A 111,331-nucleotide genomic window follows, 5' to 3' on the forward strand; every position below is an offset into this window, starting at 1 on the left:
CCCTCGAACGCCTTGAGCGTCGTATAACTGCGGCGCCCGTCCTTGAAGGTCAGCTCGACCGGCTTGCCGCCCCTGCCATAGAGGATCACCAGCTGCACCTCGCCGGGCAGATCCTGCCACGGGGTGGTCAGGTCGAAACCATAGGCTTTGCCCAGGCTTTCCAGCACCTGCATATAATAAGGCGAGGGCGGGTTCGATTTCGCCCAAGGCACGATCGCGCCCTTTTTCAGGGATAGCGCATGGTTGGGAACGACGAGGTCGGGGTCGAATTCCTGCCGCTCCCCCAGGCCGTCGCATGCGGGGCAGGCGCCCTGCGGGGCGTTGAAGCTGAACAATCGCGGTTCGATCTCGGCGATCGTGAAGCCGCTGACCGGGCAAGAGAATTTCTCGCTGAAGATCAGGCGATTGGCCGGGATGCCTGCGCCCTTCATCGCACCGCCGCTGTCCTCGCCTTCGCGCCCCGGCACCGGCCCATCGGCTAGATCCACATAGGCGAGACCATCGGCGAGTTTCAGCGCGGTCTCGAAACTGTCGGCGAGCCGTGTGCCGAGCCCCTCACGCACCGCGATGCGATCGACGACGACTTCGATGTCATGCTTGTACTTCTTGTCGAGTGCAGGCGCCTCGCCAATCTCGTAAAATTCGCCGTCGATGCGGACGCGCGTGAAGCCGTCCTTCTGCCATTGCGCCAGTTCCTTTTTATATTCGCCCTTGCGCCCGCGCACGACGGGGGCGAGCAGATAGGCGCGGGTGCCTTCGGGCAGTTCCATCACCCGGTCGACCATCTGACTGACCGTCTGTGCAGCGATCGGTTCGCCGGTGGTCGGCGAATAAGGCACCCCGACGCGCGCCCATAGCAGACGCATATAGTCATAGATTTCGGTGACGGTTGCGACGGTCGAGCGCGGGTTGCGCGATGTCGTCTTCTGTTCGATGCTGATCGCGGGGGACAGGCCGTCGATATGTTCGACATCGGGTTTCTGCATCATCTCGAGGAACTGGCGGGCATAGGCCGACAGACTCTCGACATATCGCCGCTGCCCCTCGGCATAGATGGTATCAAATGCCAGCGACGATTTCCCGCTGCCCGACAGGCCGGTAATGACGACCAGCGCGTCGCGCGGCAGATCGACATTGACGCCCTTAAGATTGTGCTCGCGCGCGCCGCGCACGGAAATGTGGGTAAGACTCATGGGAGAAGTATGTTCCAGATTTGTTCTTGTGACGCAAGGTGGCGTTTCGGCCCGGCATTGCCTGCTAGATAGGACGCGCAGGCGTCGCTCGCAATGCGGCGGCGTCCCACCATGGTTCACAAGGCTTCGCCGCCTTCACATGGTGCTCGAAAGATCGGTAAGTCCTGAGGCCCCTTTCTCAGGACCGGGCGGGGGCGGCGTCGTGCCGTCCCCGTACTGCCATGGCGGTCAGCGATAGCGCCGCGCCGATGATCACGAACAGCGCGGGAAAGCCGCCCAGCACCGACATCATCCGGATGCCGTCGATGCCGCCGCTCGCGACCAGCACCAGCGCGACCAGCCCAACGGTGATGCCCCAAACCGCTTGCACCCCAAGCCGAGCTTCGGGAGCGTCGGGGGTAATGCCGCGCGTCGATAGCGCGCTCATCGCCGAGACATTGGCATCTGCGCCCGCCACGTAAGAGAGAAAGATCGCAAACAAAACGATCGCGGCAACCCCGGAGCCGCCGCCCAGCGCGCTGAATAGCCGGAACAGCACCGGATCCGGTCCTTGCGCCGTCAGGATCGCGTAAAGGCTCGCGCCGCTCTGCTGGTCGAGCGCGATGGTGGCCCCCGCGATCGCGGTCATCCACACCGCGCCGAACAACGATGGCAGGATCAGGTTGTAGAGGATGAAGGCGCGCACGCTGTAGCCGACGGCGAGACGCCCAAGGAACAGCGCAGTCACCGGCGCCCAGGCGAACCAGTTGGCCCAGTTGAAGATCGTCCACTGCCGGTGCCAGGCGGTATCGACGTCGAGGCCGAGGTTGCGGGGGATGAAGGTCTGGAAATAGGCGGCACCGCCGCGCAGCGACAGGCCGAACATCTGCGCCGTCGGCCCCGCGAGCAGTACGAAGGCGATGATTGCGAAGAACAGCCAGGTGTTGAGCACCGACAGACCGGCAATGCCCTTTTGCAGGCCCGTCGCCGCGGAGATCAGGAAGCTGCCGACGATCGCCGCGGCGATGGCCCAGCGCAGCGGGGTGCCGCCGACGAAGCCGCCGATCCCCTCGATCCCGCCCGCCAGTGCGAGGATGCCCGCGCCCATCGACGCGGCCATGCCGGCGACGAGCGCGTAGAGGCAGATGATGTCGACGCCGGTGCCGACCGGGCCGTGCGCGCGCTCGCCCAGCAGGGGAACGAACAGCGACGACAGGCTGAACGGCTCGCGGAGGTTGTAATAGACGAGCGCGAAGGCGAGTCCGGCGACGGTGTAGATGGCGTAGGGCGTCAGCGTCCAGTGCAGGAACATCGTTGACATCGCAAAGGTTGCCGCGGCGTCGCTGCCGGGCTGTAGTCCAAGCATCGCGGGCGGAGCGTTGAGGTGGAACAAAGGTTCGGCGGCGCCCCAGAACAGGATACCGGTGGCGATGGTCGTGCAAAGGGTGACGGCAAACCAGCGCCAGCGGGACAGAACAGGCTTTGCGTTGGCCCCTCCGATGATCCTGGCGCCGAACGGAGTGAGCGCAATGACGACGAGCAATGCCAGAAAGGCCATTCCCGCCCATGCGAACAGCGGAGAGAAATAGCGCAGGATCCAGTCGTTGATGGCGGTTTCGGCGGCCAGCACGGCGGCGCCCTGCCATAGGCTGAGCACGACAGCGGCGAGCAGAACCGCGAGCGGCAAAAAGAACACCGGGCGATTGAGCGAAAGTTTCGGCGATGCTGGCAATTTACGGGCCGATCGAACATGGTACGGCTAACCAGCATGAAGCCTGCCCGTGCCCGGGTCAATCTGGGCCGGGAACGCCCGTTCGGACCAGGCGTTGGACCCGCGGACAATTTGATTGCAGGAGCGACTTTTATGACCAGGATGATTTTGACGACGGCAAGCGCGTTGGCGCTGATCAGTTCGGGGAGCGCTTTGGCGCTGCAAACAGCCCCCGCGGCACCGGTGGACGCGCCTGCGAAAAAGCTGCCCGACGGCACCACGCCGGAAGAACGGTCCAACACCGCGCGTCTGAACGCGGAACAGGCGTCGCGCGCGAAGGCGGAGACAACCACCTATCAGCAGGAAGTCTCGGCGGTGGCGCAGCAGGTCGCGCACGACCAAGCTGAGTTTGCCGAGGAAACCGCAGCCTATGAAGCAGAGAAAGCGCGGGTCGCTGCAATGTCGGCCGAGGAGCGGATGAAGTGGGAGGCCGACGCCGCTGCGTGTAAGGCGGGCGATACAACCCGATGTGCCGCGCCTGCGCCCAAGCCGCGCTAAACGATCAATAATCGGTCGGTAGCGCCGACGGTTCCACAGCGAATGGCGCATCGTCATCCGCGCTGGCGGAGGCGAGCTGCGCGTCCGGAATTTGGCCGCTTGCCTCGCTTGGGGGCGGGTCGGGGAAGCGCCCGCCATAGCGATAGCCGTCATTGTCGGGTTCGCTGAGCGGTCGCAGATCAAGATCGACCGCGCCGAGATCGCGAAATTCGTTGCTCATCCGGCTTTCGCGCTCGGCGCGCAAGCGTGCGGCGACGCCGTAGCTGTCCGGGCAGGCGAGGCACGGTGTCGCGCCGCCCATGACGGGCGCGCTGGCGTCGGGATTGGCACTGAGGTGTGAATAGGGTGTTCCTTCGGCTGCGCCGCTACCCAGTCGCTTTCCCGCCGCCATCTCGCCCAGCAGCATGCCCCCGACAACGCCTGCGAATGCCAAGGCGGACCAGCGGAACAGTCGTGCGCCGCTATGCCGACTCGGCGCGAAAGATAATTTCTTTGGCATGGCACGATTTGGCCATGTGTGGGGGTCGGATGCAAGCTCGACGTCATGAAATTACCTGCCAGTCGCCCGTTCGTCGATGGATGAACGGCTTTCGTCCGATAATCGAGCCGCGGTCTGCGCCGATCGATCCAAACGCGATTCTGATGACGTCTAGGGGGTATCACCAGCTTGCGGGATGCGGAGGTTTTGGTCTCCCCGGTCCAAAGCCTTCGTGTCCCGCATCATCCCCAGAAGAGGACTCCCCCATGGCGAAATTATCCCTGATCCTGCTGAGCGCGCCAATCGCGTGTATCGGCCTGAGCATCCCGGCCGCGGCCGAAGACGATATTGACCGGCGCACGGTCGTTGTGCGCTACAACGATCTCAACCTCGCTAGCGTCGAGGGACGCGAACGACTCAATTTCCGCGTGAAGGACGCGGTGCGCACCGTATGTAACAGCCGCCCCCATCACCGCGTGTCGCTGAACGAGCGTGCCAAGTCGGACCATTGCGAAAAGGTGACGATGGCCGACGCCGACCTCAAACTGGCAAGCCTCCTCAATGGTGACCGTACACGTCTGGCGGATCGCAACCCGACGATCCGGGTTTCGGCGCCCTGACCGCGCTCCCACCGAAAAAAAGGCGGTCATGCCCGGGCATGGCCGCCTTTTTCGATTCAAGCGTTCATGATCGCCTTGACGTCGTGAAGATAGGTGCGGCCGATACGATGGACCCCGCCGTCACCCAGGTCGACGCTCCACGCGCCGTCGCCGTGATGCTTCAGCCCGACGATGCCGTCGCGGCGCACCATTTTCGAGCGGTGAATGCGCAGGAACTGGTCAGGGTTCATTCGCGCTTCCAGTGACTTGATCGTCTGGTGAATCAGCCAGCTGCGCGCGCCGACGTGGAGCCGCATATAGTCTCGCTCGGCCTCGATCAGATCGACCTGAGCTGCATCGACGCGTAGCATCTCGCCGCGGTTCTGGACCCAGAATTCGTTGATCCATTTGCTTTTCTGGCTCGGCGCCCGTTCGGTGGCGCGCCACTCGCGCACCCGGGTCAGCGCGCGGGCAAGGCGGTCGGGCGAAACCGGTTTGAGCAGGTAATCGACCGCCGCAACATCGAACGCGGCGACCGCATATTGGTCGAACGCGGTGACAAAGATCACCGCGGGCGGGTTGTCGAGCCGATCGATTGCGGCGGCGACTTCGAGCCCGTTCAGGTCGGGCATGGCGATGTCGCAGAGCACAAGATCGGGCGCGAGTGCGTCGACCATACGGAGCGCCGAGGCACCGTCGCTGGCGGTGCCGACCAGCGACACGCCGTCCTGCTGCCCGGTCAATATCTGCAACCTTTCGATCGCCAGCGGTTCGTCATCGACAATCAGGGTGCGCAGCGTCTGGATCATGGCTTAGCGAGCCTCCCGGGACAGCGGCAACCACAGCGACACGACAAAGCCGCCATCGTCCGATGGTCCCCATTCGCACCCGGCGGTGGGGCCGTAGCGCGTGAGCAGTCGTTCGCGGACATTCCCGAGTCCTAAGCCCGTACCCGAAGGCGGCGCGGGCGCCTTGGCATCGATGTCGTTATCGATTCGTAACACCAGCAGCCCATATTCGGCGCTGGCGTGCAGGCGGATCGCGATTTTGCCCTTGGTCGGCGCAACGCCATATTTGATCGCATTTTCGATAATCGGTTGCAGGATCAGCACCGGGACGCACGCATTTTTCAGCTCGTCGGGCATCGTTACCTCGACCTGCAAGCGGTCGGGGAAGCGCGTCTGTTCGATGTCGAGATACAGGCGTTGCAGCGCGATCTCTTCCTCAAGGCTGACGAGCTGCTCGGGATCGATCGCCAGGCTGGAGCGGAGGAAGGACGACAGATTCATGATCATCGTCTCGGCTTCGCTTTTTGACCCGCGCATGACCAGCGCTGACAGCGAATTGAGCGTGTTGAACAGGAAGTGCGGATTGACCTGATAATGCAGCGCGCGCAGCTGCGCGTTTTTGGCTTCGAGCCGGAAATGATTGGCGCGCCGTTCGACCGCCTGCATCTCGCTGGCATAACCAAAGGCGACGTACAGCGCCGCCCACACGGCGAAGAAAAAATACCAGCGGATCGAACTGTCGAGGATCAGCACGGTTTCCCATGCGCCAGGGAATTTTGCCTGCATTTCTTCGATGATCTTTGCCGCTTCCGACACAGGAAACCAGTAATAGAAGACGAGCAGATTGACCGATGCATAGACGATGACCAGTGGCACCGCGGCGCCCAAGGCCGCGGCAAGACGCGCGCCAAAGCTTTGCGGCTGGGCGCGCTGGAGCAGTTGATAGAGGACGAAGGTGCACAATATGCCGGCGACGACGACGAGGCCGCGGCGCGCTGCCGACGGCCATTGGTCGGGTACGCCGGTGAGCAGGCCGAGCCCCGTGGTGATCAGAAAATAGAGCAGCCACATCGCGATGATCGATCCGATCGCGACGCGCGGATTGACGCGCGCGTCCGATGCGCGCCAGTCGGGCGCCGCCGCCAACATCTTTGCACGCTGGTCGCGCAGCGCGTCTTTGCGAAGGGTCATGTTCATTGCGCCTGCTTTAGCGTCAAAACCGGCGTCGAGGATAGCAGACAGCGGGCCGCCAGTCGAAGGCCGGTGCGCATTGGTCGAAAGCCGCGCGTCTATCGCGCGCCCGGTTGCGGCAGCGCGCGGCGCCAGCCGCCGCGCTGATAGACCGCCCAAGCCATCGCGAGCGAGGCGAGCGACGAGAGCGGGAAGCTCCACCAGATCGCGTCGGCGCCGAGGATTTGATAGGCGAAATAATAGATGCCGAAGCGGATCGGGAACATCGACAGCGCCAGGATGATCAGCGGCGGCACGACAGAGCCATTGGCGCGCAGGGTGCCGATGATGACGATGGTGGTGCCAAACGGCAAGAAGGTCCAGGTCGCGATATATTGAATGTGGCGCGACACCTCGATCGCCTCGCTGCCGCTGCCGAGGAACAGCGCAAGTGCGGCGCGATCGAACAGCAGGAGCAGCGCGATCAGCACCCCGGTCATTGCCAGATTGATGGCAATGCCACTGTTGGTGATCGTTGAGACGCGATCCCAGCGCTTGGCGCCGATATTCTGCGCCGCCATCGCGCTGACTGCGGCGCCGACCGCGAGCGCGGGCATCTGGATGTAATTCCACAGCTGGAGCGTGGCGCCATAAGCGGCGGCGGTGACGAGCCCCTCGCGGTTGACCAGCCCGACCATGACGAGGCCCGCACCCGAAATCACCAGCATCTGCGCCCCCATTGGCAGTCCGCGCGCGATGATGAAGCGCAGTTCGCGCCAGCTGGGCGCCAGATAGGCGAGTTCGCGGCCACGCAGGCGGAGCGGGTGGTCCTTGGCATAGAACCAAAGGATCATCCCGATCAGGCTGATCGTCCCGGCGATCGCGGTCGCGAGCGCACTGCCCGCGATCCCGAGGCGCGGAACAGGGCCGAGCCCGAGGATCAACACCGGGTTCAGGACGATGTCGATGACGACCATCAGCACCATGAAGCGCAGCGGCGTCACCGCGTCACCGGCGCCGCGCGATGCCATCATCAGCGTCACCGAAAGCATGCTGGCGGGGATCGCGACAAAGGTGACACGGAGATAATCATGCGCCAGCGCAAAGGCTTCGGGCGGGGTTTCGAGCAGGCGCAGGATCGCGTCGGAGGTAAACCAGCCGACGAGCGCGATGACCAGCGAGAAGAGCGCCGCAAGGCCGACCGCACCCCCCGCCGCGCGCCGCGCCGCATCGATGTCGTCGCGCCCGATCGCTTGCCCGATCAGCACCGTTGCCGCCATGCCGAACCCGAAAAAGGTCGCGAACATCAGGAACATGATGATGTTGGCATTGGCGGTTGCGGCGAGCGCGCTGTTGCCCAGAAACTGCCCGACCCAGATCGAATTGACCGAGCCGGAGAGCGTTTGGAGGACGTTCGAGGCGAGCGTCGGGAGGGCGAAGATGATCAGCGTCTTGGCGATCGGCCCGCTGGTCAGGTCCATCCCGCCGCGTGCGGTCTGGCGCGGGGGGAGCGGCGCCGATGCGGGGTCGCTGGCGACCGCGACGGGGGTAGGGGTGACAGGTTCGCCGGTCACTTCTTCATTCCTCCGCGGAACGGGGAGGTGCTCCGGAGGGGCGGAGGGGCAGCAAGGTTTCGGTCTTAAATAGCGGCATACTGGCGAGAGGCTGCGACCCCTCCGTCACGCCTTCGGCGCGCCACCCCCCCGTTCCGGGGAGGACCGAAGGGGTCAGCCGTTCGGGCTGCCGCCTCCCCGCAAGGGGGGAGGAATGGGCGTTATCGCTCACCCCAGCCTTGCCAAAGCGGCGGTCAGGCGGTCGGCCTCGGCCTCTTTCGCAGCATGATCGGCGCGCGCCTTGTCGACCGCCTCGGGCTTGGCGCGCTCGACGAACGACGGGTTGTTCAGGCGGCCCGCCAGGCCGTCGCGTTCCTTTGCTGCGGCGGCGAGCGCCTTTGTGAGGCGGTCGCGTTCGGCGGCAATGTCGATGACGCCTTCGAGGGGGACGGTGATCGTTTCGCCCTCGACCACAAGCTGCGCCGAAGCGCCCGCGGGTGCGCGGTCGAAACTGACGGTTTCAAGGCGAGCGAGGCGGTCCAGCTGCGCCGCAAGCTTGTCGGTGCGGCCCTTGAGCGATGCGGGGAAATGCGCGGTGAGGCGGGCGCCGGGAGGCAGGCCGAGTTCGGCCTTGGCACCGCGCAATTCGCTGACCAGCTTGATCAGCCAGTCGATGTCGGCACTTGCCTCAGCGTCGCGCGTCGCGTTTGGCTCCGGCCATTTGGCGGTGATCAGCGGGTAGTCCGCACGGTCTCCAAGCCCCGTCCACAACTCTTCGGTGATGAAGGGCATGAACGGGTGGAGCATGACGAGGATCTGGTCGAGCACCCAGCCTGCGACCGCCTTCGTTTCGTCGTCGATCGCACCTTTGATCAGCTCCAGATACCAGTCGCAGAAGCGATCCCAGGCAAAGCTGTAGATCGCGTTCGCGGCCTCGTCGAAGCGATAGGCGGCGAAGGCGGTTTCCATCGCGGTGACGGTCGCGGCGACTTCGCCGATGATCCAGCGGTTGACGGGCAGGGTAGCCGCAGGGGCTTCAAGGGTGGTCGAGGCGGAAATGCCATTGGCTTCGCAGAAGCGCGCGGCGTTCCACAGCTTGGTCGCGAAGTTGCGGTATCCGGCGAGGCGCGCGTCATCCATCTTGATGTCGCGGCCCTGGCTTTCCATCGCCGCCATGAAGAAGCGCAGCGCGTCGGCGCCATATTGGTCGATCAGCCCGAGCGGGTCGACGACATTGCCCTTCGACTTCGACATCTTCGCGCCGTCGGGCGCGCGGACGAGGCCGTGGAGGTAGAGCGTCTTCCACGGCACATCGCCCATGAACTCCATCCCCTGCATCGCCATGCGCGCATCCCAGAAGAAAAGGATGTCGAAGCCGGAGATGAGAACGTCATTGGGGTAGTGGCGTTTGACGAGATCAGTGTTCTCGGGCCAGCCGAGGGTGGCGAACGGCCAGAGGGCGGACGAAAACCAGGTGTCGAGGACGTCGGGGTCGCGATGGAGAACGACAACTTCTAGATCGTCTCCGGTAGTTTTCGAACGGAAACCAACATCCCCAGCGGAAGTAGGAAGTTGGTAGGGCGGATCGTCGCTGGTGAGTACATTGAACCCCTCACCATAATAATTTCGAGCTTCCGCTAGCGCCTCGATTTCGCTTTCGGCGACGAAAACTTTGCGCCCTTCGACGAGCGCTGGGTGTTCCTCAGTTTCACGGTCACCCATTTTGATAGGTCCATACCAAGCCGGAATCCGGTGACCCCACCACAGCTGGCGCGACACGCACCAGGGCTGGATATTTTCCATCCAGTTGAAGAAGGTCTTTTCCCAAGTCTTGGGGACGATGTTGATGCGCCCGTCGCGCACCGCCGCCATCGGCGGCTGCGCCAGCGTTTCGGCGTCGACATACCATTGGTCGGTCAGCCAGGGTTCGATCACCACGCCGCCGCGGTCGCCGAACGGGGTCTGGATCGTGCGCGGTTCGGCGTCGTGCGCGTTGCCGTCCTTGTCGGTGTGGGGGATCAGGAAGCCCGCTTCCTTCATCCGCTGCACGACCAGCTCGCGCGCGCCGTCGATGCCGTCGCGCTTGAAACGGTGCAGGCCGAGAAATTCGTCCGGAATCAGCCCGTCGCTGGTCTGGATGACGTTCGCGTCGCCGTCGAGCATGTTGAGCATCTCGCCGGGCTTGAAGCCTGCACGCTTGCCGACGTCGAAGTCGTTGAAATCATGCCCCGGGGTGATCTTCACCGCACCCGATCCGAGTTCGGGGTCGGCATGTTCGTCGGCAACGATCTTGAAGCGGCGGCCGGTGAGCGGCTGGAGAATATCCTTGCCAATCACGCTATTGTAGCGGGCATCGTCGGGATGCACCGCGACCGCCATGTCGGCGAGCATCGTTTCGGGGCGCGTCGTCGCGACTTCGATATAGTCGCGGCCGTCATCGAGCGTCACGCCGTCGGCGAGCGGATATTTGAAGTGCCAGAAGCCGCCTTGGATCTCGTGCGTCTCGACCTCGAGGTCCGAGATCGCTGTCTTGAGCTTGGGATCCCAGTTCACGAGCCGCTTGTCGCGGTAGATCAGTCCCTTTTTGTGGAGGTCGACGAACACCTTGACCACCGCGCGGGTGAAATGCGGGTCCATTGTGAACTGTTCGCGTGACCAGTCCATCGAGCAGCCGAGGCGGCGGAGCTGGCCGGTGATCTGGCCGCCGCTTTCCGCCTTCCACTGCCAAACCTTGTCGATGAAATCTTCGCGGCTGTAGTTGGTGCGCTTGTCCTGCTGCGCCTCCAACTGGCGCTCGACAACCATCTGCGTCGCAATGCCGGCATGATCCATGCCGACGACCCACAAGGCATCCTTGCCGCGCAGCCGTTCGTAGCGGACGAGGACGTCCTGCAATGTGTTGTCGAGCGCATGGCCGATGTGCAGCGCGCCGGTGACGTTCGGCGGCGGGTTGACGATCGTAAAGGGGGTGGCGTCGGGGCGATGCGGGCGAAACAGCCCGCGGCTTTCCCACTCAGTGGCCCATTTCGCCTCAATCGCGGCGGGATCGAATGTTTTTTCCATCGGCATAATGCGCCGCGCTTTGCCAGCCATGGTGCGGCGCGGCAAGGGGGAACCCACGCGCAATCAAACACACCCGTGTCCCCGCGAAGGCGGGGACCCATCTCCTGTGGGTCAAATTCGAACCGACCGGCGATGGGCTCCCGCCTTCGCGGGAGCACACGCCATTACTTCTTCAAATACCTGCCCATCCACCCGAACACCGTCTGATACCATTGCACGCTGTTCTGGCCTTTCAGGATCCAGTGGTTTTCATCGGGAAACACCAGCAATTCGCCCTCGACGCCCTGCCGCTGTAACGCATGGAATGCCGCAAGGCTCTGGCTGTAGGGGATGCGGAAGTCCTTTTCGCCGTGGATCACCAGCATTGGAGTCTTCCACTTGGTGACATGGTTCACCGGGTTCCATTTCTCGCCCTCGGCGCGCTGCCACCAGGGGCCGCCATGGTCAAACTCGTCGAACCATGTTTCCTCGGTCTCGAACGCCATCGCGCGCAGGTCGAATACGCCGGCATGGTTGACCAGGCATTTGAAGCCGTCAGGCCAATTGCCCGCGATCCAGTTCATCATGTAACCGCCATAGGAACCGCCGAGCGCGCAGGCGTTGGCGGTATCGACATTGGCGTCCTGCGCCCCCGCCGCGGCGAGGCCGAGCTTGAGATCTTCGAGCGGCTTGCCGCCCCAATCCTGATTGATGCTGTCGGTGAAAGCCTGTCCGTAACCGGTCGAGCCATGGAAATCGACGCTGACCGCGGCGTAGCCCGGCGCCGAGAACAGGCGGGGGTTCCAGCGCGTCGACCAGCTGTTGCCAAAGCTGCCCTGCGGCCCGCCATGGACGAGGAAGGCGACCGGGATTTTGCCTTTCGTATCGGCGGGCTTGACGATCTGGCCCCACACGGTGTCGCCGTTGGCGCCCTTGAAACTGAACCTTTTGGCGTCAACGGGATCGATCTCGGCCAGCTGGGCACGGTTGACGTCGGTCAGGCGGGTGACCTTGCCCTTCGCATCGCGCGTCCAGAGGTCGGTCGGCACCGCGATGCTGTTGCGCGAATAGAGCAGGGCGCCACCGGGCAGCGGGGTGACGTCGCCGATATTGCCCTCATAGGCTTCGGTGGTGGCCTTGAGCTTGGCGACCTTGCCCGTCTTCACATCGACCCGGAATACGGGATGGTCGAGCACGTCCTGCGCGGTGACATAGAGCGATTTGCCGTCGGCGGCCCAAGCGATCGAGCCGACCGAACGATCCCATGCGTCGGTCAGCTTGCGCGTTTCACCGGTCGAAAGGTCGCGCAGCATCAGCACCTGCCGGTCGGCCTCATAGCCCGGGCGCGCCATGGCGGCATAGGCCAGCCATTGGCCGTCGGGCGAGGGGGTGGGCAGGGTGTCGGTGGCCTTGTTGTCCGCGGTCAGGTTCTGCGGCATCATGCGGCTGTCGACCAGCCAGCTGTAGATATCGAGGTTGGTCGAGGTCGGCTCGTCCTTGTCGGCTTTGCGCAGCGTGAAAAAGACGGTGCGGCTGTCGGCGCCCCATGCGAGTTCTTCGCCACCGCCAAAGGGTTTCGAGGGGCTGTCGCCGATCAGCCCGCCGTCAACGGCGCGCGCGACGCTGGCCTTGCCGCCGTCGAGGTTGAAGACGAACGGGCGGCTATAGGTGCCGGGCGTTTCCCAGCTGTCCCAATGGCGCACGAATCCCGCGCCATCCTTGTACAGGCGGCCGGTGCCGGGGCCGGGCAGCGCACCCTTATCCTTCGCATCGCAGCCGAAGTCGGTGCATTCGCGCGGGATGTCGCCCCACGCGAGGAGGCGCTTGCCGTCGGGCGAAATCTTGAAACCCGAGACATCGGCCGCAGTGTCGGTGACCTGCGCCGCGGCGCCGCCGACCTTTGGATCGACCCTCCACACCTGGCTTTTACCCGAGGCGTTAGAGAGGAAATAGAGGCTGCCGTCGGGGTGAAACGCGGGAGCGCTCTCATTCTTCTCGGCAGTATCGGCAACGCGCACCGGCGCAGCGTCCTTCGCATTTCGGTCGACCAGCCACAGGCCCGTGGAGCGCTTGTAGTTCTCGGGCGCGGTCTCGGTCATCTGGAACACCACCCAGCGGCCGTCGGGCGACGCGGTCGGCGCGGCGACGCGTTTCAGCGTTGCCAGATCGACCTCGGTCATCGGCCGGGCAAATGCGGGAGTGGACAGGGCGGCGGCGAGCGCGATTGCGCTGGTCAGGATATGTTTTCGCATGAAAGCGGTGTAGCGGCGTAGCGAAGGCGTTCAAGCATGTTCGTCATTTGCCGTCGCAGCGCGCTGCCGTCCGGGGGCCGTCGGTGAGGGATCGAGGCCGGGGTCAGGAAATTCGCGCCGGACGCCGTCTTTTCCTGGTCCCGCTAACCTTCTTTTAACCAGCCAACTCCACCAATGGCCCATGGCCATTTTCGGACAATTTCTTCCCGCGGCGTCCGGCGACGACCAGCGTCAGGACGTGCGCCGAAAACTCAGTCTGCTCGCTCGCGGGGTAAAACCCGACGGTACCGGCGTCGAGGTGCAGATCCACAATATCTCTGGCACCGGGCTGCTGTTTGAAAGCGATATCAAGCTGGCGGCCTGCGACCGGATCGAGATCGAATTGCCGCACGCCGGCGACATCACCGCGGTGGTCATCTGGGCCAGCGGGCGGCTGTTCGGGTGCCAGTTCGAAGGGCCGGTGTCGCCCGCGACACTGAGCGCAGTGGAACTGAAAAGCGCGATTGCACCGGCATCTGACCTGTTGGACGAAGCGCCGCCGGAGGACATTCAGGAACTCATCAGGCGCAGTCGCGAACAGATCGCACGCGCCGCGGGCCTAAGCGTCGACAGAATCCGGATCATCGTCGAGTATTAGGGTGGCTAGCGGACGATCGTGCCGCCCTTCATGACATGATCGATCTTCTCGAGCGCGGCAATGTCGGCGAGCGGGTCGGCCTTGACCGCGATCATATCGGCATAGCGGCCCGGCACGATGGCACCGACATCTTCGCGGCCCATCTCGACTGCGGCGCGGCCCGTGGCGGACTGGATCGCCTGCATCGGGGTCATCCCATATTTGACCATATAGCGGAATTGCCGCGCGTTGAGTCCATGCGGATAGACCCCGGCGTCGGTCGCAAAGCCGATATTGACCCCCAGTGCGACGGCGCGGCGGAAGGCGGCGCGCTGCGCGTCGGTGGTTTCACGGTTCTTGCGCAGATATTCGGCAGGCCAACCCTCCTTGGTGCCGACATTCTCGATATAATCGCCGTTGTAGATGTCCATCGCGAGCCAGGTGCCGTGCTTCTTGGCCAGTTGCAGCGTCGCCTCGTCGGCCAGGCTGGCATGTTCGATGCTGTCGACCCCGGCGTTGATCGCGTTCTGAATGCCCTCGGCACCATGGGCATGGGCGGTGACTTTTTTGCCGCGGGCGTGCGCGACCCGGACGATCGCGCGCAGCTGTTCGACGGTCAGTTCGGGGGCGCCCGGCTCGGTGCCCATCGCGAGCACTGCGCCAGTGGCAATGGTCTTGATGAAATCGGCGCCATGGTCGAGCAAATATGTCGTCTTCGCCGCAGCTTCTTCGGGCGTCGCGGCGACACCGAGGCGCAGGTCGGGAGGTAGTTCCTCGTTGGGCACCACACCGTTCAATTCGCCACCGCCCTTGGGAATGGTGAGGTAGGCGCCTGCGACCCACATCCGTGGTCCCGGCACGTCGCCGTGCTCGATCGCCTTACGGAGGGTGACGTCGGTGAGGCCGCGATAGGTGCCGACGTCGCGCACGCTGGTGAAACCCGCGTCCAGTGTGACGCGGGCGTTGCGCGCGCCGACGAGGACGGTTTCGGCGGGCGACGCCTTGATCGGTGCTGCAAGATCGGCGCTCTGGCCCAGATCGGCGAGGTGGGTGTGCAGGTCGATCAGACCGGGCAGGATGGTGAAAGCCGACCAGTCGAGCCGCGTGGCGCCAGCGGGGGTCGCGCCGCATGGCCCGACCGCCTTGATCCGCTCGGACTCGATCGTGATGCACTGGCCGGTGCGAACGTCGGCGGTGACGCCGTCGATCAACCGTCCGGCCTCGACATACAGCGTCTGCGCCGCGACGGGCGTCGCGGTGACCGCAGCCGCAAGCGCCGCGATCAGATGGCGGTGTCGAAAGCGTTGCACTGGCGCGGGTCCCCCGATTGCAGGCCGCGGCGCAGCCATGTCATGCGCTGCTCGCTGGTCCCGTGGGTAAAGCTTTCCGGCACCGGGCGTTGGCCCGCCGACCGCATCAGCGTGTCGTCGCCGATCGCATTGGCGGCGCGCATTGCTTCTTCCATATCGCCCGCCTCCATCACCGGCTGGCCCGCCGCGGTTTTGGCGCGCGCGGCCCAGACCCCGGCGTAGCAGTCGGCCTGCAATTCCATGCGGACCTGCAGCTGATTACCTTCAGCCTGCGAGGCGCGTTGCTGCGCCTGGCGGACCTGGTTCGAAATACCGCTGATCGTCTGGATATGATGGCCGACTTCATGCGCGATCACGTAAGCTTGAGCGGCATCACCCGCGGCGCCGAATTTTTGTTCGAGCTCGTTGAAGAAGCTGGTGTCGAGATAGACGCCCTGATCGGCGGGGCAATAAAATGGCCCCATGGCGGCTTGCGCTGCGCCGCACGCCGAACTGTTGCGTTCCGTGAAGAAGTTGAGCGTTGGCTTTTGATACCCGCTGACTAGCCCCTCCCACACGGTATGCGTCGACCCGAACACGTTACAGGCGAAGCGTTCCGAAGCGGTGTCGCAGGCGACGTTCGCGCCGCCGCGGCTATCCGCCATCGGATCGGCGCTACCGCCACCGCTGCTCAGCATATTGGCGCCGGGGCCGAGAAGGAAAAACGCCGCCGCACCGATCAGCAGGATGGTGCCGCAGCCCATCTTGCGCCCGAGCAGCATTGGCAGGAAGCCGATGAGCAAGCCGCCGAGGCCACCGCCACCCCCGCCAAAGCCGCCGCCCCCGCCGCGGCCGAGGTCGCGAATGTCGTCGCCGGGATCATAATCGTCGAGGCGCATATGGCCCTCCGCCGCTAAAGTGTCCGTTTCATTTCGACAGTTACAGCAGCGACGGGCAATTGGAAGGGGGTTCGCGTTGGACGAAGCCTTTGCAATGGTTTATGCTGCGACGCACCAATCTCGCTGACGCGAACCAGAGGACTCCCGTTCCATGCCACGCCGTGCCGCTCCCGCAGCGCTTCCGCTTCCCGACCTCGTCGTGCTCGTCCTGCAGGGCGGGGGCGCGCTCGGCGCGTTTCAGGCGGGCGTCTATGAAGCGATGATCGATCTGGGCATCGAGCTCGACTGGGTTGCGGGGATTTCGATCGGTGCGGTCAACGCCGCGATCATAGCGGGCAATCCGCGCGACGCTGCCGTGGGCAAGCTGCGCGAATTCTGGAACGGGGTGTCGTCGGCGATGCCGTCGCTGCCGGTCCCCGACAACGACTGGGCGCGCGAATGGGCTCATATGGCCGCAGCGGGACAGGTCATGGCGTTCGGCGTTCCTGGCTTTTTCACCCCGCGCTTCCCGCCGCCGAGCTTTGCCGAGCGGCAGACGCCCGAGGCCGTGAGCTTTTACGACACCAAGCCGCTGGTCGAGACGCTCGGCCGGCTGGTCGACTGGGAGCGGGTGAACAACGGCAATGTGCGGCTGTCGGTCGGCGCGGTGGCGGTCGAGACCGGGAATTTCCGCTATTTCGACACGAAGGTCGATACGATCGACGCGCGGCACATATTGGCGTCGGGCGCGCTGCCACCAGGGCTGCCGCCGGTCGAGATCGACGGGACATGGTATTGGGATGGCGGGCTGGTGTCGAACACTCCGCTCGAGCATGTGGTCGATGCGGCGCATGAGGATATGCTGGTGTTCCAGGTCGATCTGTTCCCCGCGCGCGGCGATCGACCGCACGACATGGAAGAGGCGTGGTCACGTGAGAAGGACATTCGCTATTCCAGCCGCACCCGGCGGATTTCGGACGGGCTGGTGCGGCGGCGCAAGGAGCATCAGTTGATCGACCGGATGTTGGCAAAACTGCCGCCCAGCATGGCCGATCTGCCGGAGGTGAAGGCGGTCAAGAGGATGGTCGATTGCAAGGCGCTCAATGTCGTCCAGCTGATCCATCAGCCGCCCAAATGGCAGACGGGCGCGCGCGATTTCGAATTTTCGCGCTCGACGATGGAGGTCAATTGGGCACTGGGTCACGAAGCGGTCGAGGCGGCGATGAAGGACGGTCATTTGCTCGCGGAAAGTATCGCCGAGGGCCGTTCGGGCAGTTTCGCGTTGCAAGCCAATATGTTGAAGCCGAAAATCGAACCCGATATCACCTGACACTTTCCCACCAAAAGGAACTTTGAACATGCGTCTGCAAGGAAAAACCGCGCTCGTCACCGGATCGACATCGGGCATCGGGCTGGGCATTGCCAAGGCGCTGGCCAGCGAGGGCGCGAATGTGATCATCAACGGGTTCGGCGAAGCCGCGGCGATCGAGGCCGAGCGCGTTGCGCTGGAGCAGCTGAGCGGCGGCAAGGCACTGTACGATGGCGCCGACCTGACCAAGGTCGATGCGATCGCCGCGATGTTCGCGCGCGCCGATGCCGATATGGGCGGGGTCGACATCCTGGTGAACAATGCCGGGACGCAGTTCGTGTCGCCGATCGAGGATTTCCCGGTCGAGAAATGGGATCTGATCCTGGCGCTGAACCTGACGTCGGCATTCCACACGATCCGCCACGCGGTGCCGGGGATGCGGAAAAAGGGGTGGGGGCGGATCATCGGCACCGCGTCGGCGCACTCGCTCGTCGCCTCGCCGTTCAAATCGGCCTATGTCGCCGCGAAGCACGGGCTGGTCGGGCTGACCAAGACCGTCGCGCTGGAAGTTGCCGACGCGGGGATCACCGCCAATTGCATCAGCCCCGGCTATGTCTGGACGCCGCTGGTCGAGGGGCAGATTCCCGACACCATGAAAGCGCGCGGGATGACGCGCGAGCAGGTGATCAACGACGTGCTGCTGGCGGGGCAGCCGACCAAGCAGTTCGTGACGGTCGAACAGGTCGCGGCGCTGGCGTCGTTCCTGACCCGCGACGAGGCGGCGAACATCACCGGCGCCAACCTGAGCGTCGATGGCGGGTGGACCGCGGCCTAATGCGCCGCGAGCCTTGAGCATTCTCCTTTGCCCTCCTAAGGTTAACGCAACCGGACCAGGGGAGAGACGGAGAATGATGGGTCGCGCCAAGGTAATTTTCGCCCTTTTGCTGGGGCTGACCGCTGGCGCGTGCCAGTCAGTACCGGTGGTGCCGGCACTGCCGCCGTCGGCCGCCGACGAGCCACCCGCGACGGGCAGCTGGCGTGCGACCGCGACCGATCAGGACAAGGCACGGCTTCGCGGCTGGTACGCTAGCTGGGAAGCGGCGCTGGCCGACGCGCGCGCCAAGGGCCATGGCGCCGACATCGACCGCGAAGGGGTGCTCCTGCAACCGATGGCGGCGCTGCCCAACGCCTATATGCCCCCGGGTGATTATCGCTGCCGCACGATCAAGGTCGGCGCCAAGGGGCTCAGCGGGCCGAGTTATTTAGCCTATGGGTGGTTCCGCTGCCGCGTGGCGACCGAACAGGGATTATCGAGCCTGACCAAGCTAACCGGGTCGCAGCGCCCCGTCGGTTTGATCTTTCCCGACAATCTGAAACGCCAGATTTTCCTTGGCACGCTCGAACTGGGCGACGAGAAGATGGCGGTCAATTATGGCAGCGACCGGATGCGCGACATGGCGGGGCTGGTCGAACGGATCGGCGACAACCGCTGGCGGCTGGTACTTCCAGCGCCGGCGTATGAATCTTTGCTCGACGTGATCGAACTGGTCCCGGCGGGCTGACGTTCGATTGAAACAATGCATATGTCCCGTTCGTGTCGAGCGAAGTCGAGACACGCTTCGGGCGCGCTACGCGGCGGGGTGTCTCGACTTCGCTCGACACGAACGGATTAGGTTCAGCTCATGAGAGTTTGGTACAGGGGAAAAACGATGCGGAAATTATGGACAGGCGCCGCGGCACTGGCGCTCACCTTGTCGGTCACCGCCCCGGCGGCGGCGCAGCAAATCGGCGGCGAAGTGCAGAAGCAGATGCCCTCGCTGATGAAGATTTACGACGATCTGCACGCCAACCCGGAACTCAGCTTCATGGAGGTGCGCTCGGCGGGCATCCTGGCGGCGGAGGCCCGCAAGCTGGGGTTTGAGGTGACCGAAAAGGTCGGCGGCACCGGCATTGTCGCGGTGATGAAGAACGGCCCGGGGCCAGTCGTGCTGGTCCGCGCCGATATGGATGGTCTGCCGGTGACCGAACAGACCGGGCTGTCCGGCGCGTCAAAGGTGCGCGTGACCACCGCAGAGGGAGTCGAGACCGGCGTCATGCACGCATGCGGCCACGACACGCATATGACCGCTTGGGTCGGCGTCGCGCGGTTGATGGCGGCGAACAAGGCGAACTGGTCGGGGACGCTGGTCATGATTGGCCAGCCCGCCGAGGAACGCGGCGCGGGCGCGCGGATGATGCTGGAGGACGGGCTTTATACCCGCTTTCCCAAACCCCAATATGCGCTGGCGTTCCACGACGCGGCGCAGTTTCCCGCCGGAGTGATCGGCTATACGCCGGGCTATGCGCTGGCCAATGTCGATAGCGTCGATATTTTGGTGAAGGGCGTCGGCGGCCATGGCGCCTATCCGCAGACGACCAAGGATCCGATCGTGCTGGCCAGCCGCATCGTATCGACGTTGCAGACCTTGGTCTCGCGCGAGATCAGCCCGCTCGACAGCGCGGTCGTGACCGTGGGCAGCTTCCACGCCGGGGCGAAGCATAATATCATCTCGGACGAGGCGCGTTTGCAGTTGACCGTACGCAGCTATTCGGACGAGGTTCGCAACCACCTGCTCGACGGCATCGCACGGATCGCGAAGGGCGAAGCGATTGCGGCGGGGCTTCCCGAGGACAAGATGCCGGTGGTGACCGTCGCCAAGGACGAGTTCACCCCTTCGACCTTCAACACCCCCGATTTCACCGAAGAAATGGCGGCGTTCTTGAAAACCAGCTTTGGCGACAAGCGCGTCGTGCAGGTGCCCCCGGTGATGGGCGGGGAAGATTTCGGCCGTTTCGCGCGCGAGGACAAGGACATCAAAAGCCTGATCATCTGGGTCGGCGGCGTCCCGCAGGCCGAATATGATGCGGCGAAAAAGGAGGGCCGGACCCTGCCGAGCCTGCACTCCCCCTTCTGGGCGCCCGACGCCCCCGCAGTGATCGCGACGGCGACCGAGGCGCTGACGGCGATGACGATGAAGTTGATGGGGCAGAAGTAGCGATAGACGCGAAACCCGGCGGAGGGAGGGCACCGACAGCAGGGACGCGAGCCGGGAAGTCTCCATCGCCCCATTCTCTCTTCGCCCGAACTGGCCGCGCTGCCATTTCCCAAATAAATTGGGATGGACCTGCCCGTGAGGCTGTGGTGAGCAAAAGACATGTCTGCTAATGAATCTGCTCTCGGTCTGACCGAATGTCTCACTGACAGGGAAATGGAAGTTCTGCGCCTGTTGGTCGCAGGGCATACGGTTAAGACAATCGCAGCGCGACTAGGCCGCTCGGAAACTTCGATTAACGAGCGTCTGCGCGCTGCCCGTCGTAAAACGGGCGTCGGCAGCAGCCGCGAACTGGCGCGCCTTTTGGACCCCCAAAAAACTTGTGACGAAAAAATCGATCTTCCGAGACAGGCCATCAGGGTGAAAAACCTGGGGCATGCCGCAACCATTGGGGTTCGCGGTTCGAAAGGAATGATCGTCATGCTCATCGCAATACCTATGATCGCCGCCGGCATCATGGTCACAGCCCCTTCCACCGATCAGGTCGGAATACCCTCCGCCGTTTACAGCGCAGCGTCCAAGCCGTTGCCGCTGGTTGGAAGCTGGTCGCTGGACGCGTCGCTGATGCCAGCGAAGGAGCGACCGCAACGGGTAACTATGACTTTTCGCGCGTCGCCGGACGGGAAATGGACAACGCTCGTCGAAATCATCGCGCCAGATGGCTCCAGCAGGCACGCAGAATCCACGGCCAGGCTTGATGGCGTCCCTGTGCCAATCAGCGGCAATATGGATTTCATCGACACCGTTGCCCTGCGTCAGCCGGCGCCGGACACATTGGTCATGACATTGGGCAAGGCCGGCACCCGGGTGTCGACGCGGGTCTACACCGTTGCCAAAGATCTGAAGTCCATGACAGAGACGATCGTTTGGTCCAGTGACAATCGTCAGAAATTGGAGACCACGCAGTTCAATCGAATCGATTGATCGCGAGCGAGTTTCAACCGCGGTACAACTCAGCGCCAGCATAGCAACTGTCTAGGGTCAGGTTCGCTTGGGCCGGGCGGGGATGACGAAGATACCCCCTCTCACGCCAAATGACCCCCGCAAAACTGTAGACAGCGCGCGCCGACAATGCCCCTCCCAACTTTGGCCCCCAGGGCTTGACCCCCTGGGGGCCGCTTTGTCTTTCCGTTCCCGTCGTGGTTAGCGGGCCCTCGGATCAAGACCGAGGCGACGAAACGAGGAAGGCCGCCCTCGTTTCGTCGCCTCGGTCTTTATCCGGGGTCCCGCTCTAATGTTTAGTTGGTCGCCCCGGTGCATGCGGTGCCGACGGCGCCGTGCCGCACAGAATTCGCGCCAATATGACATCGCCGGTCTTGAAACCGTCACATGCCCCACCTAGATCGGTCTCGTGCGGGCCGGGCCCCTCTGGCGTCGGCGGGATTTTTCCCGCCACGTGATGTCGGACCGCATCGGGTGACACCGATGCTCTGGGCCTACCTCCCCCCTTAAACCCGGGTCCGGCATCGGCGTCACCTGCTTGATTTTCAATCAGGAGGCCCAAGTTCATGACGCTTAATCCCAATCTTTATCGGCTGACCCTGCTGCATCGCCAGCTGGACGAGGCGGCGCGGCGCGAAGCGCGGCGGCGCGGCGCCGATCCATTCCGGCTACTGCGGCTGAAAACGCTGAAGCTCGCGGTCAAGCGGCGGCTGGCGGCGCTGTCGCTGCGTCCGGCGCTCGCACGCTAAATCCTTCTAATCGAGACCGGAAGCGTCGTCCCGCCGGGACGGCGCCTTCTGGCGTACACCAGGGATCATCACCATGGAATTTCTGTTTGCCGACTGGCTGGGCACCCCGGCCTGGTTCTGGCTGGCCTTTATCGCGCTGGTCGTGGCGCTCACCGCCTTTGACCTTGGCATCCTGAACAAGGAAAACAAGGAGATGGGGATCGGCGAGAGCCTGAAGCTCTCGGCGCTCTACATCGGTATCGCGATGGCGTTCGGCGCCTGGGTCTGGGCCGCGAAAGGCGGCGAGGCGGGGCTGCAGTACTATACCGGCTTTTTCATCGAAAAAGCGCTGTCGATCGACAACATTTTTGTCATCTCGCTGATCTTCGCCACCTTCGCGATTCCACCGCGCTACCAATATCGCGCGCTGCTCTGGGGCATTGTCGCGGTGATCGTGCTGCGCGGCATCATGATCGCGGGCGGCGCGGCGCTGGTCACCGAATATGAATGGCTGCTCTATGTGTTCGCCGCCTTTCTGGTAATCACGGGCATCAAGATGCTGTTCGCGGGTGACAAGCCGATGGACGTCGCGGGCAACCCGGTGGTCAAATGGTTGTCGCGCCACATCCCGATCACCAACGAGCTGCATGGCGAGAAATTCTTCGTGCGGGTTCCCGACAGCAAAACCGGCAAGCTGGTGCTGGCGGCAACGCCCTTGTTCCTCGCGCTGGTCGTGATCAACCTCGCCGATCTGGTGTTCGCGGTTGACAGCGTCCCGGCGATTTTTGCGATCACCACCGACACGTTCATCGTCTATACGTCGAACATCATGGCGATCCTTGGCCTGCGCGCGCTCTATTTCGCGCTGTCGGCGATGGTGCATCGTTTCCATTACCTGAAATATGCGCTCGCGCTGGTGCTGGTGTTCATAGGTTCGAAGATCTTCGTCGCCGATTTCATTCTGGGCGGCGACAAATTTCCGCCGCTGGTCAGCCTGGGCGTGACGGTCGCGCTGATCGCGGGCGGGATTATCTGGTCGCTGGTCAAGACGCGCAAAGAGGAGGCCGCACCGATCGTCCCGTGATGGCACGGCCCCGCGGATCGCGCGCCGTCCTCACCCCCCAGATGGGGATGGGGGCGGCGTGGATCTGCCCGTAAGTGCAGCGGCATAACCCGCCGGGGGGCTGGGATATGACGGGGCAAGGGGCATGATGATTTCGCGGCGACAGGCGATGGGGACGGGTGTGGCGGCGCTGGCGGCGGTATCGCTGCCGCGTTGGGCCGAAGCGAAGGACAAGGCGAAGCCGCCGGTCGAAATCAAGCGCCCTGAGCTGCTCACCGGGCTGTCGCAAGTTGGCATTTTCGCCTTCACCGTCGCGTTCCTGACCGAGCGCAAGGCGTCGGCGAAGGCGGGCGGCGGGCTGCTCGGCGGCGGGTTCGGCGGCAAATCCACCGCGCGAAGCGCGCTGGTCGGCGTGAGTGACAGCGATTTTCAGGCGGCGACCGACGCGGCTTATGCCCATTTTTCGGAGCAGCTGGCCGCGGCGGGGATCACGTCAGTCGATTATGCGTCGGTGGCGGCGCATCATGACAGCAATTTCAAGCTGCTGGAAAATGGCCATGAGCGCGACCTGCTCGAAAGCCGCAACGCCAGCGGCAAGGCGCGGCTGTTCGGCCCGGCTGCGATCGGCGCGCCGATTCAGTTGCAGGAATGGGGCGATGCGCTGACCGGCGGCGGGTTCAATTTTGCGCGCCACATGATCTTCGCGTCGCAGTCGGCGAAGGCGTTTGCGAAGGCGAGTGGCGTTCCCGCGATTGCGGCGCTGCTCGTCGTCGATTTTGCCGATGCCGAAACCTATGGCGGGGCGTTTCGCAACAGCTCGGCAGTCAAGGTCGACTCGAACCTGGCAATCATGGGCGAACGCAGCCGGATCGAGATCTTTGCGCCGAACGGCAAGACCGGACGCATCGCACTGGGCGACGATGTCGCGACGAGTGGTGATTTCGGCAGCTTCGACGATAGCACTAGCGGCGGGCACAAGGCGGCCGAGACCGTCGCCAATGTCATTGGCTTGCTGGGCGGCATCGGCAGCAACAAATCGCGGCGCTATACGATGACGGCCGATCCTGCGCGGTGGCGCAGCGGACTGGACGAGCTCTCTCGAGAGGCGCTGACACGGCTGGTTCAGCCGCTGTCAACGCGCTGATTGCCGCGGCTTTCGCGAGCTCTGCGACCCTTCGTCGAGGGCTGCGGCAATCAGCTCTGGATGCTGGAGGTGGAGCAGACGACCCGCGCCGGCGATCCGATGCGCGGCCGTACCGGGCCATGCCGCGAGCAGGCGCGGCCAGGCGTCGTCGGGGCGATACAGCGCATCCTCGTCGCCCGACAGGATGGTGATGAACCGGCCGTCGGATAGCGGCGGCGGCTCGCTGCGCGGTTCGACGTCGCCGACGGCTTCGAGCCCGACGCCGCCCTGAATTGCGGCGAGACGGGTGGCGTAAACATAGGCGCGGCGGATGTCGGGGTCGGCAAAGAGGCGCTGGTCGGCGGCGCTGCTGCCGAAAAAGCGCATTGCGATGCGCTCGATCACGCTGTCGGACAGGTGGCTGGCGAGATAGCGGGTGAGCGGGCGGACGAGCCGCGGCACATGATAGAAGATGCGTTTGTACCGCCCCGCGAGCCCGGCCATCCGCGCGTCAGCGGCAGGCGGCGGCTCGGGATTGAGCACGACCGCGCGCGCGATCCGCTCGCGATGATGGGCGGCAAGATGCGCGAACAGGATCGTGCCACCGCGCGCGATGATATGACAGCGCGCCGCGCCCAGGCGGTCGGCAACGTCGAGCACGTCGCGAATTTCGTGGTCCAGATAATCGCCGTCAACCATGTCGGTCAGGCCGTAACCGGGCCGGTCGATCATCACCGGGCGCAGCCCCAATTCCTGCAACCGCGCGACGTAGGAGCGCGGGACATAACGGCTGGGGGNNGGGGGACATAACGGCTGGTCGTCGCAGTGTGGAAGTGGATGGCGGGGATGCGGTCGCGCGGGCCATAGTCGGCAAAGGCGATGCGTCCGGCGCGCCCGCGACGCTGGATGAGGCGCAGCGGTTCGCTCGCCGCCGAGAGGTCGGTGGCACCGATATTAGACGCGGCGAGCAGGCGCGCCGCGATGCCAAGCTGCGCCGCCACGACCGACAGGCCGACCGCCGACTGGACGCCGACCAGCTGGAACAGGATCTTGAGTTCGGCCTTGACCGTCTCGCGGCCGAGCCCGAGCTGCCGCGCAGCTTCGTCGCGCGTCGAGCCGAGCGCGATCAGCCGCGCGAGCGCGACCTGCCGGTCGGACAGGCCGATCGCCTGTTGCAAATGATCGCCGAGTTCGAGCGGCTGGGGATCATCAATTGCATCCAGCTGCAAGGCGGTGGCGACGAGCGCGCCCTGCCGGGCAAAACCACTTTTCGCGAGCGCCGCCTTGATCGCCCCGCGCGCAGTTTCGTAGGTAATCGCTTCGCTCGTCGCTGCATCGCGCAGATCGCCGGTGCGGGCCAGCGCGGCGAGCAGGTGGTTTTCGCGCGGGGTGAGGGCGAGCATCCGGCCCGCGCGGACGAGCCCTGCGCTGCCCGGGAGCATTGCGCGATGCACCAGCACGATATGCGCCGCGCTGGTACCCGGCTGGCGGCGCTGCCATTCGGCGGCGGGGGGCCAGCGCGCAGCCTGCTGCTGCGGAACGGTCAGCACGACAAGCGGTGGGCCGTGGTCCTGCGCGACAAATGACAGGGCGGGATGGTCGCCCGGCTGCACCAGCTCGCCATGGGCAACCGCGTCGGTCAGCGCGGCGCAATCCGTGAGTAACGGATCGGCGCTGATCCACCCGCCATTTGCCGAAAGTCCGCCGACCGCCCAAGCTTCGTTCAGGACCGCGGCGGGGGTCGGTACGCCGTCGGACAGCCCCGACGCTCGGCGCTCGCTGCCGGTCCAGCGCGCGAGCGCATCGATCAACGCATCGGGCGCGTCGCTCAGCAACGGCTCGGCGGCAGCGGATGTCGGGGCCAGGGATCGCGCGGACATGCAGCGATATGCCTTTATCTTTCCGCGCGTTGCAACCCGGGCGATCGCGAGGCGCGGGCTTATGACGAAAATGTCCGCCGGAGGCCTTGCGGCTTCCGACGGACAGGCTTTCCTCCCCAGGAAAGCTCGGGAGGCGCGGGACGCGTGTGCAAGGCGTCCCGCGCCAAGAGGGGTGGCGCGAGCGGGTGCAACGGGCCGCTCGCGCCGAACGCGTATCAGGCGGCGAACTGGTTCATCGTGTTGTCTTTGCCAGCCGCCTTGAGCGCGGCTTCGCCGGCGAAATATTCCTTGTGGTCGTCGCCGATGTCGCTGCCCGACATATTCTGGTGTTTCACGCAGGCGATGCCCTGGCGGATTTCGGCGCGCTGGACACCCTTGACGTAACCCAGCATCGCTTCGTCGCCGAAATACTCCTTGGCGAGATTGTCGGTCGATAGTGCCGCGGTGTGATAGGTCGGCAGCGTGATCAGGTGGTGGAAAATGCCTGCCCGCTTCGCCGAATCGCGCTGGAAGGTGCGGATACGGTTGTCGGCTTCGTCGCCCAGCGGCGTGCCGTCATAATCGACGCTCATCAGCTTGGCGCGGTCATAGGCGCTGACGTCCTGACCGTCCTTCTCCCACGCATCGAACACCTGCTGGCGGAAGTTCAGCGTCCAGTTGAAGCTGGGCGAATTGTTATACGCGAGCTTTGCATTGGGGACGACTTCGCGGATGCGGTCGACCATGCCGGCGATCTGTTCGATGTGCGGCTTTTCGGTCTCGATCCAGAGCAGGTCGGCGCCATTCTTTAGAGAAGCGATGCAGTCCATGACGCAGCGGTCCTCGCCGGTGCCGGGGCGGAACTGATAGAGGTTTGAGGGCAGGCGCTTCGGGCGCATCAGCTTGCCGTCGCGGTTGATCAGGACGTCGCCGGGGTTGCCCGCGCCGTTGACCTCTTCGCAATCGAGGAAGCTGTTATACTGGTCACCGAGGTCGCCCGGCTCCTTGGAGAATGCGATCTGCTTGGTCAGGCCCGCGCCGAGGCTGTCGGTGCGCGTGACGATGATGCCATCCTCGACGCCGAGTTCCATGAAGGCGTAGCGACAGGCGCGGATCTTCGCGATGAAATCCTCGTGCGGCACGGTGACCTTGCCGTCCTGGTGACCGCACTGCTTTTCGTCCGAGACCTGATTTTCGATCTGCAGCGCGCAGGCGCCGGCCTCGATCATCTTCTTGGCGAGGAGGTACGTCGCCTCGGCGTTGCCGAAGCCCGCGTCGATGTCGGCAATGATCGGCACGACGTGTGTTTCGTGATTGTCGATGCTCGCCTGAATCTGCTTGGCCTTCAGCTCGTCGCCCTCGGCGCGCGCGGCGTCGAGTTCGCGGAACAGGCCGCCAAGCTCGCGGGCGTCGGCCTGACGCAGGAAGGTGTAGATTTCCTCGATCAGCGCCGGAACGCTGGTCTTTTCATGCATCGACTGGTCGGGCAGCGGCCCGAATTCGCTGCGCAGCGCGGCGATCATCCAGCCCGACAGATAGATGTAGCGGCCTTTGACGGTGCCGAAATGCTTCTTGATCGAGATCATCTTCTGCTGCGCGATGAAACCGTGCCAGCAGCCCAAGGACTGGGTGTAGTTGGCGGGGTCGGCGTCATAGGCCGCCATGTCGGCGCGCATGATGCGGGCGGTGTAGCGGGCGACGTCGAGGCCGGTGCGAAACTTGTTCTGGGCGCGCATGCGGGCGACGCTTTCGCCGCTGATGCCGTCCCATGTGCCGTCGTAGTCGCGGATGAGGCGGCCTGCCTGTGCCATGTCTTCCTGATAACCCATCGTCTTTGTCCTTGAGAGGAGGTGATGGGTGAATGTTGGCGAAGGTGCCGCGGAAAGTGAAAAGCTTTGTCAATAATAATTGTGAATTATGGCCTATCGGTGTAAATTGGCATGTAAATCAGTAAAGAAAGTTACAAACGATGACGGAGCGGCGGGTGTTTGCGGGGCCGGCGGTCCGCAAGGTGCGGCGCGAGGCGGGGATGACGCAGGCGGCGATGGCCGAGGCGCTGGATATTTCGCCAAGCTACCTCAACCTGATCGAGCATGGCCAGCGGCCGCTCAGCGCCACGGTGATCGTCAAGCTGGCCGAGCGGTTCGGGTTCGACGCCGCGACGCTGGGCGTCGATGCGGTGCCGGGCGGTGCGGCAGGGCTGCGGCGCCGCTTGTCTGATGCGCGCTTTGCCGATCTGGGGATCGGCGCGCAGGAGGTGGAGGAATGGTTGCAAACCGCACCGACGACCGCGGCGGCCTTTGCGCGGCTGTTCGATGCGGCGCCCGAAGCTGGCGCAGCTTTACAGGAAGAAGCGCCCGAAGTTGCCGCGGTGCGCCGCGCGATCGAGAAATGGCGCAACCATTTCGCCGATCTGGATGCGAAGGCGGAGGAACTGGCCGACGAACTGCGGCTGGCGGGCGGCGACCTGTATGGTACGATTTCCGAGCGTTTGCGCACCCGGCACCAGCTGGGAATCCGGATCTTGCCGAGTGATGTGATGCCCGATCGGCTGCGCTGGCTCGACTGGCACGCGCGGCAACTTATGCTGAGCGAATTGTTGCGCCCCGCGTCGCGTACCTTTCAGGCCGCGGCGACGCTGGCGCAGATCGAGGCGAAGGGCGAGATCGACGCGCTGGTCGCGGGCGCGGAATTTGCCGAGAGCGCGGCGGCGCGGCTGTTCGAGCGGCATCTGGTGCATTATTTCGCCGCGGCCTTGATGATGCCGTACAGCCGCTTCCTGCGCGCGTGCGACGCGACGGGATACGACCTGCTGCTGCTCCAGCGGCGGTTCGGGGCCGGGTATGAGCAGGTCGCACACCGGCTGACGACGCTCCAGCGCGTCGGCGCGCGCGGGTTGCCCTTCTTCATGCTGCGCATCGACCGCGCGGGGCAGGGGAGCAAACGCTATGCCGGGGCGAGCCAGTCGCCGCTGGTAGATGGCGACACGCGCTGCCCGCTGTGGGGCGTCCACGAAGCCTTTGCGCGCCCCGGCGAAGTGATCGCCGATCTGGTCGAGCTGGAGGACGGGTCGCGCTGGTTCACGCAATCGCGCAGCGTTGCTGCGCCGGGCGCGACCGGCAGCGGGACGCCGGCGCGCTTTGCGGTGTGCGTCGGGGTCGATGCCAAGGTCGCGGCGCCTTTGATCGCGGCGCGCGGCATCGACCTGATGCGCGAGCGTGCGACCCCAATCGGGCTGGGCTGCCGCCGCTGTACGCGCACCGGCTGCGTCCAGCGGTCGATGCCGCCGCTGGGTCGTCCTTTGCGGTTCCGGGATGGCGAGCGCGGCGTGTCGGCGTTTGATTTTGCGGGGGATTGAGGGCGGCGCCGCCGCTTAGGGTTCAAGTTATGATTTTCCGCGTCATCCCGGCGAAGGCCGGGATCTCGCCGTTGCGCACTTACGATAGGGTGAGATCCCCGCCTTCGCCGGGATGACGAAATAGAAACGAACCTTGAGTGGCGACAGATAGGCCGCTTCCCAAATCAAGCCAGCGCGATTGCCTCGATTTCGATCCGGAAACCAAAGTGCAGCGGCCCCGTTGGCACCACGCTCCGTGCCGGACGCGCGGCGCCGAAAAATTGGCCGTAGACTTCGTCGAGTTCGGGCCAGTCGGCCATGTCGCTGAGATAGACCGTCGTCTTGACCACCTGCGCCAAATCGGCACCGGCATCGCTCAGGACCGACTGCAAATTGGCGAGGGCCTGCCGCGCCTGTTCCTTGAACGGCGCACCGGCCAGCGACGTGTCGCGGCCCGGTCGCAGCGGCAGCTGGCCCGATGTGAAGATCAGGCCAGCGCCGCGCGTGAAGGGCGAATAATGCGGGGCGCGCTGCGTTTGCGACGTCATATGTTGGGCTCCAGACTTGATCGGACTCGTTGCCCGCGGATGCGGGGAATATCGCACGCGCGGGGCGTGCGATATTCCCAATCGTCCTGCGCGCCCGATTTACCGTCAGGCCAGATCGCGCACCTTCGCTTCGCGCGCCCAATGGCGGCGGGTGCCGACTTTCGCAAACCCGTCTAGCGTCACGACGCCGCCGTCCTTTTCCACGCCTGCCTTGTCGAGCAGGATCTGGGTCGCCTCGTCGTGCGCGATCGTCTTGCAATGGCCAAAGGCGTCCATGAACCACTGCACCGCGGCACCCTGTTTCGACAGCGTCTCGGCCTGATCGTCGGTAAGGATCGACGCGACCGCGTCGAACAAGACCGAGGGCGATCCGGCGAGCTGGCCGTCGGCCTTGAGCGTGCCGCCCTTGACCTTGATGCCGCCAACCTTGGGCGCGACGAGGAAAGCGGTGCCGCCCGCCTTTTCGATCGTGGCTTTCAGCGCGTCGATCGCGGCCTTGTCGGATCCTTCGGCGAACAGGATGGCGACCTTGCGGCCCTCCATCGTGTCATCGGCGTTCTTCTGGATCGACAGCGCGTCGGAGGGTTTGAGATCGACCGGCGCGCGCGCCGCCTTTTCCTTGGCCGGCAGGTCGATCGCGAGGCCGTCGGCAACGCGCTTGGCCAGGTCTTCGTTGATGTTGCGCAGCTGACCGACGACGCGGACGCGGACGTGATCGAGCATGACCTTCGACAGTTCGAAGACCAGCGCCGAGGCGATATGCGCCTGCTCATTTTCGGTCTGCGACAGGTAGAACATCCGCGCCTGGCTGAAGTGATCGGCGAAGAGTTCGGCGCGGATACGCAGTTTCTGGGCCGGGTCATTGCGTTCGTCATTGGTGGTGAAGGTGCTGAAGCCCGTTGCGGGGCTGGGCCGCGGACCGCCGTTCTCGCCCGCTTCGGCCAGGCTGTTGGGCTCGTAATTGGCGCGCCCGGTCGGGACGAGTGTCTGCATCATCCCGTCGCGCTGGAAATTGTGGAACGGGCATTTGGGCGCGTTGACCGGGATCTGATGGAAATTGGTCGTCCCCAGCCGCGACTTTTGCGTGTCGAGATAGGAGAACAGCCGTCCCTGCAACAGCGGATCGTTGCTGAAGTCGATGCCGGGGATGATGTTCGACGGCAAGAAGGCGACCTGTTCGGTTTCGGCGAAGAAATTGTCGACGTTGCGGTTGAGCGTCATGCGGCCGACGATCTCGACCGGCACGTCCTCTTCGGGGATCAGTTTGGTCGCATCGAGCACGTCATAAGGCTGCTTGGCGGCAAAGGCCTGGTCGAAGACCTGCACGCCGAGATCCCACGCCGGGAAGTCGCCCGCGTCGATCGCTTCGAACAGGTCGCGGCGGTGGAAATCGGGATCGGCACCGGCGATCTTGACCGCTTCGTCCCATGTCGTCGACTGGATGCCGAGCACGGGCTTCCAGTGGAATTTGACAAATTTCCCGTCGCCCTTTTCATTGACGAAGCGGAAGGTGTGAACGCCGAATCCTTCGATCATGCGCAGGCTGCGCGGGATCGTGCGGTCGGACATCGCCCACATGATCATATGCATCGCCTCTGGCATCAGGCCGATGAAGTCCCAGAAGGTGTCGTGCGCGCTGGCAGCCTGCGGATAGCCGCGGTCGGCCTCCATCTTGACGCTGTGGACGAGGTCGGGGAATTTCATCGCATCCTGGATGAAGAAGACCGGAATGTTGTTGCCGACGAGATCCCAATTGCCGCTGTCGGTGTAGAGCTTGACCGCAAAGCCGCGTACGTCGCGCGGGGTGTCGACCGACCCGGCGCCACCGGCGACGGTCGAGAAGCGGACGAAGACGGGGCAGCTTGCGCCCTCGGTCTGGAAAATCGACGCCTTGGTCAGGCCGGGGATCGCCTTGGTACATTCGAACACGCCGTGCGCACCCGAGCCGCGCGCGTGGACGATCCGCTCGGGGATCCGTTCATGGTCGAAATGGAAGATTTTTTCGCGGAGGACGAAATCCTCGAGCAAGGTCGGCCCGCGTTCGCCGGCGCGCAGCGAATTCTGGTTGTCGGAAATGCGATGGCCGAAATTATCGGTGAGAAACGCGGCGGGGTCGGCGCCGTCGGAGGCGGTTTGATGACGCTCGCCGCCATTGCCTTGTTCGGTCGCGAAAGCTGGCTGTCCGGCGCCGGGCTGATGGCCGTGCAACTGGTTGTCGGTGGCCGGCGAGGGGGCAGGCTTTTTGGGCATGGGTCGTTCCTTCCGCCGCGGAAGGCGACACCCTAACAACCCGCCGCTTCGGGGGCGGTTGCATCAGCGGTCGGCAAAGTTTGCATGGGTCGTCGTGCACGGTGACGCTCCAGCTAAAACATGATCCATTTCGGTCGTTAATCGAATGTCGGAGCCGTAAGAGGTTCCGCACAGGACTGGACCCATGTTGCTTCATCTCAAACCCGAACAGGTCGAAATCGGCATGTTCGTCGACGGGTTCGACGGGCGCTGGATCGATCATCCGTTCTGGCGCAGCCGGTTTCTGGTGGAAACGGCGGAGCAACTGGCGCGCATCCGACAGTCCGAGGTGAAGGCGGTGATCGTCGATCGCCGCCGCAGCCGGATGGCGGCAGGCGTTGGTGACGCCGCCCTTGCCAATGATCGCCGCAAAGCGGCGGATGGCATGGCGCCGCCGTATCGCGGGGTCGAACGGCGCCGCACAAAGATTTTTGCACCGCCGCCGCGCGCGCGTCCGGTGCGTGCCGCCACCTATGCGCAGGAACGCCGCCGGGCGGCGCGGGTGATCGACAAGTCACGGCGCGCGGTGATCGACCTGTTTGGATCGGCGCGGATGGGCCGCGCCGTCGATGGCAGCAAGATTGCCCCGCTGGCCGAAGCAATCGGGGATTCGATCGCGCGTCATTCGCGGGCGCTGATCAATTTGGTCCGGCTGAAGCAGAAGGACGAATATACCTATCTCCATTCGGTTGCGGTGTGTGCGCTGATGATCAATTTTGCCCGCCACCTGAAGCTGGATGAGGCCAAAGTGCAGGCGCTGGGGGTCGCCGGGCTGCTCCACGATGTCGGCAAGGTCGCGATTGCCGACGATGTGCTACTGAAGCCCGGCAAGCTGACGCTGCGCGAGCGGACGTCGGTCGAGGGGCATCCGCTGGCGGGGCATGCGTTGCTGGCGCAATCGTCAGACATTCCGGCGGCGGCGCTCGAGGTGTGCCTGCGCCACCATGAAAAGATGGACGGGTCGGGCTATCCCGATGGGCTGGGAGATGGCGAGCTGTCGCTCTATGCACGGATGGGGGCGATCTGCGACGTCTATGACGCCGTGACGTCCGACCGGCCATACAAGGCGGCGTGGTCGCCGTGCGAGGCGCTGACGGCGATGCAAAGCTGGACGGGACATTTCGATCCGCAGTTGTTGGACCGATTTGCCGACAGCCTGGAGATTTTCCCCGTTGGCACTTTGGTCACGCTGTCGAACGGGATGCTGGGCATCGTGACCGGTAGCGCAGGCGAAAGCGGCGACGCGATCGCGGTGCGGGTGTTTTTCGATTGCGATATGCTGGCCGAATGTCCGCCGTTCGACTGCGAAATCGGGCCAATGAGGCGCGAGCCGCGGATCATCGGTCGTGCCAGCCACAAATTCTGGCGCTTCGACGATTGGGACGCGATGGTGGCGCGGGTACTGTCAGCGGATACCGGGGCCGCGACCCGCTAAAATCGGGAGCGCTACTCGCGCGCCTTCGCAGCGACGCGGACGTCCTGCGAGCGGTTCAGCGGCATGACGAGAATGTCATCGCCGTCGACGATCACAGCTACATTGTCCATGCCGACCAGCGAGACGCGCTTGCCGCCGGTGCGGACAAGGCAGTTATGGCTATCGTGGAGAAAGGCGTCGCCTGTGACGGCGTTGCCCGCGGCATCCTGGGCCGCCAGCGTGTGGACCGCCTGCCAGCTGCCGAGGTCCGACCAGCCCATTGCGGCAGGGACGACGGCGACGCGGTCGTCCTTTTCCATCACTGCGTAATCGATCGAATCCGATGGCGCCTCGGCGAAATGAACGGCATCGGCATAAAGCGCGTCGCCGTCGATGATAGCGGCTGCGACGGCGCGGTCGGCGGCTTCGAAAATGGCGCGGCAATGGGTGAGCATGGCATCGCGCATCCGACCGGCGCGGAACAGGAAGATGCCGCCGTTCCAGCTGTAGCCGCCCGCGGCGAGCATCGCCTGTGCATCGGCGAGCGGCGGCTTTTCGATGAAACGATCGACCGCGAAACCATCCTGACCCAGCGCCGCGCCGCTGGCGATATAGCCGAACCCGGTTTCGGGCGCGTCGGGAGTGATGCCGAAGGTAACGATCCAGTCCTGCTGCGCCAGCCGTGCGCCTTTGGCGATCGCGGCGTGGAAGGCGGCGCCATCGGCGATGACATGGTCGCTGGGCATCACGAGCAGCAGCGTGTCGGCGTCGGCGCGCGCGACCGCGAGGGCGATCGCCGCGGCGGTATTCCGCGCCATCGGTTCGACGAGCAGCGATGCCTGAAGCGCGCCGATCTGCTCCCCCACGGTGGCGACATGCGCAGCGCCGCACAGGATGATCGGGGCGGCAAAACCGGCATCGGCAGGGGTGCGGGCCAGCGTCTGTTGAAACAGGCTTTGCGCACCGGTCAGCGGCAGGAACTGCTTGGCGCGGTCGCCGCGCGATTCAGGCCACAGGCGCGTTCCGGCGCCACCACACAGGATGACGGGTTGAATCAGATCGGTCATCGCGCGGGTCTATCGCCTTGGGTGCGGCAGGTCATCCCCCCTTGCACCGCGCGGTGCATCGTGAGTGTAAAATTAACCGACAGTTGACGCCTCGGTTGTAGTATCTGCTGACGCGAAAGGGTTGCCCGTTTTTCCATGTTCCGGCTGTTCAAACATTATGTGCCGCACGCCGTTGTCTGGCTGGCGCTCATCGAATTTCTGGCGCTGCTCGGTTCGGCTGAGGCGGCATGGCATCTCTATGCCAACCAGGCGGGGTTTGACGCCGGGCCGCTGGGTGAGCGCTGGCTCCCGCTGGCGACTTTTGCCGTGGCCAATTCGCTCGCGATGATGGCAACCGGCATGTACGGCAACGAGGGGCTGCGTTCGATGCGGTTCGCCACCGCACGGTTGCTCGCGGCGATTTCGCTGGGGGTGATTTTCCTGTCGGTGGTCGGGTTCCTGTTACCCACCGCGACCTTGTGGCGCGCGAACAGCCTGTATGCGATGGCGATGGCGATTTCGGCGCTGTTCCTGATCCGCCTTGTGTTGACGCAATCGGCGGGCGCGGAAGCGTTTCGGCGCCGGATTCTGGTGCTGGGCGCGGGCGCGCGTGCGGCGCGGCTGGCGGCGCTGGCGGATGAACCGGGCAGCGGGCTGGAGATCGTCGGCTTTGTCGCGATGAGCGGTGCCGAGAAAAAGATCGTCGGCGCGGTTCCACGCGAGGACATTCCCAATCTGTCCGATCATGTCGTGATGCTGCGCGCCGGTGAGGTTGTGTTGGCGCTGGAGGAGCGGCGCAATGCGCTGCCGCTGAACGACCTGCTGCGGGTCAAGACGACGGGGGTGCATGTCAATGACATCGCGAGCTTTATCGAGCGCGAGACGGGGCGCGTCGATTTGGCGACGACGAACCCCAGCGGGCTGATTTTTTCGGACGGCTTTTCGGCGGGGCAGCGGATTTCGAAGGTCGGCAAACGGTTGTTCGATATCGTCGCCAGTCTGATCGTACTGGTCATTGGCCTGCCGCTGATCCTCGTCGCCGGGATCGCCGTGGTGCTCGACAGCCGCGGGCCGGTCTTTTACCGCCAGCCGCGCGTCGGCCTGTTCGGCGAGCCTTATGACATCTACAAGATCCGGTCGATGCGCACCGACGCCGAGGCCGCGGGCAAGGCGGTGTGGGCGAGCGAAAATGATCCGCGCATTACGCGGGTCGGGCGGATCATCCGGCAGCTGCGTATCGACGAGCTGCCGCAGCTGTGGTGCGTGCTGAAGGGCGAGATGAGCTTTGTCGGCCCGCGCCCCGAGCGGCCGAGCTTTGTCGCCGAGCTGGAGCAGAAAATGCCCTATTATGCCGAGCGGCATATGGTGAAGCCGGGGCTGACCGGCTGGGCGCAGATCAATTACCCCTATGGCGCGTCGGTTGAGGATGCGCGGGTCAAGTTGGAATATGACCTCTATTATGCGAAAAATTATTCGCCCTTCCTCGACCTGTTGATCCTGTTGCAGACGGTGCGTGTCGTGCTGTGGCCTGACGGCGCGCGCTGACCATGCTGACCGGACTTTCCGAAACCTTTTCGGTGCTGGCGCTGGTCGGCTTTTCGGTCGTTGCGCTGTGGTTGCTGGCGCGGCCCAAAGCGCGGATGGCCGTCCTGATGCCTGCGCCGCGGCTGTTGACGCTGGCGGCTGCGGCCACGGCATTATGGTGCGCGGCGCTTGCGCAGTTCGGGCCGGGGTCTTCGCAAGCCTTTGTCGTGCAGACACTTCGCGATCTGGCAATGCTGGGGTGGCTGAGCGCTACCTTCTGGTCCCCCGCGGCGCCGATGTCGCGGCCGCTGCGCCTCATCCTGCGGATGCTGATCACCATCGCTGCGCTGGCACTGGTACTGGGCGCCGTAGCGCACTGGTATGCCGGGGCGGAAGCGGAGCCGTGGATGGCGCCGACGCTCATCCTTGCGGCGATGATCGTTGCGGTTGGCGGATTGCTGATCGTCGATAGCGGGGTGCGCCACGCGGGCGCCGGTCTGCGGATGCCGGTGATGGCGGTCGCGGGCGGATTTGCGATGCTGTGGGCGTATGAACTCAACGTCCAGCTGATCGGCGCGATGACCGGGAAACGGGCGGCGACACTGATCCAGCTGTTGCCCGCAGTCGCGCTGTTGACCCTGCCGACTTATGTCGTCTCCGCGATGGATATCGGGCGCGAGCGGATGCGCCTGTCGCGCACCGCGGCGACGCGGACGCTGATCCTGATCGGCGGCGCCGCCTATTTGATCGTCATCGGGCTGACCGGCGCGATCGCGCGCGTGATCGGCGGCGATTATGCCGAACTGGCGCAGGCCGCCTCGCTGGTCGTCGCGTTGGGCGCCGGGGGGCTTCTGATCGTGTCGGCGCGGGTGCGCGCGTGGTTGTCGGTGATGATCACAAAACATTTTTTCGAACATCGCTATGATTATCGCACCGAATGGACGCGTTTCACCGCGACGCTTGGGCAGGGGGTCAAGGGAGACGAGGGCGAAGAGGACCGCAACCTTTATCGCCGCGTCGCCAAGGCGCTGGCCGAACTGACCGGCAGCCCCGGTGCGCTGCTGATGCTGCCGACGGCGGGCGGGCGTTTTGCGGTTGCCGAGCAATGGCATTGGCCGGTCGATGTCGATGTCGGTGGCGATGACCGGACGCTGTCGCTGCGGTCGGCGTTCATGTTGCAGGAGACGCGGCACATCGTCGATCTGGATGCGCAGCGCCGCGGCACGGGGGGCGGCGGCCATGCGGCTGGTGAAGATTTGGCGATCCCCGACTGGCTGATCGCCGACACCCGCGCGTGGGTGGTCGTCCCGATCCTGCATTTCCAGCGGATGATAGCGGTCGTTGTGCTGCACCGTCCGCCAGTGTCGCCGGCGCTCGACTGGGAAGATCTGGATGTGCTGCGCATCGCGGGGCAACAGGCGGCAAGCTATCTGGCCGAATCCCAGAGCCAGGAAGCCCTGTCGGAGGCGCGGCGGTTCGACGAATTCAATCGCCGCTTTGCCTTCATCATGCACGACATCAAAAATCTGGCGAGCCAGATCGGGTTGCTGGCCCGCAATGCCGAACGTCATGCCGACAAGCCCGAGTTTCGCGCCGATATGGTCGAAACGTTGAAGATTTCGGCCGGGCGGTTGAGTGACCTGCTGGTGCGGCTGGCGCCGCGTGCCCGCGGTGCCGCGGCCGAGGCGGGGCGGGTACTGATCGAACCGATCCTGAACGACATCGCCGCCGAAGCGCGGTCGCGCCGAGCATTGTTCGTCGGCTGTCAGGCGGGACTGGCGGTGTGGGCCGATGCGGCGTCAGTGCGGCAGATCGTTCAGCATCTGGTCGCCAATGCGATCGACGCGTCGGCGGCCGACGCGGCGGTGCAAGTGGTGGCGGTCTCCGAACAGGGGCGCGCCCGCATCGACGTGATCGACCAGGGCAGCGGGATGACGCGCGCCTTCATTCGCGACGAGCTATTCAAACCCTTTGTATCGACCAAGGACGGTGGTTTTGGCCTGGGCGCATTCGAGGCGCTCAACATTGCGCAGGCGCTAGGCGGCGCGATCGACGTCGAGAGCGAACCCGGTCAGGGCAGTAGCTTTACCCTATGGTTGCCGCTGGCCGACGCCGGAATCGACGCCGAAACCCCGATGATGAAAGTAGCATCGCAATGAGCGAAAGCGGCGCCAAGATCCGCAAATTGCTGGTGGTCGAGGATGACCCGGGGCTGCAGACGCAGCTCAAATGGGCGTATGAGGATTATCAGGTCCTGATCGCGGGCGACCATGACGCCGCGATCGAATTGCTGCGCGCCGAGGAGCCCGAGGTGGTGACGCTCGACCTGGGGCTGCCACCCGATCCCGACGGCACACGCGAGGGATTTCGTACGTTGACGGCGATACTGGAGGCGAAGCCCGATACCAAGGTGGTCGTGGTGTCGGGCCATGGCGAACGCGCGAGCGCGCTGGCGGCGATCGCCAGCGGTGCCTGGGACTTTTACCAGAAGCCGATCGACATCGACGAACTGGGGCTGATCGTGCGCCGCGCCTTTCACGTTCGCGAGTTGGAGGTCGAAAATGCGCGGCTTGCGCAACAGGGCACCAGCGACAACCGCGTCCTTGGCGGGATGATCACCGGCGCGCCCGAAATGCAAAAGGTCGCGCGGACGATCGAGCGGGTCGCGAATCTGGATGTCAGTGTGATGCTGCTGGGCGCGAGCGGCACGGGCAAGGAATTGCTGGCGCGCGGGCTGCATGAAGCGAGCGGGCGGCGTGACGGGGCATTCGTCGCAATCAACTGTGCTGCAATCCCCGAAAATCTGCTCGAAAGCGAATTGTTCGGGCATGAAAAAGGTGCGTTTACCGGCGCGGTCAAAACGACCGAGGGCAAGATCGAGCTGGCGCATGGCGGCACGCTGTTCCTCGACGAAGTGGGCGACATTCCGCTGCCGCTGCAGGTCAAATTGCTGCGCTTTTTGCAGGAGCGGACGATCGAGCGGATCGGCGGGCGCAAGCCGATCGCGGTCGATACCCGCATCGTGTGCGCGACGCACCGCGATCTCGACTCGATGATTGCCGAGCAGAGCTTTCGCGACGACCTTTATTATCGGCTTGCCGAGATGGTGGTGAAAATTCCGTCGCTCGCCGATCGGCCCGGCGATGCGGTGTTGCTGGCGCGGCATTTCCTGCATCAATATGCGCCGACGATGAATCCCGCGGTGCGCGGCTTTGCGCCCGACGCGTTGCAGGCGATCGACGAAGGGCGCTGGCCCGGCAATGTCCGCGAGTTGGAAAACCGGATCAAGCGCGCGGTGATCATGGCCGACGGCAAGCTGGTGACGAAGGACGACCTTGATCTGGCGAACGGCACCGCGGATGACGACGAAGCATGGCTCAACCTGCGCAGCGCGCGTGAGGCCGCCGACCGCGTCGCAATCCGCCGCGCGATGACGCAGAGCGAGGGCAATATCTCGGCCGCCGCCAAGCTGCTCGGGATCAGCCGCCCGACGCTGTACGACCTGCTCAAGCAATATCGGATGCAGGCCTGAATGGGCTTTGGCCGTGTCTGGATCGGTGCGCTGCTGCTGGCGGTGCCGCTAGCGGGGTGTGGCGACGCTGGCTCCGATGCGCCGCGGGCAGCGTTCGAGGAACGCCGCGCCGAATTGCAGGAGGCGATTGCCGATAACCCACAGACGATAGCCGAGCGCGTCGAACTGGCGCGCGTCGCGATCCGTCTGGGCGACGGGGTGGGCGCCGAAGCCGCGGTGAACGGCGCGCTCGCGGCGGGCGGCAATGACGCGGCGCTGCGGCCGCTGCTGGCGCGCGCCTTTGCGATGCAGGGCGAGGGGCAGCGCGCACTGGAAACGATCGATGGCGGGCCGATTATTCCCGAAATGATCGGTGAGGCGGCATGGGTCGCGGGCGATGTTCATCTGTCGAACGGTGACCTCGACGCAGCGCGCGATGCCTATGACCGCGCGGTGCGCGAATTGCCGCGCAATTCCGCGTTGTGGGTCGATGTCGCGCGCTTCCGCGATGCCAATGCCGATACCGCGGGTGCGCGCGATGCAGTCGATTATGCGATCGAGCTCGACAAGGCGAACAGTGCGGCGCTGGCGTATAAGGCGAACCTGATCCGCACCGCGGAGGGATTGAAGGCGTCGCTCCCATGGTATGACCAGGCGCTGGCCGCCGATCCCGACAATGCCAAGGCGCTGATCGACCAAGCCGCGACGCTGGGTGACCTCGGGCGCTACCGCGATATGCTGGCCGCGCTGCGCCATGCAGCGACGATCGTGCCGGGCGATCCGCGGATCTATTATCTGCAAGCGGTGCTCGCGGCGCGCGCGGACAATTTTCGGCTGGCGCGCAGCCTGCTCCAGCGCACCCGCGGCGAGATCGACGATTTGCCCGGCTTCATGCTGCTGAGCGCGATCGTCGAGCTGGAGCTGGGCGGCGAGGCGGTGGCGGCGACCTGGGCCGACCGGCTGCTGGTCGAGCAGCCTTATAATTTTACCGCGCGGCGAATTTTGGCCGCGGCAGATTGGGCTGATGGCGACCCCGACGGCGCGATTGAGGCATTGCTGCCGATCGTTGACCGCGACGACGCCGACAGTTGGTCGTTGTTGCTGGCGGCGCGGGCGGCGAGCGAATTGGGGCAGAAAGGTAAGGCCGCCGATTATCAGGCGCGCGCAGCGTCGCTGTCGCGCGGCGAGGCGGCGCCGTTTGCGGTCAATTACGACTATGGTTTGCTGGGTCGGGCCGCCGATAGCGAGCCGCTGAATCCGGCGGTGGCGATCCCCGCGATTGCGGCGGATATTGCGAATGGCAATGGCGCGCAAGCGGTGGCGCGGGCGACCCGGCTGCGCGATGCGAACCGCGGCGTGGGCGACGCGCATATCCTGCTCGGTGATGCCGCGCTGGCGGCGGGGCGGTTCGACGTCGCGGTGCAGGCGTATCGCACCGCGCGTGATCTGGACGCGGGTGAACGCACAACGCTCCGGCTCGCCAATGCGCTGTTCCGCGCGGGCGATACCGCGGGGTCCAGCGCGGCGATCCTGGCGCTTCGCGACAGCCAGCCGTCGAGCATTGCGGCAGACCGGCTGGCCGGACATCTGGCGATGGACCTGGCGCATTGGGACGAGGCGATTGCGCATTTCGAGCGCGTGCGCGCGCGGATCGGCAATCGCGACGTCGTGGTGCTGCGCGAATTGGCGCGCGCGTGGGCGGCGAATGGTGACGAGGTGCGCGCGCTGGCGCTGATCGACCGGGCGTACCGGCTGCAACCGCTGAATGCGGAGATTATGCGGATTTACGCCGACCTGCTAGCAAAGCGCGGCGATGGGCAGGCAGCGGCGGATTTGCGCGAGAAAGCGGTGCAGGTGGGGCGTTAGGGGAAATGGCGGCTGACGGCGAACCGCGGAAGATAGTGCTGAAGCAAAACATATAATCCCGTTCGTGTCGAGCGAAGTCGAGACACGCGAAGGCTAACGCTTCCCAAGCGTGTCTCGACTTCGCTCGACACGAACGGAAGAAGAGGATGGATTCGAAACCACCCCCAAACGGAAAAACGGGTCAGGCCTCGGTCAAATCCAGCAAGGTGCGCGCGTCAAGGCCGATGCGGCGCATCTGGTCGGCGACGGGAGGCCAGACGTTGGTCAGAAAATCTTCGCGCATCAATGTGCGCAGCCGCTCGGTCGCGCCCGCGGCGACGAACATGCCGACACCGCGCTTGACCGTCACCAGCCCTTCGTCCTGAAAGGTCTGATACGCCTTGGCCACGGTCAGCGGGTTGGCGCCTTCCTCGGCCGCGAGCGAGCGCACCGACGGGAGCATGTCGCCGTCGCGAAAGCTGCCGTCGAGGATGGCGTTGGCGATGACGTCGCGCAGACGCTGATATACGGGTTTGGATTGATCGAGCATGCCGCCTTAATGCCATAAGACAGCAGCACAGTCAAATGCCGGTTATTACAAAGCCGCCGCTCAGCGCGTAACTAAATTTCCCAAGCGCGAACAACGTCGTCATATTCAGGGCGTGGTCGTTCTTCGAGGTCGCGGGCCGGAGAGCCGATGAAGAAATAACCGACGATCGTGTCGCCGTCGCCCGCGCCGAATGCAGCGGCGACCTGGGGGCTGTAAGCGGCCCAGCCGGTCAACCAGCTGCCGACGAAACCGTGCGCGTGCGCAGCATGGAGCAGGTTCATGCCCACCGCGCCCGCCGACATCTGCTGCTCCCACACCGGGATCTTGCTGCCCATGACAGGGGTCGACAGCAGCACGAGCAACGTCGGAGCCTGATGCGCGAACTGGTCGAGCGCCGACAGGTCCAGTCCTGCGGCGCCGGGATTTTCCTGGACCCAGGCTGTCTTGAGCAGCGCCGCGAGGGCGCCCCGCTGATCGGCAGCTACGGTGACGATGCGCCAAGGGGCCAGCTTGCCATGGTCGGGGGTGCGCAGCGCCAGTGCGATGATCTCGCGCAGCGTCGCATCATCGGGCCCGGGGGCAACCATATCGCGCGCCTTGCCCGAACGGCGGGTGGCGAGGTGGGCGCGGAGCGAAGAGGTGTCGTTGAACATCGGGCCCATGTGGCCTTTTCCGTGGCGCTGCGCAAGTGTTGCGAACCGTTCGCAATAGAAATTGGCCCGACTCAACCAGTTTCACGCGCAATTAGATTCTTCCATTACGCAATTTTCGCGTTAGGTTGCCGCATAACCGGGCCGCATCGACGGCACCCAAAGCCAACAATATCCAGGGAAAAGTCGCACATGACCAAAGCCTATGCCCAGCCGGGAGACGCCGCAGGAACCTTCCTCGGCCATCCCAAGGGGCTGTTCGTCCTGTTTTTCGCCGAGATGTGGGAGCGTTTTTCCTATTACGGGATGCGCGCGCTTCTGATCTTTTATCTGACCAAGCACTGGCTGTTTTCGGACGGGGAATCGGGCGTCATTTATGGGGCTTACACCGCGCTGGTTTATATTACCCCGGTGCTCGGCGGCTATCTGGCGGACAAATGGCTGGGGCAGCGAAAGGCGGTGCTGTACGGCGCGGTGTTGCTGACATTCGGTCACTTCATCATGGGTTTTGAGGGCAATGGCGGACAGGATCCAGCCAGTCTGAATATCTTCTGGCTGGCGCTGGCGTTCATCATCGTGGGGTCGGGCTTCCTGAAAGCCAATATCTCGGTGATCGTCGGCCAGCTGTACCCGCGCACCGATGTGCGCCGCGACGGCGCCTACACGATCTTCTATATGGGGATTAACCTTGGCGCCTTCCTCGGCGCGCTGCTCTGCGGCTATCTCGGCGAAACCTATGGCTGGGCCTACGGCTTCGGCGCCGCCGGTGTCGGCATGTTGCTGGGCCTGATCGTCTTCATTCTGGGCAAGCCGCTGCTGCTCGGTCGCGGTGAATCGCCCGATCCGGTCAAGCTGGCGTCGCCGGTGATGGGGATCAAGCTGGAATGGCTGATCTATCTCGTCGGTCTCGTCGCCGTCGGCCTGTGCTGGTGGATGGTACAGAACCAGAGCGTCGTCGGCACCTTGCTGGGTGTCGCAGGCGCGGCGCTGGTCGCCTATGTGATCTTCACCGCGGTGGTGAAGCTGCCGCGCGAAGATCGCGACCGCATCCTTGCCGCGATGTTCCTGATCCTTGGCTCCATCCTGTTCTGGGCCTTGTTCGAACAGGCGGGATCGTCGCTCAATCTGTTTACCGACCGTTATGTCGATCGCGCCGGGGTGCCGGCGTCGGTGTTCCAGTCGCTCAATGCCGGTTACATCGTGCTGCTGGCGCCGCTGTTTGCCGGGCTGTGGACGTGGCTCGGCCGCCGCAACATGGAGCCTTCGGCGCCTGCGAAATTCGGTCTGGCGATGCTCCAGCTTGGCCTAGGCTTCCTCGTGCTGAAATGGGGCGCCGAAGCGGTGGGCATCGGCAGCGCGACGCCGGTGCTGTTCATATTCCTGATCTACCTCCTCCACACGACCGGCGAGCTTTGCCTGTCGCCGGTGGGTCTCAGCGCGATGAACCGGCTGGCCCCGGCGCATATGGCGTCGCTGATCATGGGAACGTGGTTCTTTGCGTCGGCCACCGGCAACTTCGCTGCGGGCCTGATCGCATCGGCAACCGGGTCGGAAAAGGCGAGCGGCGAGGGTGCCGGCAAGGCGCTGGTGCTCGACGTTTATCAAACCATCGGTTTGTGGGCGATCGGCTTTGGCGTGCTGGTCATTCTCGTGTCACCGCTGATCAAGAAGCTTATGCACCTCGACACGCTGAGCGACGGTGACGAGCTGGCAGGACGGGGCGAGATCGGCGAGCCGCAGGCCGCCGGTATCCATCCTGCCGCCAAGCCGGGAGTATAATCGATGATCCATGGTGTGAAAGGCAGCCTGCTGGCGGCGGTGTCGTTGGCGCTGGTCGGCTGCGCGGCGAGCGGCGGCGAGGCGAAGTCGGCGAGCGACCGGCCCGCTGCCGCCGAAAAGCCGGTCAAGTTCAACAAGGATCCTTATCCGTCGACCTATCGCCCCTATGGCGGTCGGCCAACGGCTGTGCGGGGCGTGACGATCTTTGACGGCGAAGGCGGGCGGATCGACAATGGCGTCGTGCTGTTTTCGGGCGGCAAGGTCGAGGCGGTCGGCGGCGCCGACACCGCGATCCCCGCCGACTATGATGTGATCGACGGGACGGGGAAGTTCGTGACCCCTGGGGTGATCGACATCCACAGCCACCTCGGCGACTATCCCTCGCCCAGCGTCGAGGCGCATTCGGACGGCAATGAAGCGACGTCGCCGACGACGCCCGAAGTCTGGTCCGAACATAGCGTGTGGCCGCAGGATCCGGGGTTCAGCCGCGCGCTCGCCAATGGCGGCGTGACGTCGCTGCTGGTGCTGCCGGGCAGTGCAAACCTGATGGGCGGGCGTTCGGTGACGCTGAAGAATGTGCCCTCGCGCACGGTGCAGGGGATGAAGTTTCCCGGCGCGCCCTATGGCCTGAAAATGGCGTGCGGCGAAAATCCAAAGCGTGTCTATGGCGGCAAGGGGCGTGCACCGTCGACCCGTATGGGCAATTTCGCGGTTAATCGCGCGACATGGCAGAAAGCCGCCGCCTACAAGAAAAAGATGGATGACGGCAAAGCCGTCGACCGCGATCTGGCGATGGAAACGCTGGCCGGGGTGCTGGCGGGCGAAATCCTGATCCATAACCATTGTTACCGCGCCGACGAAATGGCGCTGGTGATCGATATGTCGAAGGAATTTGGTTACAAGGTATCGACCTTCCATCATGCGGTCGAAAGCTACAAGATCGCCGATCTGCTGGCCAAAGAGGGCATTTGTTCGGCGATGTGGGCCGACTGGTGGGGCTTCAAGATGGAAGCCTATGACAGCGTGAACGAGAATGTTCCGCTGGTTCACAATGCCGGTGCCTGCGCGATCGTCCATTCGGACGATGCGAACCAGATCCAGCGGCTGAACCAGGAGGCGGCGAAAGCGCGCGCCGCGGGGCGCCGGATGGGGATTGAGGTCAGCGATGAGGTGGCGTGGACCTGGCTGTCGCACAACCCGGCCAAGGCGCTGGGGATCGGCGACAAGACGGGCAGCCTGAAACCGGGCAAGATGGCTGACGTCGTGCTGTGGAACGGCAATCCGTTCAGCGCCTATACGCGGCCCGAAAAGGTGTGGGTCGATGGGGCGTTGATGTTCGATGCGATGGATCCGAAGCGCCGTCCGGTGAGCGATTTCGAGCTGGGCCAGCCCGGCGAGGGAGATGTGAAATGAGCACGTTCGCAAGCTTCATTTCCTTGGTCTCTCGCGCCCCTGCGAAGGCAGGGGCCCATCTCCGGTCATTGCGGCATTCGGTAGACGGTGGTGAGAAGGCGACAGCTCGGGTGATGGGCCCCTGCCTTCGCAGCAGCACCGCGCTGGCCGGGTTGGGGAGCGCACTGGTGGCAGCCTTGGCGCTTGCTGCACCGGCTGCGGCCCAAGACATCGCGATCACCAACGCAAAGCTTGTCATCGGTGACGGCAGCGCGCCGATCGAGGGCGGCACCGTCGTCGTGCGCGGCGGCAAGGTTGTTGCCGCGGGCGCTGGCGTCGCTGTGCCCGCCGGGGTCGAGCGCGTCGATGCCGGGGGCCGCTGGGTCACACCGGGGATCGTCGCGGCGTTCAGCCGTGTCGGGCTGGTCGAGGTCGATGCGGTGGGCGGCACCAACGATCGCAATGCGCCGCGGACGCGTTTTTCGGCGGGGCTCGATATTGCGCCAGCGCTGAACCCGATGGGATCGCCGGTCGCGGTGAACCGCGCGTCGGGGATCACGCGTGCGATCGTCGCGCCGGGGGGCAGCAGCAATTTGTTCGCCGGGCAGGGCGCGGTCGTCGACCTGGCCGATGATATGGACATGGTGACCAAGCCGCGCGCGCTGCAATTCGTGGCGTTTGGCGAGGCGGGATCGGCGAAGGCGGGGGGCAGCCGCGCCGCGACCTTCCTGTTGTTCCGCGAACAATTGCTCGCGGCGCGCAGCTATGCGCGCAATCCCGCGACGCTCGCCGAATGGGGCAATGACGCGATGATCCAGCGCGCCGATGCCGATGCGCTGGTGCAGGTGATCAATGGGGTCACCCCGCTGTTTGTGCGGGTCGACCGGGCATCCGACATCCTGAACGTCATCAAGCTGAAGGGCGATTTTCCGGCGCTGAAGCTGGTGCTGGTCGGGGTCGCCGAAGGCTGGTTGGTCGCGCGCGAACTGGCGGCGGCGAAGGTGCCAGTGCTGGTATCGCCGCTGACCGACCTGCCGTCGAGTTTCGAGCAGCTTGGCGCAACGCAGTCGAATGCCGGACGGCTGAAAGCCGCGGGGGTCGATGTGTCGGTCGGGGTGTTCGACGACGATGATGCACACAAGATGGGCTATGCGACGCAATATGCGGGCAATTTGGTCGGGTTGGCGCGATTGCCCGGCGCCAGCGGGATGTCCTGGGATCAGGCGTTCGCGTCGATCAGCAGCGCCCCGGCGCGGGCGGTCGGCATGGAGGCCAGCATCGGGTCTCTGCGCCCGGGCCGCGTCGGCGACGTTGTGATGTGGGACAATGACCCGCTCGAACTCGGCAGTCGCCCGACCGCGATCTGGATCGACGGCAAGGCGCAATCGCTGACGACGCGGCAGGACCGCCTGCGCGATCGCTATGCGACGCCGAGCGAGGGTGCATTGCCGAAGGCTTATGATCGTTAGGTTGGACGCCAATCTGTTTGTTCGTCATCCCGGCGAAGGGTGTACGGAGGCGCGTGACTCCGAACACGATCTCACCGTCGCTCGATAACGCAGCGGCGAGATCCCGGCCCCTTCGACTGCCTTGCAGGCGCTCAGGACAGGCTTCGCCGGGATGACGCAACATGGTATGGGCGTCCCTTGGTAAAGGGAGCCCTGTCCATGCAACCGATGTCGCTTTTGATCACGACCTGCGTCCTTTTCGTCGGGTCGCATCTGGCGCTGTCGCATCCGCTTCGCGCCGGACTGGCCGGTCGGCTGGGTGAGCGGGGTTTCCAGATCGTTTATTCGATCGTCGCGATCGCCACGCTGATCATGGTCGTTCAGGCGTGGCGCGGGATGCCGCCCGAACCGCCATTATGGGCGGTCGGTGACGCGCTTTGGATCGTCGCGTCGGTGATCACGCTGCTGGCCAGCGTGCTGTTCATGGGATCGCTGATCGGCAATCCGGCGCTGGCAGCGCCCGGTGCCGCCGCCGCCGCGCAAGGCGCGCCGCGCGGGGTGTTCGCGATCACGCGGCATCCGATGATGTGGAGCTTTGCCCTGTGGGCGGTCGCGCACGTCATGGTCGTGCCAACGCCCGCGCAGATCATCCTGTCGGGAACGATCGTCTTTCTGGCGCTGGTCGGTTCGGCGGGACAGGATGTCAAGAAGGCGCGGCTGATGGGCGACAGCTGGCGGCACTGGGCGGCGCGGACCAGCTTTGTCCCTTTTGCGCGGCAGATTGGCGGCGCCACGCCGTGGGGCGACACGGTCCCGCGCCCGCACGCATTGTTCGGTGGTATCGTCCTGTGGCTGGCGGCGACATGGGGGCATGGCGCACTGGGCTATATGGTCGCGGGCATCTGGCGCTGGGTCGGGTAGCGATGAACGCCGACGTCCACGCCTCCGATCTCGCGCTGCGGTTGCTCGGTCGGACTTATGACGAGCTCGATGCCGAGGAGCGCCGCGTCATCGGCGCGATCGCCGCGCATGAACCGACGAGCCGCGATGCCGCTGATATAGACGACGCCGAGGCGAGCTTTGGCGCGCGCCTGTCCGATCGCGTCGCCGCGGTCGGCGGGTCGTGGGGGTTCATCATCTTGTTTACTCTCGTGCTGCTCGGCTGGATGCTGCTCAATTCGGAAGTGCTGGCGCGCTGGGGCGCGGCGTTCGACCCTTATCCGTTCATTTTCCTGAACCTGATGCTGTCGACGCTGGCCGCGGTGCAGGCGCCGATCATCATGATGAGCCAGAACCGCGCGTCGGCGAAGGACCGGCTGGCGGCCAGCCTGGACTATGAGATCAACTTGCGCGCCGAACTGGAGATCATGCGGTTGCATCACAAGATCGATGCGTTGGTGGAGAAGGTTGACGGGTTGGGGAGCGAGCAGAGCGGTTGAGATTGGCCGTTTAGGGGTGAGAGCAGTCACCTCCTTCGTCATCCCGGGCTTGACCCGGGATCCCGCTTTTTGACGCAATCGCAAGCCTCTCACGCAAAGCGGGACCCCGGATCAAGTCCGGGGTGACGAGAACGCTATCGCCATTTTTGGTCGAAAGCCGCCGGTTCCTGCGTCCTTGCTTGTTCCGCTACAACCGCACCATCCGCATACCCTGTTCGCCATAGCGCGGGCCGCTGGTCCCGCCCTTTGGCGCCGCCGCGTCGATCGCCGCGAGGTCTTCGGCGGTCAGCGTGACGTCGGCGGCGCCGACGCTGTCCTCCATCGTGACGCGGCGTTTGGTGCCGGGTATCGGGACGATGCCGTCGCCCTGCGCGAGCAGCCAGGCGAGCGCGACCTGTGCTTTCGACACGCCATGCTTGTCCGCCACCGCGCCGATCGCGTCGACTATCGCGAGGTTGGCGGGCAGGTTTTCGTCCGAATAGCGCGGATCGTTGCGGCGCCAGTCATGCTCGGGCAATTCGTCGCGGCTGCGCACCGCGCCCGCGAGGAAACCGCGGCCGAGCGGCGAATAGGGGACGAAGCCGATGCCATTCTCGCGGCAGACGCCGAGGATTTCGTCCTCTACGTCGCGTTCCCAGATCGAGTATTCGCTTTGCAGCGCGGTGATCGGCGCGGCCTTGGCGGCGCGGCGCAGCGTTTCGGGGCCAGCCTCGGACAGCGCGATGTGGCGCACCTTGCCCTCGTTCACCAACTCCATCATCCCGCCGACGACCTCCTCGATCGGGATCGCGGGATCGACGCGGTGCTGGTAGAACAGGTCGATGGTGTCGATGCCGAGCCGCTGCAGCGAGCCTTCGCAGCTGCGCCGGGCATTTTCGGGCGAGCCATCGACCCCCACAATCTGGTTGCCGTCGAACTTGAAGCCAAACTTCGTCGCGATGACCAAGCCGTCGCGCTTGCCTTTGATCGCGGCGCCCAGCAGTTCCTCGTTGCTGAACGGGCCATAGATTTGCGCGGTGTCGAAAAAGGTGACGCCCATGTCGATCGCGCGGTGGATCGTCGCGGTCGATTCGTCGAGGTCGGCGGCTTCGCCATAGAGGATGTTGCCGCCCTTGATCATGGGCATGCAGCCGATGCCGATTGCGGAGACTTCAAGGCCGTGTCCGAGCTTGCGATATTTCATGGCATTTCTCCTGTCGGTTCGGGTTCTTCAACGCTGTCGGCGGCAAATTTGGTCGCGGCGACGTCGCCGACGACATTGCCGAGGGTGCGGAAAATATCGGGGAAGGTTTCGACCGCGACAAGCAGCCCGAGCGGCGCGACGGGAACGCCCATCGACACCGCGATCGGCGCAATCGAGGTGACGAAGCTGATCGAACCGGGAAGGCTCACCGAACTCAATGCCGCCGCCATGGCGACGAGCAGGCCGACGCCCATCTCCCATGGGGTCAGTTCGACCCCGAACAACCAGGCGACATAAATGACGACCGCGAGGTTCATCGCCGGGCTGGTGAAGCGGAACAGTGCGACCGCGAGCGGGAGGACGACGTCGGCCTTTTTGGGATCGACCCCCAACTCTTCGGACGATTTGAGCATCGCGGGCAGGCTGGCGAGCGAGCTTTGGGTGCTGATCGCGACCGCCATCGTCGGCACCATCGCGCGCACGAAACGCGGCAGCGATATGCCGACCACGAGCCAGGCGAGCAGCAGGCCGAGGATGAGGCAGCTCACGCCGATTCCCATCAGGATCAGGACATAGTGGATCAGCCCGCCGAACGCCGCGAACCCTGCCTTGACCGCGAGCGCATAGCCGAGGGCGAAGACCCCGATCGGGGCGAGCGCGAGCACCCAGCTGATGACGATCAGCATCGCGTCGCCGAGCGCCTTGAAGAAGCCTGACAGCGTCGCGCGCTGGGGTGAAGGGAGGCGGGTGATCGCGAAGGCGAAGATGGTGGTGAAGACGATGAGCGGTAGAATGTCCGTTTCGGCCGCCGTTGCAATGGGATTGGTTGGTATCAGTTTGAGAATGAAGTCAGCAAAGGTTGGGGATGGAACCGCCTCGGCGGTGCCACCGAGGCCATTACGCAAAGCTGTCGCCGCGCTGCTCGACAACGGAAACAGGCGCAGCAACAACGGCGTCATCAACAACGACATCAGCCCGGAGAGGAAAATCGCGGCCAAGAAGGTCATGACGGCACGTGCGGCCAATTTCCCCGCGCGTGCGGCGTCGGCGGTGGCGGTGATCCCGGTGATCAACAACGCGACGACGAGCGGGACAATCGTCATTTTCAGCGCATTGAGCCACAGCAGCCCGATGGGTTCCACATACAATAGCGACGCAGTGCCGGTACCTGGCGCGGCCAATTCGACGCCAATTCCCAGCAACATCCCGGCAACCAGCGCCGAGAGGACAATCCATGCTGATTTCAAGCGATATTCTCCCGGCGATATTCCTGGCCAGCTTGCCAAGCAAAAGAGGGTGACTTAGGGCCATCCGGAAGAAGCCGGGCAGGCATTGGTCTGACCCTCGGCTTAAGTAGCAGAGGGTATATGCGCAAGTTTTTCGGAACCGACGGGATTCGCGGGCTGACGAACCAGATCCCGATGACCGTCGAGGTCGCGATGCGCGTCGGCATGGCGGCGGGCGCGCATTTCCTGCGCGGCGACCACAAGCACCGGGTGGTGATTGGCAAGGACACGCGATTGTCGGGCTATATGCTCGAAAATGCGCTGGTCGCGGGGTTTACCAGCGTCGGCATGGATGTGGTGCAGGTCGGACCGATGCCGACCCCGGCGATCGCGATGCTGACGCGGTCGATGCGCGCCGACCTGGGCGTGATGCTGTCGGCGAGCCACAATCCCTATTATGATAATGGTATCAAGCTGTTCGGCCCCGACGGTTACAAGCTGTCCGACGAGGATGAGGCGCAGATCGAATTGCTGCTGGCGCAGCAGCCGATGCTGGCCGACCCCGCGCATATCGGCCGCGCCAAGCGGATCGAGGATGCGCGCGGACGCTATATTCATGCAGTGAAACAGAGCCTGCCCGAATCGGTGCGGCTCGACGGGCTGCGTATCGTGCTCGATTGCGCGAATGGCGCCGCGTATAACAGTGCGCCGACGGTGTTCTGGGAATTGGGCGCCGATGTCGTCGCGATCGGGATCACGCCGAATGGCATCAACATCAACGACAAATGCGGCTCGACCGCGCCTGCGCTGCTCCAGGAAACCGTGGTCGCCAGCGGCGCCGACATCGGCATCGCGCTCGACGGCGATGCCGACCGGCTGATCGTGGTCGATGAAAAGGGCAAGATTGTCGACGGCGACCAGATCATGGCGCTGATTGGCGCGAGCTGGGCGCGGCAGGGGCGGCTGAAAGGCGGCGGCGTCGTCGCGACGGTGATGTCAAACCTCGGGCTCGAACGCTTTCTGGAAGGCGCGGGGCTGCGGCTGGAGCGGACCAAGGTCGGCGACCGTTATGTGCTCGAACGGATGAAGGAAGGCGGTTTCAACGTCGGCGGCGAACAGTCGGGGCATATGATCCTGTCGGATTATGCGACGACCGGCGACGGCACGCTGGCGGGCTTGCAGGTGCTGGCCGAGCTGGTTGCGGCGGACAAACCGGCGAGCGAATTGCTGCACCAGTTCGACCCGGTGCCGCAGTTGCTGAAAAATGTGCGCTTTTCGGGTGGCAAGCCGCTGGACGATGTCAAGGTGCAAGCGGCGATCGCCGAGGGCGAGGCAGCGCTCGCCGGGCGTGGCCGACTGGTCATCCGCCCGTCGGGCACCGAGCCGTTGATCCGCGTCATGGCCGAGGGCGACGATGCTGGGCAGGTCGAGCGCGTCGTCGACATGATTTGCGACGCGGTTCGCGCGGCAACGGCATAACCCATCAATTCATCAGAACTGAAAGAGACCGACTATGCTTGAAATGCGACCCGATTGCGAAAAATGCGGCCGAGATTTGCCCGCGAATGTCCATGGCGCCTTCATCTGTTCGATGGAGTGTACATTTTGCGCCAATTGCGCCGACCGGATGGACGAGCGCTGCCCCAATTGCGGCGGCGACCTGCTCGACCGGCCGCTGCGCGAAGGCGCGATCCTGGCGAAATATCCCGGCTCGACGGTGCGGAAATACAAGGTTTGACGATTGGCTCTCTTCGTCACCCCGGACTTGATCCGGGGTCCATAACGCCCGCGCGGCGAAGGATGCCGGATCAAGTCCGGCATGACGAAGATGTGGAGATACTATCGTGATCGCCCGCGTCCTGATCATAGCCGGGTCGGATAGCGGCGGCGGCGCGGGCATTCAGGCCGATATCAAGACGGTCACGATGCTCGGCGGTCACGCGATGACCGCGATCACCGCGATCACGGCGCAGAACACGCTGGGGGTGCAGGGCGTTCATCCGGTGCCGACCGACATGGTGCTGGCGCAGATCGACAGCGTTGCGTCCGACATCGGCGTCGATGCCGTCAAGATCGGGATGATCGGCAGCGCCGAAACTGCGGCGGCGGTGGCGGAAAGGCTGTCACGGCCCGGTCTGGCGCAGGCGGCGGTGGTGTTCGACCCGGTGATGGTCGCGACCAGCGGATCGGTGCTGGCCGATAGCGCGACGATTGATGCGTTCCGCCCCTTGCTCAACCGTGCGATGGTCGTGACGCCCAACCTGCCCGAACTGGACGCGCTGGGCGGCGAGGACGCGGTGCTGGCGCACGGCTGTTCGCTGCTGATCAAGGGGGGGCATGCCGAGGGCGAGACCGTCATCGACCGCCTGCTCGAAACCGGCGAAGGCGAAGTCGCGCGCTGGGAAGCGCCGCGGATCGACACCCCCAGTACCCATGGCACCGGCTGCACGCTGGCGAGCGCAATCGCGACCGGGCTGGCACAGGGCATGCCGCTGGAACCCGCGATTGCGCGGGCGCGCGATTTCGTGCGGCTGGCGCTACTCGATGCGCCAGGGCTGGGGGCGGGGCATGGCCCGATGGGGCAGCAGTGCGTTCGCAACGACGGATTGTTCACCGGCCCGGCGCTCAACCAGATCACCTTGCCCGCGAGCGATTATGCGGCGTCGGTTGCCTTCTATAAGCAGATGGGGCTGACGCAGATCGTCGATAGTCCGGATAACGGCTATGCCCGGTTCGAGGCGGCGAATGGCGTGACGCTGTCGATCCACAAGGGTGCGGCGCCGAGCAGCGGCGTTACGACCTATTTGGAAAGCGGCGCGCTCGACGCGTGGGTTGCCTATCTGGCGCGGCGCGGGGTGCGGTTCGAGCAGATGCCGCAGGATGAAGAATGGGGCTGGCGCGAGGCGCGGCTCAGCGATCCGGCGGGGAACCGGCTGTGCCTGTATCAGGCGGGCGAATATCGCAGGTACCCGCCGTGGCGGGTGTAGATCTGGACGGCACTATTTTCTCCCGTTCGTGTCGAGCGAAGTCGAGACACGCGAAGGCCAGCACAAACTCGACGTGTCTCGACTTCGCTCGACACGAACGGACAATGGGGTTCGCTTTGCTGAGCTTTGGCCGATGATCGTCGGCGTTGACGAGGCAGGGCGCGGGCCGCTTGCCGGTCCCGTTGTCGCCGCGGCGGTGATCCTGTGTCCCGATGGCATCCCGGGTCTCGACGACAGCAAGAAACTCTCCGCCAAACGCCGCGCCGAACTCGAAGCGCTGATCAAGGCGCATTGCCGCTGGGGCATCGGCGAAGCGAGTGTCGAAGAAATCGACCGCATCAACATTTTGCAGGCCACCCTGCTCGCGATGACGCGCGCGGTCGAGGCGCTGGGGGTCGAGCCCGGGGAGGTGCTGGTCGATGGCAACCGCTTGCCGCGCTGGCGCTACACCGCGCGCGCGATCATTGGCGGCGATGCGCTCCACCCGTGCATTTCGGCGGCAAGCATCATCGCCAAGGAACATCGCGACCGTTTCATGATCCGCATGGCGCAGGAATTCCCCGCCTTTGGCTGGGAGCGCAACATGGGCTATGGTACCGCCCAGCATCTCGCGGCGCTGCGCCAATATGGCCCGACGCCGCTTCACCGGACCAGTTTTGCCCCGGTCGCACAAATGCAGCTGGTCTGAGCAACAGGAGACGGCGATGAGCAAGGGATTCACGGCCGATGATGTGTCGGCCCAGACCGGCCGCACCTTTCTTGTCACCGGTGCCAATGCCGGGATCGGTTTCGAAACGAGCCGGGTACTGGCGGCGCGCGGCGCGCACGTCATTCTGGCGTGTCGCGACGCCGATCGAGCGACCGCGGCGATGGATCGCATCCGCACCGATGTTCCCAAGGCCGAGCTGTCGTTCCAGCCGCTCGACCTCGCCGATCTCGATCAGGTGCGCGAAGCGGGGGCCGCGGTGTTGGCGGGGCCGCGGATCGACGTGCTGGTCAACAACGCCGGGGTGATGATTCCGCCCAAGACGCTGACCAAACAGGGTTTCGAGCTGCAATTCGGGGTCAATCACCTTGGCAGCTTTGCTTTCACCGGGTTGGTGCATGGCCATGTCGAGGATCGCATCGTCATCACCGGCAGCATTGCGCACAAGGGCGGAGTAATCGATTTCAGCGACCTGTCGGCATCGCGCAGCTATCAGAAATATCAGCGCTATCAGATGAGCAAGCTGGCGAATTTGCTGCATATGTTCGAACTCGACCGGCGGCTGGGTGCCGCCGAGCGGGCGACGCAGGCGATCGGGTGCCATCCGGGGGTTGCGATCACCGAGTTGACACGGCACCTGCCGTTCCCGCTACGCGGGATGACGCCGCTGGCGACGCCCTTTTTCAACAGCGCCGCGCAGGGCGCCTGGCCGACGTTGCAGGCGGCGACCGGGGCGCATGTGCAGGGCGGTGATTATCTGGGACCGCAGGGGTTGGGTGAGGTGTCGGGGCGATCGGGTCCGGCGCGCGCGACGCGAACGGCGCGTGACGCGAAGCTGGCGCGCGAATTGTGGGAACGGTCGGTGGAGCTGACCGGGGTTGATCCGGGGATGTAATTCTTTTCCCCTTGCGGGAGAAGGATAGGGAGCCTTGCCAGCTTGCTGGCTAGGCGCACTTGGATGAGGGGTTGCGCGCCGAAGGCTCACGGTCGCTTCGCGACCAATCACCCTCTCCCAGCTTCGACTAGGCAGCAAGCTGCCAAGTCTGCGCAACCGTCCCCCGTCGAGGGGGAGGGAAGTACGATTATTTTCCACCACTGAGTCCTCACCGCCACACCACCACCCGTTGAGTCCCCGAGTCGCGTCGGACTCCATATGCTGTGTCAGACTCCTTTCGTTCTCACCCCGTTAACCACTTAGTGACGCGGAATCCCTAGACTTCTGCGCTTGACGGCGGACTCCGCCGGACTCATCAGTGGCTTCTTTCGGATTTTCGCGGGGGCAAATATGGGTGTTATGGAACGGGTGAAGACCCCGGCGGTCAAGCAGCGGGCGGCGAAAACGGCACCCGTGGAGCTGCCGCTCGACCGCATCCTGCAGGGCGATTGCATCGAAATGATGCGCTCGCTGCCCGCGGCGTCGATCGACATGATCTTTGCCGATCCGCCCTACAACCTCCAGCTTGGCGGCGATCTGCATCGCCCTGACGGCAGTCAGGTCGATGCGGTCAACGACGAATGGGACAAGTTCGACAGCCTCGCGACCTATGACCGTTTCACCCACGCGTGGCTGAAGGAAGCGAAGCGCATCCTGAAACCCGGCGGCAGCATCTGGGTCATCGGCAGCTATCACAATATCTTCCGCGTCGGCGCGGCGCTGCAGGATCAGGGCTATTGGATCCTCAACGACATCGTGTGGCGCAAGGCGAACCCGATGCCCAATTTCAAGGGTACCCGCTTCACCAACGCGCATGAGACGTTGATCTGGGCGTCGATGGGCGAGAAGGCGCGCTATACCTTCAATTATCGCGCGATGAAGACGCTCAACGATGAATTGCAGATGCGCAGCGACTGGCTGATTCCGATCTGCGGCGGGCAGGAGCGGCTCAAGAAGGGCGGGACCAAGGTTCACCCGACGCAGAAGCCCGAAGCGTTGCTGTATCGCATCCTGCTCGCTTGTTCGAACCCCGGCGACGTCATCCTCGATCCGTTTTTCGGGACGGGTACGACGGGTGCGGTTGCCAAGCGCCTTGGCCGCCACTTCATCGGCATCGAGCGCGAGGATGATTATATCGCCGCCGCGCTCGAACGCATCGAAATGGCGCTGCCGCTCGACGAGAGCGCGGTGAAGACGATGATGGCGCCGCAGGCGGCGACGCGGGTCGCATTCGGGATGCTGGTTTCGGACGGGCTGATCGCGCCGGGTACGCTGCTGACCGATGCCAAGCGGCGCTGGAAGGCGAAAGTGCGGGTCGATGGCAGTCTTGATTGCGACGGCCAGCCCGCGGGGTCGATCCACAAGGTCGGCGCCGGGGTGCAGGGCGCGCCGAGCTGTAACGGCTGGACCTTCTGGCATGTCGACAATGGCAAGGAATTGCGCGTGATCGATGCGGTACGGCAGGACTGGTTGCTGGCCAACGAGGCGTAGAGAAATCAACAGACTTTGATAAATGCGCTGTGCTCCCGCGAAGGCGGGAGCCCATCACCTGCCGGTGCCATCTTGAACCGACCGGAGATGGGTCCCCGCCTTCGCGGGGACACGCGGCTTTAACTCGGTACGAACGATTAAGGGGATGGGGATGTTTGCGCTACTTACGAAGCCCGACCTCGGCAGCGCATCCGCCACCGCGCAACTCTATTGCCGCCCGACCTGCTTTGTCGACCGCCCGCACGAGCTCGACGACAATTGCCTCCGCATCGCCGACACGATGGTCTGGTTCGCGGCCTGGCACATCAGCCTGCGCGACGGCGCCAGCGTCAAAGCGGCGATCGTTATGGTCGCCGAATGGGCCGACTGGATCGCGGCAATGCCTGACGGTCTGGCGCAGGCGGCAACCGCCCAGCGCGCCGGGGTGGTGCGACCGCGCGGCGCTTTACAGCTTGGCGAACGTATCGTGCGGCTGAACGAGCCGCAGCTGATGGGTATCCTCAACGTCACCCCCGACAGTTTTTCCGACGGCGGCAAGCATGTCGATGCGGTCGCTGCGGCCGATGCGGGCTTTGCGATGTCGACCGCGGGCGCGGCGATCATCGACGTCGGCGGGGAATCGACGCGGCCCGGTGCTCCGCTGGTCTGGGACGGCGACGAGATCCAGCGCGTCGAAGGCGTCGTTGCGGCGCTGGCGAAGGGCGGCGTCGCGGTGTCGATCGACACACGCAAGGCTGCGGTGATGGAGGCGGCGCTGGCCGCCGGGGCGCGGATCGTCAACGATGTATCGGCGCTGCGTTATGACGACCGCGCGATGGAAGTTGTGCTGGCCGCGGGCTGTCCGGTCGTGCTGATGCATGCACCATCGGCCAAGAGCGATCCGCATGCGGGCGGCGAATACGCCCATGTGCTGTTTGACGTATACGACATGCTGGCCGAGCGCGTCGCCGCATGTGTTACAGCGGGGATCGATCCGGCAAAGATTATCGTCGATCCGGGATTGGGGTTCGGCAAGGGGGTTGCCGACAATCTGGCGCTGATCAATGGGCTCGCGCTATTCCACACGCTCGGCTGCCCGATCCTGTTCGGGGCGAGCCGCAAGCGGATGATCGGGGCGCTCGACAATGAGGCGCCAGCCGACCAGCGCCTCGGGGGTACAGTCGCGCTGCATTATCAGGCCGCGGCGCAGGGCGCGCAATTGCTGCGCGTCCATGACATTGCCGAGAACCGCCAGGCGCTGCGCGTGTGGCGCGGGCTGCGCGACGCGGCGCTCACCGGCTGAGGCGAGCCGAGGCAACCCTCATCGCGCTCCAGCGTATCTCCGGGGACCACAGGCGCCAGCTCGGCGCCGATCCCCACAGGAGATATTATGCAACTTCCCACCGGCTCGCATGTCGCCGTCGCCGACGGCACCCAGTTTCAGCTGTTCCGCAACAGTGGCACCGAACAGGAACCCAGCTTGAAGGCGGTCGACTTGCCGACGAGCGACGAATCGGCGCACAATGCCGGGCAGGGCGACACGCCGCGTCAGAATGAGGAAGCGGGCCATGCGGCGTCGGTTGCCGAAGCGCTGAACGCCGCCGTGCTGTCGAACAAGATCAAGCAACTGATCGTGATCGCCGATCCGAGCACACTCGGCGAGATGCGCAAGCTCTATCACAAGACGCTCGAAGCGGCGCTGGTGGGCGAGATCGCCAAGACGCTGACCAGCCAGTCAACCGACGATATTCTGAAATCGATCGCGAACGCTTAACTGGCCTACAGGCTGTAGCCACCGTCGCTGGTCAGCACGCTGCCGGTGATGGTGGCGGCGGCATCGGACAGCAGGAACAGGATCTGCGCCGCCGTCTCGTCGGCGGTTGCATAGCGACCTAGCGGCGTCGCCATTTTGGCCATCGCCGTCATGGCCGCATCGCGCGAGCCTTCGCTGGCGATCAGGTCGGTGAAAAAGGGCATGTCGTCCCAGATCGGGGTATCGACCCCGCCCGGCGCGATCGCGTTGACGCGGATGCCGTGCGGGGCGCCTTCCTTTGCGGCGACCTTGGTGAGCTGGATCAATGCTGCCTTGGACGCGCCATAGGCGCCAGTGCCCGGTTCGGCCTTAATGCCGGAGATCGATGCGGTCGTGACGATCGCGCCGCCTAGGCCGTGTGCGGTCATGGCGCGCATCGCGGCCTGCAAGCTCAGCATCGCGCCGTCGAGATTGACCGCCAGCAAGCGCCGCCAGGCCATGAAGTCGATATCGATGATCGGGGAGGCATCGCTGATCCCGGCGTTGACGACCGCGAGATCGACCGCGGCGAGGCTGTCGGCGCGCTCCAACCACATGTCTGGGTCGGCAACATCGTCGCCGCGGCTACGATCGATGCCGATGACGGTGGCGCCCGCGGCGCGCAAGGCATCGGCTACGGCAAGGCCGATCCCCGAATCATCGCCGGTGACGAGCGCCGTTCTTCCGGAAAAATCGAAACTCATGGTTGCGACGTAAAGCCGTCAGGCGGCGGTGTCGATCCCGAGATCGCTGAGTTTACGGTACAGCGTCGAGCGCCCGATGCCGAGGCGGCGGGCGACTTCGCTCATCCGGCCGCGGTAATGGCCGATGGCGAGGCGGATGACGTCGGCCTCGATTTCTTCGAGCGGGCGGAGGTTGCCGTCGGGAAGGTAAAGCGTGACCCCGATCGCTTCGCCGTTGATCGCGATCTCGCCTTCGCCGCTGGGGCTGCCGCCGCCGAGCGTTGCTTCGATGGCGCGGAAGTCGGCGCTGGTCAGCACGTCGGTGGTGCTGCCGACCGCGGCGCGGAACAGCACGTCCTGCAACTGGCGCACATTGCCCGGCCAGGCATAAGCGGCGAGCAGGCGCAGCGCGTCGTCGGTCACCCCGATCGGCCCCATGCCGGGGAGACCGCCAATGCGTGCGAGCAAATGGCGGGCGAGCGGGCCGACGTCGCCGCGGCGCTCGGACAGTGAGGGCAGAGTGAATTGTGCCGTGGACAGCGCGTAGTAGAGGTCTTCGCGGAAATGCCCCGCTTCGATCAGCTTTTCCAGCGGGCTGGTGCTGGTCGCGATGATGCGGACATCGACGCTCTGGCGGATCGTGCCGCCGATCATCTGGACTTCGCCGGTATTGAGAAATTCGATAAGCTTCGCTTGGGTTTCGAGCGGGATGCATTCGACATGGTCGATAATCACACTGCCGCCATCGGCCTGAACCAGCCGACCGATCTGACGGTCGAAAGCGCCCGCAAAGGCGCCGCGTTCGTGGCCGAACAGGCCCGATCCGATCAGGCCCGGCGAAACCGCCGAACAATCGACCATCACCAGCGCGCCGCGCGCACGGGGGGACGCGCTGTGGATGGCGCGCGCGAAGACTTCCTTGCCCGTGCCGGGTCGGCCGTTGATCATGACGGGGACGCGGGCGCGCGCCGCTTTGGCGGCAATGGCGAGCGCGCTGCGGAAACTGGGGCTCGACCCGATGATTTCCTCGAAAGCCAGCGGCGCACGCAGTTTTTCGGTCAGCGGGCGCAGTTCGCCCTGGGGGCCGCTGGTCGACACGACGCGGTCAAGTGCTTCGAGCAGGCGGTCGGGCGCGATGGGTTTCTGGACGAAGTCGCTCGCCCCGGCGCGCATTGCGCCAACCGCAACTTCGACCCCGTTACGCATGGTGATGACGATAAGTGGCAGCGCGGGGCGCCAGCGACGCAGTTCGGCGACAAATTCTGCCATGTCCATGCCGGGCGTGCCCTGATCGACGAGCACGGCGTCGAGCGCCATGCCTTCCTGGGTGCCGAGCTTTGCCAGGGCGGTATCGGCGTCACCCGCGACAATGCTGCGCCAGCCGCCGCGCGAGACCAGCGCCGCCAGAAAGCGTTGCTGCGCCAGCTCGCTGTCGACGATCATCACTGTTCGCGTGTCGCGCGTGGTTGCCATCGTTTTCGAATCTGCCCTTGTTTCGGCACTGATGTGCCGATTCATCCGCTCAAGTGCAGTGATGTACGCCACACGGGTAAAGGGGCGATTAAGGCCGTTCGGCTTTTACGGTCGGCCGTCGACCCAAAGCGCCCTTGAGCATAAGCGGTAGCGTGGCTAAGACCGGCGCGAAGGCCGATTCTGGGCCGGGCGCGGCGCGCCTGTGCCGGGGAAACGGCGACTGAAGGGGAAAAGCCATGGCAGAGCAGGAAATGAAAGCAGCGGAAGAAACCTACTCCGGTTTCATCAGCCTGTTTAAAGTCGGATCGATCATCACCGCGATCGTGACCGTCTTCGTCGTTCTCCTCATCGCGTCCTGACCGGGTCGGCATGCGCATCGCTGTCCTGAAGGAGCTCGCCCCCGGCGAGACCCGCGTCGCCGCCACACCTGAAACCGTTAAGAAATTCATAGGTTTGGGTGCCGAAGTTGCCGTCGAATCGGGGGCAGGCGTGGCGGCCTCGGTTGCCGATGCCGATTATAGCGCTGCGGGCGCCAACGTCGCCAGCCGCGCCGAGGTGCTGAAGGGCGCGAACATCATTCTCGCGATTCAGGGGCCGGATCCCAAGGGGCTGAGCGGTTTTGCTGACGGCGCCTGGCTGGCGGCGGGGCTCAACCCGTTCGGCGAACGGTCGCGGGTCGACGAATATGCGAAGCTGGGCATCGAAGCACTGGCGATGGAGTTCATGCCGCGCATCACGCGCGCGCAGTCGATGGACATATTGTCGAGCCAGGCAAACCTCGCCGGTTACAAGGCGGTGCTGATGGCAGCGAACGCCTATGGCCGCGCCTTTCCGATGATGATGACCGCGGCGGGCACTGTCAGTGCTGCCAAAGCCTTCGTCATGGGCGTCGGGGTTGCCGGGCTTCAGGCGATCGCGACCGCACGGCGCCTCGGCGCTCAGGTCAGCGCGACCGACGTGCGCGCCGCGACCAAGGAACAGATCATGTCGCTCGGCGCCAAGCCGATCTTCGTCGAGAGTGTCGCAGGGATCGAGGGCGAGGGCGCTGGCGGCTATGCCACCGAAATGTCCGACGAATATAAGGCGGCGCAGGCCGAACTGGTTTCGTCGCACATCGCCAAGCAGGACATCGTCATCACCACCGCGCTGATCCCGGGGCGGCCCGCCCCGCGGCTGATTTCGGACGCACAGCTGGCGACGATGCGCACCGGCAGCGTGATCGTCGACATGGCAGCCGAAAGCGGCGGCAATGTCGAAGGTTCGGTGTCGGGCGAAGCCAAGCGCATCCACGGCGTCACCGTGATCGGTGCGAGCAATATCGCGGCGTTGATGCCGGCTGACACCAGCGCGCTGTTCAGCCGCAACCTGTTCAACTTTCTGTCTGCCTTCTGGGACAAGGAGGCGGGCAAGCCGGTTCTCGACGAGGAAATCGGCAACGCGATCCGTCTGACGCAGGGCGGCAAGGTCGTGAACGAGCGGCTGCTCTGATGGCCCCGCGCTGATGGGGTTGTTCAGTGCCAGCGACCTTGACGTCACATCCGCTTCGGCAGAATTCGGCCATGCGCTGATTGCCGGTGAAACCATCCTGGCGGCATTTCGCACGATTCGTGATTCGGTGCTGCTGACCGATCAGCGACTGATTTACATCAATGTGCAGGGGCTCACCGGATCGAAGGTCGAGTTTCAGTCGGTGCCGTGGCGGTCGGTGGTCCGCTTTGCGTTGGAAACAGCCGGGACATTCGACCTCGATGCCGACATGAAGATCTGGGTATCGGGCGCTGCCGAACCGTTGCAGGTCAAGGTTTCGCGCAAGAGCGATCCCCGCGTCATCCAGCGCATCATGGCCGAGCAGACCCTGCTCAAGCGGTAGTTGCTGCCGCCCCCTATTGTCATCAAAGCGTTAGAAAAGCCGCATTATCGCGCTTCGCATGAAACCATTTTCCGTCGCTGTGCGTCTTTTGGTTGGTTCCAACCGTAACTGCCACAATTCGATGGAGACTCGATAATGCGTGCGAAGTTTATTGCTCTTCCCCTGTTTGCTCTGACCGCGGCAACCCTGTCCGCTCCGGCTTATGCCGCGGACGCTGACGCGACCGAAGCCACCGTTGCCGAGGCCGAAGCCGCGGCAGGTGCGATGGTCGAGAGCTGGAACATCGTTCAGAATGCAACGAAGTCGCCCGAGCATACGACCCTGGTAAAGGCGCTGACCGCGGCCGGACTGACCGAAACGCTGAGCGGCACCGGACCTTTCACAGTGTTTGCACCGACCGACCAGGCCTTTGCCGCGGTCCCGCAGCCGATGACCACCTATCTGATGGACCCTGCCAACAAGGCGGCGCTGGCGCAGGTGCTCACCTATCACGTCGTCCCGGGCGCAGTCACGTCGGCGGACCTGTTTGCGAAGATCAAGGCGGGTGGCGGCAAGGCGACGCTGACCACCGTCGAGGGTCAGCCGCTAACCTTCACCGAAGTGTCGGGTAACATCAAGGTTGATGGAACCCAGGGCAGCACCGGTTATGTCACGCAGCCGGACGTCACACAGTCGAACGGGGTAATCCACATCCTCAACGGCGTTCTGATGCCCGAAATCAAGCCCGCCGCAGCGGCAGAACCCGCTGCGCCTGCTGAAGCGGCACCCGCTGCGGAACCAACCCCGGCAACATGATGCCGATCTCAAAGGAGAATGTTATGAAGCGCGCATTTTTGATGACGGCCGCGGCCGCGGTCGGCCTGGGCTTGGCAGGCTGCAACAGCAGCCCCGAAACGCCCGCGACTGAAACGACGACCGTGACCGAAGGTGAAATGGCACCCGTCGATACCGCCGGTGCCAACCCGACGGTCGGCGGCGCAGAGATGCTGCCGACCAAGACCATCGTCGAAAACGCGTCGGCTTCCCCGATCCACAAGACGCTTGTGACTGCGGTAACGCAGGCCGGTTTGGTGGAAACGTTGTCGGGCGCGGGTCCGTTCACTGTTTTCGCACCGACCGACGCCGCCTTCTCGCAGGTCGCGCCGGTAACGCGCGATGGCTGGATGCGTCCGGCGCAAAAGGAAGTGCTGGCAGGCGTGCTGAAATATCACGTCGTTCCCGGCAAGGTGATGGCTGCTGATCTGGCGTCGCAAATCACCGCTGGCGGCGGCAAGGCAGTTCTGAAAACCGTCGAAGGCCAGGATCTGACCGCGACCCAGAGTGGCGATTCGATCATTCTGACCAGCGCCAGCGGCAACAAGGCGACGGTGACGCAGGCCGATGTTGGCCAGTCGAACGGGGTGATCCACGTCGTTGACGCAGTGCTCGTCCCCAAGATGTAATCCGGAGGGCCGAACGAACGGCTCCCGCGACATTTAATGTCCCGATCGGCCCGCATTTCTCATGATTGAGCGATGCGGGCCTTTCTTTTTGGCCGCTTTGGAGTCGACACGCTGGCGTGTGCGCGGCAAGAGGTGCGCCAAGCGGAATCAGCAGGGGAGCGTGCCGTGGATTTCATCGCGATATTTTCGATTTTTGTCCTGGCGTGCTTCGTCGGTTATTTCGTCGTGTGGTCGGTGACCCCGGCGCTGCATACGCCGCTGATGAGCGTGACCAACGCCATTTCGTCGGTGATCATCGTCGGCGCGCTGATCGCCAGTGCCGCCGCCGGTTCGGCGTCGTCGAAATGGCTGGGGCTGGCCGCGGTCGTGATGGCGAGCATCAATATCTTTGGTGGCTTTGCGGTCACCGCGCGCATGCTGGCAATGTACAAGAAGAAGGAGCGCTGAGATGGACTTTCAGTCGATCCTTTCCGCCGCCACAGGTGAGCATGGCCTAGCCGTCAATCCTTGGGCCGCCATCGCCTATCTCGTCGCGGGCGTGCTTTTCATTCTGTCGCTGCGCGGGCTGTCGAGCCCTGCAACGGCGCAAGCTGGCAACCGCTTTGGTATGATGGGGATGACCATTGCGGTCGTCACCACGCTGCTGACACATGCGCCGATGAAGTTCGGCGATGCCACCAACAGCTATACGGGCGTTGATCCCGTCGGGCTGATCGAGATACTCGCAGCTATCGGTATCGGCGCAGTCATCGGCATCGTCATGGCGCGCCGCATCGCGATGACCGCGATGCCGCAGCTCGTCGCGGCATTCCACAGCCTCGTCGGTCTGGCCGCGGTCGCGGTGGCAGCTGCCGCCTATCTCAACCCGCAAGCGTTCGGCATCGCCGATGCGGCGGGGCAGATTTTCACCGTCAGCCGCATCGAAATGGGTCTGGGCATCGCGATCGGTGCGATCACCTTCTCGGGTTCGGTCATCGCCTTCCTCAAGCTCAACGGCAATATGTCGGGCGCGGCGATCATGTTGCCGGGGCGGCATATCATCAACTTGGGCACGCTCGCCGCGATCATCGGGCTGGTGGCTTATTTCACAGTCGACCAGTCGCCGTGGGTATTCTGGACCATTACGGGGCTGAGCTTCCTAATCGGCTTCCTCTTGATCATCCCGATCGGCGGCGCCGACATGCCGGTCGTCGTGTCGATGCTCAACAGCTATTCGGGCTGGGCCGCGGCGGCGATGGGCTTCACCCTCGGCAACACCGCGATGATCATCACCGGCGCGCTCGTCGGCTCGTCGGGTGCAATCCTGTCGTACATCATGTGCCGTGCGATGAACCGCAGCTTCATCAGCGTGATCGCCGGCGGCTTCGGCGCCGATGCGTCGGCCGCGAGCAGCGGATCGACCGAACAGCGCCCGTGGAAACCCGGCAGCGCCGACGACGCGGCGTTCCTGATGAGCCAGGCCGATACCGTCATCATCGTCCCCGGTTACGGCATGGCGGTCGCGCAGGCGCAGCACGCGCTGCGTGAAATGGGCGACCTGCTCAAGAAAGAGGGTGTGACGGTCAAATACGCAATCCATCCGGTTGCGGGGCGTATGCCGGGCCACATGAACGTACTGCTGGCTGAGGCGAACGTGCCATATGACGAGGTGTTCGAGCTGGAAGACATCAACGGCGAATTTGCGCAGGCCGATGTCGCCTTTGTCATCGGCGCCAACGATGTGACCAACCCGTCGGCAAAGACCGACAAGACGTCGCCGATTTACGGCATGCCCGTACTCGATGTCGAAAAGGCGAAGACAGTGCTGTTCGTGAAACGGTCGATGGGCGGGGTCGGTTATGCCGGCGTCGACAACGATGTGTTCTACATGGACCAGACGATGATGCTGCTCGGCGATGCGAAGAAGATGACCGATGACATCGTGAAAGCGCTGAATGGCGGGGGGCATTGATCCCACAGCCATTGACCCGAATCGTCATCCCGGCGAAGGCCGGGATCTCAACCTCGCGTCATAAATTGGCGTGGAGACCCCGGCCTTCGCCGGGGTGACGACGAAGGGACAAGGGGCGTTATGCGTAAAATCGGCCTGATCGGCGGCATGAGCTGGGCATCGACCGAGCTCTATTATCGGCATCTCAACAAGGGGGTGCAAAAGCGGCTCGGCACCGCCTGTTCGGCACCGATCATGCTCGAAAGCCTCAACTACTGCGACCTGTCGCGGCTGACGACGCCCGAACAATGGGCGCATGCGAAAGATGTGCTGATCGCGTCGGCGCAGCGGTTGGAAGCGGCGGGGGCGACAGCGCTGATGATCGCGGCCAATTCGATGCACAAGGTCGCCGACGACGTTGCAGCGGCAATTGCGATCCCGCTGCTCCATATCGTCGACGAAACCGGCGAAAAGATGAAGGCCGACGGGATCAAGGCGGCGGCGGTGATCGGCACGCGCAATGTGATGACCGAAGCCTGGTTCCGCCAGCGGCTGGTCCGCCACGGGCTGACGCTCGCGCCCTATGACACGAGCCGCGCCGACGAGATCGACCGGATCATCTATGAAGAGCTGATGCAGGGCAAGGCGAACGAAGCTTCGCGGCGGACGATGAAGACCTTCATCACCGACATCGCCAAGCAGGATATTCAGGCGATCGTGCTGGCGTGCACCGAGCTGGTGATGCTGGTCGATCCCGACGCCAATGTGCTGCCGATCTACGACACGACGCGGATTCACGTCGCGGCGGGGGTGGACTGGATTTTGGGGGAGGGGGCTTAGCTCAACATTGTGATTCCGTTCGCATCGAGCGAAGTCGAGATGCCCATCGGTCCGGCATGACTTCGGGGTGTCTCGACTTCGCTCGACACGAACGGGCATTNNCACGTCACCGTGCGACAAAACACGCTGACACAGCCTTTCATCGTCAGCTTGCCGCCCTTTACGCGCAGATGCGCCTTGTAGTAGCGCCCGTCTTCGGGGCTATAGCCTTCGCCCTTCCAGCCATCGCCATGCGGAACCAGATCCCAGTAAATTTGCAGGCCGGTGACCTTGCGGTCGCGCTTCGATTTGTCGGGATTGCGCTCGTCGAGCTGGCCGCCCGCGGGTTGCTTGATCAAGAGGCGTTCGATCCGGCCGCACATCTTGTTGCCGCACGCGGCCATCACGACGACGCCTTTGCCGTCGTCCGTCTTCCATCGTCCGGCAATGGGCGCGGGCGCCGCGGCCATTGACGGCACAGCAATGAGCGCAACGAGCGCCAATGATAATCTGGTAAGCAAAGCGACGTCTCCCCGGTTTTAGCTACACCTATGTCAGCAACCCGCTTGGCATCCGTCAAGTCTTGCCGCATGTTCTCTCAAAATCAGGGGAGAGAGTGATGCGATTCCACGGCTTTCACGCGGCAACGCTGGCCATATTGGCGGGGTTGGCCGCCAGTCCGGTGGCCGCCAAGACGATCAGCGTCAGTGCGACAACGCCCGACGCCAATGAAAAGCTGCAAGAGGCGCTGATCCTGGCCGAGCCGGGCGACATCGTGCAACTGGGCGCCGGGGTGTGGAAGCTGGTCGATGGGCTGTCGCTCGACGTTCCCAATGTCACGGTGCGCGGCGCCGGAGCGGGCGAGGGCGGATCGGTGCTCGACTTTACCGGCCAGCAGGGCGCGGGCGAGGGGCTGCTGGTCACCAGCGACGATGTGTATCTGACCAATTTTGCGGTGCTGAACACCAAGGGCGACGGGATCAAATCGAAGGGCGCCGACCGGATCGTCTATCACCAACTCCGCGTCGAATGGACCGCGGGGCCGAAAGAAACAAACGCCGCCTATGGCATCTATCCGGTCGAAAGCACCGACGTCCTGATCGACAGCGTTTATGTGCGCGGCGCGTCGGACGCGGGCATCTATGTCGGCCAGTCGAAGAATATCATCGTGCGCGAATCGATCGCAACCGAGAATGTCGCGGGAATCGAGATCGAAAACAGCTATGACGCCGACGTCCACGACAATATCGCGACGAAGAACACCGGCGGCATTTTGGTGTTCGACCTGCCCAGCCTGCCGATGCAGGGCGGGCACAATGTCCGGGTGTTCGAGAATATCGTCAATGACAACAGCACGCCGAACTTTGCGCCGAAGGGCAATATCGTCGCCAGCGTACCGACCGGCACCGGGGTGCTGGTGATGGCGAACCGCCATGTCGAGATTTTCGACAATATCTTCGACAATAATGGCACCGCCAATGTGATGATCGTCGGCTATCGGTACGAGCATAAGGATCCGAAATATCAGCCGCTACCGCGGCAGATTGTCGTCCGCGGCAACCAGCATGGCAAGGCGGGCTATGCGCCCAAATTCCCCGGCGGCGACATGATCGCGGCGGCGATGGGCGGAAGCATCCCACCGGTGCTGTGGGACGGTTCCGGCGACGCGATCGTGCTCGACAAGGTTGGCGTGCTGTCGCTGAACCTGCCCGATGTCAAAACGCCGCAGAGCGAAGCGAAACCGTCGCCTGCCGATTTGTCGAAGGGCACACCGCCCGCGGCGCTGCCCGCGATCAAATTGCCCGATGCGATGGAGGCGAAGGTCCGGTGAAGCGCCTATTCGCGGCCTTGGCGGCAGCGCTCTGCTGCGTCAGTGGCGGCGCGACGGTGCCGTTGCCGAATGGCAAGCAGGGGTTGATCGAAAGTGACGCGATCCCGCAGAAACTTTCGGCGTTCGGCTTTTTCCCGTTCGGCACCGAAGCGCCACTGGTGAGCTTCGGCTATACGCTGCGCACGCCTTTGTTCAGCGATTATGCCGATAAGCGTCGTTTCGTCTCGATTCCCGACGGCAAGCAGGCAAAGGTCTTGGCTGACGGAACGATCGACTTTCCGGTCGGCACCGTGCTGATCAAGAGCTTCGGCTGGCCCGACGTTAACGACGGACGGCCGATCGAGACACGACTGTTAATCCACCGCGCGTCGGGTTGGGTTGCCTTGCCCTATGTATGGGACGCCGATGGCAAGGATGCGACGCTGGCGATCGGCGGACGGCGCGTGCCGGTGACGTTCAAGAGCCAGAGCGGCGAGCCACACAGTATTCGCTATGCGGTCCCGAACAAGAACCAGTGCAAGGAATGCCACAGCCTGAATGGCGAGATCGTTCCTATTGGTCCGAAGGCGCGTAACTTCCTTCTCGAGCCGGAGGTCGCCAAAGCGGTGCGCTCGCTCTATTTCGCGAACGCCACGGCACTCAAACCAACGATGCCCGTGTGGGACGATCCAAAGTCGGGCAGCGTCGCCGACCGCGCCCGAGCGTATCTGGACGTCAATTGCGCGCATTGCCACAATCCCGCGGGCAGCGCGTCGAACAGCGGGCTGTTCCTGCGCTGGACCGACGACCCCGCGGGCGTGAATTACGGCATCGGCAAACGCCCGACCGCGGCGGGGCGCGGCAGCGGCGGGATGGATTTCGCGGTTGCGCCAGGCGATCCCGCACGCAGCTTCATGATCTATCGCCTCGAAAGCACCGATCCCGGCATCGCGATGCCCGAAGTCGGGCGATCGACTGTGCATAAGGAAGGCGCGGCATTGTTGCGGCTATGGATTGCGGAAATGCCGAAGGGCGGGCAGAAGGCGCTCTAAAGGTCGCTTCCCAATTCCGTTCGCCCTGAGCTTGTCGAAGGGCCGTTCTTTCTTTGCGGCGTCAAAGAGCAGAACGGTGCTTCGACAAGCTCAGCACAAACGGCGTTGGGTCGGCCCATGATTTAGATGGTGAACTCCCAATGACCTCCCTCGTCCTCCACGATTATTTCCGCTCCTCGGCCAGCTATCGTGTGCGCATCGCGCTGAACCTGAAAGGGCTGGCCTACGAGCGGGTCGAGGTCAGCCTGATTGCCGGCGAACAGCGCAGCGATGCGTATCTGGAACTCAACGCGCAGGGATTTGTCCCGATGCTGGTCGCCGACGGCGAAGCGATCATCCAGAGCATGGCGATCATCGACTGGCTCGATCGCGCCTTCCCCGAACCGCGGCTGATTCCCGAGGATGCGATGCCGCGCGCCGTCGCGCTGGCACAGGCGCAGGTAGTCGCGAGCGATATCCATCCGCTCAACAATCTGCGCGTGCTGAAGTATCTGACGCGCGACCTCGGGCTGAACGAACAGACCAAGGACCGCTGGATCGCGACCTGGATCGCGCAGGGGTTCGATGCGCTGGAGGCGATGGCGGGCGACGGAACCTATCTGGGCGGCGACACCCCCAGCATCGCCGATTGCTGCCTGGTGCCGCAAATGTACAATGCGCGCAGGTTCGAAGTACCGCTGGACGATTATCCGCGGCTGGTGGCGATCGACGCGGCGTGTCTGGAGCTGGCGGCGTTTCAGAACGCGCATCCCGACGCGGTGAAGGCGGCGTGATCCGGCTGCTGACGGGGGCTGCGGCGCTGGTTATGCCAGCGGCGGCGATGGCCCTGGACGCCGACAGTACGAAACTGGATGACGAATATCTCGACGAGATCATCACCTGTGGTGGGCGCACGGCGCAGCAACGCTTTGAAATTGTCGTCAACGGGTCGGGCGCGCTGCCACTGACGTCTGCTGATGCGGTGCAATCGACCACACTGATCGAAGGTCTGAACCCCGGCGTCGGCGCCCGCATCGAGAACCGTCTGCGCGACGAGGCCGGGATCGTGCAGTTCCGTCGATCCGACGGTCGATCGGCGAACCCGACCAGCCAGGGGGTGACGCTGCGCGGGCTGGGCGGCAATGCGTCGAGCCGCGCGCTGGTGACGCTCGACGGCATTCCGCAGGCCGATCCGTTCGGCGGCTGGGTCGCGTGGTCCGCTTATGATGCGATCAACCTGCGCGGCGTGACGATTACCCGCGGCGGCGGCAGCGGTGCCGACGGGCCGGGCGCGCTGGCGGGCACGATCGGGCTCCATTCCGATCTGACCTATGGTGGCACCGCTAGCCTCGCCTATGGCAGGCNNTGGCAGCCGCGACAGCTGGGACGCATCGGCGTCGGTCGGCGGCGAATTGGGCGATGGGCATGTCGCGGTCGACGGGCGCTATAGCCGCGGCAACGGCTTCATCCCGATTGCAAAGGGCCAGCGCGGCAGCGTCGATCGCGCCGCGCCCTATGAGCAGGGCGGGCTTGGGGTGCGCATGGGCTTCGACACCGGGGACAGCAGCCGGATCGAGGCGAGTGTCCGCGGCTTTTCCGACCGGCGTGACCGTGGGACCGACTTCACGACCAGTAAGGTCGATGGGATCGACGCAAGTTTGCGCTTCATCCACGACCCCTATCGGGCCAATCAGCTGTTCGCGCTCGCCTATGTCCAACTACGCGATTTCGAGAGCGGCTTTGCCAGCGTCGCCGCGAACCGCAACAGCGTGGCGCCCGCCCTGTTTCAGCGCGTCCCCGCCACCGGGCTTGGCGCGCGGGTCGAATTTCGCCCGCTCATCGGCCGCGCCAACCCGCTGCGCATCGGCGCCGACTGGCGCCGCACGACGGGCCGCACCGAGGAGGATTTCTTTTTCGCCGGGACGGTTCCCGGTCGCCACCGGACGGCGGGCGGCGACAGCGATACGGTCGGCGCTTTTGCCGAATGGACGTCGGGATATCGCGACAGAGGCCTGGTCTGGACGGTCAGTGGACGGGTCGATCGCTGGTGGCTGGGTGAAGGGTATCGGAACGAGCGCAACATCGGCGGACCCGTCATCACCGACCTCCGCTTCGCCGCGCGGCAGGGCTGGGAAGGCAGTGGTCGCGCCGGGGTGCAGTGGACGAGGAAAGCCCTGTCGTTTCGTGCCGCAGCCTATCGCGGCTGGCGGTTGCCGACGCTGAACGAACTTTACCGACCGTTTCGCGTCGGGGCCGAGGTGACGACGGCAAACGAGTTACTGAGGCCCGAACGGCTGTGGGGCGGTGAGGTCGGCGCAGATTGGAAAAGGGACGACACGACGCTGTCGGCAACCTTGTTCGTCAACCATCTGACCAATGCCATCGCCAATGTGACCTTGGCGCCCAACCTGAACCAGCGCCAGAATCTGGATGCGATTGATGCCAAGGGTATCGAGGTCAGCGCCGAGCAGAAGATTGACTTTCTGACGCTGCGCGCGACCTATGCGCTAACCGATGCCAAGGTCGATGCGTCGCGCGGCGCGGCGGCGCTCGATGGTCGCCGTCCGGCGCAGATCGCGAAACATAGCGGCAGTGTTTCGCTGCGCAGCAACACAAGGGACGCCGTGCAGGGTTTCGCGACGCTGCGTTATGTGGGCAAGCAGAATGAGGATGATCTGGGCCTGCTCGTGCTCGGCGACGCGCTGACGCTCGACGCCGGGCTGACGTGGCGGCTCGCCGACGCGATCAGCCTGGAAGCACGGGGTGAGAATCTGTTCGACGAGCTGGTTCCCGCGGCGATCTCGTCAGCCGGGATCGTCGAGCGCGCGACGCCGCGGACGTTGTGGATCGGGGCGAGGGTGTCGTTCTGACCTTCACAGCGCACGGATTGACGATAAGGTCGGACCATGGCCGCCAAAAAACTGAACCTCGACAATTTCCTGCCCTATCGCCTGTCGATCGCGTCGAACGCCTTGTCCGAACGGATCGCGGCCGAATATCAGAACCGGTTCGGGTTGAAGATCCCCGAGTGGCGGTTGATGGCGGTGCTGGGTGAGGGCAAGCCCAAAACGCAGCGCGAACTGGTAGAGGCGACGCGGATGGACAAGGTGACGGTCAACCGCGCTGCAAAAGCGCTCGCCGAGCGACAATTGATCGCGCGGCAGGCGCATGCGGTCGATGGGCGGTCGCACCATCTGGAACTCACCGAAACGGGCTGGTCGCTGTATGACGCGATTGTCCCCGCGGCGCTGGCGAGTGAGGCGCAGCTCGAATCGAACATCACCGCCGCCGAGCGTGCGACGATGATGGCGATCCTGGCCAAACTGACCGCCGCCGCCAAAGATTATGCCTGAGCCCACCTATCGCGCCGCGCCGCCCGATGCGCTGCGCGTTGAGCCGCTGGGCGAATTGACCGCGATTTTCGATCGCCGGTCGATGCAGACGCACCTGGTCGTGTCGCCGATGCCCGAAATTCTGGAAGCCATGGGCGCGGATGATTGTGACGCGGTGACGCTTGCCGAGCGGCTCGCCCAACATTTTGACTTCGACGGCGCCGACGATGTGCAGCCGATCCTTGCGGAGCGGCTGAGCGAACTGGCGGCGATGGGGCTGGTGGCGCGCGCGTGAGGCACAGCACGCGCATTGCGGTCGGCCCGGTGCAGTTTCGAATCGGCAGCGACTGGCCCGAGCCGATCACAGCGCTTGAACAGCTATACGCCAGCTATCCAAAAGATGACGCGCGCTCCGCCGATGCCACGGTGCGCCTGCTCGCGGCGCGGCCGTGGCGGCGCTGGGTGCGGCCTTCGGTGCATATCGGCGGCGACTTCGTCGTTCCCGATGCACTGCCGCTGCCGCTGTCGATGGGGCTGCTCGCCGCCGAAATGGGGATGAATTTGCAGGTCGCGCTCGGCTGGCGGCGGCATATGCTGCTGCACGCCAGCGCGGTGGCGCGGGATGGCCGCGCGCTGATCATGTCCGGGGAATCCGGGTCAGGGAAATCGACGCTGGCGGCGCTGCTCGGCGAGGGCGACTGGCGACTGATGGGCGACGAGTTTACGCTGATCGAGCCGGAGGGTGGCAACGCGCTGGCGTTCCCGCGCGCGGTCAGCCTGAAGAATGAGGCGATCGCAGAAGTCGCGGCGCGGGTCGATGCAGCGCGATTGGGGCCGCTGATCGCCAGCACGCCCAAGGGCGACATCCGCCACCTCATCCCCCGCGCCGACGCCATTGCGGATATGCACGAACCGGCGCGGCCCGCGCTGCTGCTGTTCCCGCGCTTTGGCGGTAACGCGGCGATCGAGCCGATGGGCGAGGGCGAGACGTTTGTGCGGCTGACCGAAGCGTCGACCAACTATGTCGCGCTGGGCGAGGTGGGATTTGCGGCGCTGACCCGTTTGGTGCGCGAGACGCCTGCGTTCGGTGTGTCTTATCCCGACAGCGCGACCGGCATCGCATTGGTCGAGCAATTATGGGCAGAGACAAAGTGAGCGCGGTACAGACCTTCGTCGATCTGCTCGCCGGGCGCCGCGAGGCCGCCGCGCTGGCGCCGCGCGAATGGGACGGGGTGATCGGCGTGGCGCGCAGCGAAGCGATGCTGGCCACGTTGGCGCACAAGCTGGACGGCGCCGACCTGCCGCCGACTGTCGCCGCGCTGTTTGCCGACCAGCGCGCCGCCGCAGCGGTCGCGCAGCGGCAGGCGCTGTGGGAGGCCGAGATGGCGCACCGCGCGCTCGCTCCGCTGGGGATCGAATTTGTGCTGCTGAAGGGGGCTGCCTATGCGGCCGCGGGCATGGCGTGCGCGGCGGGGCGGCAGATCGGCGACCTCGACATATTGGTGCTCGCGGCGGACATCCGCCGGGCCGAGAATGCCTTGCTCAATGCGGGGTGGGAGTGGGTCAAGTCCGACCCCTATGACGATTTTTACTACCGCGAGCATATGCACGAGCTGCCGCCGATGATCCACAAGTCGCGCGACCGGATGATCGATGTCCACCACACCATCCTGCCACGCACCCATCGGATTACGCCCGATGCGCTGGCGCTGGTCAGCGATGCGGTGGCGAGCGCGGACGGCTTTGCGGTGCTGAACCCTGCCGACATGGCGTGCCACTGCGCCGCGCACATGCTGGCCGACGGCGATCTGCAGGGGGGGCTGCGCAATTTGTGGGATTTCCATTTGATGACGCGCGATTTTTCCGCGACCGATCCGGGGTTTTGGCAGCAACTTGATGCTCGTGCGCGGCTGCACGGGTTGCAGGATGCGGTGCAGCGGGCGGCGCGCCTGGCCCGCGATCTTTATGGCGCGGCGCTGCCCGCAGGTTGGAGCGGGCATGACCCGGCCGATCGCTGGTTTCGCCAGCGCCTGCTGGCCCGCGACGATTGGGGACGGGTGACGCAGCCCTTATTGGAGCAAGCCTTCTACATCCGCTCGCACTGGCTGCGGATGCCGCCCGCGATGCTGGCGCAGCATCTGTGGACGAAGTGGCGGAGGCGTTAGAGGCGCGCCAGTAGCGGCACAAGTTCGTCGAAATGGTCGATGACATGATCCGCGCCAAGGTCCTGGGCAGGCCGATCCAGAAACCCGAAGCTGACCACAATACTGGTTACCCCGGCGCTGTTGGCAGCCATCACGTCATAGATGCTGTCACCGACAAACGCCGCGCGCCCGCCGCCGCAGCGCTCGACCATTTCAATGATCGGCGCGGCGGAAGGCTTGGCGTTGCCCGGCCCGAGCGTGTCGCCGCCGATGATCGTCGCCATGCGGTCGGCCAGCCCGAGTTCGCCGAGCAGCTTGCGCGCCATATCCTCACGCTTGTTGGTGACCACTGCGGTCTCCACCCCGAGCGTATCGAGCCGGTCGAGCGCGGCAATCAGGCCGGGGAAGGGACGGCTGTGGACCGCGATATGGGCTTCGTAGAACCGCAGCAATTCGCGGTAGAGCCGCTCGAAATCGCCGCCGGGGATGCCGCCGGTCGCGGCGAATCCCTGTTCGAGCATATGCCGCGCGCCCAGGCCGATCATCGGCCGCACCTTGGCCTCGGTCAGTGGCGTCCGCGCGGCGAGGGCGAGCGCATGATTGACCGCGGCGGTGAGGTCGCCTGCGGTATCGACCAGCGTGCCGTCGAGGTCGAAGCCGACGATCTCAAAAGGAAAATTCACACGGCACCTCCTGATTTCCGTTCGTGTAGAGCGAAGTCGAGACACCTATAAGGCGGGCATGGACAACAGGTATCTCGACGGCGCTCGATGCGAACGGGTTTAAGAGGGCGCATGGCGTGACGCTCTGGAAACCGCAATGATTTGCTGGCATGGCAGCGCGCATGAGCAATCCTATCGCCGCCATCGTCCTTGCCGCGGGCAAGGGTACCCGCATGAAATCCGACCTGCACAAGGTGCTGCACCCGATCGCCGGGCGGCCGATGCTGCTGCACCTGATGGCGAGCGTCGATGAGCTGAACCCGGCGAAGAAGGTGGTGATCGTCGGCGACAAGGCGGATCAGCTCGAAGCCGCGCTCGCGGGCACCGCTGACCTAGCGGTGCAGGATCCGCAACTTGGCACGGGCCATGCGGTGCAGCAGGCCGAAGCCGCGCTGACGGGCTTCGACGGCGATGTGCTGATCCTCTATGGCGACGTCCCCTTCGTCCCCGCGGCGACGATGCAGGCGATGATCGACCGGTTGAACGCTGCCGATACGCCCGCGGTTGTGGTGCTCGCGTTCGAACCCGACGATGCACAGCAATATGGCCGGGTCATCACCGATGGCGACCGCGTTACCAAGATGGTTGAGCATAAGGACGCGACCGATGCCGAGCGCGCGGTGCGGCTATGCAATTCGGGATTGATGGTGGCAAAAGCGTCCGACCTGTTCGGACTGCTGGCGCGCGTCACCGACGATAATGCGGCGAAGGAATTCTACCTCGTCGATATCGTCAATATCGCCAATGCCGACGGGCGGCATTGCGCGGTCGTCGTCACCGATCCCTATGAGGTCGCCGGCATCAACAGCCGCGGCGAACTCGCGGCGATCGAGGGCGAATGGCAGGCGCGCCGCCGCATGCAGGCAATGGCCGACGGGGCCAGCCTGATCGCGCCCGACACAGTGTGGTTCGCTTGGGATACGCAGCTCGGCCGCGATGTGCTGATCGAGCCAAATGTGTTCTTCGGCCCCGGCGTCACCGTCGCCGACAATGTGAAAATCCGCGCCAGTTGCCATATCGAAGGCACCACCATCGGCTCCGGCTGCGAAGTCGGGCCCTTCGCGCGGCTGCGCCCCGGCACCGTTCTGGGCGAAAAGGCCAAGATCGGCAATTTTGTCGAAACGAAAAAGGCGGTGCTGGGCAAAGGAGCCAAGGCGAACCACCTCACTTACCTCGGCGATGCGACCGTCGGCGCGGGCGCGAACATTGGCGCCGGGACGATCACCTGCAATTACGACGGCTATTTCAAATATCAGACGGTGATCGGCGAAAATGCCTTCATCGGCAGCAACAGCGCGCTGATCGCGCCCGTCACCATCGGCCGCGACGCGATTGTCGCGGCAGGCAGCGCGGTGTCGCGCGATGTCGGCGACGGCGACCTGCGCATGGTCCGCGCCGAACAACTGGTCAAACCCGGCTGGGCCGACCGTTTCCACGATGCGATGCGCAAGAAAAAATCCGGCAAATAGCGCCATGCCGTTGCCGACGCTGACCACGCCGCGGCTGGTGCTGCGCCAGATCCGCCCGGACGACGCACCCGCGCTGTTCCCGGTGCTGTCCGACCCCGAAGTGATGCAATGGTGGTCGAGCGGCCCGCATCACTCGCTCACCGAGACCGCCGATTATGTCGCTTCGAACGCCGCGGAAGGGGAGGGCTACGCTTGCTGGGCCATCACCTTGGGCGATGATGTTGCAATTGGCTGGGTGATTCTGATCGACGGCAAGCCTGACGTGAAGGAGGTCGGCTATATCCTGCACCGCGACCATTGGCGCGGCGGGATCGCGCGGGAGGCGGTGGCGTGCGTCATCGACTATGGCTTTACCGAACTGAAGCTGCGGCGCATCTTTGCCGACACCGATCCGGAGAACCGCGGATCGATTGCACTGCTCGAACGGCTGGGCTTCCAATATGAAGGCCGCCTGCGCGGAGAATGGAAAACGCACATCGGCGTGCGCGATTCGCTGATTTTCGGCTTGCTGCGCGGCGAATGGACAATGGAGAAAAACCCGTGACCGACCGTTATACCGACAAGCCGTTCCTGCGCTTTGTCGACGCCTGGGTGCTGAAGGCGATCGGGCATCTGGACCCCGCAACAGAAAGCTATTGCAAGGCGATGGTACCGCAGCTCGAACAGAGTTTCGGTTTGAAGGGCAGCTGGGAGCGGATCGTCGAACAGCAGATGAAATTCGGTCCCGAACTGCCCGCACAAATCCGCAAAATCTGGAGCGACGGCAAGGCGCGCTTCGAAGCAGGCAACGGAACGGCGCCCGATCCGGTGCAATTCGCTTACCTCTTTGTCGACAAGAACCTCCAGAAAGGTTGACGTGATATCATGATATGATATCAGTATATCATGACTCGCATACTCACCGAGGTTCCGGACGAAGACGTGAAACGGCTCGACGCGATTGCGCGACGTGACGGCAAATCGCGCGCGGCTGTTTTACGGGAAGCCATCCAGAATTATCTCGATGCCGGTTCCAAACAAGGCTTCGAGAAATATTTCGGCTTGTGGGAGCGGCACGGTTCGCGCGTCGATGGTCTGGAATATGAACGCCAGTTGCGTGACGAATGGCCCGATGTCGATGACATCGCGCCACCCAAAAAGAAACGCAGCGCCGCGTGAGCGAGCGCTTTTTCGATACCAATATCGTCATTGATATGCTGCACGATCGCCCTGCAGCATGGGCCGAGGTGCGTAGCGTCTCCCGCGCATGGATCAGCAGGATGACATGGATCGAGGTTATGTCGGGCGTTCCCGACAATGCGGCGACTGAGACCGAGGAGTTTCTGCGTCTCTTTGCGATGAGCGAAATCGACGAGGAAATCGCCCGACGCGCGGCGGCGCTTCGCCATCAGCGCAAGTCACTGAAATCGCCCGATGCCATCATTCTTGCTTCGGCGCAGGTTTCCGGACGCATTTTAGTGACGCGAAATACCAAGGATTTCCCTGCGGCAATGCCGGGCATCCGGGTTCCCTACAAACTTGATTCGAAAGCAAAGTAAATGTGCGGAATTATCGGAATTATCGGCAAGGACCAGGTCGCCGATCGCCTCGTCGACGGGCTGAAGCGGATGGAATATCGCGGTTATGACTCGGCGGGCGTCTGCACGGTAGAGGGCGGCCAGCTGATCCGCCGCCGCGCCGAGGGCAAGCTTGGCAATTTGGTGAAGGAGCTGGCGGGCAACCCTGCGCCCGGCACCGTTGGCATCGCGCACACGCGCTGGGCGACGCATGGCGCGCCAACGACGAGCAACGCGCACCCGCATGCGACGAGCGAGGTCGCACTGGTCCACAACGGGATCATCGAAAATTTCAAGCCGCTGCGCGAGGCGCTGCAAGCGCGCGGGCGCAGCTTTGAAAGCGAGACCGACACCGAGGTCGTCGCGCATCTGGTGAGCGAGCAGGTCGAGGCGGGCAAGTCGCCGCAAGAGGCGGTACAGACGGTACTCCCGCAACTGCGCGGCGCCTTTGCGCTCGCCATCGCTTTTCGCCAGCATCCCGATCTGCTCATCGGCGCGCGGCTCGGCTCGCCACTCGTCGTTGGCTATGGCGAGGGCGAGACTTTCCTCGGCTCCGACGCGCTTGCGCTCGCCCCGCTGACGCAGAAGATCGCCTATCTCGACGAAGGCGACTGGGTCGTCATCACCCGCGAGGGCGCGCAGATCTACGACAGCGCCAACAATCCGGTGACGCGCGAGATCACGACCAGCGGCGTCACCGCGGCGGCGGTCGAGAAGGGCAATTACCGGCACTTCATGCAGAAGGAGATTTTCGAGCAGCCGACCGTGGTGGCGCAGACTCTGTCCTCCTACATCCGCCCGCTCGAACAGACGGTGGCGCTGCCGCAGATGGATTTCGACCTCAGCAAAATCGACCGCATCACCATCGTCGCCTGCGGCACCAGTTTCTATGCGGGCATGGTCGCCAAATACTGGTTCGAGACATTCGCGCGTGTCCCCGTCGACATCGATGTCGCCAGCGAGTTTCGCTACCGCGACCCGGTGCTGCAACCCGGCGGCCTGGCGCTGTTCATCTCGCAATCGGGCGAGACCGCCGACACGCTCGCGGCGCTGCGCCATTGCAAGGCGAACGGCCAGACGATTGCCGTCGTTGTCAACGTTCCGACCAGCAGCATGGCGCGCGAGGCCGACCTGTTGCTGCCGACCCACGCCGGTCCCGAAATCGGCGTCGCGTCGACCAAGGCCTTCACCTGCCAGCTCGCAGTGCTCGCCGCGTTGGCGGCGCATCTCGCGCTCAAAAAGGGCAAACTCAGCGCAGAAGAAGAACGCGAGATCGTCAAGCATCTGATCGAGGCGCCCGCCGCGCTCAACGCGGCGCTGAGCCATGACGACGACATCGCCGCGATGGCGCACCTGATCGCCCCGGCGCGCGACGTCCTCTACCTTGGCCGCGGCCCCGACTATCCGCTGGCAATGGAGGGCGCGCTCAAGCTCAAGGAAATCTCGTACATCCACGCCGAAGGTTACGCCTCGGGCGAAATGAAGCACGGCCCGATCGCGCTGATCGATGAATCGGTCCCGGTCATCGTCCTCGCGCCCAGTGGCCCGCTGTTCGAAAAGACCGTCAGCAACATGCACGAAGTGATGGCGCGCGGCGGCAAGGTCGTGCTGATCTCCGACGCCGACGGGATCGCAGAAGCCGGTGACGGCTGCATGGCGACGATCGAAATGCCCAAGGTCCACCCGCTAATCGCGCCTTTGGTGTATGCGGTGCCGGTACAACTGTTAGCGTATCATGTGGCGGTGGCGAAGGGGACCGATGTCGACCAGCCGCGCAATCTGGCGAAGTCGGTGACGGTGGAGTGAGCTGGGACACCACCTGCCACTGCGGCGCCGTCTCGGTGCGTCTCGCCAAGGCGCCCGAGGAAATTGCCGAATGCAATTGCTCGCTCTGCTTCTCGCATGGCATCCTTTGGGCTTATTTTTCGCCGAAGGACGTGGCGATCGAGGGTGAGACGCGAACCTACAATCGCGCCGACCGCGACAACCCCAATTCGGATCTGCATTTCTGTCGGACGTGCGGCTGCGTGACGCACTGGTCGGCGACTGCGGGGCTGATCGAGCGGATGGGCGGCGAGGTCGATATGATGGGCGTCAACATGCGGCTGTTCGAACCGGATCAGCTCAGCGGATTGAAGCTAAGCTTTCCCGATGGGCGCGGCTGGTCGGGTGAGGGGCCGTGGGGATTCGTCCGCGATGCTGGCGTTATGCCCTGATCGAGCGACTAGGTGGTCGCATTGGCCTGCGCCAAAATCGAAGCCGCGATGTCCTCGATCGTCCCTGCCACCAACAGCGGCGCGCCACCGACCATACCGACTTGGGTCTGGCCATTTTCATAGTCGCGGAGCCAGGCGACATTTTCGGCGACGACGAGATAATTGCCGCCGCGCGATTTGAGTTCGATGAATTTCATGCCGATGTCTCCTGTTCGTCGAGGCTCTAGATGCCAAATATGAAGATTGTAGGATTGCCATGAGTTTCGCCGCGATCATTTTCGATTTTGACGGTGTGATTGCCGACAGCGAGGTGCGCGCGAACCTGTCGCTTGCCGAAAGCCTGACCGCGGTCGGCATGCCCGCGACCTATGACGAGTGCCTGCGCGACTATTATGGCCACAACTGGCAGGAGACACAGCGGCGGATCGAGGCGCGGTTCGGTCGCCCACTGCCCACCGATTTTCGCGAGCAGCACCGTGAACGGGCGCGGGCCCGGTTCATGGAAGGGTTCGACGCCGTCCCCGGCGCCGCCGATTTCCTCGCAACGCTGGGCCCGCTGCCGCGCGCGATCGCTTCGTCGAGCCGCGCCGAATATATCGGCTGGGCGCTCGGGCTGTTTGGTCTCGGCCATCATTTCGGCGATCATGTGTACAGCGCCGACGGCTGGGATCGCGGCAAGCCGTTCCCCGACATCTATCTTGCCGCGGCTAAAGGGCTGGGCGTCGATCCCGCGCTATGTCTGGCGATCGAGGACTCGCCGACCGGGGCGCAGGCGGCGCTGGCGGCGGGGATGACCGTAGTCGGCTTTTGCGGCGCGGGGCATATCGTCGATCGCGCCGCGCATGGCGACATGCTGCGCGCGATCGGGGTGCATCATGTGGCACTGACCTTTGGTGAGATCGGGGCACTGACAGTCGTCGCGCGATAATCCTCCCTGTGGCGAAGCCAAGGGGAGGGGGACCGTCCGCGCAGCGGATGGTGGAAGGGCGTAGCGACGGTAACGCCAAAGCCCCTCCGTCAGCGCTTCGCGCTGCCAACTCCCCATCGCTGCGCGACAGGGAGGATATTTGCTGCAAAAAAAACGCTGTCCTACAAAATCTGGCTGGATTAGCTTGGTACGCTGTTCGATCCCGAGCGCGGGACGACATATGAAATCGCGCGTGAAGTTACCCAGTTTTCTGCGGCTTTGCCGAAACCGCCCCGAGGAGAGCGCCATGTGCACCGAAGACACCGAAGCCGATCTGGACCGCGCCGGGATGGCGGTTGGTCGCCGCAGCTTTGCCGCGCTGGCCGGGGCTGGCGCGCTCATCGCGGCGCTGCCAGTGCGAGCAATGGCGGGGAAGCCGGTGAAGGGCCGCGATGTCGAGATTACGACTGCGGCGGGGATTTGCGACGCCTATTTCGTCGCGCCCACCAGTGGCAAGCATCCGGGCGTGCTGATCTGGCCCGATATCCGCGGCCTGCGCCCCGCCTTTCGCCAGATGGCCGACCGGCTGGCGGGCGAGGGTTACGCGGTGCTGTGCGTAAACCCCTTTTACCGCTGGCAGAAATCGCCGGTGGTCGATGCCGCGAACGACTGGAGCAATCCGGCGGTGCGCGAAAAGCTGTTCGGTTATCTGAAGCTGCTGACCAAACCCGCGGTAGAAACCGACGCTGCGGCGCATCTCGCGTTCCTCGACACGCAGAAGGAGGTCGACAAGACACGCAAGCTGGCGACCACCGGTTATTGCATGGGCGGCCCAATGACGATCTATACCGCGGCGTTGAAGCCCGACCGCGTCGGCGCAGCGGCGAGTTTCCATGGCGGCGGGGTCGGCACCGACATGCCCGACAGCCCGCATCTGCTGATCCCCGGGACGCGAGCGGGCTATCTGTTCGCGATTGCCGACAATGACGACAAGGAATCGCCAAACGAAAAAGTCTTGCTGAAAGCGGTGCTGGAACCCCGCAAGCAATGGCACGAGGTCGAGGTGTATGCAGGCGCGATGCACGGCTGGTGTCCGCCCGATGGCCGCGCGTACAATGAGGCGGCAGCGGAAAAGGCCTGGGCGCGGATGCTCGAACTGTTCAAGGCGAGTTTGTAACGGTCATCGCTTTATTCCGTTCGTGTCGAGCGAAGTCGAGACACCTATCTGTGGCGCAAGACCTCACGGTGTCTCGACTTCGCTCGACACGAACGGGTAATGAGTCAGGCTTTGCCGATCAGTGAGCGTGCGCGCCGCCGCTCGCAGCATAGCTCGCATAAACGCGCTGGCCGCCGCTGCCGAAGGTCATGACCTTGTAGGCCTCACGGTGGTCGCCATGCTCCATGCCCGGCGAGCCCATTGGCATCCCGGCGACGGCGAGACCCTTCACGCCCTTGGGCTTTTCGCGGAGCAGGCGCGCGATTTCCTTCGCGGGGACATGGCCTTCGATCACATAGCCGCCGACGAGGACCGTGTGGCAGCTGCGCAGCGCCTGCGGCACGCCTTGCTTGTCCTTGATGGCAGTCATGTCGGTCGAATTGACGATCACCGCCTTCTGCCCGAACGACGCTTTGACCTGTTCCAACCATTTGAGGCAGCAACCGCAGCCCGCGTCGCGGAACATCGTCGGGTTCGCGGCGTGGGCAACACCGATGGTGGCGGAGAAGGCGGCGAGGGCGAAGAAGGCGCGGCGGGCGGGGGACATGGCAGGGTTCCTTGCTGAATTCGGACGAAGACTAGCAGCCGCGGCGCGCCGCACAAGCGGTTCAGCCCATCGGATAAAGGATGTCTTTGCTCACCTTATGCAACGCGGTCATCACCTCATCGCTCAGCACCAGATCCATCGCATCGAGGATCGGCTGGAGCTGGTCAACGGCGCTGACCCCGACGATCGTCGAAGCGACAAAGTCATGCTGTTTCGACCAGGCGGTCGCCATCGTAACCGGGTGCAGCCCGGCGTCCTCGGCGATTTGCAAATAGCGCGCGGTCGCGGCGAGGCTCTTTTCGTTGACGAAGCGCTGGCCCATCGCGGCCTGCCGGCCCTCCATCGCGAGGTAGCGCGAAAAGCGCGCCCCCTCGGGCGTCGCACCGCCCTGATATTTGCCCGAGAGCACCCCGCCTGCGAGCGGCGAATAGGGGATCAGGCTGACGCCTTCCTGGCGACACACCTGTTTCAGCTCATCCTCGAAACGGCGATTGTTGAGGCTGAAATTATTCTGGATCGTGTGATATCGCGCCACGCCCAGCTTTTCCGACGCGGCGAGCGATTTCATCAGCCCCCAGCTCGTTTCGTTCGAGCAGCCGAGGATGCGAACCTTGCCGATGCGGACCAGCTCGTCGAGCGCGTCCATGATTTCTTCATAGGGCGCGTCATGGTCGGGCCAGTGGGTCTGGTACAGGTCGACGTAGTCGGTCTGGAGCCGCGTCAGGCTGTCGTCGATTGCCTGAAAGATATTCTTGCGGTCGAGCGCGGTCATCCCGTTGCGGCACGGCGATTTGAACCAGACATGGCTCGGCCCCGATACCTTGGTCGCGAGGATGATCGCGTCGCGCGGCTTGGTCTTCAGCCAGCGTCCGACGATCTCTTCGGTGCGCCCGACCCATTTGATGTCGGGCGGTACCGGATAACCCTCGGCGGTGTCGTAGAAGTTGATTCCGGCGTCGAAGCAGCGGTCGAGGATGCGGAACGCCGCGGCCTCGTCGGTCTGGCTGCCGAAGGTCATGGTCCCCATGCAAATGTCGGACACATGGATGGCGCTCTTGCCAAGACGGCGACTCTGCATGGCTCTGTTCTCCGGTCAGAAGAGGGGAGCACCGTGCATAGGTTGCGGGATGCAACCTTGCAATCAGATCAGCAGCGCGAGCGATCCCACCAGCAGCGCTGCCATCGTCCAGTTGAAGGCGCGCAGCCGCGCCGGGCTCGACAGCCAGCCGCGCAACACCTGGCCCATAACCGCCCACAGGCTGGTCGAAGGGAGGTTGATGAGACCAAAGATCACCGCGACGAGCAGCACCGCGCCCAGATTGCGGTCGGGCGCATAAAGCGCAATCGCGGTCAGCGCCATCGACCAGGCCTTGGGATTGACCCACTGGAACAGCATCGCCTGAACAAAGGTCATCGGCTTGCCGCGCGCGCCGCTTGCGGTGTCGGGGGCTGCGGCATTGGCGATCTTCCACGCGAGCCACAGCAGATAAACCACGCTGACGACCTTGAGCACGGTATTGAGGATCGGGAACAGGTCGAACAATCCCATCAGTCCGAGGCCAACAAGGATAATCATCAGCGTGAAGCCGATGCCAACACCAAGCGCGTGCGGGATGGTGCGGCGGAGGCCGAAATTGGCGCCCGACGCCATCAGCATCATATTGTTCGGCCCCGGCGTGATCGACGATACGAGAGCGAAGGCCGAGAGTGCGAGGAGGGTGGTCTGGTTCATGCGCGCAACATAATGCGTTTTGGCGGGGCAGGGGTTGCAAAGAATGGCGCAGATCGCTTATCAAATGCAATCCATGAGCAAGATGGACGATATTGGTCGCAGGATATTGCGCGAACTGTCGCGGGACGGGCGAATCTCGAACCTTGAGCTCGCCGAGCGCGTCGGGCTGTCGCCCTCGGCGTGCCTGCGGCGGGTGCAGGAGCTGGAACGGAGCGGCGTGATCACCGGCTACCGCGCCACGATCGACCCTACGAAGCTGGGCATGGGGTTTTTGGCTTATGTCACCGTCGGGCTGTCAACGCATACCAAAAAGGCGCAAGCCGATTTCGAGACTGCGATGGCGGGCGCACCCGAAGTCCGCGAATGCCACAACGTCACCGGCGCGATCGAATATCTGCTGCGCATCGAGACCGCCGATCTGGCGGCGTACAAGCATTTTCACACCGAAGTGCTGGGCGTGCTGCCGCAGGTGCATTCGATCAGCACCTATGTGGTGATGGATTCGACGAAGGATGAGCGGGCGTAAATGACGGTGAGAGGTTGAACCTCGGCGCCCGCCACCGCATATCCGTTTCATGACGAAACTTTCCTTCCTCGACCTCGTGCCAGTCACCGACACCGGCACGATCGCACAATCGCTCGCCAATGCCGCCGACCTGGCACAGCACGCCGAGGCGCTGGGATACCAACGCTATTGGGTTGCCGAGCATCATGGCATGGCGGGAATCGCGAGCGCCGCAACCGCGGTGGTGCTGGCGCATATCGGACACGCGACATCGACGATCCGCATCGGGTCGGCGGGCATCATGCTGCCCAACCATGCCCCGATGGTGATTGCCGAGCAGTTTGGGACGCTGGAGGCGCTGTTCCCGGGGCGCGTCGACCTTGGCCTCGGCCGCGCGCCGGGGTCCGACCAGCGTGTCGCGCGCGCGCTGCGCCGCACGCTCGCCAGCGACGAGCGGCAGTTTCCGCAGGATGTGCTCGAACTGCAGGCCTTTCTGGCGGGCGACGAGCAACTTGGCATCACGGCGGTGCCGGGGGCGGGGACGCATATCCCGCTGTGGATCTTGGGATCGAGCACCTTCGGCGCGCAGCTCGCGGCGATGTTGGGGTTGCCTTACGCCTTCGCCAGCCATTTCGCGCCCGATGCGCTGGACGAAGCGCTCGACATATACCGGCGCCAATTCAAACCTTCGGCGCAACTCGCGGAGCCCTATGTCGCTGCGGCGTTCAATAGCTTTGCCGCTGATACCCGCGAGGAGGCTGAGTTGCTGGCATCGTCGCAGCAGCAGGCGTTCGTGGCGCTGCGCACCGGCAATCCCGGAAAGATGAAGCCGCCGCTCGCGTGCTATAAGGACAGCCTGCCGCCGAACGCGCGCGCGATCCTCGACCATGTGCTGCAATGCTCTGCGGTTGGCACTGCCGACGATATTGCAGCGGGATTGAAAGCTTTCGTCACGCGCACCCGGGTCGATGAGGTGGTCATCGCGTCGTCGATGTACGATCATGACGCACGCAAGCACTCGCTGGCGCTGACTATGGCGGCGGCGAAGCAGCTTTAGCGTTTATTCGTCATCCCGGCGAAGGCCGGGATCTCACCGGTGCGAGATAACTCTAGGGCGAGATCCCGGCCTTCGCCGGGATGACGGATCAACTTACTGGCGAATCTGCGGCGGCGGGCCGGAATGTCAGGCTCGCGAGCCGCCAAGCCAGTTCCTTGCCGAGCAGATCTTCGGCGGTCGGGATCACCTTCGGCGACGCACAATCGACTTCGGCGGCGATATAGCGGCCTGTCTCGCGGAGCCGCACCTCGACGTTGCCGAACCGCTTTTTAAGGGCCGCGGTCAGTCGTTCGGCATCCCCTGACGGGTTGTTCGAATCGAGCGCGCGGGGCGTGCCGTCGAGCAGTTCGGCAACCGCTTTTTCCAGCGCGCCGATCGCGTCCTTGATGATCGACAGCGAAATGAACAGCGCCGCGGCGGCGTCGGCCCACCACCAGCCCAGACCGATGCCGATGATTCCGGCGATGCCCGCCAAGCCGGTTTGCCAGTCGGCCTTTTGCATCAGCGCGTCGGTGTGGAGCACCTTGTCGCGGATGCGCGTCGCGATCGGATGCTTGATATGACCGAGGATCAACGGCGGCACGACCGAATAGGCGAGCGCGGCGATCATCAGCCAGCCGAGCCAGATCGTGTGGCCGAAGAGCGTGATGCCGCCGACGGTCGGATGCTCCTGCCGTACCAGCGTGGTGACGCTTTCATAGGCGAGGAAACCGCCGACCGAGAGCAACGCGGTGGCGGCGACCAGAAAGGCAAGGCTGTTGGCGCGGCGATAGCCGAAGGGGAAGCGCCGATTGGGTTGCTTGCGTTCCCAGTGGATCGACAACAGGAACACGATTGCGGGGACCAAGCTGAGTACATCCTCAATCACCGCGGTCTTCATCGCCTGGCTGCTGCCCATGACCAGCGCCATAACGGCGACGACACTGATCATCCAGGCAAGTGTCCACCATTCGAGCCGTTCGCCATGGCGAACATCGTCGGCGATCGCTGCAGGAATGCCGCCGTGGAGGCTCATTGGCCCAGCTCGGCGATCGCGCGATCAGTGGCGAGGATCAGGGCGTTTTCACCGTTGCGGCGAGCAATGCGGAGAACCGGTTGTTTGCTGTCATCGGGTTCGTGGCGTCCGACGGCTTTCGACAGCGCGACCTCGGCCTGCCACGGCGAAGCCTTGGCGAAATGGCCGACGACGGCATCGACCTTGCCCTCCTCCAGCCAACGCAAGGCATGCTCGCCGTGCCCCGAGATGCGCATGAGGCGAGCATCGTGGCTTCGTGCATAGGTGCGGAGCATAGCGAGCGCTGGAGCGGCGTCGGGCGTCGCCGGCAAAACCGCGATCCGCATTTCGCCGGTCCGCGTCATCCGCTCGGTTGTCCCGGACGCGTCGCGCGGCAAGGTACCACAGCCGGTGAGCGCGAGGAGAACAAACGGAAGGGGCCAAAGCAGCGGTTTCACTCAGCGCGAACGCAAGCGCCGTGGCATGGTTGCACCGTGCGCGCCGTGTTGACGCACCTCGCGCTGGGGCAGTATAGGGGCGGCCCGACCAAGGGCGGCCCAGCGGGGTCGCCTTTTTACTTTTGTCTGAAAGGTGCCTGCCATGTCGATCACGCCGCTGATGCCCGTTTATCCCCGGTGCGGTGTGCGTCCGGTGCGCGGCGAGGGTGCCTATCTGATCGGCGAGCGCGGCGAGCGCTATCTGGATTTCGCCAGCGGCATAGCGGTGAATCTGCTGGGGCATGGTCATCCGCATCTGACCAAGGCGATTCAGGAGCAGGCGGCGACGCTGATGCATGTGTCGAACCTGTACGGCAGCCCGCAGGGTGAGGCCTATGCGGCGCGGCTGGTCGAGCATACATTTGCCGACACGGTGTTCCTGACCAACTCGGGCGCCGAGGCAGTCGAATGTGCGATCAAGACCGCGCGTGCTTATCATTCGAGTGCGGGCAACGCGCACAAGCATACGCTCATCACCTTCAACAATGCGTTCCACGGCCGCACGCTGGGGACGATTTCGGCGACCAATCAGGAAAAGCTGCGCAAGGGGTTCGACCCACTGCTGCCCGGCTTCGCCTATTCGCCGTTCGATGATCTCAACGCCGCGCTCGACCTAGTCGATGACAATACCGCCGGTTTTCTGATCGAACCGATCCAGGGCGAGGGCGGCATTCGTCCGGCATCGCAGCCGTTCCTGCAGGGACTGCGCGACATCTGTAACGAACGCGATCTGATGCTGGTGTTCGACGAAGTTCAGTGCGGCGTCGCGCGCACCGGTTCGCTGTACGCCTATCAGGAATTTGGCGTCACCCCCGACATCATGGCGAGCGCCAAGGGCATCGGCGGCGGCTTTCCGATGGGCGCGTGCCTCGCGACCGAGAATGCAGCGCGCGGCATGGTCATCGGCACGCATGGATCGACCTATGGCGGCAACCCGCTGGCGTGCGCGGCGGGGCAGGCGGTTCTCGATGTCGTGCTGGAAGAAGGCTTCCTTGACGGCGTCAAGGCGACCGGCGAACGCTTGCGCGGCGCGCTGGAACAGTTGATCCCGAACCATGATCAGCTGTTCGAAAGCGTGCGCGGCATGGGGCTGATGCTCGGGCTCAAGCTGCGCTCGGACAGCCGCGCCTTTGTCGCGCATCTGCGCGACCATCACGGGCTGCTGACCGTCGCGGCCGGTGACAATGTCGTCCGCGTCCTGCCGCCGCTCAACATCGAGCAGAGTCATATCGACGAGTTCATCGAGAAATTGTCAGCGGGCGCGGCGAGCTATACGCCGCCCGAATCCTGATGTTTTCCGTTCCTGCAGAACGGAGGGCCTGATGCCCAATTTCCTGAACCTGGCCGACGCGGGCGGTGATGCTGTTGCGGCGATGATCGCCGACGCGATCGACCGCAAGGCGGCGCGCGCGGGTTGGCCAAAGGCGAAACTCGACGCCGATGCGCCGCTCGCCGACCATGTGCTGGCGATGGTGTTCGAGAAAAACTCGACACGCACACGTTGTTCGTTCGACGTCGCGATCCGCCAGCTCGGCGGGGTGCCGATGATCCTCGACGCCGGGACGACCCAGCTTGGCCGCGGCGAGACGATCGCCGACACCGCGCGCGTCCTGTCGCGCTATGCCGACGCGATCATGATCCGCACCGACGATCATGCCAAGATCGAGGAGCTCGCCGAATTTGCAAGCGTCCCGGTGATCAACGGCCTGACCGACCTGTCGCACCCGTGCCAGATCGTCGCCGACCTGTTGACGATCGTCGAGCAGGGCAAGGCGCTGCCGGGGCTTGAGCTGGCGTGGCTCGGCGACGGCAACAATGTGCTGTCGTCGCTGATCGAGGCCGCGGGGCTGTTCGGTTTCCACGTCCGCGCGGGTTGCCCGCAGGGCTATGAACCCGATGCGTCGTTCGTCGCGGCTGCGCGCGCCAAAGGCGTTCGCATCGACATCATGGCCGACGCGCGCGAAGCGGTCGCGGGCGCCGATCTGGTCGTCACCGACACCTGGGTGTCGATGGGGCAGGATCATGCCCACAACAAGGTCGCCGCGATGGCGCCGTTCCAAGTCGATGAACGGTTGATGGCGGGCGCCAAGGGCGACGCGATCTTTCTCCACTGCCTGCCCGCGCACCGCGGCGACGAGGTGGTCGATGCGGTGATCGACGGGCCGCAGTCGCGGGTGTGGGACGAGGCCGAGAACCGTGTCCATGCCCAGAAATCGATCCTGCTGTGGGCGATGGGCAAGCTGTGAGTTTGATGGTGTGAGCGACGAGATTATCGAGACCTGGTTTGATCAGCCGCTGCTGTTCACCATCGCGGCGCGTCATGTGCGCGGGCGGCTGGTGCGGCTGGGGCCGACGCTGAACACGATCATCGCGGCGCATAATTATCCTCCGGTGGCCGAAAAGCTGCTCGGCGAGGCGCTGGTGCTGACCGTGCTGCTCGGCTCGACGCTGAAGGACGAGAACGGCCAGATGACGTTGCAGGCGCAGACCGGCGGCGGGCCGATCGAGCTGCTCGTTTGCGATTATCGCGGTGGCGAGCTGCGCGGCTATCTGAAATTCGACGCCGAGCGGCTGGCGGCAGTCGGTCCCGACCCGTCATTGTTCGCTCTTTTCGGCGAAGGCTTCCTCGCGATCACTTTCGATCAGGCGACGACGGCTGAGCGCTATCAGGGCATCGTGCCGCTCGAAGGCGCGTCGATCGGCGAGGCGGCCGAACATTATTTCGAGCAGTCCGAACAGATTTCCAGTCTGATCCGGCTCGCCGCGCGGCATGATCCCGAGGCGGGCTGCGTCGCGGGCGGCTTGCTCCTCCAGCATTTGCCCGAGGGCGAGGTCGGGCGCGACCGCCTGCACGTCCGCCACGACACCCCCGAATGGGATCATGCACGCACGATTGCGGCGACGCTGAAGCCCGACGAGCTGACCGACCCGGCGCATTCGCTCGAAACCTTGGCTTGGCGGTTGTTCCATGAGGATGAGGTGCGCGTCGAGCCGGGGGTCATGGTGTCGCGCGGTTGTCGTTGCAGCACCGACTATTTCGCCGGCGTGCTGGCGCAATTTCCAGAAACCGAGCGGGTCGATATGGCCGACGAACGCGGGCAGATCGTGGTCGATTGTGCCTTTTGTTCGCGGATTTTTCCGATCCCGCTGGGCGAGATTGCTGCACCGAATTGACGATGAAACGGTCTAGGTCAGCGCCGAGTGGTTGAAATCGTCGCGCCGAATGCTTATCTCTATTCAAACGGGGTCGCGCAATAGCCCGCACATGGGCGCCCGATGGATAGGTAAAAATGGCGATCGCTGCTTCCTTTCTTCGATGTTTGCTTGGCGCGTCCGCGCTCGCGGGCGCCACTGCGGTACCCGCCCAGGCGCCGTCGCTGGCGATGCTCGACGGGCTGGAAAAGGGCAGCTGGCAGCTGCGCGAACGCGGCAGTGATGCAGTGTTGCAAACGGTGTGCGTCGGCGACGCGCGGCGGATGATCCAGATCCAGCATCCGCGGGCCAATTGCTCGCGCTATATCATCGAGGACACGCCCAAATCGGTAACGGTGCACTACACCTGTCCCGGTGCCGGGCATGGCCGCACCAGCATTCGCAGCGAGACAAACCGGCTGGTCCAGATCGACACGCAGGGCATTGCCGACGGCAAGCCCTTCTCGCAGGCGATCGAAGCGCGCCGCGCGGGGCCGTGCTGACGCTCACTACGACGCTAACCAGATGTTAACCATCTTGCGCTAATCGGGAGTGGTGACACGCTGATGTGTGTCCTTCTCCCTAACGGCTTTCATGCCGCACTGGGTCGTGTGACGAAAGTCGCGCGGCCCATTTCTTTTGGTGCGGCGCAGCAAGCCGCCCCTTGCGCCGCTATCGACGTGGGCGTATCGGGCGCCGATGCACGATGTTGCCGGAAAAACCCTGATCGTCCTGTTGTCGGGCGGGCTCGATTCGATGGTGTGCGCGGGGCTCGCGCGCGAGGCTGGCGCGCGTATCATCGCGCTGACGATCGACTATAACCAGCGCCACCGTGTCGAGCTGGAGTCCGCGGCGCGGATCGCGGCCACTGTCGGCGCTGCCGAACATATTGTGCTGCCGCTTGATCTGCGTCGCTTTGGCGGCTCGGCGCTGACGGCCGACATCGATGTGCCAAAGGACGGGGTCGGCAGCGAGGTGCCGGTAACCTATGTCCCGGCGCGCAATCTGATTTTCCTGTCGCTGACGCTGGGGCTGGCCGAGGCGCGGCGGGCGCAGGACATTGTCATCGGCGTCAACGCACTCGATTATTCGGGCTACCCCGATTGCCGGCCCGATTTCATCGCCGGGTTTGAGGATCTGGCGCGGCTCGCAACGCGCGATGGCGATCAGGGGGTCGATTTCCGCATCCACGCCCCGCTCCAGCATATGACCAAGGCGAACATCGCTGCCGAGGCGGCGCGGCTGGGGATGGACGCGGGAATGAGCTGGTCGTGCTACGATCCGACACCCGATGGGCTGCATTGCGGATATTGCGATAGCTGCCGCCTGCGCAGCAAAGGATTTGCCGACGCGGGACTGACCGACCCGACACGCTACGCGGTCGGGCCTGACCGGTGACTTACGCGGTCAAAGAGATTTTCCTGACCTTGCAAGGCGAAGGCGCGCAGGCGGGACGCCGCGCGGTTTTCTGCCGTTTTTCGGGCTGCAATCTGTGGACCGGGCGCGAACAGGATCGCGCCAAGGCGATCTGCAAATTTTGCGACACCGATTTTGTCGGCACCGACGGGACGCTGGGCGGCAAATATGCGGATGCCGCGGCGCTTGCGGCGGTGATCGCCGAATGCTGGGGGCCGAGCGGCGACGACCGCTATGTCGTGTTAACCGGCGGCGAGCCGATGTTGCAGGTCGATGCGGCGTTGATCGACGCGATGCACGAACAGGGCTTCACGATTGCGATCGAAACGAATGGAACATTCGTGGTTCCGCGCAGTATCGACTGGATTTGCGTCAGCCCCAAGGCGGGTAGCGAGTTGGTACAGATCAGCGGTGACGAGCTTAAGCTGGTTTGGCCGCAGCCGGGCAGCGATGTCGAAAACCTCGCGGCGCTCGATTTCATCCACCGGCTGATCCAGCCGCTCGACGATCTGAACGCGGCGGCGAACGTGCAGCAGTGCATCGATCTGGTGATGTCCGACCCGCGCTGGCGACTGTCGCTCCAGACGCACAAAAGCTTGGGATTGCGCTAGGCGTCAGTCGCCCTTCTTCGCCGCGGCATCGGCGGTGATTGCCTTTTTCGCGGCAGGGGCGGGGACGGCGTCGGGGTTTTCATCCTCTTCGGCGCCGGCGGTTTCGTCTTCCGAACTGTCAGCGTCCGACTTAGCCGCTTCCTTTTTGGTGCCGTCATCGGGGACGCTGTTGTCGACCGCGGTGCCATCGACGCTGGCGTCGTCGAGAATGATCATCGAATCGCTGACCGAACCCGGCTGCACTTCGACGGCGTCGAGCTTAGTAGTCGTTTTGCCCGCTTGGTCGCCGCTGCCGCAGGCAGCAAGGGCAAGAAGCGGAAGCGATGCGAGGAAGATACGGGTCATGCGCTGGTCCTAATCGGTCGGTCGGAGCTTGTCGAGAAAGGCGGGCAACGTGTCGGCCAGCGCGGCATCAACATCAGTGAAGGACGCAGGCTTGCCCAGCGCGGCGAGGCTGATAACCGGAAATTCGGCGATGCCGCACGGCACAATGCCGCTAAAATGGGTAAGGTCGGGCGCGACATTGAGCGAAAAGCCGTGCAGCGTGACCCACCGCTTCACCCGCACCCCGATCGCGCCGATCTTTGCCTCACGGCCATTTTCATCGTCGGTCCAGATGCCGATGCGGCCCTCGGCGCGGCGCGCTTTTACGCCCAGCAGCGCCAAAGCGTCGATCACCCAACCTTCGAGCGCCGATACATAGGCGCGAACATCGCGCCCGCGCTTTGTCAGGTCGAGCTGGACATAGCCGACGCGCTGGCCGGGACCGTGATAGGTGTAGCGCCCGCCGCGACCCGCATCAAAAACGGGAAAGCGCGGATCGAGCAGCTCGGCGGGATCGGCGCTCGTTCCGGCGGTGTAGAGCGGCGGATGTTCGAGCAGCCAGATGCGCTCGCCTTCCTCGCCCGTGTGGATGGAGACGGCACGCGCCTCCATATCCGCCAGCGCCGCGGCATAGTCGGTCAGGCCGGGCGATTTCATCCATTCGGGGGTGGGCAGGCCGTGCATTGCGCGGGCTTCCTGCCTTGCCGCGACGCGCGGCGCAAGGCTCTGCGCACGGATCGCCGAGAGGGGTGGACAGATGCACCGAACAGCGGCACCTTCGCGCGCAATCGGGACATCAGAAAATGACGGGGTATCAATGGTAAAATTCGACATGGGCGCGGCGTGGGACGACAGCGTCCAATTGCTGAAATCGCACACGGCATTGATCGGCGCGATTGCCGGGGTATTCTTTTTCCTGCCCGCGCTGGCGGTGGCCTGGTTCGGCCCGGTGCCGATCGAGCCGCCCGCGGGCGCAAGCGTAGAACAGTCGATGGCGGCGCTTCAGCAGACGTTTCGGCAAATGATTCCGGGGCAGATCATCGTGGCGCTGACCACCATTGTCGGGTCGGCGGCGATCCTGCGGTTGTGGCTGGCACGAAGCGGAATCAGCGTCGGCGAAGCATTGACCTTTGCCGTGACCTTCTTTCCGACCCTGTTCGCGGTGCAGCTGTTGTCGGGCCTGGCAATTGGTCTGGGGGTGATCCTGCTGATCATTCCCGGCCTTTATCTGGTAGGACGGTTGGCGCTGGCGGCACCGAGCGTCGCCGATCGCAGCCTGTATAATCCGTTCGAAGCGCTGAAAACCAGCTGGGAGCTGACGAAGAACAATGGCTGGGCGATTTTCTTCTTCCTGTTTCTGGTGACGATTGTGATCTTTATCGCGGCGATGATCGTCGGCTTGGTGATCGGATTGATCGCGGGGACCGACGGCGGAATTGGTCAGATGATCGGCGGCGTGTTCGAGGCGGGATTTAGCGCGCTGAGCAGCCTGATATCGGTTGCCATATCGGCGGCGGCGTATCGCCAGCTGGTCACTCGGGCCTCTTCCGATGTCTTTCAGTGACGACATCGCTCTGACAGAATCATTTTGGGGACTGGGGTTTAACAACAGGGGGAAATGACATGAGCAAGATGAGCATAGGGGCCGCTTTTTCAGAGACCTTTGCGTTTCTGAAGGCCAATTGGATACAGATGCTGTTGTGGGTTGGCGGCGCATTGGTCGTGGTCGGGCTGCTCGGTTATTTGTTCCTCGGTTCCACCTTCACCGCAATGGCGATGTCGCCGGGCGATCCCTCCGCAGCGTTTGGGGCGCTGGGTAAGATTTTCCTGTTCGCTTTAATCGCTTCGGTCATCCTTTATGGCGTTTGCATGTTGATCTGGCGCGGGGGGATGCACCCCGGTGAGACGCCAAATTTCGCTTGGGCGTTTCAGGCGGGTCCAGCTTTCGCTTTTGGTACATTTGTCGTGATGATTGCCTCCTACATCGTGATCGTCGTGATAATGCTGATCCTTGGCCTCGTTTTTGGCGCGGCGCTGGGGGGAATGGGATCAATGTCGCCTGAAGCGCTGGCATCGGGCGCGGTCGGCGGCGGCGCGATCTTTCTGATCGTTGTCCTTTATATCGTGCTTCTTGCCTTTATGCTGTGGGTGCAGGGGCGCTTTTCAGTGGCGGGTCCGGTGATGGCCGATCGGCTGACGCGCAATCCGGTCACTGGCTTTGCCGAATCGTGGCGGATTACCGGGGCATCGCAGTGGAAGATTGTCGGGTTCTACTTGATCTTCACGCTGGCGATGATCGCCTATATCTTCGTTGCCAGCCTGATCTTTGGTGGAATACTCGGCGCGATCCTTGGTGGTTCAGCCGTCGGTGCAGTCCTCACGATCATCCTGATGGCTGCGGTCGTTTATCTGCCGATCATGATGTTTTCATTCTCTATGCCGATCGGCATCTACCGCGCGATTGCGCCGCGCGCGTCGGGGGATGTATTCGCCTGATCGCGCGAATTGCAGCAAAAGAGCGGGCGCTCCGGAAACGGGGCGCCCTTTTGCTATCTCAGCTCCATTTGGCGAGCGGCGGCAGGCTCATCAGGATCGCATCGATATTGCCGCCGGTTTTCAGGCCGAACAATGTGCCGCGGTCATAGACCAGATTAAATTCGGCGTAACGACCGCGCCAGATCAGCTGTTCCTCGCGGTCGGCATCGGTGAAGCCCTTGTTCATCCGGCGCCGCACGATTTGCGGGAAAACGTCCAGAAAGGCCTCGCCCACCGCTTGCGTCAGCTGGAAATTGCGGTCGAATTCGGCATCGTCGCCGCATTCGAGATGGTCATAAAAGATACCGCCGACGCCGCGGTGGACGCCGCGGTGCGGGATATAGAAATAATCCTCGGCCCATTTGGCATAGCGTTCATAGACATCAGGGCCAAAGGGCGTGCAGGCTGCGCGCAGCCGTGCGTGGAATGCGTCAGTGTCTTCCTGATACGGAATCGGCGGGTTGAGGTCGGCGCCGCCGCCGAACCAGCGTTTGGTCGTGACCAAAAAGCGCGTGTTCATATGCACCGCGGGGACGTGCGGGTTCGCCATATGAGCGACCAGGCTGATGCCGGTGGCGAAAAAGCTGGGGTCTTCGCCTGCACCGTGGATCGACGCGGCAAAATCGGGGGCGAACTGGCCGCCGACGGTCGAGACATTGACCCCGACCTTTTCGAACACTTTTCCCGTCATCACGCCGCGTACCCCGCCGCCGCCTTCGCCGATCGCCAGCCCGTCGGCCTCGCGGTCCCACGGCGTGTAGGTAAAGCGCGCTTCGCTGCCGGCTTCCGCCTCGATGCTCTCGAATTCGGCACAGATTCGGTCGCGGAGCGATTCGAACCAGTTGCGCGCGGTCTGCTGTTGCGGGTCGAGCGAGATCATGCCGGAAAGCCTTTCGTTTGCCTGAGCGCCTCGGCCAGCGCGATGCCAGCCGCGACCGCGACATTCAAGGAGCGAAAGCCCGCCTGCATCGGAATCGCGACGCGGGCCGCTACGGCATCATGGACGTAAGGCGGCACCCCGGAGGATTCGGCGCCAAGCAACAGGACGTCGCCGGGCGCAAAGGCGAAGGTGGGCAGGGGTGTTGCGCCCGCGGTGGTGAGCAGCACGAGTCTGTGACCAGCCTCTTCGCTCCAGTCGCGAAAGCTGTTCCAGTCGGCGTGGCGGCGGACATTGGCACGCACGGCATAGTCCATCCCGGCGCGTTTGAGCGCGCCGTCGGAGAAGGGAAAACCGCAGGGCTCGATAATATGCGCTGGTACCCCGAAACAGACGGCGGTGCGCAGTGTCGTGCCGACATTGCCGGCGATATCCGGCTGAAACAGGGCGATTTCCATCATATTGCCATAGCGAGGGGCGGGGTGTGAATCGAGGGGCTTTGGTGCTGTGCAACGACAGGGTGCCGGAAGGGGAAATTGCCTGTTGGCAAGCCCCGGATGTGCGGCTATCAGGCCCGCAATTCCCGGAGGGGCCGCCGGGGCGCGTCCTTTCGTGCGCGCGCCACAGGGCGACCCGAATTTTCCGAGAACGTTGTCAGTTCACCCATGCAAGGGCAGTCGAATGGCCAGTGAATCCGAACTCAATGCCGGCATCGAAGACGGCGTGCGGCGCCGCGACTTTATCAATATAGCGGCGGTGAGTTTTGCCGGGGTTGGCGCGGTGGCGGTGGTTCTGCCGCTGGTCAACCAGATGAATCCGTCGGCCGACGTGCTGGCGTTGTCGACAACCGAAATCGACATTTCGGCGATCCAGCCCGGACAGGCGATCAAGACCAGCTGGCGCAAGCAGCCTGTGTTCGTCCGCAATCTGGTCGCGAAGGAAATCGCCGAGGCCAAGGCCGTGCCGCTCAGCGACCTGCGCGATCCGCAGACGATCGACGAGCGCACGAAGCCCGGCAAGGAAAACTGGTTGATCACCCTGGGCGTCTGCACCCATCTGGGCTGCGTGCCGCTCGGCGCCGCCGAAGGCGAGAACAAGGGCGATTTCGGCGGCTATTTCTGCCCGTGCCACGGGTCGCACTACGACACCGCGGCACGTATCCGCAAAGGCCCGGCGCCCACCAACCTGGTTGTGCCGCCCTATGAATTCACTAGCGACACCGTCGTGATGATCGGCTGAGGAGCGAGATAAGATGAGCTTTCCCTGGGCCAAGCCTTATGAGCCGCAGCATCCGCTGATGAAGTGGATGGACGAGAAACTACCGATCCCGCGCTTGGTGTATAACGCCACCGGTCCTGGCTATCCCGTCCCGCGCAACCTCAACTATTTCTGGAACTTCGGCGTCCTCGCGGGCGCCGCGCTGATGATCCAGATCATCACCGGCATCATTTTGGCGATGCATTATGCCGCCAACGTTGGGGTCGCGTTCAATTCGGTCGAGCATATCATGCGCGACGTGAACGCCGGCTGGTTCATCCGCTATGCGCATATGAACGGCGCGAGCATGTTCTTCATCGTCGTATATCTGCACATCTTCCGCGGGCTGTATTACGGTTCGTACAAGGCGCCGCGCGAAATGGTGTGGCTGCTCGGGGTCGTGATCTTCCTGCTGATGATGGCGACCGCGTTCATGGGTTATGTGCTGCCGTGGGGCCAGATGAGCTTCTGGGGCGCGCAGGTTATCACCGGCTTCTTCTCGGCGATCCCGATTGTCGGCGAGCCGGTGCGCCAGTGGCTGCTCGGCGGCTTCGTCCCTGACAACGCCACGCTCAACCGCTTCTTCTCGCTGCACTATCTGCTGCCGTTCGTGATCCTGGGTGTCATCATCCTGCACATCTGGGCGCTACATATTCCGGGGTCGAACAACCCGACGGGCATCGAGGTGAAGGACGAACAGGACACTGTCCCGTTTCATCCTTATTACACCGCGAAGGACGGCTTCGGGCTCGGCGTCTTCCTGCTGGTGTTTGTCGCGCTGACGTTCTTCAGCCCGAACATGCTGGGTCATGCCGATAACTATATCCCGGCCAACTCGCTGTCGACGCCGGCGCATATCGTTCCCGAATGGTATTTTCTGCCGTTCTACGCGATCTTGAAGGCCTTCACCTTCAACTTCCTGTGGATCGACGCGAAGCTGTGGGGCGTCATTGCGATGTTCGCTTCGATCGCGCTGCTGTTCTTCCTGCCCTGGCTGGACAGCTCGCCGGTGAAGTCGACGACCTATCGCCCGCTGTACCGCTGGTTCTTCTGGGTGCTCGTCGCCGACGTGCTTCTCCTCGGCGTCTGCGGCATGATGCCCGCCGAACAGCCGTGGGTGATCCTCAGTCAGCTGGGTTCGATCTATTACTTCGCCCACTTCCTGGTCATTCTGCCCATCGTCTCGCGGATCGAACGTCCGTTGCCGATGCCGAATTCGATTACCGAAGCGGTCCTTGCCAAACATGCCCCCGACGCCGCGTCGGTTCCGGCAGCGGCCTGAGCGCCAGACTTTAACAGGAGCTGATACAGCCATGGTTCGCCCGCTCGGATTTCTCGTCGGCCTCGGTTTCATTACCGCGCTGGTGCTCGCGATCTTTACGACCCCGCTCAAGAACGAGCCGAATGTCGCTTATTCCTTTGTCAAGGAGCCCCGCCACCTGAAGCTGGCAAGCGACGGCCTGGTGCCGCACTGGGACAAGGCGCAGTTGCAGCGCGGCATGCAGGTGTACAAGGAGGTCTGCTCGGCCTGCCACAGCCTGAACCTCGTCGCGTTCCGTAACATTCAGGATCTAGGCTACACCGAAGGCCAAGTGAAAACCTTTGCCAAGGGCTTCCAGGTACCGTCGATCAATCCCGATACGGGTGAAGTCGCGACGCGGGACGGTCTGGCTTCGGATCATTTCCCGGCGCCCTACGCCAATGAGGTGGCGGCGCGCGCGGCGAACAACAATGCGATCCCGCCCGATCTGTCGCTGATCACCAAGGCGCGCGAAGGCGGCAAGGATTATATCTATTCGCTGCTGACCGGTTATCAGAACCCGCCGGCGAACCTGCCCGCCGAACTGAAGCCGGGGACGGGACTGCACTACAACCCCTATTTTCCGAACCTGAACCTCGCGATGGCCAAGCCGCTGAACGACGGTCAGGTGACCTACGCCGACGGTACCAAGGCGAGCGTCGACCAGATGGCGAAGGACGTGACCGCGTTCCTCGTCTGGACCGCCGAGCCGAAGCTGGTGAAGCGCGTTCAGGTGGGTTGGGCCGTGTTCTTCTTCCTGCTGATTTTCACGGTTCTGGCCTATCTGTCCTACCGCAACATCTGGGCCGACAAGAAGCATTGAGGACAAGGGGCAGGGTGATCATGACCGCATGATCGCCCTGCCGCCCCAGCCCGACCTCGACCTCGCGTCGCTGGTCCGCACAATCCCCGATTTTCCCAAGCCGGGCATCCAGTTTCGCGACATCACCACGCTGATCGGTGACGCCGCCGGTTTTGCCGAAAGCGTGCGCCGGTTGAGTGCATTGGCCGCGGTGCATCGACCCGACCTGATTGTCGCGGTCGAGGCGCGCGGCTTTCTGTTTGGCGCCGCGATGGCGACCGCGATGGGGCTGGGCCTCGTCCCAGTGCGCAAGGCGGGCAAGCTGCCCGGCGTGACGATCGGGATCGATTATCAACTCGAATATGGCGTCGATCGGCTGGAACTGCACGAAGGCGCGGTGCTACCGGGCCACCGCGTCGTGCTGGTCGACGACTTGCTCGCGACCGGCGGGACGATCCTCGCGGCCGCAGAATTGATGCGCAGCGTCGGGGCTGAGGTGGCCGCGGCGCTGTTCGTCATCGACCTGCCCGATCTGGGCGGTTCGCAGCGGTTGGCGGCGGCTGGGCTGCATTGCCAGACGCTGATCGCGTTTGACGGCGACTAGCCCGCTGTGGTTTGGGGAGCGGACATTCGTCACCTGATCCAAAGTTCAGGAAAGTTCAGCCTTGTGCGCGCCGCGATGTGGACCCGCTGCTCTGCTGGAGGCGCCGATGGACGCGCCCCGAGGCGCAGAGCCTTTGACGCCTGCGAGCGACGACTTGATCGCCAGCTCCAAGAGCCGAGTAAAGGCTGGCACAGTCAAATAATGTAGGAAAGACCTCTTTGGAGGCAATGTCTGCTTTGGGGTGGGAAGCGGCATGGCCGTGTTTAGTTTCCATGGCGCCATAGCGGACATTGACCGAACTTTTTCCGCCCGCGATAAGAAGGAATGTTCGAAGAAAAGCCAACCGCGCGCGCTGACCTGACCGCCGGAACGCTCTATGCGATCACGGGTAACGATGGCTGGATTTACTACGGTCAAGTCACGCCGGAAAGGTGCGTCGGTTTCTTACGACGGCGCGACCGCCAGCTAGCGGAGGCAACTGACGCTCTCGCTGCCCCTGTCATGTCTGTGATTACCGTAGACTATCCATCCATCACGCGCGCCTTGAGAGGCGGGAGATGGATGAAGCTAGGACGGTTTCCCGTCGCAAGTGAACTTGTCGCACCACGCCCTTCGGTCCAGTGGCCTACGGGAACACTGGATGTCTCCGTCTGGCTCGGCGACAGGTTGGACCACGATACGAGAGTGGAGGACCCAGCGATCCAAAACATGGAACTGATGGCGGTTTGGGATGCTGAGGAACATATTCCTGCGCGACTAACCGCTGATTTTGGAGCGGAGAAAGCCGAATGGCACGTAGGCGGGCCGATATGGCGTGAACGTCGCGTCAAAGAGGAGATGGCAGCGCGCTCTGCGGACCAACCTTGGCACCAATTGCCGCCTGATTGGGTGCCGACAACCGTCCGCTAATAGGCGTGACCTCGCTGACGTTGGATGTCCGCCCTCGGTCGTTAGCGGACGACAGCTCTTTCGCGCCGCGCAAACAAAAAAGGCCCGCGCCGAAGCACGGGCCTTTCTGCGATCACATCGTCACGCGTCGTCAGAACGGTACCCAATTCTGCTTCTTGCGGAACTTCATATAGCCGACGTTGGCGCCCAGTCGCGCCCCGACGCCAACGCGGATCGGGATCAGGACGACGTCGCCGCGGCGCAGGTAGCTGGCGTTGAAGCCGCCCAGCAGATAGGCGGCGCCTTCGCCCGCGGGGAAGCGCTTATAGAGTTCTTCGCTGTCGAACAGGTTATAGACGAGAACAAAGGTGTTACCCGCATTGGCGCCCGCGTCAAAACCGATCGACGGGCCGGTCCAATATGCGGGCAACTCGCCCTCGATCTTGTGGTGCAACGTGCCCGATCCATAGCGCACGCCGAGCACCAGCGCGCCCCCGGCTTCGCGGCCAACGATATAGGCGTTGGGTTCGCCCTGTTTCTTGAGGATGTCCTCGATCAGACCTGCCAGCCCCTGGGCGCCTTTGCCGAACACACCCTCGGCGGCGCCGATCAGATCGTCCTGTTTGTAGGTGGCGGTATCTTCGGTGATGACCGTGGTTGTCGTCATGTCGCTGGGGGTCGCGGTGCCATCGGCGGGCGCCGAGCTGGTCTGCTGGTCATCGGTGGCGAGGTCGCTGTCGTAATTGATCACTTCGTCGGTAGAATCGCTCGACACCGGCGGGGGCGGGGCGGGATTGTCGAGATCGGAATCGATCGTCGTATTGGGATCGATCTCGCGCATCTGCGCCGCAGCGGGAACCGGCGAAAGCGCAAGGCCGAGCGAGGCCATGGCCGCCAAGGCAAAGCTGGTGAATGTTTTTCGCATGTCTGACCCCCAAAATTCGATCGGCGCGTGCGCACCGAAACCGGCGTTAATCATGACTCGGTTTGCGCGGCGGGCAATGAACCGGCGATGACCCGAGTCGATTTTGCGCCAGACCGAATCGATTGCGCGACAAAATGCCGGGTCATCGCCAAATCTGTCGCAATCTTAGGCGTTGCGGGGCGCGAAGTGCATGGCTATAGCGACCCGCCTAGGCCAACTGTCGTTAGCGCGACAGACCATGCGGAGACGTGGGTGAGTGGCTGAAACCAACGGTTTGCTAAACCGTCGTGCTGTGAATGCGGCACCGAGGGTTCGAATCCCTCCGTCTCCGCCACCTACCCCCAATAATTATTATCGTGCCCTGCGGGGCGCACTGTCCTGCGGCGTCTTCCGTTGAGGGCGCGACATGGGGTGGGTGAGATAATTATTGTAATTGAGAATCGTTCGCGATAATGGCGCCGCATCATTCCTGTTTAGAATTTTCTCCATGCACGCACCCAACGCCCCGCGCCCGGCGATCAAAAAGAGCCGGAAAGCCTTTTGGCTGAAGCAGCTGCATATGTGGCACTGGATGAGTTCGGCTGTTTGCCTGATCGGGCTGCTGTTGTTTGCGATCACCGGTTTCACGCTGAACCATGCCGCCGACATCGAGGGATCGCCGGTCGTCACCGAGAAATCGGCCGCACTGCCTCCGGCGCTGCTTGCCCAGCTGAGCGCGGCGGTCCCCGCCGACGCCAAGGCGCCTTTGCCAAAGCCGGTCGCCGATTGGGTCGAGCAAACTTTCCCCGTCAAGGCTTCTAACGAGGCCGAGTGGTCGGCCGACGAAGTCTATCTGCCCGCGCCGCGCCCGGGCGGCGATGCCTGGGTGGCGATCGACCTGACGACGGGCGCGGTGACCAGCGAAGTCACCAGCCGCGGCTGGGTTTCCTATCTCAACGATCTTCACAAGGGCCGCAATTCGGGCGGCGAGTGGAGCCTGTTCATCGACGTCTTCTCGTTCGCCTGCCTGGTCTTTGCGATCACCGGGCTGTTCCTGCTCCAGCTTCATTCGGCGAAGCGCAAAAGCACCTGGCCACTCGTTGGGCTGGGGCTGGCGATCCCCGCCGCGATTGCCGTCATCTTCATTCATTAGGGAGTTTCGTGATGCAGCTTTCCACCCGCGCGCTCGTGGTCGGTTCGACCGTCGGTCTGGGGGCCGCGTTCGCGGCTCCTGCGCTGGCCGCCGATCCCGGTACGATGGACGTAACGATCACTATCCCGCGGCTGAAGGTCGCCGAATATCACAAGCCCTATGTCGCGATCTGGGTCGAAAAGGCAGGTGCCAAGGCGAAGACGGTCGCGGTCTGGTACGATCATGACATGAAGGCGAATGAGGGGACGAAGTGGCTGCGCGACGTGCGCCAGTGGTGGCGCGTGTCGGGACGCTCGCTGGCCTTCCCCGTCAATGGCATCACCGGCGCCACCCGCGCGCCAGGCGCCCACAAAATGTCCTTCTCGCGCGCGCAGCTGGGTGCGGCGGCGCCGGGGCAATACACGCTGGTGATCGAGGCGGCGCGCGAGGTTGGTGGCCGTGAATTGCTGCGCATTCCGTTCAGCTGGCCCGCAAAGACCGGGGCGGGCGGGCGCGCCGCGGGCAAGACTGAACTGGGGGCCGTCGCGGTCTCTTTCCGATAAAAAGAGAGGGCATAATGATGAACAAGCGGTTTTGGGGTTTTGCGGCGGGCGCCGCGCTCGCGGCTCTGGCAGCGGTTCCGGCCAGTGCACATCGTCAGTGGATGATGCCGTCGTCGACGGTCGTCTCGGGCGACGATGTGTGGGTAACGGTCGATGCCGCGGTATCGAACGATCTGTTTTATTTCGAACATCAGCCGATGCGGCTCGACGCCATGAAGGCGTGGGCGCCCGACGGCACCGAGGCGCCGATCGAGAACAAATCGACGGGGCGTTATCGGAGCACGTTCGACGTCCATCTGAAGCAGAAGGGGACGTGGCGGATCGCGTCGGTCGCCGACATGCTGATCGGCAGCTATGAGCTGAACGGCAAGACCGAACGGCTGCCGCGCGGGACGACCACCGTCAATCTGGCCGAGCGTTTGCCCGCGGGCGCGACCAATGTGAAAACCGCCGAGGCAAACAATCGCAACGAGATTTTCGTGACCGTAGGCGAGCCGACGACGACCTTGTTCACGCCGACCGGCAAGGGTATTGAGCTGGTCCCGGTGACTCATCCCAACGATCTGTTTTCTGGCGAAGCTGCGACCTTCCAATTCCTGCTCGACGGAATGCCCGCGGCAGGATTGCCGGTCACGGTCATCCCGGGCGGCATCCGCTATCGCGATCAGCTGGGGCAAATGGATATGAAGACCGACGCCGAGGGCAAGGTCGAAGTGATGTGGCCCGAGCCCGGCATGTATTGGCTGAACGTCACGACCCCGCAGGTCGAGCGGGAGGAAGGCGAGGGCGGTACGCCACCGCCGCTGGCCCGCCGGGCCAGCTATGTCACCACGCTTGAGGTGCTGGCGCCCTGAGCGATCGCGTCCTGATCCCCCGCGCGCTGACGCCCGCGGCCTTTGCGGCGCGCGACCGGGAGGCAGCGATTACGAGCTTTGGCGGCGAAACGATGGGGACGAGCTGGTCGCTGCAAGCGGCAGGCGCGGCCTCATTGGCCGCAGAGGGGGTGCAGGCGGCGCTGGACCTTGTTGTCGCGCAGATGAGCCAGTGGGAGGCCGGTTCCGACCTGTCGCGGTTCAATCGCTCCCCGATCGGCGAATGGTTCGACCTGCCCGCTGAATTTGCCCATGTCGTCGATGCCGCGCTGACGATCCAGCGCGCGAGCGACGGCGCGTTTGACCCATGCTTGGGCGCATTGACCGAGCGGTGGGGCTTTGGCGCAAGCGGCCCGGTCGATCGCGTGCCGGGCGCTGCTGATTACAGCGAGCGCCGCATCGATGTCGATCCAAACAGCCGTCGTATCCGGCGCAGCGCAGGCGCATTGCTCGACCTGTCGGGGATCGCCAAGGGCTATGGCGTCGATCTCGCTGCCGAATGGCTGCTTGCGCAGGGCGTGCGCCACTTTCTGCTTGAGGTCGGTGGCGAGCTGCGCGGGGAGGGGATCCGTCCCGATGGCCAGCCTTGGTGGGTCGATGTCGAATTGCCGCCGACGTCCGCGGTCGCGCCTTACCGGATCGCGCTCCACGACCTGTCGGCGGCGACATCGGGCAATTATCGCCGCAGCTTCACCATCGACGGTCAGCATTATTCCCACAGTTTCGACCCGCGCACCGGACGGCCGATCGTCAACGCTGTGTCATCCGTGACGGTACTGCACCGCAGCTGCATGATGGCCGACGGCTGGGCGACGGCGCTCACCGTGCTTGGGCCAGCGGCGGCGATCGCGGCGGCCGACGCGCAGGGGCTAGCGGCCTGTGTGGTCGCGGGCGACCGCGAATATCTGTCCCGCGAATGGCGCGCGATGCTGAATTAGCTGTCCGCCCAGCGACGCAACAGATTGTGATAGACGCCGGTGAGCTCGATCACCGACCGGTCTTTGCCGCCCAGATCGCCGGTCAGCCGCTGCACCGCGCGGTCGAGGTCGAACAGCAGGCGCCGCGCCTCGGTATCGCGCACCATCGACTGGATCCAGAAAAAGGACGCCACGCGCCGCCCGCGCGTGATGGGGGTGACGCGGTGCAGGCTGGAGGAGGGATAGACGACGGCGTGGCCCGCGGGCAGTTTGACACGCTGGACCCCATATTGGTCCTCGACCAGCAGTTCGCCGCCGTCATAATTTTCCGGCGCTTCGAGGAAAACGGTGATCGACAGGTCGCTGCGCATACGAAATTCGCTGCCGCGCTTCAGGCGGACGGCATTGTCGACATGGGTGTCGAATTCCTGTCCCTCGCCATAGCGATTGAACAGCGGCGGAAAGATTTTGAGCGGCAGCGCCGACGCGAAAAACAGCGGCGACCGACCGAGCGCGTCGAGGATCAGCCGACCCGCACGCTTTGCGGAATCGCCGTCTTCGGGCAATTGTTCGTTGTTCTTGGCCAGCGCGGCTTGATGACCCGACGTGACATTCCCGTCGATCCATTCTGCACCGTCGATGATCTGCCGGATTTCGGTCAGTTCGTCAGCGGTCAGGACATCGGGAACGGCAATCAACATGGCGGGATCTCTTCGGCGATACCGCGACGGGCTGCCATAGGTTCAGGTGCGAAGCAATGGCTGGGACGATAGCAGCGTTGCCATCGACCCCGCCATTGGATCAATGGGTATAGGTTAGCGAGAAGATCGCGGCGCGCGCGTCGCCGGGGGTAGCCCAGCCGTTGTTACGGACGCGGGTGAAGTAAAGCTCGTCGGTGAAATTCTTTACATTGAGCTGGGCCTTCAGCTTGTCGGTGAAATCGTAAGCGACATAGGCGCTGTGGACGAGATAATCATCGGCGCGAAAAACTGTCGCGCTCGCCGCCGTTGGCAGGTTGAGCGCGAAGCTACCTTGGTAGGTCATGCTGTAGCCCAAAGTCAGGCCGAACGGGAACTCATAGGTCGTGAACAGGCTGCCTGAGTGCTTCGGCGTGTTCTGGAGCTGCGCGCCCGCTGCCGGGTCGGGAAGGCCATCGGCGACCGACTGGATCAGCTTGCTGTCCAGATAGGTGTAGTTGGCGGTCACCGACCATTGCGGGGTGATCTTGCCAACGACGCTGAGCGCGACGCCGTCGACGCGTGATTTGCCGTCGAGCACCTGGTCGGGGATCGTCGGGTCATTCGACGGCACCTTGTACTGGTTGCGTTCGTTACGGAATGCCGAGGCGGCAAGGAGCAGCTTACCGCCCGCAACTTCGGCCTTGGCGCCGATCTCATAATTGCGCGCACTTTCGGGATCGACGTTGCACGTCAAAGCAGAGCAGGCGCCGTTGACGGCACTGATCGACGGGGTTTTTGAGTTGCCGAAGGCGGCGTAGAGTGTGACCGCTTCGACCGGCTTGTAAACCAGGCCAAGGCGATAAGAGAATAGCTCGGCATCGTTGCGGAATATCGCGCCGGGCGCGACCACGCCTGCGGTCGATACGGTGTCGGTGCGATAATTGCCGCTGTTCTTTTCCCAGCGCACGCCGCCGTTAATCTCGAACTTGCCGATCTTCATCGCGTCGAACAGATAGACGGCGTAATTGTCCACCTCTCCGCGCTGGCGCCCGCTTTCAAAATAGTTCACCGGGCCGGTGTAGACGTTGCTGCCATAGACAAAGCCCGGCGGTCCCTGAACGATTTCGTTCGGATTGGCGATGTTGATAAGCGGGAAAGCGGCAAAGGCCGGGGTGCCGTTCGTGTTGCGGTACACATTGCCCGTCGATAGCAGATATTTCTCCCAGCTGGCCGACGCGCCGGCGACCAGCGTGTGTTCGATCGCCCCGGTGTTGAACACCGCCCGCAAGTCGAGCTGGTTATACAGGATCTCATTGTTCGAATCGCGCAGATTTCCGCGCGGTCCGCCGATCAGATAATAGCCAGCGGGGACGGTCGCGGGACAGGCCGCGCCCGTCGGCAGTTGATTATTCGCCAGGCAAAATGTACCCTGCGGTGGGCCGACGATCGTCAGCTGCGACACTTGCTGCCAGCGCGACAGGTTGCGCAGCGACACCTGGTCGCCCAGCTGATGCTCAAAGGTCAGGGTCGCCTGATCGACCGTGATGTCCTGTTTATCAACGTTGCGGTACCCGAAGTAATCGCTGCGATCGACGCCGGGAAGGATACCGCCGGCCACCGCATAATAGGGGACGCCATATTGCGCGATATTCTCGTCCTCCTGATGCAGATATTGCAGCGTCAGGCTGGTTGGCCCGCCGACACCCAGTGTGACCGAGGGCGCCACGCCCCAACGCTCATAAAATTCAACGTCGCGGCCCGGGACGTCATTCTGGTGGACCATCGCGTTGAGGCGGAATGCAATCAGGTCGCTGGCGCGGATGTTGGCGTCGATGGCGCCGCGGTAATAATCATCTGTGCCGATGCCCGCCGTCGCAACGATCCGCGTCTCAGCAAGTGGGCGCTTGGTGACCAAATTGATCGAACCGCCGACCGATCCGGAGCCGCCATAGACCGAGTTGGCGCCATTGACGATTTCCAGCTGTTCGAGGTTGAAATTGTCGGAGCGGTTATATGCGCCGCTATCGCGCACCCCGTCCTGCGTGATGTCCGACCCCGCCGAATATCCGCGCAGGGTGATCGAGTCGGCGGGCGGAGAGCCGCCTTCGGCCGCGCCAAAGGTGATACCCGGGACGGTTGACAGCATATCGCGCAGGGTGAGTAGGTTCTGCTGCTCGATCGTCTCACCGGTGATGACGGTCACCGTCTGCGGCGTGTCGCGCACCGATCGTGTCGATTTGGGCGATTCCTGCTGGGTCTGGTAATGCTGGCCCGTGACGATGATCTGCTCGCGCTCGTCGCGGCGTTCACGTTCCCCCTGCTGCTCCGCATCGGTATTGGCACCGATGTCGGCGGCCATCGCGGGCGCGCTGATCAGGCTGCCGACGCACGACATGGCGAGGAAAGTGGCGGACGTCGATTTCTTCATTCTGGTACCCCTTCTGTGTTCGGGGTCCCGCTATTGCGACTTGATCGCAGAGTCAATTTATAATGCGAATTATTCGCAGTTAGAAAGGTGGACGGCGCCAGGCTTGCAGTTGTGGGGTAGGGATTGGATCATCACCGCCCTTCGAGCCACCAGCTTTGGCGCCAGCCATAGGCGCTGGCGACAGCCGCCCCCGCGGCGTTGGTGGCGGGTTTGAAGCGAAAGCGTTCTTCGATCAGGCGGCATGTCGTGGCATCGAGCCCTGCGTCGCCGCTTAAGCGGCTGACGCGGCAACCAGTGACCCGTCCGGTCGGCTGGATCGTGAAACGAACTTCGACCTCGCCGCCAATGCGGGCGCGGCGGGCCGCAGCGGGATAGTCACGGTCCTGGATAGTGCCGCTTTGCCATACGGCTTTGGTGCCGCCGCCGGTGCCGCTGCCCGAGCCACCAGCGCCGGTGCCGTCGCCGCGCCCGCCGGCGCCCGATCCGGTGCCGGGATCGGGCGCGGCCCCCGCCGATGCGTCCTGGCCCGCGCCGGATTGTGGTGCGGCTGCGATAGGAGGTATGAGCGGTGGCAGTTTCGGCTTCGGCGCTACGACGGCCGTGGCTGCGGCGTGCTGGTTTGCCGCGGAGGCTTTGCCGCTCGCTGCTTCGCTAGGGACAGTTTGCGGCACGACTGGCGCGGGAGGCGGCGGCGCTGGAATGGCGACAGCAGAGATGGCTTCGGTCATCTTGCGGACGACATTCAGATCGAGTCCGCTGGCGAAACCCAAACCGACCACGAGGAC

General features: G+C 64.0%; 110 protein-coding genes, 1 tRNA gene and 1 pseudogene (1 of these 112 cut by a window edge). 75 read left to right on the forward strand and 37 right to left on the reverse strand.

The genetic code is table 11. The features are described 5' to 3' along the window. Positions 1-1,193: pseudogene (locus B4F07_RS13300) on the reverse strand (excinuclease ABC subunit A); the annotation flags it as partial. 178 nt (positions 1,194-1,371) lie between these two features. After that, positions 1,372-2,868 (reverse strand): BCCT family transporter, encoded by a 1,497-nt coding sequence (locus tag B4F07_RS13305; protein WP_293697402.1) that lies wholly within the window; start codon positions 2,866-2,868, stop codon positions 1,372-1,374. Between the two features lie 168 nt (positions 2,869-3,036). Between B4F07_RS13305 and B4F07_RS13310 the strand changes: the two genes are divergently transcribed. Further along, on the forward strand, positions 3,037-3,441 hold the full coding sequence (locus tag B4F07_RS13310) for a hypothetical protein (protein ID WP_293697400.1): 405 nt from the start codon (positions 3,037-3,039) through the stop codon (positions 3,439-3,441). A 4-nt stretch (positions 3,442-3,445) separates the two neighbouring features. Here the strand turns inward: B4F07_RS13310 and B4F07_RS13315 are convergent, their stop codons facing one another. Further along, entirely contained in the window at positions 3,446-3,847 is a 402-nt protein-coding gene (locus B4F07_RS13315; RefSeq protein ID WP_293697398.1) for a hypothetical protein, read from the reverse strand. Positions 3,848-4,185: 338 nt separating this feature from the next. Here B4F07_RS13315 and B4F07_RS13320 point away from each other — a divergent pair, with 338 nt between their 5' ends. Continuing rightward, on the forward strand, positions 4,186-4,539 hold the full coding sequence (locus B4F07_RS13320; RefSeq protein WP_293697396.1) for a UrcA family protein: 354 nt from the start codon (positions 4,186-4,188) through the stop codon (positions 4,537-4,539). Between the two features lie 56 nt (positions 4,540-4,595). On the opposite strand, the gene B4F07_RS13325 is transcribed toward B4F07_RS13320, so the two are convergent. The 5 genes from B4F07_RS13325 to B4F07_RS13345 all read right to left on the reverse strand — a co-directional run bounded on the left by B4F07_RS13325 (position 4,596) and on the right by B4F07_RS13345 (position 13,323). Further along, positions 4,596-5,327, reverse strand: coding sequence for a LytR/AlgR family response regulator transcription factor (locus tag B4F07_RS13325; RefSeq protein WP_293697394.1), 732 nt, complete (start codon positions 5,325-5,327; stop codon positions 4,596-4,598). Between the two features lie 3 nt (positions 5,328-5,330). After that, positions 5,331-6,497 (reverse strand): sensor histidine kinase, encoded by a 1,167-nt coding sequence (locus B4F07_RS13330; protein ID WP_293697392.1) that lies wholly within the window; start codon positions 6,495-6,497, stop codon positions 5,331-5,333. 98 nt (positions 6,498-6,595) lie between these two features. After that, positions 6,596-7,957, reverse strand: coding sequence for an MATE family efflux transporter (locus B4F07_RS13335; protein WP_293697517.1), 1,362 nt, complete (start codon positions 7,955-7,957; stop codon positions 6,596-6,598). Positions 7,958-8,257: 300 nt separating this feature from the next. Continuing rightward, complete coding sequence (locus B4F07_RS13340) at positions 8,258-11,098, reverse strand: valine--tRNA ligase (protein ID WP_293697390.1); 2,841 nt, start codon at positions 11,096-11,098, stop codon at positions 8,258-8,260. A gap of 158 nt (positions 11,099-11,256) precedes the next feature. After that, on the reverse strand, positions 11,257-13,323 hold the full coding sequence (locus tag B4F07_RS13345; RefSeq protein ID WP_293697388.1) for an alpha/beta hydrolase family protein: 2,067 nt from the start codon (positions 13,321-13,323) through the stop codon (positions 11,257-11,259). Positions 13,324-13,504: 181 nt separating this feature from the next. Here B4F07_RS13345 and B4F07_RS13350 point away from each other — a divergent pair, with 181 nt between their 5' ends. Then, the gene (locus B4F07_RS13350; RefSeq protein WP_293697386.1) at positions 13,505-13,960 is read left to right on the forward strand and encodes a PilZ domain-containing protein; all 456 of its coding nucleotides are present in this window, start codon (positions 13,505-13,507) and stop codon (positions 13,958-13,960) included. A gap of 5 nt (positions 13,961-13,965) precedes the next feature. Here B4F07_RS13350 and B4F07_RS13355 read toward each other — a convergent pair whose 3' ends face one another. Beyond that, positions 13,966-15,249, reverse strand: coding sequence for a metal-dependent hydrolase family protein (locus B4F07_RS13355; RefSeq protein WP_293697384.1), 1,284 nt, complete (start codon positions 15,247-15,249; stop codon positions 13,966-13,968). Next, positions 15,222-16,127, reverse strand: a complete 906-nt coding sequence (ypfJ, locus tag B4F07_RS13360) for a KPN_02809 family neutral zinc metallopeptidase (protein WP_293697382.1) — start codon at positions 16,125-16,127, stop codon at positions 15,222-15,224. Before ypfJ ends, B4F07_RS13355 begins: the two co-directional genes overlap by 28 nt. 151 nt (positions 16,128-16,278) lie before the next feature. Here ypfJ and B4F07_RS13365 point away from each other — a divergent pair, with 151 nt between their 5' ends. From B4F07_RS13365 to B4F07_RS13400, 8 genes are all read left to right on the forward strand, one after another. After that, positions 16,279-17,436 (forward strand): patatin-like phospholipase family protein, encoded by a 1,158-nt coding sequence (locus tag B4F07_RS13365; RefSeq protein WP_293697381.1) that lies wholly within the window; start codon positions 16,279-16,281, stop codon positions 17,434-17,436. A gap of 28 nt (positions 17,437-17,464) precedes the next feature. Next, positions 17,465-18,250 carry a 3-hydroxybutyrate dehydrogenase gene (locus B4F07_RS13370; protein WP_293697379.1) on the forward strand — a complete coding sequence of 262 codons (786 nt, stop codon included), beginning with the start codon at positions 17,465-17,467 and terminating at the stop codon, positions 18,248-18,250. 73 nt (positions 18,251-18,323) lie between these two features. Beyond that, entirely contained in the window at positions 18,324-18,977 is a 654-nt protein-coding gene (locus tag B4F07_RS13375; protein ID WP_293697377.1) for a DUF4893 domain-containing protein, read from the forward strand. Between the two features lie 147 nt (positions 18,978-19,124). Then, positions 19,125-20,450: an amidohydrolase gene (locus B4F07_RS13380; RefSeq protein WP_293697375.1), complete on the forward strand. Its 1,326-nt coding sequence runs from the start codon at positions 19,125-19,127 to the stop codon at positions 20,448-20,450. Between the two features lie 159 nt (positions 20,451-20,609). Then, complete coding sequence (locus B4F07_RS13385) at positions 20,610-21,431, forward strand: helix-turn-helix domain-containing protein (RefSeq protein ID WP_293697373.1); 822 nt, start codon at positions 20,610-20,612, stop codon at positions 21,429-21,431. 584 nt (positions 21,432-22,015) lie between these two features. Further along, positions 22,016-22,198: a hypothetical protein gene (locus B4F07_RS13390; protein ID WP_120216033.1), complete on the forward strand. Its 183-nt coding sequence runs from the start codon at positions 22,016-22,018 to the stop codon at positions 22,196-22,198. Positions 22,199-22,271: 73 nt separating this feature from the next. Then, positions 22,272-23,261: a TerC family protein gene (locus tag B4F07_RS13395; RefSeq protein WP_293697369.1), complete on the forward strand. Its 990-nt coding sequence runs from the start codon at positions 22,272-22,274 to the stop codon at positions 23,259-23,261. 124 nt (positions 23,262-23,385) lie between these two features. Continuing rightward, positions 23,386-24,384 (forward strand): hypothetical protein, encoded by a 999-nt coding sequence (locus B4F07_RS13400; RefSeq protein WP_293697367.1) that lies wholly within the window; start codon positions 23,386-23,388, stop codon positions 24,382-24,384. Here the strand turns inward: B4F07_RS13400 and B4F07_RS13405 are convergent. Together B4F07_RS13405 and B4F07_RS13410 are read right to left on the reverse strand one after the other, a co-directional pair. Further along, positions 24,373-25,095 (reverse strand): alpha/beta fold hydrolase, encoded by a 723-nt coding sequence (locus B4F07_RS13405; RefSeq protein WP_293704854.1) that lies wholly within the window; start codon positions 25,093-25,095, stop codon positions 24,373-24,375. The genes B4F07_RS13400 and B4F07_RS13405 overlap by 12 nt on opposite strands. Positions 25,096-26,458: 1,363 nt before the next feature. Continuing rightward, the gene (locus tag B4F07_RS13410; protein WP_293697363.1) at positions 26,459-28,051 is read right to left on the reverse strand and encodes an isocitrate lyase; all 1,593 of its coding nucleotides are present in this window, start codon (positions 28,049-28,051) and stop codon (positions 26,459-26,461) included. A gap of 140 nt (positions 28,052-28,191) precedes the next feature. Here B4F07_RS13410 and B4F07_RS13415 point away from each other — a divergent pair, with 140 nt between their 5' ends. Continuing rightward, on the forward strand, positions 28,192-29,580 hold the full coding sequence (locus B4F07_RS13415) for a helix-turn-helix domain-containing protein (protein ID WP_293697361.1): 1,389 nt from the start codon (positions 28,192-28,194) through the stop codon (positions 29,578-29,580). A 164-nt stretch (positions 29,581-29,744) separates the two neighbouring features. Here B4F07_RS13415 and B4F07_RS13420 read toward each other — a convergent pair whose 3' ends face one another. After that, entirely contained in the window at positions 29,745-30,107 is a 363-nt protein-coding gene (locus B4F07_RS13420) for a RidA family protein (RefSeq protein ID WP_293697359.1), read from the reverse strand. Between the two features lie 105 nt (positions 30,108-30,212). Then, entirely contained in the window at positions 30,213-32,357 is a 2,145-nt protein-coding gene (locus B4F07_RS13425; RefSeq protein WP_293697357.1) for a catalase, read from the reverse strand. Positions 32,358-32,541: 184 nt separating this feature from the next. Between B4F07_RS13425 and B4F07_RS13430 the strand changes: the two genes are divergently transcribed. Continuing rightward, entirely contained in the window at positions 32,542-33,831 is a 1,290-nt protein-coding gene (locus tag B4F07_RS13430; RefSeq protein WP_293697355.1) for an HD-GYP domain-containing protein, read from the forward strand. Positions 33,832-33,842: 11 nt separating this feature from the next. Here the strand turns inward: B4F07_RS13430 and B4F07_RS13435 are convergent, their stop codons facing one another. Then, complete coding sequence (locus B4F07_RS13435) at positions 33,843-34,877, reverse strand: mannose-1-phosphate guanylyltransferase (RefSeq protein ID WP_293697353.1); 1,035 nt, start codon at positions 34,875-34,877, stop codon at positions 33,843-33,845. Positions 34,878-35,012: 135 nt separating this feature from the next. On the opposite strand from B4F07_RS13435, the gene B4F07_RS13440 reads away from it, so the two are divergent. Genes B4F07_RS13440 through B4F07_RS13455 form a run of 4 tightly spaced genes read left to right on the forward strand, consistent with a single transcriptional unit; the run spans position 35,013 to position 41,757 of the window. Continuing rightward, a complete protein-coding gene (locus B4F07_RS13440) occupies positions 35,013-36,401 on the forward strand; it encodes a TIGR03013 family XrtA/PEP-CTERM system glycosyltransferase (RefSeq protein WP_293697351.1) in 1,389 nt (462 codons plus the stop codon). 2 nt (positions 36,402-36,403) lie between these two features. After that, positions 36,404-38,539 (forward strand): XrtA/PEP-CTERM system histidine kinase PrsK, encoded by a 2,136-nt coding sequence (gene prsK, locus B4F07_RS13445; RefSeq protein WP_293697349.1) that lies wholly within the window; start codon positions 36,404-36,406, stop codon positions 38,537-38,539. Then, on the forward strand, positions 38,536-39,912 hold the full coding sequence (prsR, locus tag B4F07_RS13450) for a PEP-CTERM-box response regulator transcription factor (RefSeq protein ID WP_293697347.1): 1,377 nt from the start codon (positions 38,536-38,538) through the stop codon (positions 39,910-39,912). Before prsK ends, prsR begins: the two co-directional genes overlap by 4 nt. After that, entirely contained in the window at positions 39,913-41,757 is a 1,845-nt protein-coding gene (locus tag B4F07_RS13455) for a tetratricopeptide repeat protein (RefSeq protein ID WP_293697345.1), read from the forward strand. It abuts the gene before it with no gap. A 181-nt stretch (positions 41,758-41,938) separates the two neighbouring features. Here B4F07_RS13455 and B4F07_RS13460 read toward each other — a convergent pair whose 3' ends face one another. Beyond that, positions 41,939-42,286: a GntR family transcriptional regulator gene (locus B4F07_RS13460; RefSeq protein WP_293697343.1), complete on the reverse strand. Its 348-nt coding sequence runs from the start codon at positions 42,284-42,286 to the stop codon at positions 41,939-41,941. 71 nt (positions 42,287-42,357) lie between these two features. Beyond that, the gene (locus B4F07_RS13465; protein ID WP_293697341.1) at positions 42,358-42,939 is read right to left on the reverse strand and encodes a nitroreductase family protein; all 582 of its coding nucleotides are present in this window, start codon (positions 42,937-42,939) and stop codon (positions 42,358-42,360) included. 189 nt (positions 42,940-43,128) lie between these two features. Between B4F07_RS13465 and B4F07_RS13470 the strand changes: the two genes are divergently transcribed. The 5 genes from B4F07_RS13470 (at position 43,129) to B4F07_RS13490 (ending at position 48,994) form a co-directional block, all read left to right on the forward strand. Further along, positions 43,129-44,715 (forward strand): peptide MFS transporter, encoded by a 1,587-nt coding sequence (locus B4F07_RS13470; RefSeq protein WP_293697339.1) that lies wholly within the window; start codon positions 43,129-43,131, stop codon positions 44,713-44,715. 3 nt (positions 44,716-44,718) lie between these two features. Then, the gene (locus tag B4F07_RS13475; RefSeq protein ID WP_293697337.1) at positions 44,719-46,128 is read left to right on the forward strand and encodes an amidohydrolase; all 1,410 of its coding nucleotides are present in this window, start codon (positions 44,719-44,721) and stop codon (positions 46,126-46,128) included. A gap of 113 nt (positions 46,129-46,241) precedes the next feature. Beyond that, on the forward strand, positions 46,242-47,576 hold the full coding sequence (locus tag B4F07_RS13480; protein ID WP_293697515.1) for an amidohydrolase family protein: 1,335 nt from the start codon (positions 46,242-46,244) through the stop codon (positions 47,574-47,576). A gap of 198 nt (positions 47,577-47,774) precedes the next feature. Beyond that, a complete protein-coding gene (locus tag B4F07_RS13485; RefSeq protein ID WP_293697335.1) occupies positions 47,775-48,476 on the forward strand; it encodes an NnrU family protein in 702 nt (233 codons plus the stop codon). A 2-nt stretch (positions 48,477-48,478) separates the two neighbouring features. Further along, complete coding sequence (locus B4F07_RS13490) at positions 48,479-48,994, forward strand: DUF1003 domain-containing protein (RefSeq protein WP_293697333.1); 516 nt, start codon at positions 48,479-48,481, stop codon at positions 48,992-48,994. Between the two features lie 187 nt (positions 48,995-49,181). Here B4F07_RS13490 and B4F07_RS13495 read toward each other — a convergent pair whose 3' ends face one another. Together B4F07_RS13495 and B4F07_RS13500 are read right to left on the reverse strand one after the other, a co-directional pair. Continuing rightward, positions 49,182-50,177 carry an aldo/keto reductase gene (locus B4F07_RS13495; RefSeq protein ID WP_293697331.1) on the reverse strand — a complete coding sequence of 332 codons (996 nt, stop codon included), beginning with the start codon at positions 50,175-50,177 and terminating at the stop codon, positions 49,182-49,184. Further along, positions 50,174-51,424 (reverse strand): dicarboxylate/amino acid:cation symporter, encoded by a 1,251-nt coding sequence (locus tag B4F07_RS13500; protein ID WP_293697329.1) that lies wholly within the window; start codon positions 51,422-51,424, stop codon positions 50,174-50,176. The genes B4F07_RS13495 and B4F07_RS13500 overlap by 4 nt, the downstream gene beginning before the upstream one ends. 120 nt (positions 51,425-51,544) lie before the next feature. Here B4F07_RS13500 and glmM point away from each other — a divergent pair, with 120 nt between their 5' ends. The 8 genes from glmM to B4F07_RS13540 all read left to right on the forward strand — a co-directional run bounded on the left by glmM (position 51,545) and on the right by B4F07_RS13540 (position 59,274). Next, positions 51,545-52,882 (forward strand): phosphoglucosamine mutase, encoded by a 1,338-nt coding sequence (gene glmM / locus B4F07_RS13505; RefSeq protein WP_293697327.1) that lies wholly within the window; start codon positions 51,545-51,547, stop codon positions 52,880-52,882. Between the two features lie 34 nt (positions 52,883-52,916). Then, on the forward strand, positions 52,917-53,141 hold the full coding sequence (locus B4F07_RS13510; protein WP_088441675.1) for a DUF1272 domain-containing protein: 225 nt from the start codon (positions 52,917-52,919) through the stop codon (positions 53,139-53,141). Between the two features lie 106 nt (positions 53,142-53,247). Beyond that, complete coding sequence (gene thiD, locus B4F07_RS13515; protein ID WP_293697324.1) at positions 53,248-54,390, forward strand: bifunctional hydroxymethylpyrimidine kinase/phosphomethylpyrimidine kinase; 1,143 nt, start codon at positions 53,248-53,250, stop codon at positions 54,388-54,390. A 133-nt stretch (positions 54,391-54,523) separates the two neighbouring features. Next, a complete protein-coding gene (locus B4F07_RS13520; protein ID WP_293697322.1) occupies positions 54,524-55,078 on the forward strand; it encodes a ribonuclease HII in 555 nt (184 codons plus the stop codon). Positions 55,079-55,094: 16 nt separating this feature from the next. Beyond that, complete coding sequence (locus B4F07_RS13525) at positions 55,095-55,991, forward strand: oxidoreductase (RefSeq protein WP_293697320.1); 897 nt, start codon at positions 55,095-55,097, stop codon at positions 55,989-55,991. Positions 55,992-56,381: 390 nt separating this feature from the next. Next, the gene (locus B4F07_RS13530; RefSeq protein WP_293697318.1) at positions 56,382-57,521 is read left to right on the forward strand and encodes a site-specific DNA-methyltransferase; all 1,140 of its coding nucleotides are present in this window, start codon (positions 56,382-56,384) and stop codon (positions 57,519-57,521) included. A 151-nt stretch (positions 57,522-57,672) separates the two neighbouring features. After that, positions 57,673-58,803 carry a dihydropteroate synthase gene (gene folP, locus B4F07_RS13535; RefSeq protein ID WP_293697316.1) on the forward strand — a complete coding sequence of 377 codons (1,131 nt, stop codon included), beginning with the start codon at positions 57,673-57,675 and terminating at the stop codon, positions 58,801-58,803. 87 nt (positions 58,804-58,890) lie between these two features. After that, positions 58,891-59,274: a host attachment family protein gene (locus B4F07_RS13540; protein WP_293697315.1), complete on the forward strand. Its 384-nt coding sequence runs from the start codon at positions 58,891-58,893 to the stop codon at positions 59,272-59,274. A gap of 5 nt (positions 59,275-59,279) precedes the next feature. Here the strand turns inward: B4F07_RS13540 and B4F07_RS13545 are convergent, their stop codons facing one another. Next, on the reverse strand, positions 59,280-59,996 hold the full coding sequence (locus B4F07_RS13545) for an SDR family NAD(P)-dependent oxidoreductase (protein ID WP_293697313.1): 717 nt from the start codon (positions 59,994-59,996) through the stop codon (positions 59,280-59,282). Between the two features lie 18 nt (positions 59,997-60,014). Next, the gene (locus B4F07_RS13550; protein WP_293697311.1) at positions 60,015-61,448 is read right to left on the reverse strand and encodes a sigma-54-dependent transcriptional regulator; all 1,434 of its coding nucleotides are present in this window, start codon (positions 61,446-61,448) and stop codon (positions 60,015-60,017) included. Between the two features lie 236 nt (positions 61,449-61,684). Between B4F07_RS13550 and B4F07_RS13555 the strand changes: the two genes are divergently transcribed. From B4F07_RS13555 to B4F07_RS13590, 8 genes are all read left to right on the forward strand, one after another. Beyond that, positions 61,685-61,807, forward strand: a complete 123-nt coding sequence (locus tag B4F07_RS13555) for an aa3-type cytochrome c oxidase subunit IV (RefSeq protein WP_293697310.1) — start codon at positions 61,685-61,687, stop codon at positions 61,805-61,807. A gap of 10 nt (positions 61,808-61,817) precedes the next feature. Next, positions 61,818-62,936 (forward strand): NAD(P) transhydrogenase subunit alpha, encoded by a 1,119-nt coding sequence (locus B4F07_RS13560; RefSeq protein WP_293697308.1) that lies wholly within the window; start codon positions 61,818-61,820, stop codon positions 62,934-62,936. Positions 62,937-62,949: 13 nt separating this feature from the next. Beyond that, positions 62,950-63,318 carry a PH domain-containing protein gene (locus B4F07_RS13565; protein ID WP_293697306.1) on the forward strand — a complete coding sequence of 123 codons (369 nt, stop codon included), beginning with the start codon at positions 62,950-62,952 and terminating at the stop codon, positions 63,316-63,318. Between the two features lie 135 nt (positions 63,319-63,453). Further along, a complete protein-coding gene (locus B4F07_RS13570; protein WP_293697304.1) occupies positions 63,454-64,113 on the forward strand; it encodes a fasciclin domain-containing protein in 660 nt (219 codons plus the stop codon). A gap of 23 nt (positions 64,114-64,136) precedes the next feature. Continuing rightward, positions 64,137-64,760: a fasciclin domain-containing protein gene (locus B4F07_RS13575; RefSeq protein WP_293697302.1), complete on the forward strand. Its 624-nt coding sequence runs from the start codon at positions 64,137-64,139 to the stop codon at positions 64,758-64,760. A gap of 165 nt (positions 64,761-64,925) precedes the next feature. Next, on the forward strand, positions 64,926-65,207 hold the full coding sequence (locus tag B4F07_RS13580) for a proton-translocating transhydrogenase family protein (protein ID WP_039573456.1): 282 nt from the start codon (positions 64,926-64,928) through the stop codon (positions 65,205-65,207). A 1-nt stretch (position 65,208) separates the two neighbouring features. Next, complete coding sequence (locus B4F07_RS13585; protein WP_293697285.1) at positions 65,209-66,711, forward strand: NAD(P)(+) transhydrogenase (Re/Si-specific) subunit beta; 1,503 nt, start codon at positions 65,209-65,211, stop codon at positions 66,709-66,711. A gap of 120 nt (positions 66,712-66,831) precedes the next feature. Next, positions 66,832-67,530 (forward strand): aspartate/glutamate racemase family protein, encoded by a 699-nt coding sequence (locus B4F07_RS13590; protein WP_293697283.1) that lies wholly within the window; start codon positions 66,832-66,834, stop codon positions 67,528-67,530. Here the strand turns inward: B4F07_RS13590 and B4F07_RS13595 are convergent. Further along, positions 67,527-67,979, reverse strand: coding sequence for a DUF2147 domain-containing protein (locus B4F07_RS13595; protein ID WP_293704855.1), 453 nt, complete (start codon positions 67,977-67,979; stop codon positions 67,527-67,529). The genes B4F07_RS13590 and B4F07_RS13595 overlap by 4 nt on opposite strands. 149 nt (positions 67,980-68,128) lie before the next feature. Between B4F07_RS13595 and B4F07_RS13600 the strand changes: the two genes are divergently transcribed. The 9 genes from B4F07_RS13600 (at position 68,129) to B4F07_RS13640 (ending at position 75,847) form a co-directional block, all read left to right on the forward strand. Continuing rightward, positions 68,129-69,340: a parallel beta-helix domain-containing protein gene (locus B4F07_RS13600; RefSeq protein ID WP_293697279.1), complete on the forward strand. Its 1,212-nt coding sequence runs from the start codon at positions 68,129-68,131 to the stop codon at positions 69,338-69,340. Beyond that, a complete protein-coding gene (locus tag B4F07_RS13605; RefSeq protein WP_293697277.1) occupies positions 69,337-70,371 on the forward strand; it encodes an SO2930 family diheme c-type cytochrome in 1,035 nt (344 codons plus the stop codon). The genes B4F07_RS13600 and B4F07_RS13605 overlap by 4 nt, the downstream gene beginning before the upstream one ends. Before the next feature lie 140 nt (positions 70,372-70,511). Then, positions 70,512-71,144 carry a maleylacetoacetate isomerase gene (gene maiA, locus B4F07_RS13610; RefSeq protein ID WP_293697275.1) on the forward strand — a complete coding sequence of 211 codons (633 nt, stop codon included), beginning with the start codon at positions 70,512-70,514 and terminating at the stop codon, positions 71,142-71,144. A 47-nt stretch (positions 71,145-71,191) separates the two neighbouring features. Then, positions 71,192-71,800, forward strand: coding sequence for a TonB-dependent receptor plug domain-containing protein (locus tag B4F07_RS13615; protein WP_422663583.1), 609 nt, complete (start codon positions 71,192-71,194; stop codon positions 71,798-71,800). 91 nt (positions 71,801-71,891) lie between these two features. Continuing rightward, on the forward strand, positions 71,892-73,220 hold the full coding sequence (locus B4F07_RS13620) for a TonB-dependent receptor domain-containing protein (RefSeq protein WP_422663584.1): 1,329 nt from the start codon (positions 71,892-71,894) through the stop codon (positions 73,218-73,220). A 36-nt stretch (positions 73,221-73,256) separates the two neighbouring features. Further along, positions 73,257-73,703 carry a MarR family winged helix-turn-helix transcriptional regulator gene (locus B4F07_RS13625; protein WP_293697271.1) on the forward strand — a complete coding sequence of 149 codons (447 nt, stop codon included), beginning with the start codon at positions 73,257-73,259 and terminating at the stop codon, positions 73,701-73,703. Beyond that, on the forward strand, positions 73,696-73,977 hold the full coding sequence (locus B4F07_RS13630; protein ID WP_293697269.1) for an HPr-rel-A system PqqD family peptide chaperone: 282 nt from the start codon (positions 73,696-73,698) through the stop codon (positions 73,975-73,977). The genes B4F07_RS13625 and B4F07_RS13630 overlap by 8 nt, the downstream gene beginning before the upstream one ends. Then, positions 73,974-74,837 carry an HprK-related kinase A gene (locus B4F07_RS13635; RefSeq protein WP_293697267.1) on the forward strand — a complete coding sequence of 288 codons (864 nt, stop codon included), beginning with the start codon at positions 73,974-73,976 and terminating at the stop codon, positions 74,835-74,837. The genes B4F07_RS13630 and B4F07_RS13635 overlap by 4 nt, the downstream gene beginning before the upstream one ends. Beyond that, positions 74,834-75,847, forward strand: a complete 1,014-nt coding sequence (locus tag B4F07_RS13640; RefSeq protein WP_293697265.1) for a nucleotidyltransferase domain-containing protein — start codon at positions 74,834-74,836, stop codon at positions 75,845-75,847. Before B4F07_RS13635 ends, B4F07_RS13640 begins: the two co-directional genes overlap by 4 nt. On the opposite strand, the gene B4F07_RS13645 is transcribed toward B4F07_RS13640, so the two are convergent. Continuing rightward, complete coding sequence (locus B4F07_RS13645; protein WP_293697263.1) at positions 75,844-76,509, reverse strand: HAD-IA family hydrolase; 666 nt, start codon at positions 76,507-76,509, stop codon at positions 75,844-75,846. The two genes, B4F07_RS13640 and B4F07_RS13645, sit on opposite strands and share 4 nt — an antisense overlap. 161 nt (positions 76,510-76,670) lie before the next feature. On the opposite strand from B4F07_RS13645, the gene glmU reads away from it, so the two are divergent. From glmU to B4F07_RS13680, 7 genes are read left to right on the forward strand one after another with little or no spacing between them, the layout of a single operon-like run. Further along, positions 76,671-78,017, forward strand: coding sequence for a bifunctional UDP-N-acetylglucosamine diphosphorylase/glucosamine-1-phosphate N-acetyltransferase GlmU (gene glmU, locus B4F07_RS13650; protein ID WP_293697261.1), 1,347 nt, complete (start codon positions 76,671-76,673; stop codon positions 78,015-78,017). Positions 78,018-78,021: 4 nt separating this feature from the next. Beyond that, positions 78,022-78,561, forward strand: a complete 540-nt coding sequence (locus B4F07_RS13655) for a GNAT family N-acetyltransferase (RefSeq protein ID WP_293697259.1) — start codon at positions 78,022-78,024, stop codon at positions 78,559-78,561. Continuing rightward, positions 78,558-78,872, forward strand: a complete 315-nt coding sequence (locus B4F07_RS13660; protein ID WP_293697258.1) for a hypothetical protein — start codon at positions 78,558-78,560, stop codon at positions 78,870-78,872. Before B4F07_RS13655 ends, B4F07_RS13660 begins: the two co-directional genes overlap by 4 nt. A gap of 30 nt (positions 78,873-78,902) precedes the next feature. Continuing rightward, on the forward strand, positions 78,903-79,175 hold the full coding sequence (locus B4F07_RS13665) for a ribbon-helix-helix domain-containing protein (RefSeq protein ID WP_293697256.1): 273 nt from the start codon (positions 78,903-78,905) through the stop codon (positions 79,173-79,175). Next, positions 79,172-79,555: a type II toxin-antitoxin system VapC family toxin gene (locus B4F07_RS13670; RefSeq protein WP_293697254.1), complete on the forward strand. Its 384-nt coding sequence runs from the start codon at positions 79,172-79,174 to the stop codon at positions 79,553-79,555. The genes B4F07_RS13665 and B4F07_RS13670 overlap by 4 nt, the downstream gene beginning before the upstream one ends. Then, positions 79,556-81,379: a glutamine--fructose-6-phosphate transaminase (isomerizing) gene (gene glmS / locus B4F07_RS13675; RefSeq protein WP_293697252.1), complete on the forward strand. Its 1,824-nt coding sequence runs from the start codon at positions 79,556-79,558 to the stop codon at positions 81,377-81,379. Further along, complete coding sequence (locus B4F07_RS13680) at positions 81,376-81,789, forward strand: GFA family protein (protein WP_293697250.1); 414 nt, start codon at positions 81,376-81,378, stop codon at positions 81,787-81,789. The genes glmS and B4F07_RS13680 overlap by 4 nt, the downstream gene beginning before the upstream one ends. An 8-nt stretch (positions 81,790-81,797) precedes the next feature. On the opposite strand, the gene B4F07_RS13685 is transcribed toward B4F07_RS13680, so the two are convergent. Beyond that, positions 81,798-81,986, reverse strand: a complete 189-nt coding sequence (locus B4F07_RS13685) for a hypothetical protein (protein ID WP_293697248.1) — start codon at positions 81,984-81,986, stop codon at positions 81,798-81,800. A 59-nt stretch (positions 81,987-82,045) separates the two neighbouring features. Here B4F07_RS13685 and B4F07_RS13690 point away from each other — a divergent pair, with 59 nt between their 5' ends. Next, positions 82,046-82,717 (forward strand): HAD family hydrolase, encoded by a 672-nt coding sequence (locus B4F07_RS13690; RefSeq protein WP_293697246.1) that lies wholly within the window; start codon positions 82,046-82,048, stop codon positions 82,715-82,717. A 286-nt stretch (positions 82,718-83,003) separates the two neighbouring features. Then, complete coding sequence (locus B4F07_RS13695) at positions 83,004-83,873, forward strand: dienelactone hydrolase family protein (RefSeq protein WP_293697244.1); 870 nt, start codon at positions 83,004-83,006, stop codon at positions 83,871-83,873. A gap of 118 nt (positions 83,874-83,991) precedes the next feature. Here the strand turns inward: B4F07_RS13695 and B4F07_RS13700 are convergent, their stop codons facing one another. From B4F07_RS13700 to B4F07_RS13710, 3 genes are all read right to left on the reverse strand, one after another. Next, positions 83,992-84,459 (reverse strand): DUF411 domain-containing protein, encoded by a 468-nt coding sequence (locus B4F07_RS13700; protein WP_293697242.1) that lies wholly within the window; start codon positions 84,457-84,459, stop codon positions 83,992-83,994. 61 nt (positions 84,460-84,520) lie between these two features. After that, a complete protein-coding gene (locus B4F07_RS13705) occupies positions 84,521-85,537 on the reverse strand; it encodes an aldo/keto reductase (RefSeq protein WP_293704860.1) in 1,017 nt (338 codons plus the stop codon). Positions 85,538-85,600: 63 nt separating this feature from the next. Then, positions 85,601-86,191 (reverse strand): LysE family translocator, encoded by a 591-nt coding sequence (locus tag B4F07_RS13710; RefSeq protein WP_293697238.1) that lies wholly within the window; start codon positions 86,189-86,191, stop codon positions 85,601-85,603. A gap of 73 nt (positions 86,192-86,264) precedes the next feature. Between B4F07_RS13710 and B4F07_RS13715 the strand changes: the two genes are divergently transcribed. Then, positions 86,265-86,717: an Lrp/AsnC family transcriptional regulator gene (locus tag B4F07_RS13715; RefSeq protein WP_293697236.1), complete on the forward strand. Its 453-nt coding sequence runs from the start codon at positions 86,265-86,267 to the stop codon at positions 86,715-86,717. A 49-nt stretch (positions 86,718-86,766) separates the two neighbouring features. Continuing rightward, complete coding sequence (locus B4F07_RS13720; protein ID WP_293697234.1) at positions 86,767-87,753, forward strand: LLM class flavin-dependent oxidoreductase; 987 nt, start codon at positions 86,767-86,769, stop codon at positions 87,751-87,753. 88 nt (positions 87,754-87,841) lie between these two features. Here the strand turns inward: B4F07_RS13720 and B4F07_RS13725 are convergent, their stop codons facing one another. Beyond that, a complete protein-coding gene (locus B4F07_RS13725) occupies positions 87,842-88,768 on the reverse strand; it encodes a cation diffusion facilitator family transporter (protein ID WP_293697232.1) in 927 nt (308 codons plus the stop codon). Further along, on the reverse strand, positions 88,765-89,205 hold the full coding sequence (locus tag B4F07_RS13730) for a hypothetical protein (RefSeq protein WP_293697230.1): 441 nt from the start codon (positions 89,203-89,205) through the stop codon (positions 88,765-88,767). Before B4F07_RS13730 ends, B4F07_RS13725 begins: the two co-directional genes overlap by 4 nt. Before the next feature lie 142 nt (positions 89,206-89,347). Between B4F07_RS13730 and B4F07_RS13735 the strand changes: the two genes are divergently transcribed. The 6 genes from B4F07_RS13735 to queE all read left to right on the forward strand — a co-directional run bounded on the left by B4F07_RS13735 (position 89,348) and on the right by queE (position 94,463). After that, positions 89,348-90,535, forward strand: coding sequence for an aspartate aminotransferase family protein (locus tag B4F07_RS13735; protein WP_293697228.1), 1,188 nt, complete (start codon positions 89,348-89,350; stop codon positions 90,533-90,535). Between the two features lie 28 nt (positions 90,536-90,563). After that, positions 90,564-91,490 (forward strand): ornithine carbamoyltransferase, encoded by a 927-nt coding sequence (gene argF, locus B4F07_RS13740; protein ID WP_293697513.1) that lies wholly within the window; start codon positions 90,564-90,566, stop codon positions 91,488-91,490. Positions 91,491-91,500: 10 nt separating this feature from the next. Beyond that, positions 91,501-92,418 (forward strand): Hsp33 family molecular chaperone HslO, encoded by a 918-nt coding sequence (locus tag B4F07_RS13745; protein WP_293697226.1) that lies wholly within the window; start codon positions 91,501-91,503, stop codon positions 92,416-92,418. 116 nt (positions 92,419-92,534) lie between these two features. Then, positions 92,535-92,939: a DUF3617 domain-containing protein gene (locus B4F07_RS13750; RefSeq protein ID WP_293697224.1), complete on the forward strand. Its 405-nt coding sequence runs from the start codon at positions 92,535-92,537 to the stop codon at positions 92,937-92,939. A 196-nt stretch (positions 92,940-93,135) separates the two neighbouring features. Beyond that, positions 93,136-93,834 carry a 7-cyano-7-deazaguanine synthase QueC gene (queC, locus tag B4F07_RS13755; RefSeq protein ID WP_293697222.1) on the forward strand — a complete coding sequence of 233 codons (699 nt, stop codon included), beginning with the start codon at positions 93,136-93,138 and terminating at the stop codon, positions 93,832-93,834. Then, on the forward strand, positions 93,831-94,463 hold the full coding sequence (queE, locus tag B4F07_RS13760) for a 7-carboxy-7-deazaguanine synthase (protein ID WP_293697220.1): 633 nt from the start codon (positions 93,831-93,833) through the stop codon (positions 94,461-94,463). Before queC ends, queE begins: the two co-directional genes overlap by 4 nt. A 3-nt stretch (positions 94,464-94,466) precedes the next feature. Here the strand turns inward: queE and B4F07_RS13765 are convergent, their stop codons facing one another. Then, the gene (locus tag B4F07_RS13765) at positions 94,467-94,808 is read right to left on the reverse strand and encodes a hypothetical protein (RefSeq protein WP_293697218.1); all 342 of its coding nucleotides are present in this window, start codon (positions 94,806-94,808) and stop codon (positions 94,467-94,469) included. A 9-nt stretch (positions 94,809-94,817) separates the two neighbouring features. Then, positions 94,818-95,471, reverse strand: a complete 654-nt coding sequence (gene lipB / locus B4F07_RS13770; RefSeq protein WP_293697216.1) for a lipoyl(octanoyl) transferase LipB — start codon at positions 95,469-95,471, stop codon at positions 94,818-94,820. Between the two features lie 133 nt (positions 95,472-95,604). On the opposite strand from lipB, the gene B4F07_RS13775 reads away from it, so the two are divergent. Both B4F07_RS13775 and B4F07_RS13780 read left to right on the forward strand, forming a co-directional pair. Next, entirely contained in the window at positions 95,605-96,351 is a 747-nt protein-coding gene (locus B4F07_RS13775) for a glycerophosphoryl diester phosphodiesterase membrane domain-containing protein (protein ID WP_293697214.1), read from the forward strand. 59 nt (positions 96,352-96,410) lie between these two features. Beyond that, the gene (locus B4F07_RS13780) at positions 96,411-97,283 is read left to right on the forward strand and encodes a hypothetical protein (RefSeq protein WP_293697213.1); all 873 of its coding nucleotides are present in this window, start codon (positions 96,411-96,413) and stop codon (positions 97,281-97,283) included. Between the two features lie 58 nt (positions 97,284-97,341). On the opposite strand, the gene hemF is transcribed toward B4F07_RS13780, so the two are convergent. Beyond that, positions 97,342-98,202, reverse strand: a complete 861-nt coding sequence (gene hemF / locus B4F07_RS13785) for an oxygen-dependent coproporphyrinogen oxidase (RefSeq protein ID WP_293697211.1) — start codon at positions 98,200-98,202, stop codon at positions 97,342-97,344. Next, positions 98,199-98,657: a tRNA (cytidine(34)-2'-O)-methyltransferase gene (locus B4F07_RS13790; RefSeq protein WP_293697511.1), complete on the reverse strand. Its 459-nt coding sequence runs from the start codon at positions 98,655-98,657 to the stop codon at positions 98,199-98,201. The genes hemF and B4F07_RS13790 overlap by 4 nt, the downstream gene beginning before the upstream one ends. Before the next feature lie 223 nt (positions 98,658-98,880). Here B4F07_RS13790 and petA point away from each other — a divergent pair, with 223 nt between their 5' ends. The 4 genes from petA to B4F07_RS13810 are packed head-to-tail and all read left to right on the forward strand — an operon-like array spanning position 98,881 to position 102,162. Continuing rightward, on the forward strand, positions 98,881-99,438 hold the full coding sequence (petA, locus tag B4F07_RS13795) for a ubiquinol-cytochrome c reductase iron-sulfur subunit (protein WP_293697209.1): 558 nt from the start codon (positions 98,881-98,883) through the stop codon (positions 99,436-99,438). A gap of 13 nt (positions 99,439-99,451) precedes the next feature. Continuing rightward, positions 99,452-100,738 carry a cytochrome b gene (locus B4F07_RS13800; protein ID WP_293697207.1) on the forward strand — a complete coding sequence of 429 codons (1,287 nt, stop codon included), beginning with the start codon at positions 99,452-99,454 and terminating at the stop codon, positions 100,736-100,738. Positions 100,739-100,769: 31 nt separating this feature from the next. Beyond that, the gene (locus tag B4F07_RS13805) at positions 100,770-101,579 is read left to right on the forward strand and encodes a cytochrome c1 (protein WP_293697205.1); all 810 of its coding nucleotides are present in this window, start codon (positions 100,770-100,772) and stop codon (positions 101,577-101,579) included. 28 nt (positions 101,580-101,607) lie between these two features. Then, positions 101,608-102,162 carry an adenine phosphoribosyltransferase gene (locus B4F07_RS13810; RefSeq protein ID WP_293697203.1) on the forward strand — a complete coding sequence of 185 codons (555 nt, stop codon included), beginning with the start codon at positions 101,608-101,610 and terminating at the stop codon, positions 102,160-102,162. A gap of 1,039 nt (positions 102,163-103,201) precedes the next feature. Here the strand turns inward: B4F07_RS13810 and B4F07_RS13815 are convergent. Then, complete coding sequence (locus B4F07_RS13815; protein ID WP_293697201.1) at positions 103,202-103,975, reverse strand: DUF1134 domain-containing protein; 774 nt, start codon at positions 103,973-103,975, stop codon at positions 103,202-103,204. A gap of 242 nt (positions 103,976-104,217) precedes the next feature. Here B4F07_RS13815 and B4F07_RS13820 point away from each other — a divergent pair. The 5 genes from B4F07_RS13820 to B4F07_RS13840 all read left to right on the forward strand — a co-directional run bounded on the left by B4F07_RS13820 (position 104,218) and on the right by B4F07_RS13840 (position 107,459). Then, positions 104,218-104,309 (forward strand) — tRNA-Ser (locus B4F07_RS13820). A 153-nt stretch (positions 104,310-104,462) separates the two neighbouring features. Continuing rightward, the gene (locus B4F07_RS13825) at positions 104,463-105,107 is read left to right on the forward strand and encodes a PepSY-associated TM helix domain-containing protein (protein WP_293697199.1); all 645 of its coding nucleotides are present in this window, start codon (positions 104,463-104,465) and stop codon (positions 105,105-105,107) included. Between the two features lie 11 nt (positions 105,108-105,118). Further along, positions 105,119-105,649 carry a DUF2271 domain-containing protein gene (locus B4F07_RS13830; RefSeq protein WP_293697197.1) on the forward strand — a complete coding sequence of 177 codons (531 nt, stop codon included), beginning with the start codon at positions 105,119-105,121 and terminating at the stop codon, positions 105,647-105,649. Between the two features lie 14 nt (positions 105,650-105,663). Beyond that, positions 105,664-106,503, forward strand: a complete 840-nt coding sequence (locus B4F07_RS13835) for a DUF4198 domain-containing protein (RefSeq protein WP_293697195.1) — start codon at positions 105,664-105,666, stop codon at positions 106,501-106,503. 92 nt (positions 106,504-106,595) lie between these two features. After that, positions 106,596-107,459, forward strand: a complete 864-nt coding sequence (locus B4F07_RS13840; RefSeq protein ID WP_293697193.1) for an FAD:protein FMN transferase — start codon at positions 106,596-106,598, stop codon at positions 107,457-107,459. On the opposite strand, the gene B4F07_RS13845 is transcribed toward B4F07_RS13840, so the two are convergent. The 3 genes from B4F07_RS13845 to B4F07_RS13855 all read right to left on the reverse strand — a co-directional run. Further along, complete coding sequence (locus B4F07_RS13845; protein ID WP_293697191.1) at positions 107,456-108,139, reverse strand: Fe2+-dependent dioxygenase; 684 nt, start codon at positions 108,137-108,139, stop codon at positions 107,456-107,458. The genes B4F07_RS13840 and B4F07_RS13845 overlap by 4 nt on opposite strands. A 100-nt stretch (positions 108,140-108,239) precedes the next feature. Continuing rightward, entirely contained in the window at positions 108,240-110,546 is a 2,307-nt protein-coding gene (locus B4F07_RS13850) for a TonB-dependent receptor (protein WP_293697189.1), read from the reverse strand. Positions 110,547-110,677: 131 nt separating this feature from the next. Continuing rightward, on the reverse strand, positions 110,678-111,331 hold the 3' portion of the coding sequence (locus B4F07_RS13855; RefSeq protein ID WP_293697187.1) for an energy transducer TonB. Its footprint extends 30 nt past the window's final position; only the last 654 of its 684 coding nucleotides appear in the window; its start codon lies beyond the right edge, outside the window; it ends in the stop codon at positions 110,678-110,680.

Origin of the sequence: Sphingopyxis sp. UBA6723, from assembly GCF_002454115.1 — a bacterium.
Classification (GTDB): Bacteria; Pseudomonadota; Alphaproteobacteria; order Sphingomonadales; family Sphingomonadaceae; genus Sphingopyxis.

What these genes read in the sequence shown, in the direction of transcription:
- B4F07_RS13310 (WP_293697400.1), top strand. Translation starts at nt 3,037, where the DNA reads ATGACCAGGATGATTTTGACGACGGCAAGCGCGTTGGCGCTGATCAGT.
- B4F07_RS13315 (WP_293697398.1), bottom strand. Translation starts at nt 3,847, where the DNA reads ATGCTGCTGGGCGAGATGGCGGCGGGAAAGCGACTGGGTAGCGGCGCA.
- B4F07_RS13320 (WP_293697396.1), top strand. Translation starts at nt 4,186, where the DNA reads ATGGCGAAATTATCCCTGATCCTGCTGAGCGCGCCAATCGCGTGTATC.
- B4F07_RS13325 (WP_293697394.1), bottom strand. Translation starts at nt 5,327, where the DNA reads ATGATCCAGACGCTGCGCACCCTGATTGTCGATGACGAACCGCTGGCG.
- B4F07_RS13330 (WP_293697392.1), bottom strand. Translation starts at nt 6,497, where the DNA reads ATGACCCTTCGCAAAGACGCGCTGCGCGACCAGCGTGCAAAGATGTTG.
- B4F07_RS13335 (WP_293697517.1), bottom strand. Translation starts at nt 7,957, where the DNA reads ATGGACCTGACCAGCGGGCCGATCGCCAAGACGCTGATCATCTTCGCC.
- B4F07_RS13340 (WP_293697390.1), bottom strand. Translation starts at nt 11,098, where the DNA reads ATGCCGATGGAAAAAACATTCGATCCCGCCGCGATTGAGGCGAAATGG.
- B4F07_RS13345 (WP_293697388.1), bottom strand. Translation starts at nt 13,323, where the DNA reads ATGCGAAAACATATCCTGACCAGCGCAATCGCGCTCGCCGCCGCCCTG.
- B4F07_RS13350 (WP_293697386.1), top strand. Translation starts at nt 13,505, where the DNA reads ATGGCCATTTTCGGACAATTTCTTCCCGCGGCGTCCGGCGACGACCAG.
- ypfJ (WP_293697382.1), bottom strand. Translation starts at nt 16,127, where the DNA reads ATGCGCCTCGACGATTATGATCCCGGCGACGACATTCGCGACCTCGGC.
- B4F07_RS13365 (WP_293697381.1), top strand. Translation starts at nt 16,279, where the DNA reads ATGCCACGCCGTGCCGCTCCCGCAGCGCTTCCGCTTCCCGACCTCGTC.
- B4F07_RS13370 (WP_293697379.1), top strand. Translation starts at nt 17,465, where the DNA reads ATGCGTCTGCAAGGAAAAACCGCGCTCGTCACCGGATCGACATCGGGC.
- B4F07_RS13375 (WP_293697377.1), top strand. Translation starts at nt 18,324, where the DNA reads ATGATGGGTCGCGCCAAGGTAATTTTCGCCCTTTTGCTGGGGCTGACC.
- B4F07_RS13380 (WP_293697375.1), top strand. Translation starts at nt 19,125, where the DNA reads ATGCGGAAATTATGGACAGGCGCCGCGGCACTGGCGCTCACCTTGTCG.
- B4F07_RS13385 (WP_293697373.1), top strand. Translation starts at nt 20,610, where the DNA reads ATGTCTGCTAATGAATCTGCTCTCGGTCTGACCGAATGTCTCACTGAC.
- B4F07_RS13390 (WP_120216033.1), top strand. Translation starts at nt 22,016, where the DNA reads ATGACGCTTAATCCCAATCTTTATCGGCTGACCCTGCTGCATCGCCAG.
- B4F07_RS13395 (WP_293697369.1), top strand. Translation starts at nt 22,272, where the DNA reads ATGGAATTTCTGTTTGCCGACTGGCTGGGCACCCCGGCCTGGTTCTGG.
- B4F07_RS13400 (WP_293697367.1), top strand. Translation starts at nt 23,386, where the DNA reads ATGATGATTTCGCGGCGACAGGCGATGGGGACGGGTGTGGCGGCGCTG.
- B4F07_RS13405 (WP_293704854.1), bottom strand. Translation starts at nt 25,095, where the DNA reads ATGATCGACCGGCCCGGTTACGGCCTGACCGACATGGTTGACGGCGAT.
- B4F07_RS13410 (WP_293697363.1), bottom strand. Translation starts at nt 28,051, where the DNA reads ATGGGTTATCAGGAAGACATGGCACAGGCAGGCCGCCTCATCCGCGAC.
- B4F07_RS13415 (WP_293697361.1), top strand. Translation starts at nt 28,192, where the DNA reads ATGACGGAGCGGCGGGTGTTTGCGGGGCCGGCGGTCCGCAAGGTGCGG.
- B4F07_RS13420 (WP_293697359.1), bottom strand. Translation starts at nt 30,107, where the DNA reads ATGACGTCGCAAACGCAGCGCGCCCCGCATTATTCGCCCTTCACGCGC.
- B4F07_RS13425 (WP_293697357.1), bottom strand. Translation starts at nt 32,357, where the DNA reads ATGCCCAAAAAGCCTGCCCCCTCGCCGGCCACCGACAACCAGTTGCAC.
- B4F07_RS13430 (WP_293697355.1), top strand. Translation starts at nt 32,542, where the DNA reads ATGTTGCTTCATCTCAAACCCGAACAGGTCGAAATCGGCATGTTCGTC.
- B4F07_RS13435 (WP_293697353.1), bottom strand. Translation starts at nt 34,877, where the DNA reads ATGACCGATCTGATTCAACCCGTCATCCTGTGTGGTGGCGCCGGAACG.
- B4F07_RS13440 (WP_293697351.1), top strand. Translation starts at nt 35,013, where the DNA reads ATGTTCCGGCTGTTCAAACATTATGTGCCGCACGCCGTTGTCTGGCTG.
- prsK (WP_293697349.1), top strand. Translation starts at nt 36,404, where the DNA reads ATGCTGACCGGACTTTCCGAAACCTTTTCGGTGCTGGCGCTGGTCGGC.
- prsR (WP_293697347.1), top strand. Translation starts at nt 38,536, where the DNA reads ATGAGCGAAAGCGGCGCCAAGATCCGCAAATTGCTGGTGGTCGAGGAT.
- B4F07_RS13455 (WP_293697345.1), top strand. Translation starts at nt 39,913, where the DNA reads ATGGGCTTTGGCCGTGTCTGGATCGGTGCGCTGCTGCTGGCGGTGCCG.
- B4F07_RS13460 (WP_293697343.1), bottom strand. Translation starts at nt 42,286, where the DNA reads ATGCTCGATCAATCCAAACCCGTATATCAGCGTCTGCGCGACGTCATC.
- B4F07_RS13465 (WP_293697341.1), bottom strand. Translation starts at nt 42,939, where the DNA reads ATGTTCAACGACACCTCTTCGCTCCGCGCCCACCTCGCCACCCGCCGT.
- B4F07_RS13470 (WP_293697339.1), top strand. Translation starts at nt 43,129, where the DNA reads ATGACCAAAGCCTATGCCCAGCCGGGAGACGCCGCAGGAACCTTCCTC.
- B4F07_RS13475 (WP_293697337.1), top strand. Translation starts at nt 44,719, where the DNA reads ATGATCCATGGTGTGAAAGGCAGCCTGCTGGCGGCGGTGTCGTTGGCG.
- B4F07_RS13480 (WP_293697515.1), top strand. Translation starts at nt 46,242, where the DNA reads ATGGGCCCCTGCCTTCGCAGCAGCACCGCGCTGGCCGGGTTGGGGAGC.
- B4F07_RS13485 (WP_293697335.1), top strand. Translation starts at nt 47,775, where the DNA reads ATGCAACCGATGTCGCTTTTGATCACGACCTGCGTCCTTTTCGTCGGG.
- B4F07_RS13490 (WP_293697333.1), top strand. Translation starts at nt 48,479, where the DNA reads ATGAACGCCGACGTCCACGCCTCCGATCTCGCGCTGCGGTTGCTCGGT.
- B4F07_RS13495 (WP_293697331.1), bottom strand. Translation starts at nt 50,177, where the DNA reads ATGAAATATCGCAAGCTCGGACACGGCCTTGAAGTCTCCGCAATCGGC.
- glmM (WP_293697327.1), top strand. Translation starts at nt 51,545, where the DNA reads ATGCGCAAGTTTTTCGGAACCGACGGGATTCGCGGGCTGACGAACCAG.
- B4F07_RS13510 (WP_088441675.1), top strand. Translation starts at nt 52,917, where the DNA reads ATGCTTGAAATGCGACCCGATTGCGAAAAATGCGGCCGAGATTTGCCC.
- B4F07_RS13520 (WP_293697322.1), top strand. Translation starts at nt 54,524, where the DNA reads ATGATCGTCGGCGTTGACGAGGCAGGGCGCGGGCCGCTTGCCGGTCCC.
- B4F07_RS13525 (WP_293697320.1), top strand. Translation starts at nt 55,095, where the DNA reads ATGAGCAAGGGATTCACGGCCGATGATGTGTCGGCCCAGACCGGCCGC.
- B4F07_RS13530 (WP_293697318.1), top strand. Translation starts at nt 56,382, where the DNA reads ATGGGTGTTATGGAACGGGTGAAGACCCCGGCGGTCAAGCAGCGGGCG.
- folP (WP_293697316.1), top strand. Translation starts at nt 57,673, where the DNA reads ATGTTTGCGCTACTTACGAAGCCCGACCTCGGCAGCGCATCCGCCACC.
- B4F07_RS13540 (WP_293697315.1), top strand. Translation starts at nt 58,891, where the DNA reads ATGCAACTTCCCACCGGCTCGCATGTCGCCGTCGCCGACGGCACCCAG.
- B4F07_RS13545 (WP_293697313.1), bottom strand. Translation starts at nt 59,996, where the DNA reads ATGAGTTTCGATTTTTCCGGAAGAACGGCGCTCGTCACCGGCGATGAT.
- B4F07_RS13550 (WP_293697311.1), bottom strand. Translation starts at nt 61,448, where the DNA reads ATGGCAACCACGCGCGACACGCGAACAGTGATGATCGTCGACAGCGAG.
- B4F07_RS13555 (WP_293697310.1), top strand. Translation starts at nt 61,685, where the DNA reads ATGGCAGAGCAGGAAATGAAAGCAGCGGAAGAAACCTACTCCGGTTTC.
- B4F07_RS13560 (WP_293697308.1), top strand. Translation starts at nt 61,818, where the DNA reads ATGCGCATCGCTGTCCTGAAGGAGCTCGCCCCCGGCGAGACCCGCGTC.
- B4F07_RS13565 (WP_293697306.1), top strand. Translation starts at nt 62,950, where the DNA reads ATGGGGTTGTTCAGTGCCAGCGACCTTGACGTCACATCCGCTTCGGCA.
- B4F07_RS13570 (WP_293697304.1), top strand. Translation starts at nt 63,454, where the DNA reads ATGCGTGCGAAGTTTATTGCTCTTCCCCTGTTTGCTCTGACCGCGGCA.
- B4F07_RS13575 (WP_293697302.1), top strand. Translation starts at nt 64,137, where the DNA reads ATGAAGCGCGCATTTTTGATGACGGCCGCGGCCGCGGTCGGCCTGGGC.
- B4F07_RS13585 (WP_293697285.1), top strand. Translation starts at nt 65,209, where the DNA reads ATGGACTTTCAGTCGATCCTTTCCGCCGCCACAGGTGAGCATGGCCTA.
- B4F07_RS13590 (WP_293697283.1), top strand. Translation starts at nt 66,832, where the DNA reads ATGCGTAAAATCGGCCTGATCGGCGGCATGAGCTGGGCATCGACCGAG.
- B4F07_RS13600 (WP_293697279.1), top strand. Translation starts at nt 68,129, where the DNA reads ATGCGATTCCACGGCTTTCACGCGGCAACGCTGGCCATATTGGCGGGG.
- maiA (WP_293697275.1), top strand. Translation starts at nt 70,512, where the DNA reads ATGACCTCCCTCGTCCTCCACGATTATTTCCGCTCCTCGGCCAGCTAT.
- B4F07_RS13620 (WP_422663584.1), top strand. Translation starts at nt 71,892, where the DNA reads ATGGGCTTCGACACCGGGGACAGCAGCCGGATCGAGGCGAGTGTCCGC.
- B4F07_RS13625 (WP_293697271.1), top strand. Translation starts at nt 73,257, where the DNA reads ATGGCCGCCAAAAAACTGAACCTCGACAATTTCCTGCCCTATCGCCTG.
- B4F07_RS13630 (WP_293697269.1), top strand. Translation starts at nt 73,696, where the DNA reads ATGCCTGAGCCCACCTATCGCGCCGCGCCGCCCGATGCGCTGCGCGTT.
- glmU (WP_293697261.1), top strand. Translation starts at nt 76,671, where the DNA reads ATGAGCAATCCTATCGCCGCCATCGTCCTTGCCGCGGGCAAGGGTACC.
- B4F07_RS13655 (WP_293697259.1), top strand. Translation starts at nt 78,022, where the DNA reads ATGCCGTTGCCGACGCTGACCACGCCGCGGCTGGTGCTGCGCCAGATC.
- B4F07_RS13665 (WP_293697256.1), top strand. Translation starts at nt 78,903, where the DNA reads ATGACTCGCATACTCACCGAGGTTCCGGACGAAGACGTGAAACGGCTC.
- glmS (WP_293697252.1), top strand. Translation starts at nt 79,556, where the DNA reads ATGTGCGGAATTATCGGAATTATCGGCAAGGACCAGGTCGCCGATCGC.
- B4F07_RS13685 (WP_293697248.1), bottom strand. Translation starts at nt 81,986, where the DNA reads ATGAAATTCATCGAACTCAAATCGCGCGGCGGCAATTATCTCGTCGTC.
- B4F07_RS13690 (WP_293697246.1), top strand. Translation starts at nt 82,046, where the DNA reads ATGAGTTTCGCCGCGATCATTTTCGATTTTGACGGTGTGATTGCCGAC.
- B4F07_RS13695 (WP_293697244.1), top strand. Translation starts at nt 83,004, where the DNA reads ATGTGCACCGAAGACACCGAAGCCGATCTGGACCGCGCCGGGATGGCG.
- B4F07_RS13700 (WP_293697242.1), bottom strand. Translation starts at nt 84,459, where the DNA reads ATGTCCCCCGCCCGCCGCGCCTTCTTCGCCCTCGCCGCCTTCTCCGCC.
- B4F07_RS13705 (WP_293704860.1), bottom strand. Translation starts at nt 85,537, where the DNA reads ATGCAGAGTCGCCGTCTTGGCAAGAGCGCCATCCATGTGTCCGACATT.
- B4F07_RS13710 (WP_293697238.1), bottom strand. Translation starts at nt 86,191, where the DNA reads ATGAACCAGACCACCCTCCTCGCACTCTCGGCCTTCGCTCTCGTATCG.
- B4F07_RS13715 (WP_293697236.1), top strand. Translation starts at nt 86,265, where the DNA reads ATGAGCAAGATGGACGATATTGGTCGCAGGATATTGCGCGAACTGTCG.
- B4F07_RS13720 (WP_293697234.1), top strand. Translation starts at nt 86,767, where the DNA reads ATGACGAAACTTTCCTTCCTCGACCTCGTGCCAGTCACCGACACCGGC.
- B4F07_RS13725 (WP_293697232.1), bottom strand. Translation starts at nt 88,768, where the DNA reads ATGAGCCTCCACGGCGGCATTCCTGCAGCGATCGCCGACGATGTTCGC.
- B4F07_RS13735 (WP_293697228.1), top strand. Translation starts at nt 89,348, where the DNA reads ATGTCGATCACGCCGCTGATGCCCGTTTATCCCCGGTGCGGTGTGCGT.
- B4F07_RS13750 (WP_293697224.1), top strand. Translation starts at nt 92,535, where the DNA reads ATGGCGATCGCTGCTTCCTTTCTTCGATGTTTGCTTGGCGCGTCCGCG.
- queC (WP_293697222.1), top strand. Translation starts at nt 93,136, where the DNA reads ATGCACGATGTTGCCGGAAAAACCCTGATCGTCCTGTTGTCGGGCGGG.
- B4F07_RS13765 (WP_293697218.1), bottom strand. Translation starts at nt 94,808, where the DNA reads ATGACCCGTATCTTCCTCGCATCGCTTCCGCTTCTTGCCCTTGCTGCC.
- lipB (WP_293697216.1), bottom strand. Translation starts at nt 95,471, where the DNA reads ATGCACGGCCTGCCCACCCCCGAATGGATGAAATCGCCCGGCCTGACC.
- B4F07_RS13775 (WP_293697214.1), top strand. Translation starts at nt 95,605, where the DNA reads ATGGTAAAATTCGACATGGGCGCGGCGTGGGACGACAGCGTCCAATTG.
- B4F07_RS13780 (WP_293697213.1), top strand. Translation starts at nt 96,411, where the DNA reads ATGAGCAAGATGAGCATAGGGGCCGCTTTTTCAGAGACCTTTGCGTTT.
- hemF (WP_293697211.1), bottom strand. Translation starts at nt 98,202, where the DNA reads ATGATCTCGCTCGACCCGCAACAGCAGACCGCGCGCAACTGGTTCGAA.
- B4F07_RS13790 (WP_293697511.1), bottom strand. Translation starts at nt 98,657, where the DNA reads ATGGAAATCGCCCTGTTTCAGCCGGATATCGCCGGCAATGTCGGCACG.
- petA (WP_293697209.1), top strand. Translation starts at nt 98,881, where the DNA reads ATGGCCAGTGAATCCGAACTCAATGCCGGCATCGAAGACGGCGTGCGG.
- B4F07_RS13800 (WP_293697207.1), top strand. Translation starts at nt 99,452, where the DNA reads ATGAGCTTTCCCTGGGCCAAGCCTTATGAGCCGCAGCATCCGCTGATG.
- B4F07_RS13805 (WP_293697205.1), top strand. Translation starts at nt 100,770, where the DNA reads ATGGTTCGCCCGCTCGGATTTCTCGTCGGCCTCGGTTTCATTACCGCG.
- B4F07_RS13810 (WP_293697203.1), top strand. Translation starts at nt 101,608, where the DNA reads ATGATCGCCCTGCCGCCCCAGCCCGACCTCGACCTCGCGTCGCTGGTC.
- B4F07_RS13815 (WP_293697201.1), bottom strand. Translation starts at nt 103,975, where the DNA reads ATGCGAAAAACATTCACCAGCTTTGCCTTGGCGGCCATGGCCTCGCTC.
- B4F07_RS13825 (WP_293697199.1), top strand. Translation starts at nt 104,463, where the DNA reads ATGCACGCACCCAACGCCCCGCGCCCGGCGATCAAAAAGAGCCGGAAA.
- B4F07_RS13830 (WP_293697197.1), top strand. Translation starts at nt 105,119, where the DNA reads ATGCAGCTTTCCACCCGCGCGCTCGTGGTCGGTTCGACCGTCGGTCTG.
- B4F07_RS13835 (WP_293697195.1), top strand. Translation starts at nt 105,664, where the DNA reads ATGATGAACAAGCGGTTTTGGGGTTTTGCGGCGGGCGCCGCGCTCGCG.
- B4F07_RS13840 (WP_293697193.1), top strand. Translation starts at nt 106,596, where the DNA reads ATGGGGACGAGCTGGTCGCTGCAAGCGGCAGGCGCGGCCTCATTGGCC.
- B4F07_RS13845 (WP_293697191.1), bottom strand. Translation starts at nt 108,139, where the DNA reads ATGTTGATTGCCGTTCCCGATGTCCTGACCGCTGACGAACTGACCGAA.
- B4F07_RS13850 (WP_293697189.1), bottom strand. Translation starts at nt 110,546, where the DNA reads ATGAAGAAATCGACGTCCGCCACTTTCCTCGCCATGTCGTGCGTCGGC.